A 110,188-nucleotide genomic window follows, 5' to 3' on the forward strand; every position below is an offset into this window, starting at 1 on the left:
CAAAACTTTGCGTCTATGTCCATTGAGAGCGGAGCCAACTTCGGTTACTACGCGATCTACCGAATACCCATGTTCAGTAGCGAAAGCTAGTACTCGTGCCACTTGTCTGTCTAGGTCTTGTTTTTGGTCAGAGGAGGATACTCGCGCATAGCCCAGTGACGATCCGTGTTGTGGATCTTCCGATGCTAAATCTCGGACCAGGATGAGCTGGCCAACCTTGGGTGCTTGGACGGGCATCTTTCCGGTCCGATACCATCTATATGCTGTCAGAGGATGTCTACCCTGGGACAGCGCCCAATCAGCCGAGCAAGAATAGCCAATATTAATCGTCATAGTACATCTCTCTGACAACTGTTGGAACCCTTGTAGCATGGTCGATGAATCCACGGCAATAGGAGCATTGAGATGAACCCGAGCGACAGGTCAGACCGCGACGCTTACCTTGAGGAGATTGAGGAGGGTCTTCGATCGATGATTCGTTGGAGCCGCCGGCACTCATCACAGTTGGCTCACGATCTCTATCAAGGCCTAGACCTCACCGCGCTCACCATACTGGCAGCCCTTGCCGACCACCCCGGATCACGATTGACCAGTCTTGCAGAGTCACTCAAACTAGACCTGCCTAACGCCAGCCGTCAGACCTCGCTCCTTGAGGCTGCCAAGCTCGTTGAGAAAGCCACTGACCCAAATGATCGACGTTCGACTCTACTATCCCTTAGTCCCCAGGGCCAGAAAGTTCTTCACCAGGCACGCCGTGACTCAACCGACTTCATGCACCGTATCTACCAGGATTGGGACACCTCAGAACTTGCCCACTTCGCCACGATGATCACCAGGACCATTGAGACCATCAATTCGATCAACAGTCCGTTAACAGATCACCACTCCTAGAAACCACATCCCACGATCGTCCCGCACTCACCGCCAAGCATGGCGACTAAGGAGCCGTAATCTTGCCGGTGAGTGCGACCAAAAACAGAGGATGGGTGTCGTATGACACCCATCCTCTCCATCATGAGACAAACTGTCTCGGAACTCAGTCTTGCTGTGGAGCGAGGCGATCGGCCGCTTCCCGTACAATCTTCTCGGCATGACGTGCGATGTCGTCCTCGCCAGAGACATCCTCCATTGAACGATTTGCCGGCTCGGGAAGCACAAGCGTGATCAAGAATCCGATCACCGCCATTCCAAAGGAGAAGTCGAGCGCCCCCGCCACCCCCAAGTGGCTCTTGATAATCGGGAAGAGGTAGACGCCCAAGAAAGCGCCGAACTTCGCGATACCTGCGGAGAGGCCATGACCGGTGGAGCGTACGCTCGTCGGATAGACCTCACCTGCCAGCACAAAGGTCGTCTCGTTTGGTCCGAACTCGGCGAAGAAGTAGCTCACACCAAAGAGCAAGAGGAACGGCAGGATCAACGTGGTGATGTTGGGAATGACCCCGATCGCCAGGAAGGCGAGCCCCATGAAGAGGAAGCCAATGAGCTGCAGTCGCTTATGCCCGATCCTGTCCATGAACATGGCCGCCAGATAGTATCCGGGTACCGCTGCGACGCTAAAGACGATCAGCTGAAGCGCGATCGCCTCGGTGAGCACATGCGCTCCGGTGCCACCAAGGACACTCTTGACGATCAGAGGAGCCGAAACCGAGTTCCCATAGTAGGCATAGTCAAAGACGAACCAGGAACCAGCCGTACCCAACAGATAGAGCAGGTAACGCCGATTGGACAGGAACGCCCCAAGGCTCATGCGCGCTGGCTTGTCATTCGCCCGAGATACGACAAGCTCTCCACCTGAGAATGAGGCCAGATCCCTCGCCGCAGTGGTGTTGTCTCCACGCACCCGCGAGCTATAGCGGGGGGATTCGGGCATTTTGCGTCGCAGGTAGACAACGGCGAGTGCGGGGACAGCGCCCAACCCGAGCATCAGTCTCCATGCGATATCGGCGTTCACATTCGCCGAGAGCAGCGCCAGCGCCACCACGTAACCGGCCACGGTTCCAAGGGCCTGCATGGCGAACACCAAGCCGACCAACTTGCCTCGCGACTTCGTATTCGAGTACTCGCTCATCAGTACTGCCGACATTGGATAGTCACCGCCAACACCGATTCCGAGGATAAATCGGAAGATCAGGAGCCAGATAAAACTTGGCGAGAAGGCAGAGAGTATGGCCCCAACGACCATCAGCCCAGCCTCGAGGCCATAGACCTTTTTACGACCTAACCTGTCGGAGAGTCGCCCAAAGATAATCGCACCAAAGAACGCCGACAACAGGGTGATCGAGTTGATCAGGCCCGTCTCAGAGGCGCTCAGCCCCCACTGCTTTGCAATGAGCGTCGTGGCGGTGCCGATGATAAAGAGGTCATAGGCATCCGTGAAGAAGCCCATGCCCGCGACAAAAATCGCTCGTGTGTGAAACCTTGATAGAGGAGCATTGTTCAACGCATCTGAGATGGATTGATTACCGTCGCTCATCGCATACCTTTCTGTCTAAGCCAACCCCCTCGGCATTCGAGCCGGAGTTACTACCAGTGTGCCCGCCCTCAGTTGACGCTGTGCGACGATTACGCAACCGGCAAGGGAACTTCAGGTAAACACTGCGTAAACACGCTTTGGATCGGTCGGGCGGACATCGATCGACGACTCCTCGCAGCCCGTCATGAGGGTTCGATGGCCCGCAACCTGGTGAAGAATTCAAGCGTTATTTCGGCGTTGTTCATCGAGAACAGATGGATGCCCCGAACTCCGTCGGCGATCGCCATTTGGGCGATCGTGATCGCCGTCTCGAGCGCCTGTGACTGGAATACTGCAGAATCGTCAACACCGGAGTCGGGCACCACGGCCGCCCCGTCAGGGGGTGCAATCCCCGCCATCTCCGCCATCCGCTGAAGTTGCTTTGATGAAGATGGGACCATGAGGCCCGGGATGACCGGAGTCGTCACACCCCGCTCAATCATCGCCAAACGCAGGTGAGCGAAGGAGGGATACGCAAAGAAAAACTGCGTCAGCCCTAGGTCAGCGTGAGCCAGCTTCTGCGCTGCAAATTCTCGATCGCTCAGCAGATCGACGGCATCGGGATGGCCATCTGGATGCAGTGCCACCGCGACCGGCAGGTCACTCTCCTGATGGATCAGTTCAACGAGTTCACTCGCGTAGTGGAGCTCTCCAAGAGGGAGATCCACAGCGCCTTCGAGTGGTGGGTCACCGCGTAAGGCAAGGATGCCACATGCACCAAGAGCAACGTAACGATGGATAAGCTCGACGAGCTCATCTCGGGTATTCCCAAGACAGGCCAGGTGGGCGACGACCGCAAACCCCTCTCCAACAAGCTCTTCGATGAGTGCAATTGTGCGCTCTCGTGAGGAGCCCATGGCACCATAGGTGACGGTGACAAAATCCGGTTGCACCGTCTTTAGGACGAGCAGAAGTTCCCGAAGTCGAGCCCGCTGGGTCGCACTCCGCGCTGGCCATACCTCGATCGAGTGAATCAGGCTCCTGCGACTTGCAAAACGCTCAGCCTTGACCAAGTGTTGCCTCTGCCGCACTCACCGCGTTAGCAAGGAGCATCGCCCGTGTCATAGGCCCCACACCTCCAAGACGTGGCGTCATCCAGCCAGCCACCTCTGCGACCTTCGCATCCACATCCGAGAGAAGCTTGCGTCCTTCGAAAGTGGTGCCCGCACCCACCACCACCGTCCCTGGGCGAACCATCTCTGTGGTGATGATACCGGGAGAGCCAGCTGCCGCGATGATAACGTCAGCTCCCTGTGTATAGCTCGCCAGGGAGGCTACCCTTGAGTGGACCACCGTCACCGCCGCATTGAGACCGGGCCGGTTCAGGGTCAAGAGAAGCGCGAGTGGCCGCCCGATGGTGATCCCCCTCCCTACGATCACCACATGCTTCCCGGTCAGGTCAAGACCGTGTAGTCGCAAGAGTTCGACGATACCCGCAGGAGTGCAAGCAATCACCCTGGGTTCCCCGAGGGCCAAGAGGCCAAGATTCACCGGGTGCAAGCCATCGACATCCTTCACTGGAGCAACGGCCGCCAACACCGCCTCTTGGTCGAGATGTGAGGGGAGCGGCAGCTGGATAAGGTACGAATGGACACGGTGATCCCCGTTGAGCTCATCGATTTTGGCAAGTAACTCCTCCATCGTGACACCGGCATCAAGGCGGTGATCGTAGGAGGTGATGCCGAGCTCCTCACAGTCGGCGTGCTTCATAGCGACATACCTCGCACTCGGCGCATCATCGCCGACGAGAACAGTGGCTAAGCCCACCGTTATTCCGTGCGTACCGAGTACCCGAATACGGTCGCGGAGACCCTCTTTCACCTGTTCAGAGGCCCAATTGCCATCCAGTATCCTTGCTGTCATCGATGTTCCTTTGCTCACAATGTTTTCATCTCTCGTATCGACGTGAATGATGCAAACGTACTAGTGTCGAAAATGGCGACGTGGCGCAAAGTAGAAGGCGATCCCTGCTCGCTCGGCGATCGCAGCGATCTCGTCATCCTTGACCGAACCCGACGGGGCGACGATCGTCGTCACCCCAGCGTCGATTAACGTCTCGAGTCCGTCAGGAAAGGGGAAAAAAGCATCTGAGGCGGCTGCCCCACCATGAGCTTTACTACCCGCCTTTGTGACTGCAATCTTGCTGGCATCGACCCGCGACGGCTGACCCTGGCCCACTCCCACTGCTGACTGACCCTTGACAATGGTGACTGTGTTCGAGGCACCGGCTTGCGCAACAGCGATAGCCAACCATGCATCGGCGAGCTCCGAAGGCGACGCCTCCTTGGATGTGACCAGCCTGAGTTCCTCTGTCGACTCCAACTCGTCAGCGGGTTGGACCAAATACCCTCCAGCCACTGACCGGATCCCAAGTGTCGATGGCGCTCCTGGGAAAAGAACGATACGACTTCGACGTCGCTTGGCAAGGATCAGCTCCTCCGCATGATCGAGCACACCAGGTGCGACGAGTACATCAAACTTTGGACGCTCCAACATCGCCTGAGCAAGCTCATCCGTCAATGGACGGTTGATGGCGACTACCCCACCAAAGGCCGACAGTGGGTCACCCTCAAAGGCTTCGATGTAGGCGTCGACAATGGTCCCACGACGGGCTACGCCACAAGGACCCCCGTGCTTGACGATCACACAGGCAGGGTCAGACCCAAGACGCTCGAGCAAACGCTGCGCGGCATCGGCGTCAAAGATGTTGAGGTAGGAGGGTGCTTCGGTCCCCAGCCATTGCGCGTTACCCCAACCCTCTTGCACGCCATCATCCACATAGAACGCCCCGGATTGATGTGGATTTTCGCCATAGCGGAGTTCCATCGCCCGTCGCAGATGCAGCACCTTATGTATCGACAACACCGCGGTGTCATCTTCGAGCCAGTTGGCGACTCGAGCATCATAGGCAGACACATAGGCGAACGCCTTCGCCGCGAGTTGTCGACGATCATCAAGGTTGGTTCCCTCGGCCAAGCGCTCGAGCAGCCAGCCGTAGTCATCGGGATCAACAACGACCGTCACGGATGCGAAATTCTTCGCTCCGGCTCTCACGAGTGCGGGGCCTCCAATATCGATGAGTTCAACACTTGGATCTGCATCGAAGGGATAGAGGTTGACCACCACAAGGTCAATAGGTGACCATCTCTGCGACCGCAACTCGTCGAGGTGCTCCTCCTTAGAACGATCCGCCAGGATCGGCCCATGAATAGCGGGGTGGAGGGTCTTGACACGCCCGTCAAAGAGCGAGGGGAAGCCGGTGAGGTCCTCAACCTTGGTGTGTTCGATACCGAGTTGTCTCAGCGCTTCGGCGGTGCCTCCGCTCGCAATGATCGAGTAGCCAGCCTCCAGAAGCGCTGGAGCCAGCACCTCAATGCCTGTCTTGTCATAGAGTGAGATTAGGGCCTGCATCGCTGCACCTCCTGTTCGAGTTCGTTACGAAAACCATGCTGGAGCCACCACGCGGTCCTTGGAACCGCCCAGCGCTGCGCCGCCACCACCACTGAGGGGTACAACCATCGTTCCACCGACTTAATGCGGTCATGGAGCGAGGAAAGGTCATCCTCTGGCTGGATGCGCACGGGCTCTTGGGCGAGGATCGGCCCCGCATCTACCTCTGGAACCACCAGATGCACGGTCGTGCCTGTCACCTTGACGCCGGTCGCCAGTGCCTGCTCGACCGCGTGCCAACCTGGGAAACTCGGCAACAATGATGGATGGGTATTCAGGATTGCGCCTTCGAATTGTTGCAGGACCGATCCACTGAGAATCGTTCCAAATCCCGCGAGCACCACCAGATCGATGCCAGACCCAGTCAACGAGGCTTTCAGCGCATCGCTATACCGCTCGCGAGCAAATCCACCCTCGTCGCCAAAAAAGGTCTTCCTGTCGAGCAACAGCGCCTCTATCCCCATCGACTCAGCCACCCCAAGACCACGACACGAGCGGTCGGCGAGCACGAGTGCTGGTGTCACGCCTCGCTGAAGGATCGCCTCCATGATCGAACCCACACCAGAGACAAGAACCGCTACACGCACGCCGACAGGCTACCCGATTTGGGTGCTAGAGCCCTTCAACAATCTCGACCATTCGGTCACCGGCCTCAGTTGGGTTCACCGCAACCACGACTCCCGCCTCTCGAAGCGCATCCATCTTGCCCTGCGCGGTACCTTGGCCACCAGAGACGATGGCTCCCGCATGGCCCATCTTACGACCAGGAGGGGCGGTCACGCCAGCGACGTAGGCGACAACCGGCTTGGTGACGTGCTCCTTGATGAACGCCGCCGCCTTCTCCTCCTCCTCGCCGCCGATCTCGCCGATCATCAGCACTGCCTTGGTCTCAGGATCGGCCTCAAAGGCGGCAAGGCAATCGATGAAGTTGGTGCCCGGCACCGGGTCGCCACCGATCCCTACACAGGTCGTCTGGCCGACCCCTTTTTGACTGAGCTCGTAGAGTGCCTGATAGGTCAGTGTTCCTGAACGGGAAACGATTCCCACCGGTCCCCCGGCAAGGGCAATGTCCCCCGAGGTAATCCCGATATTGCAGCGTCCGGGCGAGATAATACCTGGGCAGTTTGGCCCCAGGAGCCGGGTTCCAGGATAGTTGCGCCGCAACACGCTCGCCACCATCGCTTCGTCCTTTGCCGGAATGAACTCGGTGATGCACACCACGAAGGCGATACCAGCAGCGGCGGCCTCAATGATGGCATCAGCCGCGAAGCGAGGAGGTACTACAATAAAGCTCGCGGTAGCGCCAGTTGCAGCTGCAGCCTCCTTCACTGAATCAAAGATCGGGATCCCATCCACGTCGGTCCCGGCCTTGCCCGGCGTCACTCCAGCGACAACCTTGGTGCCATAATCACGGTTACGCAAACCATGGAAGCGGCCCTGGTTGCCGGTCAAGCCCTGCACGATCACCTTGGTGTTTTCATCGACAAAAATGCTCATCGTTTGCCCTTCTTTGCAAGCTCAACTGCGATAGCGGCCGCTCCAACCATCGTCTCTTCTACGCGAATTTGATCCGACAGAAGTGTGCGGAGAATTTCATGGCCCTCTCGCGCATTCGTCCCATCCAATCTGATCACCATCGGAAACGTCAGGTTGACCCGACCAAGGGCCTCCTGAATGCCCTTGGCTACCTCATCACAACGAGTAATACCCCCGAAAATGTTGACGAACACCGCTTGTACGTTCTCGTCGGTGTTGATCACCTCGAGTGCGTTCGCCATGGCATCAGCACCTGCACCGCCCCCGAGGTCAAGAAAGTTCGCTGCACGCCCACCCGCTTGACTCACGACATCCAAGGTCGCCATCGCGAGTCCAGCACCATTGGCGATAATGCCGACGGTGCCATCGAGACCGATATAGTTCAATCCTTTCGAGCGCGCAAGCGCCTCCCGACCATCGAGCTCCATATCCGCACGATAGGCCTCCCATTCTGGATGGCGATAACTCGCACTATCGTCAAGGGTGACCTTCGCATCCAGCGCGTGAACCTTTCCGTCGGTCTTGATGATCAGCGGATTGACTTCGACGAGATCTGCATCGCCTTCAACAAAGGCCTGGTAGAGCTGGAGCAACACCTTGGCAACCCCTGGACGGGATGGTTCGTCGATGCCAGCATCCACAACAACACGAGCAGCCTCTGCGTCGGTCAAACCCTCGAGCGGATCGATATGCACCCGCGCAATCGCGTCTGGATTGGTCTTGGCTACCTCTTCGATCTCTACACCGCCCTCTGAGGAGAGCAGGCAAAGATACTGCTTGACCCCGCGATCAAGCGTAAAGCTAACGTAATACTCCTTTGCGATATCGGAGGCATGCTCAACCCACACCTTGTGCACGGTATGGCCCTTGATATCCATGCCGAGAATCGCCGTCGCCACGTCACGTGCCTCAGCCTCATCGCGAACCAGCTTCACGCCACCAGCCTTACCACGACCGCCCACTTGGACCTGTGCCTTGACCACCGCTGGAAAACCAACCTTGCGAGCGGCATCGACCGCCGCCTCGGGATCCCTCACAAGGACTCCTGTGGACGTTGGCACGCCATAACGTGCAAAGAAATCTTTACCCTGATATTCGAATAGATCCACTACTCCCTACTTCCACTTATCATCTCATCCCAACTTTCTCATCTTTATGCCAGCCATCACACCTAGTTCCATCAGGGGCGTGCGTCCACATCGGCCCTTTGCGCGCCGTTTAGACAGATAGCTCCCTTGCGTCAAGCGTCGACTCGAGCCAATCGCAGATAGCCGTCAAGGAGGACCCAGGGGTAAAAACTTGTGCCACCCCCATCTCGTGCAATATAGGGATGTCGCTATCGGGGATGATGCCTCCGACAACGAGCAACACTCCATCTCGGCCGCGCTCTCGTAGGCCGTCGATCAACTTCGGAACAAGGGTGAGATGGGCGCCCGACAGCAGCGAGACACCGACCGCATCGGCATCCTCTTGGACCACGGTCTCTACGATCTGTTCGACCGTCTGATGCAACCCGGTATAGATCACCTCAAAGCCAGCGTCTCGTAACGCGCGCGCGACAACTTTGGCACCGCGATCATGTCCGTCTAGACCTGGCTTCGCAACAACAACTCGATAGGGTCTCTCCACTAGGCGAATCTTACCGTAGTTCTTGCTCGTCCGCTAACCAGGCAGCTCAAAGTATATGAACTGTCACTCTACCGACGTCCACAACACCGCCATCATGAGGCCGCCACCATCTGCCCAAGCAAGCCACAGCCACCAGGGAACGGAACACATCGATCCACGCCCGCCCACCGTGGCCGGCATCTCACCAGAACGTTACCAAGGACGGACCTGGGTTAGGCGAGGAGACGTGACCCCCGCTCACTCACAAAACCACACCGATCGAGATAACCAAGCCGCTCCTCTAGGGCTTGCAACCAAGCGGACTTGTCCCGCTCGAACTTTGTTCGATCGCCCTCCTCAAAGTCATGCTCCATCTCGCTGAAGGCCAAATCCTCAGCGTCAAGCAGGCGACGATAGCGGACCAATAGGTTATCATCGATGCAGTGTTCGATCACGACTCCCCCTTCGAGATTCGGATGAGTCTACGATAGCACAGCTCGTTGCGCTGAAGGAGTAAAAACGGCACAACCCTTCACCCCAACGGCATTGGCCGACTGATCCACCGCACGCATGGAACGCAACACCGAGGTGCGGTGACTCTTGTGGCCGCGCAGGTACTTCGACCAGGCAATAGCAAGATCGGACCAACGAGCAGCAACGGTATTGGCGAGAGGGACGTTCCTGGTCTCCGAGGCAAGCACACTAAAGGCGGAGGCGCCTTGACTGAGCTTGGTATTCAACAGAGCTCCGGCGTTCTTCTCAAGACCGACGACACTGACGCCATCAAAGACACTCTCACACACGTGATCTGCAGCATGTCGATAGCTGGCAAGACTCTGGATCTTGGGACTGGATGAGCCCCCCATGCTAAAGACGATGAGTTGGGCGATAATACCACCGAACAGGAGTACAACGATCAGCAGGCTCACCACTCTGACGAGGCGCCGATGCCGGTGAACTGGCTGAAGAAAGGCGACCTCAGGAGTCGGCAACTCTCTGACGAAGTTCGTAAAACTCGGTCGCTGACGGACCGACGTCGTCCAAGCTTGACCGTCAAAGTAACGGAGTCGACCTTCTCCTTGTGGATACCATCCAGGTCGCATGGGTGGACGGATCTCTCGGCGGCTACCTAGCATGACTTACCCCCTCGCGGCAACCGCCTCGCGCAGGAGCCTCGACTGCTCTTGGAGCAGAGAAGCACCCTTGAGAATACGGATCTCGCCCTCGCGCAGCAACGCATCAACCGTTAGCGTACTCCCTCGTGGCGCAAGAATCTCTACGGTCGACTCAGGAGCGGTCTGTCCAGGATCCAAAGGGGAGAGCTCGACGACTGACGCATCCTTACGTAAGCCCAGAACTCTGTCGACATCGGCCATCGACGAACGGAGCACCAGGAACAACACTACGTCAGCGTCACCACTTGCACGCTGATCCTGAGGCACCCGCGGACGGTCAGGATCGGTCATAAAGAATTGCTCTCTTCACCTCTTCAATCGCCTCCGTGACCTTGATCCCCCGCGGACACGCCTCCGTGCAGTTAAAGGAGGTCCGGCAGCGCCATACTCCACTCTTTTGGTTGAGAATATCAAGACGCTCGTTCTTGGCCTGATCACGGGAGTCGAAGATAAATCGATGCGCATTCACAATGGCCGCAGGACCGATATAGGTTCCATTCGCCCAGTAGACGGGGCACGAGGTGGAACAGGCCCCACAGAGGATGCACTTGGTGGTATCGTCAAAGCGCGCACGGTCCTCGGGGGATTGATAGCGTTCCTTGTAGCCAGGATCGTCATTGGCGATGAGATAAGGAAGGACGCTACGATACTGGGCGAAGAACGGCTCCATATCGACGACGAGGTCCTTGATCACCGGCAGGCCGCGAACCGGCTCGATGACCAGATCTGTGCCGATCGTCGAGATCAGGTTCACACACCCCAAACGATTCTCGCCGTTAATCATCATCGCGTCAGATCCACAGACCCCGTGAGCGCAACTGCGCCGAAAGCTCAGAGTGCCATCGATCGTGTTCTTCACCGCGATCAACGCATTGAGCACTGTATCTGAGTTCTTGAGCTTGAGGTCGTATTCACGCCAATGCGGACGCACGTCGGTTTCTGGGTTAAAACGTTTGATGGTCAGGTGGACATCCACCTCTTTGATCAGAGAGATCTCTTCTGCAGGTTGTACGGTCGTCGTCATTTAGTACTTTCTCTCCATCGGCTCATAGCGGCCCTGAACCACCGGCTTGTAGTCCAGGCTAATCGTGCCCGACTCATCCCGATAGGCGAGGGTATGCTTCATCCAGTTTGTATCGTCCCGAGTCGGGAAGTCGTCGCGCCAATGCGCACCTCGGCTCTCCTTGCGTGCATCTGCTCCCAAGACAAGAACCTCGGCGATATCAAGGAGACTGCCGAGTTCTAATGCCTCGGTGAGATCGTAGTTGAAGACCGAACCCTTATCATCGATGGTGACCTTCTCATAGCGGTCCCTGAGCTCGTGAATCACCCGCAGCACCTCCTGCAATGATTCGCCCGTCCGCACAACCGAGGCGTCGCGCATCATGGCCACTTGGAGCTCTCCTCGGATCGCGCCGACCTTCTCGCTACCGGTCGAGTTCATCATCATATCGATACGCTCTCGCGTCGGGTCGACGACCGATCGTGGAAGATCAGGGTGATCGACTCCCTGGACATACTCGACCATCGCTCGTCCGCCACGACGTCCAAAGACATTGATGTCAAGAAGAGAGTTCGTGCCCAGCCGGTTTGCTCCATGGACCGAAACACAGGCACACTCGCCCGCCGCATAGAGTCCGGGGAGTACCGTATTGTCTCCATCGATCACCACCTCACCATGGATGTTGGTGGGGATACCACCCATCGCATAATGGGCCGTCGGCTGGATAGGAATCGGGTCAGTCTTTGGCTCAAGCCCAAGATAGGTCCTCACGAAACCACTGATATCAGGGAGCTTCGCATCGATCTGTTCTGGTGGCAGATGGGTGAGATCGAGGTAGACGTAGTCCTTATCAGGGCCGGCCCCGCGTCCCTCCTTAATCTCGGTATGAATGGCTCTTGCCACCATATCACGGGGAGCTAGGTCTTTGACCGTAGGAGCAACACGCTCCATAAAACGCTCCCCGAGGCCATTGCGTAGGATCCCTCCTTCGCCTCGCGCGCCCTCCGTCAGGAGAATCCCGATGCCATAGATGCCGGTGGGGTGGAACTGATAGAACTCCATATCCTCTAACGGGATACCGCGATGGAACAGAACTCCTGGGCCGTCGCCGGTAAGGGTATGGGCATTCGAGGTGATCTGGAAGATACGCCCGTAGCCACCGGTCGCGAAGAGGACACCCTTGGAGATAAAGACGTGCAGATCGCCGGTTGCAAGCTCGTAGGCCACCACTCCAGCGGCACGACGCGAGGCGCCCTCGCCGTCAAAGAGCACATCAAAGACTTGGAACTCATTGAAGAAGTTCACGTCAGCGGCGACACACTGCTGATAGAGTGTCTGCAAAATCATATGACCAGTTCGGTCAGCCGCATAACAGGCCCTCCGAACCGGCGCTTCGCCGTGATTGCGCGTGTGCCCACCAAAACGGCGTTGGTCAATCCGACCCTCCGGAGTCCGGGAGAAGGGCAGGCCGAAGTGTTCCAGGTCGATCACGGCATCGATCGCCTCGCGACACATGATGTCGATGGCATCCTGATCGCCAAGGTAATCACCCCCCTTCACGGTATCGAAGGCGTGCCACTCCCAATAATCTTCCTCGACATTCGAGAGGGCCGCACACATGCCACCCTGCGCTGCTCCCGTATGGGAACGCGTGGGGTAGAGTTTGGTGATCACCGCGGTGCGCACCTTGCCAGCCGTTTCCAGGGCGGCCCGAAGGCCAGCGCCACCGGCACCTACGATAACTGCGTCATAACTGTGGTAGTGAACGTTCACACCTAACAGTTTTGCATGAAATCTGCGAGTTCATGAAATTTCGCGCGATTTCCCTCTAGCATTTTCCTATGGACTTCCCAACAAACCTCGGTGACCTGGTGGACAGTGGCTATAAGCCAAGAACCGTGCGAGAGGAGATCCGAGCGAACGTCTTTGCGAGGCTCCGGGCAAAGGCGCCAGTGATCGATGGATTATTTGGTTACCAGGACACCGTCCTGCCAGAGCTTGAGCGCGCACTTGTCATCGGACACGACATCATCTTCCTCGGTGAGCGGGGTCAAGGCAAGACCCGGATGATTCGAACGCTCTACGAACTGCTCGACGAATGGGTACCGGCGGTAGCGGGCTCTGCACTCAACGAGGATCCTCTCCGCCCGATCCTGCCAAGCACGAGAGATCGCCTCAAAGAAGAGGGGTCCAAAGCTCCGGTGACATGGATCAACAGAGCCGCACGCTTTAGCGAAAAGCTGGCCACCCCTGATACCACGATCGCCGACCTCATCGGCGAGGTTGACCCCATCAAAGTCGCAGAAGGGCGGTACCTCGGTGACACCGACACGATTCACTACGGGCTTGTCCCGCGCACCAATCGGGGCATCTTTGCCATCAACGAGCTTCCCGATCTTCCAGAACGCATTCAAGTCGGCCTGCTGAACGCTCTTGAGGAACGCGACATTCAGATCCGCGGCTACAAGATCGCCCTCCCCCTTGACATCCTCTTCGTCGCGTCGGCCAACCCGGAGGATTACACGAGCCGTGGGCGATTGATTACCCCCCTGAAGGACCGCTTCGGCACCCAGATCACAACGCACTACCCAGAGGTGGTCGAGGACGAGATCGCCATTATGACCAGTGAAGCCAGACTGCCATCCGATCTTGAGATCGTCTCGCCGCTACCGATCCTGCTGATCATCGCCACCATGGCACAGCTTGCCAGACACCATTCGAGCATCTCGCAGCATTCAGGGGTCTCAGTTCGTGCATCGATCGCGGCCTATGAGGCGGTCACCGCAGCCGCACTCGTACGATCGATTCGCAATCAAGAGTCGCCAGCGGCGCTCCGAGTGACCGACCTTGAGGCCGCCCTTCCAGCTTTTGTCGGGAAGATCGAGGTGGAGTCGCTCGACCCTCGGGAAGGCATCAAAATCGGCGCTGCCCTCCTGCGCCAAGCGATAGGCGCCGTGTTCACCCAATGCTACGGGAGCCAGGATGCGACTGCATTGGTCGAAGAGGTGAATCGATCACCACTCCAGATCGAAGCTGATCAGTCAGCCACTGCGTACCAGGCCCTACTGGCCAGCTATCCAGAACTCCTCGCCTTCGTCGGGTCCTCACCGACGAGCGAAGAACTCCCTTGCTATGTCGACCTTGTCCTTGAAGGTCTCGTCGCGATGAGACGGCTCTCGCGCCACACCTCCATTGACCGCACTACCTTCGGGTCGAGCCGTGCCTAAGCGTTATCGCTATCATGACTATGATCCCGCGCTCGACACGACGACCCAAGCCGATGAGATTCTGGATGCACTCGCCGACTCACTCACCTACCACGGCAATGTCTCTGAGGCGCTCCGGGAGTTGCTCGCACAGGGTTTTGGAGCGACACCGGGACTCGCAGAATTGCTGGAACGACTGCGAAGGCGTCGAGATGAGCTGCTTGCCCATTACGATCCCAACGGTCTCGTTGCGCAACTCAACACCGAACTCGATGCCATCATCAGCCAAGAACATACCACGCGTTCCGAGGCGTATGCTGCCACCGGTGACGAACAGCATCTCCTCTCGGGGCTTGAGCTCGATGCGCTCCCAGCGGGGCTCGGCGATCGCATCCGAGAACTGACCAACTACGAATTCCTTGATGAAAGGGCCAAGGAGCGTTTTGGTGACCTCGTCGAATCGCTCAGGTCCTCCATCCTGCGCGAACAGGTACAGCAACTGCGAGATGCGCTCACCACTGCCGATCCCGAGATGACGGCACAGATGATGAACGAGTTGGCGGAGCTGATAGAGCGCTTTCGCAACGGCGACGACGTCGAGGCCGACTTCACCAATTTTAAACAACAATACCCAGGTATAGCCGGTGATGACGAGGGGTTTGAAGACTTCTTGGCACGACTGGTGGAATCAGCAAGGTTGACGCAGTCTCTCCTGGGCTCGATGGATGCGGCGACCCGTGCAGAGCTCATGGACCTCATGTCCGCCCTCTCGGAGTCACCTCAGCTCGGCCAAGCGATGTCACGTCTTGGCTCCGCCCTTGGCTCCTGGACGAATGCCGACGCAGCGGGTTATGGCTTTCACGGGGAAGTTCCTCTTGGCCTTGGGGAGCTTGAGGAGGTCATGAGCACGCTTGGTCAACTCGACGAGCTCGAAGGTGCCCTGAAACAGGCCTCAAGCCCCGAGCGACTCTCTGAACTCGATAGCGCCCAACTTGAGGAGTTACTCGGTTCCGATGCTGCCGACGCCGTCAGTCGCCTCAAACAACTCGCTGACCAACTCAGTGACGCCGGGTTGATCAACCGCGATGGTGGAAAACTCGAGCTCACCGGCAACGCCATCAACAAGCTCGGCGACATCATCCTCCATCGGCTCTTTCCCGCGGGACAGGCGCGCCTCCTTGGCAATCATGAGTCACGACGGATCGGCCATCAGGGCACGGATCTGAGCGGCGAGACAAAGCCCTACGAATTTGGAGACCCGTTCCGACTCGCGCTACGCGATACCTTGACGAATGCCCTTTCACGGCAGGGTGGCGGAACCCCTCTGCAACTCGCTCCCGAGGACTTCACCGTCGAACTGACGGAGGAGCGGACACGTGCCGCCACCATGCTAGCGCTCGATCTGTCGCTCTCCATGCCATTGAACGACACCTTTCTCCCCGCCAAACAGGTCGCGCTCGCACTCTCTAACCTGATCCACTCCCGCTATCCACGGGACTACCTCGGTTATGTCGTCTTTTCCGAGGTGGCACGCGAGGTCGATCTTGCTCACCTGCCTAGCGCACAGTGGGACTACGTCTACGGCACCAACATCGAGCACGCACTACTCCTGTGCCGTGCACGATTACGACATCAACCAGGGTACCGACAGATCTTGTTGGTGACCGATGGAGAGCCAACCGCGCACATCGATCCTGATAGCCATGAGGTGTTCTTCGCATACCCACCTTCACCCGAGACGATCCAACGGACACTCGCTGAGGTCCTGCGGTGCACTCGAGAGGGGATCACAATCAATCTTTTCATTCTCAACCCAGATACCGGATTACGCAGCTTCGTCAACGATGTCCTAGCCATCAATCATGGACAGGCGTTTTACTCCTCAGGGACCACGCTCGGCTCGACGCTCGTGCAGGAGTACGTCGATGACAGAGTGAAACGAGCCAGTCGTCGCCCTTCTGCGTGACAGCACGATACCCCGTCCTCGCACCGGAGGACTTCTGAATGGCTCGAATGGTCGGGGGTACACAAAGCCTGCTAGCCTCAGAGACAAATGCAGATGATCCTCACCGAGCCTCCTTCGGGGAAGCAGTATCACCTGGCCTCCGAGGGGTACCACGCCGTCATTGTCGAAGTCGGTGGCGGTATCCGGTTCTTTGAACACCATGATCGGCCAGTCCTAGAATCCTATGATGAGAGTGCCATCTGTGACGGTGCTCATGGGGCACATCTCTTGCCATGGCCAAACCGCGTACTCGGTGGAAGGTATCGATTCAACGACCAGGAGTACCTGTTACCCTTAACTGAGGTCGAAGCCGGCAACGCGATACATGGTCTCCTACGTTGGCACGCCTTCGACGCCACACGACTCACACGGAGTTCTGCAACGTTGCAGACAACCCTGCACCCTGCGCCGTGGTATCCATTCCGTCTCTTCGTCCAATTGCATTACCAACTGTCGACCGAAGGACTCACGATCACCACCGAGGTGTCCAATCGTAGCTCCGAAGCCGCCCCATTTGCTCTCGGCCATCATCCCTACCTCTCTCCGGGCAGAGACCAGATCATCGATCGAGCGATCTTCTCAGCCACAGCCTCAAGCATCGAGAGTCTTGCCAACGATGAAGATGGCTCCACTGCAAATCTTGCGCTACCACGGCCCATTGGGGGGCGTGTTCTCGACACGACCTTCGCTGTTCACGCAACCGATCGTTCTGCAAGTTGGGCGCGTCTCCAGGGGACTGACGGTCGCACTGTCGAGCTTTGGGCAGACCAAAGCTATCGCTACCTCCAAGTCTTTACTGGCGATACACTACCGAGTTGGCGCCGTCGTCGAGCACTAGCGGTCGAACCGATGACCGCGCCACCCAACGCACTACAGAGCGGCCAGGATCTGCTAATCCTTGAACCGAAAGAGACACGTACAACACAATGGGGAGTTCAACTGCAATGACCACGACACCTACAACCACAGGCGGACACGACGACGATCAATCGGTGGAGGTCTTCGTCATCTTCGGCATCAGCGGTGACCTCGCCAAGAAGATGACGTTCCCATCGCTCTATCGCCTCGAAGAGAGCGACAAGCTCACCTGTCCCATCATCGGTGTCGCCATGGACGACTGGACCACCGACGGACTCATCAAACACATGCGAAGCTCGATTGCCAGCACCATCAAGGATCCTGACACCAAGGTGATCGACCGACTCGCGAACCGACTGCAGTATCTGCGAGGAGACTTCACCTCGGATAGCACCTACCATGCACTCGCTCAGCTGATGGGCTCTGCCCAGCGCAAGCTTTATTACCTTGAAATTCCTCCCGTTCTCTTTGCGCCAGTCGTCGAGGCGGTGGCAAAGAATGGGCTGGCCAAAGATGCCTTTTTCCTGATCGAAAAGCCATTTGGCCATGATCTCGCCTCGGCGAAGGAGCTCAATGACCGCCTGCATGCTGTCATCGATGAGCAACAAATCTTGCGGATTGACCATTTCCTTGGCAAACAACCGGTGCTCGACCTGTTCTATTTGCGATTCGCCAACTCGCTACTTGAGCCTCTCTGGAACCGCGATCACGTCTCTGCCATTCAAGTCAACATGACCGAGGACTTTGGAGTAGAGGATCGGGGTGCCTTCTACGACCCGGTTGGTGCCCTTCGCGATGTGGTCCAAAACCATCTACTGCAGGTCCTCGCGCTCGTGCTGATGGAGGCCCCGAGCCAGGTGGGTGATCGTGCCCTCTGGGACAAGAAAGCCGACGTCTTTCGCGCGATGGCGACGGTTGACCCTTCGCAGGTGATTCGTGGTCAGTATCAGGGATATCAGGACGTGCCGGGGGTCCAACCGGGATCAAAGACGGAGACCTTCGTCGCACTTCGCCTGAGTGTGAACAACTGGCGATGGGAGGGCGTGCCGATCTTTCTCCGCGCCGGCAAAGCGCTCAAAGCCACCGCAACCGAGGTCCGGCTCATCTTCCGCCATCCGCCAAAACTCAATTCGCTTGAATTGCCGACCCATGTCGCACCAAACCAGGTCATTCTCAGGATCGATCCTGAACCAGGGTTGCGGATGACCCTCTTCTCGAAAGCAGCCGATAGCACCGGTTCTGAGGAGGTCCATCTTGATCTGCCCTTCGCCAAAGAATTGGGACGTGCTCCCGAGCCTTACCAGTTGCTGATCAGCCATGCACTCGAGGGCAATCATTCACTCTTTACTCGCGAGGATGTCGTCGAAGAGACCTGGAGAATCCTCGATCCACTGGTCCATAGCACCACGAAACCGAAGACCTATGCGCGCGGCACATGGGGACCAGACTCCGCAGTTGATGTCGTTCGAGGTCATCTCGCATGGCAGGTTCCTTGGACCGATTGACCGCAAAGGCTGCAACGCGGATGCTCCTCGACCCAGGAAGTTAGGAGGTGCCGATGGCACACGACGAGAACGACCCAGTTGACCCTGTCGGCGACCCTGCGTGCTGGCTCTCTCGCGTCTGCCCCGCCTGCGGAGCAATCGCCTCTGAAAGTCAAATCGATCACTGTCGAATGCCGAATCCCGCACCAGCAGATTGTATGAGGCTCGTACCCGATGACAGAATCCGTCGATGAGCTGACGATCTCTGCCAATATCGTCGTCCAGCGGATCTAAGCTGCGCCGTCGCTACGCCCAGGTTACCGAGTCCTTGTGGATCGTCTTTGGCCTCGCGGTATCTCCAAGGAGGCACGCTCTTGGGACCGATGGGAGAAGGAACTGGCACCGAGCACGCCGCTTCGACGGTGGTATCGCCATGTGCCCGAGAGGTTCGAAGCTTTTAGCGAACAGTACCAACAAGAACTGCTGCTACCGGAGCGACAGACTACCCTCAACAACCTGGCTGCCCATGCGCAAAGCGATGGTATCCTCATCCTCTTGACGGCAACACGCGATCTTGCGCACTCCGCCGCACTCGTTCTCGCCTGCACGCTTGCACAGAGCGGCTGCTCGGAGTAGGACGACAAGGATCATGGCGCGATGCGAGGGCAGCGCAATGCAAGGCCAGCCCGATGCAAAGCCAGCCCGGTGCAAAGCCAGCCCGGTGCAAAGGCTCAACCCACCTCCGGATCCATCAGCACTTCGATAGCGGGTGCTGATCCCTCTTCTTGCAACGCAATACTTCGCACAACTCCGGCCGCTGCAAGATCTCCGAGCGCGGCACCAAGGGAGCGAAGCCGATCCCCGGTATCACGAATCACCACCCGCTCCACCGGCGTCTTGGGCGAAACCTTGTGTTCACTCTTGATCTTTCGCACCTCCGTCAAGACCTCCTGGGTGGCGCGAAAGACATCCACTGCAGCCTCTCCCTGTACCGCCGCGGAGCCTTCCATAAGCCTGCGCAGCCCCTCGCCCCGCTGAGGCCAGGCATTACGATGGATGGACTCATCGTGTGACCACGACCACGCCTCCTCAGTCACGAAGGGCTGGTACGGGGCCAAGGCTCGCAACAAGAGCTCGTTCGCGATTCGAAGCGTCGCCAACGCCGATGCCCTACCTGCCTCCGACAGGGTCACGAGAGGCAGTACAACCTCTGTCGGATCACCGTAGGCACGGACCTTGACGAGCTCAAGATAGTCATCGCAGAACTCCCAGAAACAACGCTCAATCGTCTCAAGCGCCCCGGTGTAATCGTTCTGTTCGAGGCGAACGGTAGCGTCATTGAGTGCCTCGTCCAACACCGCCAGAAAGCTGAGATCGAGCGGGTGCGGAGCGACCATCTCTGGTGGACTCTCGACCCGCGCGAGGGTACCGAGCACAAACTTGGTCGCGTTGGCGATCTTGATCGCCAGACGACGACCGATTTTCATCTGTCCTTCATCGGCCGCGGTATCGACCCCAGGCCTGCCCCCTGCCGCCCAGTAGCGCAACGCATCTGACCCAAAACGTTCAACAAGGGGGAGGGGTGTGACCACATTACCCTTGGACTTGGACATCTTCTTACGATCGGGGTCGAGCACAAACCCCGATATCAGCGCGCGCTTAAAGGGTAATGCGCCAAAGCCAAGTTCACTACGCACGATCGTATAGAACAGCCAGGTACGAATAATCTCCTGCCCTTGGGGCCGTAGATCCATCGGGAAGACCTTCGCGAATCGTTCAGGCTGTTCAAGCCAGCCCCCCGCCAGCTGGGGGCTCAAACTCGAGGTCGCCCAGGTATCCATCACGTCAGGATCGGCAGCAAATCCGCCTGGCTGGTTCCGCTGGCTCTCCTGGAACCCAAGAGGAGTCTGGCTATGCGGATCGATGGGGAGATCCTCCATCGCTGGGAGGATCGGCCGATCGTAGTCAATCTCGCCAGCTGCATCGATCGGATACCAGATAGGGATTGGGATCCCAAAGAATCGCTGCCTCGAGAGATTCCAATCCGCATTAAGACCTCGCACCCAATTCTCGTAGCGAACTCGCATGTGCGGTGGGAGCCAGTCCAGCTCCTCTCCCCGAGCGATAAAGGCATCACGATGTGACAGGAGCCGCAAGAACCACTGACGCGAGGCGACAACCTCCAGTGGCCGATCACCCTTCTCGTAGAATTTGACGGCATGCTGGACATTGGTCGGCGTTCCTAGAAGCTCTCCCGATTCCAAGAGCAGCTCAGTGACGCGCTCGCGTGCAGCAACACTGCGTCGTCGAGCCAGCTCGCCGTAGAGGGCATTGGCACGCTCAGGGTCCTCCGAAGGGAATTGATCAGAACCAAAGACGATACCGTCGAGAAGACGTCCGTCGCGCCCCATAATCACTCGCAGCGGAAGTTGTCCCTCACGCCACCAGGTGACGTCCGTGAGGTCACCAAAGGTGCACACCATCGCCGCGCCAGTTCCCTTCTCGGGATCGGCGAGTGGATGCGCAATCACCGTAACCGGGACTCCAAAGAGTGGCGTCAACACCCTCTGTCCCACGAGCGACTGGTACCGCGTATCATCAGGATGCACCACCAAGCCAACGCAGGCCGGAAGGAGCTCCGGCCTGGAGGTTTCGATCTCGACTTGCCCACCCCCTACCACTTGGAATCGCACGCGATGATACTTGCCGGCGACGGGACGATCCTCGAGTTCTGCCTGCGATACTGCTGTTTGGAAGTCGACATCCCAAAGGGTCGGCGAGGAGTTTTGATAGATCTCGCCCTTTGCGAGCAGCGACAGAAATGCTGCCTGCGAGACTTTGCGAGATCGTGAGCCGACGGTGGTATAGGTGAGTGACCAATCGACAGAGAGTCCGACTCGGCGCCATAACATCTCGTAGACCTGCTCATCGAGTTGGGTGAGTTGTTCACACAGTTCGATAAAGTTAGCCCGGGAGACAGGCCGAAGCACCTTCGCAGTCGAATCGGGTACAAGATCCGGCTCGTACTGTAGTGAGGGATCACACCGGACGGAGAAGTAGTTTTGCACCCGCCGCTCCGTTGGCACGCCGTTATCATCCCACCCCACAGGGTAGAAGACCTCATGCCCCTGCATGCGTTGATAACGAGCGATGATGTCCGCATGGGTGTAGGAAAACACATGGCCAATATGCAACGAACCACTCACCGTTGGAGGAGGAGTGTCGATTGAGTAGATGGCCTGGGCGGGAACGCTGTCATCAAAGCGGTAGACCTCGCGCTCCTCCCAGATAGTAGACCATTTTTGTTCTAGCCCATCAAGGGTGACCTTGTCGGGGACGCTGATCACAGCAACCAACTCCTCTCGCGGCTTGTGCGCCGTGACTTCACTCCCGCCGCGAGTAGCGGCTCGTATACTGAAAGAGCGATGACCACACTCTTTGACACCATGACCGGATCAGTTACCCAGCTTATCAACCCGGGTCAGGAGACCTTCTCCCTCTACGTCTGCGGCCCTACGGTACAGGACCGCCCCCATCTTGGACATGGTCGTATCGTGGCCACCTATGATCTGCTCCGTCGCCACCTTCAACACAAAGGGTTGCATGTGAACCTCGTCATGAATGTGACCGATATCGACGACAAGATCATCACACGAGCCGCAGAGGAGTCGACAAGCGCCGAGGAGATTGCCAGCCGCTATGAGGCGATCTGGTGGGAGACCATGGACCAACTCGGGGTTGATCGGCCCGACGCCACCCCACACGCCACCGAATGGGTTCAAGCCATGATCGTCAAAATTGCGATGATGATCGATGCCAAAGCTGCCTATGTGGTCGAAGACGGGGTCTATCTCCGCATCGCGAGCGTCCCCCACTACGGACTCCTCACCAAGCAGGACTTTGACCACCTCCAACCCGGCAACCGCGTTGAGATCAACCAATCGAAAGAGTCGCCGCTCGACTTCGCGCTCTGGAAGCGAGTAGAGGCACACGAGGTCGGTTTCGCATCACCCTGGGGTTATGGCCGCCCAGGATGGCACACCGAATGTGTGACCATGTCGATTGAGCTGCTCGGCACGACCTTTGATCTTCATGGTGGCGGCATGGACCTCATTTTCCCCCATCATGAGAATGAACTGGCTCAAGCGCAGGTACTCGGTGCACCCTTTGCTCGCCACTGGGCCCACGTCGGCTTCGTGGAGATGAACGGCGAGAAGATGTCGAAGTCGATCGGCAACACGCTTGATCTCACCGAGGCGGTGAGGGGATTTGGAGGGCGAGCCGTCCGCCTCGCGTACCTGCGCGCATACTATCGCTCACCGCTTGAGATGTCTGAAGCCACGCTCAACGATGCGTTAGCATCGCTCAATCGCATTGACAACTTCCTCGAGCGTGGCCCATTCGGTCAGGTCGAAGCCGACACCCTCGCCACCTTTGTCGATGCTCTCGACAATGATCTTGACACGCCTACTGCGTTTTCACTCCTCTTCGACCAGGTAAGAGAGGGCAATACCCGCTACGACCAACGCCAATCTGGCCCAGCGGCTGATACAGCAGCTACGGTGTACGCCATGCTTGACTGGCTCGGGCTTGCGCCAACGACCGAGGACCTCTTCATCCCTCCAGAGATTAGCGAAGCTGTCGAAGCTCGGCAACAAGCCAAACAACGTCGTGACTACGCGCAAGCCGATGCGCTCCGTGCGGTCATCGAAGCCGCCGGCTTCGCCATCTTTGATACGAAAGATGGAACGGAGCTACGCAAGGATCGCCGCCTCGCAACCGACGAGTCTCTCGATGCAACGTCATCGCTTGATAGCTAGATAGATCAAGGTGGCATGGAGCATATGTTACCGAACGGTAATATACTGAAAAGATAGGAGGAATTATGGATCCATACTCGCTTTCACTGACAGAGGACCAGATCGAGCTACAACAATGGGCGCACGATTTTGCCGAGAAGACGATCCGGCCAGCGGCTCACGAGTGGGACGAACGTGAAGAGACACCGTGGCCGATTATCAAAGAGGCAGCCAAAATCGGCTTATACTCCTATGACTTCCTCGTAAATGCTTACGCCGACAAAACCGGCCTCACACTACCACTCGTCATGGAGGAGCTCGCGTGGGGCGACGCTGGCATCACGCTCGCCATCTTCGGCTCCACGCTTGCGGTGGCTGGCATTCTCGCAAACGGAACCGCCGAGCAAGCCAACGAATGGATTCCCCAATGTTTTGGCAGCGCCGATGATCCCAAACTCGCCGCTTTTGGCGTCACCGAACCGGATGCGGGGAGTGACGTCTCATCGCTACGGACGCGAGCGGTCTATAACGAAGCCGACGACACATGGACCCTCAATGGAACCAAAACCTGGATCACCAATGGCGGGATCGCCGATATCCACGTCATCGTAGCGAGTGTCGATCCTGAACTCGGATCGCGGGGCCAAGCAAGCTTCATCATCCCCCCTGGCACGAGTGGGCTTCGCATGGGGCAAAAGTTCAAGAAAATGGGCATCAGGGCATCGCATACTGCGGAGGTTGTCCTTGAAGACGTTACCATCCCCAGTCACCTGCTGCTCGGCGGCAAGGATCGACTTGATGAACGTCTGGCCCGCGTTAGAGAAGGGAAGCGTGCCTCGTCGCAGGCAGCGATGGCGACCTTTGAGGCCTCCCGTCCCCTTGTTGGGGCCCAAGCGCTTGGCATCGCTCGAGCGGCCTATGAGTATGCGCTCGACTATGCCCGTGAGCGTCGCCAATTCGGACGAGCAATCATCGAAAACCAAGCGATCGCTTTCAAGCTCGCCGACATGGCCACGCAGATCGACGCGGCCCGACTACTTGTCCATCGTGCCGCATGGATGGCCGCTCAGGGCCACTCTTTCTCTCACGGGGAGGGGTCGATGTCAAAGCTCTTTGCTGGCGAAGTTGCCGTCAAAGCGACCGAAGAGGCGATCCAAATCCTTGGCGGGTATGGGTACGTTCGGGAGTACCCAGTGGAGCGCTGGCACCGAGACTCCAAGATCTATACAATCTTTGAGGGGACCTCTGAGATTCAAAGGCTGATCGTTGCGCGGGCTATCTCAGGAGTCAAACTTCGCTGAGTGACTGGTCCTCAGATAAGATGTCGGTGCCTTGCCACCCATCGGTAACACCGATCCGCAGCCGCATACCTACGGGGACCGCGGAGCCAGGCGCCGATCAGTCTGCCCCCCGCACCCGAGAGCTGGAGCCACTCGATAACGGCATCGATGCCGACGAACTCGTGACCGTCAATTGTGAGGACGACGCCACTACCATGAATAACTGACGCCTGATCAGAACGCACTTCGATTGCTGGCGCAAGGCGACAGGCGATAGCTCCGCTGGCCCGACAGAGTCGACAGGTGCCATCGATCGAGAGGGTCGGTTGCTGAGATTTCTGGGGTAGCGTCCTTTCGTGGCGACTCTCACCAGGACGATCAGACTTACGAGCAAAAGCACCCACCCATCTGGCGGGTTGTCCTGTGAGCCATCCGAAGGGCTTGGGTTGCATGTGCTCAGGCTAGCGGTATTTCGTAGCGATCATGGTGAACTCTCCGTTGACCTCGCCCGTAGCGACCGCGGGCAGCCTGCACAATCCTCTCTCCGTGTGCGATCCCCATGCCCGGGTACGACATGCAACCTCATTCGTCGTCCCAACTCCCTACCCGCGCCTCACTACACTCAAAGGTTGTGAGCCACGCTCGATGGAATCTACTTCGCACCACCGCAATCCTGTGGGGCAGCCTGCTCCTCGCCGCTAGCTTGATCTGGCTTGACTTTGGTACGGTATCTGAGGTCGCCATCGGCCCAGGGGGTCTCGTCAATCTATCCCAAGCTGTTGGTTTGGATCATCACCATCCCCGTCATCTAGCCCTGTTCGATGCACAGCTTTCCGTCACTACGCTCACCCCACTCCAGCTTGTCATCGATCACCTCAATCCCAATCTGGAGTTCATCACTCCCCTGCGCAATCAAAAGACACCCTTAGACGACGCCGCCTCTAGCAACCTCCAGGCGGTGCTATCCGCTGGAGTCGCGGCCTACCGGTATCTCGGGCTACCGATTACCGACACTCACGGGCTCATCGTCCGCGACATCCTCCCACATTCTCCAGCTCAGGGCGTCATTCGCCTTGGTGACCTCATCACCGCCGTCAACGGACTGAGGGTCTCGAATCTATTGAACTTTGAGACAGCATTGACCTCGAAACCGCATAGTCCGACTGTTACACTTGTGCTCGAACGCCAACAAGTGGGCGCCCCAGCACCCAGGCGCAGCCAAGTGCGGGTGCCCTTTAACGAAGGGAAGTTGGGGATTGTCATTGCCGCTGGCAGCCTCTACGAGCTCCCAAACGCACTCCGGTTAGAAATCCCTCGGGCGCTCGACGGTAGTGAAGGACTCGCAGAAGCTCTCGCGATCATCGATAGCGTCCGCCATCTCCACCTCAACTACCCTCTTGCCGTGGGTCTCATTGGCGTCGTCAAACCTGACGGAGCAATACAGCCAGTGTTTGGGATCGCACAAAGAGTCGCGGCCATGCGGGCTGGGCATCTACGCTATGTACTTGTGCCATCAGTACAGCGCCAGAGTGCCCAGCGGGCTTCACACGGAACGATCGACGTGATCGGTGTAACCTTTCTCTCTCAGGCGGTACGAGAGGTTGAGCGGCTCGGAAGGGCAATCACTCCAAAGGAAGTAGTCCGATAGGAGGCGAGAATGTGGCGGCCAGAGACTAACGATACACACGAGAGCTTCAACATCGTCAGAAAAGGTTACGACCGCGAAGCGGTTGATCGTCTGCTCGCTGCGCTGCGTCAAGAGCTATCGCAAGCCTCAGAGAGAATCGCCAAGTTAGAGGTCGAACTCTCCCAAGCGCGACAGGCTCATGAAACGCTGCGCGAGGATACGCGTCTCGCGCTCTCCGACCCAGAGCGGGCCAGCAAGTTGCTCGGCCAGGAGGCCTCTGAGGTGCTCAAAAGTGCTAACGATGCCGCACTCGGACTCCGACGTAAGGCGGAGTCCACGGCGAAGGATCTCGTGGAACGGGCACGGCGTGAGGCAGAAGAGATTACCAGACAGGCCAAGTTAGCTGCCGAAAGCGAGATCGAGGAGGGGCGTCAAGTTGCTCGTGCCCATCTCGAGGAGGTACGACAGCAAGGACGTGAGATCCTTGCTATGGCTGACTCCACGGCGGCGAGCACGGTAGAGGCGGCAAAGCGCGAGGGGCGTTCCTTGGTATTTCGTGCTCGCGAACATGCGGCCAACTTAACCCAGCAGGCCGAAAACCGTGCTGCTCAGGTTCGGGAGGAGATCTCTGGTCTCGACCTTGAGCGCCAACACCTGATCGGGATCCTCCGAGGCGCACAGGATCTGGTTCGTTCATCACTCGCTTCGCTCGACACGCGACCGCTCTTCCCTGAACACGCTGCCACCGAGGTCCCCACGGGAGAGAACGAGCACGACACCACGCCAACGAGTGAAGAACCAGGGATCGTTGACGTCAAGCTTCGTGATCTGCCAACCGCAGAATCCGTTGACGGGGATGCGCTCAACCACGTCACCAAACCAACAGAAAACGCGGATACCACCCCCGTTGAGGCGGGTGTCGATACCACGCAAGCTGCGTTGACACTCGCTGATGTTACCAAGCTCATCGAGCTCGCTGCCGAGCAGACGGCGGCATTTGAACTCGACGACGAGGAGGATTACCTGATCGACCGCGTGGTCGATGACCGTGTGATCGAGGAACCTAGCACTCTGCACTCTGACGATCAGGGTACAGAGACAACGGAATCCCCTTCGAGTGACCTCCGTGAGTCAAAGGACATTCGAGAGTCAAAGAGCAGTGAGGTCGCAGCACAAGAACCCCAAGTCTCTGTACAAGAACCCTCGACGTCCGAGGACGATCATCCAACTCCGCTTCATGAGATCGGTGAGGCCGATGCCAGCTCCACTGATGCCGCCTTCACCCCGTCGGGTGTGTCCGACACAGGAGCGGGACAAGAACCTCCAGAGCTCCATGATGCAACGGAGTTCGAGGATGAAATCATCGTCGTGGAGCGGTATCGTCAACCACGCCCTGAGGCCACGACACCAGACAACTCCAAGTCTCGTCTGCAACGTCTCGAGGCACTCTTTAGCGAACTCCGCGAAGAGGACGCTGACCACAGTATGGCCACTTCGCGAACCGTGAGCCAACCGAGTCCCGTTCCAGCGGCGACGTCTGACGACTCTGACGCCGCAGTGCCGGACGACTCCGTGGTCGACCCCTTACCCGAGAGTGCCCAGAATCTCCATGACTCCGAGACCGACCATCTAGCTCAGAAAATTCGAGGTGCGCTCAAGGATCTTTTCGACCCCCGTACGGTTGACCTTTCGCGACGGATAAAGCGAATCACCCAGGATGATCTCAACAAAATTCTGGCGACGCTTCGTTCCAGCGGGCGCGATAGCGCTATCTCTCTCATCGACCAGATCATCAACGACAGCCAAACGCGAGCCGGAGATGTGCGCCTACTCGTGGCTCGTATCCTGCATGCCGGATCTGACTTCGGCGCCCTCCTCGGAGACCAGCGCTTCGATCCCTCAGGTCAGCGCTTTGACGAGCTATCGCAAGAGATGGCGATCGATCTTACCGACGCCCTCGGACAGGCGACCCTGGTGCGCGCGCTTGAAATACTCGAGCGCAGCTCCGAGCTGGACGAGATGGAGCTCGTCGCTCGCACGAACGGGGTCTACCGTGAAGCTCGACGCAAGCTTGACGAACTCATCAGCGACAATGCCTATCAGATTTTCTGTCGTGGTGTTCGCCTCGTTCCGGGGGCAACCGGCTATCTATGGGTCACATCGTCGGCCACGCAACCCTGCGCGGACTGCGAAGACAATATGCTCGCTGGAATCAATCCCTTAGCTGAAGCGTTCCCTACTGGACATGAGAATCCGCCAGCACACCCCGGCTGCACCTGCGTTATTGTTCCTGTCTTCGCCTAGGGTATAGTGGATGCGCGTTCCACAAGATATCACCCGTAACCGACGGGGGCCGTCGCGGGCACAGCTCATTCTGATCGGGGTTGTCGTACTCCTGATTGTCGTTCTGTTTTCGCTCAAGGGCATTGCTGTCTTCTATACCGACTTCCTCTGGTTTTCGAACTACCATCTCGACGAAATCTGGAAGGGTGTTCTTCTTGCCAAGGTAGAGCTCTGGATCGTCTTTGCAGCGATCTTCGCCGTCGCTTGTTACGTCTCCTTGACCATTGCAAACCATCATCTCCCAGCGATCACCCCCCAAGACGATGATCTCATTCAGCGTTACCGCGCCACGAATGAACAACACCCCAAAATCGCCAAGATCGCCATCACGGTTGTCGCCACGCTCATCGTCGCCTCACAGGCACCAAGCGAGTGGAAAAACTGGCTACTCTTTCGCAACTACGTACCTTTCCCAACGAAGGACCCGCAGTTCCATCTGAACGCCGGCTTCTTCGTCTTCCGCCTACCCTTCATCCAGTTCCTCATCTCATGGAGCTTCCTCGCTGTTGCTGTCACCTTCGTCCTCACGATTGCCGTGGCCTATCTCAATGGTTCCCTGCGACTCCAGGGACGGGGCACTCGTGCTACCGCCCACCTCAAGGCTCATATGTCGGTCCTACTCGCGGTTATGGCGCTCATCAAGGCCGTTGGCTACTACTTTCAGCGCTACCAACTTGACATGTCAACACGAGGATACGTCGAGGGGGCAAGCTACACCGATGTCCATGCACAGCTCCCTGCCATCAACCTGCTAATCTTCATCTCCGTTGTCGCCTGCGGCTTATTTGTCTTCAATATCTACCGACAGGGTTGGGTACTTCCCGTCCTGGCACTCGGGCTATGGGCCTTCATCTCGATTGTGCTCGGCGCCATCTATCCCGCCTTGATTGAGAAGTTCGAGGTGGCACCGGCGCAGGAGCAAAAAGAGGCGCCCTACATTGAGCGTAATATCATCGCGACGCGCTATGCAATGGGTCTGAACTCGATCTCGGCCGCTCCCTACGAAGCTGCAACCAATACGTCCTCTTCCGTAGCTCTCACCAATGACAACGCGCTTCAGTCAATCATCCTCTGGGGCTCTACCCAACCATTACAGACCTTCGACAAGCTGCAAGATATCCGGTCCTACTATCAATTCAACTCCTTGTCGATTGAGACCTATAAGGTGCACGGGGTCACCACTCCCGTGCTCGTCGGTGTGCGTCAAATCAACTCCAACAACTTGCCCGCTCAATCCTGGGTTAACGAACACCTTCAATTCACCCACGGATACGGTGCCGCTCTCGCTGAAGCCAACACCGTCTCTAACGGAGGTAACCCGATCTTCGACATCGGCAACCTACCCCCTGTCTCCAAGGGTGGGGTGCCGGTGCTCCAACAGCCCCAGGTCTACTACGGCGAAGATATGAGCGGCTATGTCATCGCCAACACCAAGCAGCCAGAGATCGACTACCAGCTCCGATCGGGTGCCTCAGTGGAGACGCATTATCATTCAACGGGCGGTGTGCAACTCACGTCGATCATCAAACGAGCCGCCTTCGCGCTGCGCTTTGGCGACATCAACATCTTGGACTCCTCTCTTGTTACCCCCCAATCGCGCATTATGTTCGAACGGGGCATCGTTACGCGTGCACAGATGGCCATGCCGTTCCTCAAGTACGGATCCCACCCGTACCCAGTGATCGCTAACGGACGGGTCTATTGGGTACTCAATGGCTACACTACGAGTCCGAACTACCCGTACGCTCAGGCCGCCAACACCAGCGCCGTCCCCTCGGGCAGTCAACTCGCCAACGGCAACTACAACTACATCCGGAACTCCGTCAAAGTGGTCATCGATGCCTACTCCGGCTCAATGCACTTCTACGTATCCGATCCATCCGACCCAATGATCCAGGCCTACGAGAAGGCTTTCCCTCACGTCTTCCAGCCACTGTCCTCAATGAATCCGGCGATAGAAGAGCATCTCCGCTACCCAAGCGATCTGTTATCAGTGCAGGCGCAAATGTACGGGCTCTATCACGTCACCAGTGCCTCGAACTTCTACTCAGCGGGTAATGCATGGGAGGTCTCAGCGAGCCCAGCGATCGGCCAAATCCCTTCAGGAACCAGTGGTGGCTTTGCCTCGCTCTCAAGCACAAGCAACTCCCCGATGTTGCCGGTCTACGAGATGATGCAGCTTCCAGGGTCCAAGTCGACCAATCTCAGCCTTGTGGAAGCCTACGTCCCTTACTCCCCATCAGGCTCGACCCAGAACCTCACCGGCTTCTTGGTCGGCCAATCGTCTCCCTCTAATCCCTATCAACTCACCACGCTGATCACGCCGAACGGCGAGCAGATTGATGGTCCCAACCAGATCACCTCTCGCATGACATCACAGACAGCGGTATCACAGGAACTCACCCTTCTCGATCAACACGGATCCAACGTTGACTTCGGATCGACCTCTGCCATACCGCTTGGACAAAATCTCCTTTGGGTCACGCCTCTCTACGTCTCAAGTACCTCCAACCCAATTCCTGAAATCAAAGAGATCGTCGCCGCCTACGGAACCAACATCGCCATCAGCCCAACGGTCGCTGGCGACCTTCAGCAGATCTTTGGGGTAATTCCAAATGGGGCCGAAGGAAGTCAAAAGGCCGCAACCTCCGTTCCGAGCACGGTTGTCTCATCACAGGCCTCGAGTATCATCGCGAAAGCCCAGGCTCTTTATACCAAGGCACAGGCTGCACTCAAGTCCGGGAACCTCTCGCAGTACCAGCAGGACATCAACCAAATTGGCGCGCTGCTCAACGAGATTTCTACCAAGGTTAAGGCTTCCACGGCTAAGAAGTAGTCAACGGTCCAGCTATACTGAATAGGACAACGCGGGGTGGAGCAGCTAGGTAGCTCGTCGGGCTCATAACCCGAAGGTCGTAGGTTCAAATCCTACCCCCGCCACCAAGGAAAGTGCAGGCCAGGGCCAGTCTCTAGGGACTGGCCCTTCTGCTGCCCGCAGATCCATCTCATGGACCATCCTATGAATGCTGCCTCTTCGGATTTCGACGGGTGGGACGTTCGACAGCTACTCCCAGATGGGTTTGCCGGCATCGAGAAGCACCAGACCCTGAAGTTGCGGATCGATGTGGAGTCGAACGCTGGCCACGTTCCCGTGAACCATTGGTTTGGTATCTGTTAGCTACCATGCTATATTGGTAAGGTGGCTAACGAAGTAACGGACCCTCAGCACGAGTCGGCCGGGGCGTGGGCGAAGAAGTATTATCTTGCATCGCGGCTGGTGATGGAATCTGTGCTGCGCCCCCACGATCTCGGCCCCACACAGTGGTACGTGCTCTACCACCTTGCAACGGTGGGCGAGATCCCACAGCGTGACCTCGCAGCCCTGCTCCAGGTTGAACGAGCAACCCTCACCGGCGTGGTCGCCGCCTTGGTCCGCAAAGGATTGCTCGTACAGGAGCCGAGCCGCACCGATCAGCGACAGAAGATGTTGAGGCTTACTCCGGCCGGTGCCGCGTTGTGGCCAAAGCTGCCCGACCCGATAGCCCTGATTCTGGGGACCGCGTTTGATGGCATCGCAGCGTCTGAGGTGGAAACCACTGTCCACGTTCTTCGTACCGCCACTGGCAAGCTCCATGACCTTCTATCGAAAGGAACACCATGACCATTCTTATCACCGGTGCAACCGGATTGGTCGGCTCTCGCCTCATTCCACGCCTGGTCGACGCGGGGTACAACTGTCGTGCACTCGTGCGACCCGGTGGGCCCCTCCCCGACGGTGTCACGTCGGTCGCCGGAGACCTCCTGGATCCGACTACCCTCCCGGAAGCCGTGGAGGGAATCTCCGCCGTGATCCACCTAGCAGCCGTTCTGCGGACCCCAGATCCGGAGCAGATACGGCGAGTCAACGTCGACGGCACCCACAACCTCATCACAGCGGTCCGGACCCATGCCCCCGAGGCACGAATAATCATGGCTAGCACCAATCTCGTCTACGACGAACATCTGCCTTGGCCAGCGCGCGAAGACGATCCTGTTGACCCGCCCCGCCCCTACCCGGCCAGCAAGGTCATCGCCGAGCAGGAACTTCGGCGCAGCGGCCTGACGTGGAGCATCCTGCGGTTCGCTTTCGTCTACGGCGACGGCGACGGCCATCTGCAATCGGCGCCCGGACTCTTGGGGTCATGGGGATGGCATCCCGCCGCCACGTTGAGTTTGATCCACCATCGTGACATCGCTACCGCCATGCAACTCGCCCTCACCGGAGTTCTCGATCGGCGGATCGTCAACCTCGCGGACGATGCTCCCACCTCGGTATACGAGATCGCCCGCATCGTCGGCACCGACTACCCCACATCGGCTCAGCCCCTTGAAAACCCCTGGAACGGACACGTCGATGGAACCCTCGCCAGAAGTCTCGGCTTCGCTCCTATGGTGCGTAGCGTTTACCAAGCTGCCGACGAGGAGTCTCTCTAGAGCGGCTCATGGCCCAAAGGTCGCAGGTTCAAATCCTACCCCCGCCACCAAGGAAAGTGCAGGCCAGGGCCAGTCTCTAGGGACTGGCCTTTCTGCTGGCCCCCAAAGATTCCCAAAGGCAACCCCAAAATATCGCTACGCTTGCTTTCGTGTGTGGATCGAAACGTGAGATCAAGCGAGGCGTCTTGGAGCTGCGGGTCTTCCTCGAGAAGGACCCAGTCACCGGGAAGTACAAGGTGCACTCGAAGACATTCCACGGCTCGGCACAAGCAGCAGACGAACCACTCCGAGACCTCATCGACCAGCAAGCCCCCCTCCGGCTCAGATGGGATCGGAGCGACCTTCGGTCAGCTCCCCGAGTGAGGCCATTATTCCGCCTGACTGTCACCGTCGAAGAGGCGGCGGTCGTCCTTGGTATCTCTCGTGCCACCGCCTACGACGCCGTGAACCGTGGCGAGATTCCCTGCATCCGGATTGGGCGACGCATCCTCGTGCCTGTGGTTGCCCTCAACCGACTCCTGGAGAGCGCCGGACCGGACGAATCGGGCGACACTTAACCTCCCACACCGCCGATCCTTATTGGAGGTTGTACACTAACATCTAACAAGGAGATTCCATGTCTACGGTTCTGAAGCGGCGCTGGAGGAGCGATGTCGGCGGCACCGGGCTACCTCGCAAGGACAGTCGGTCATGCGAATACGAGGCGTATGTCCCAGATCATCTCATGGGAAGGCGGTTTTTCCTAGAGGGTGAAGTCGCTGCCGATGTTGCAGATGCCGAGGCGGCGATCGTTCGTCTGAACATCGAAGCGAACGCTCGTGTTGACACTGAGGCGCTCGCTCGAATCCTCCTTCGTGCCGAAGCCGTGGCCTCATCACGGATTGAAGGACTGGAGGTCGGAGCACGACGTCTGCTCCATGCCGAGGTCGTTCGAGGAATGCACCAGGCGGCAGCCGACGTCACGGCAGCCGAGGTCCTCAATAACATCGACGCCATGGTATTTGCGGTCGAGAGCATCGATGCCGGGGATCCCATCACCGTGGACATCCTCCTCGACATGCACCGTCGTCTCCTTGCTGGCACACGACTTGAACAGTACGGAGGTATCGCCAGAGACCAACAAAACTGGATTGGTGGAAGCGCCAACAACCCCTGCGCTGCCGTCTTCGTCCCCCCCTCCCCCTGAATTCGTCAACGAACTTCTTAAAGACCTGTGCGCCTTCTGCTACACGGACGATCTCCCACCTGTTGCGCAAGCTGCCATCGCGCATGCCCAGTTTGAGACGATCCACCCGTTCGTGGACGGAAACGGAAGAACAGGTCGAGCCCTGATCCATCTCATCCTTCGACGTCGGGGACTCGCTCTCCGAACGCTTCCTCCCGTGTCCCTGGTGCTCGCTACGTGGGCGAGGGATTACATCGACGGGTTGACCCTGTTCCGCTACGTCGGATCACCAACGTCCCCTGCCGCCATCGACGGGCTCAACACGTGGATTGGGCGCTTCGCAAGTGCTTGCACGAGGTCCGTCGCTGACGCCAGCACGTACGAACGACGAGCGGCTGAGCTAGAAGTGGAGTGGCGTGAACGACTGGGATCTGTCCGTGCCAACTCCGGAACGGACGTTCTCCTCCGGGTACTTCCCGGTGCGCCAATCCTGACTGCGGACAGTGCCGCAACGCTCCTCGGACGTACCTACAAACCAGCAGCGGCAGCGATCCAACGTCTCGTCGATGCCGGGATTCTCCGACAGGTGAACATCGGGCGGCGCAACAAGGCATTCGAGGCGCCAGAGGTCATCGCCGCCTTCACTGCACTGGAGCGCCAGCTCGCTAGTCCCGAGGGCGACACTCGCACGAGTGAGCCCGTGCGTACTGTGCCTCGACACAGGGGGATCGCAGTAACATGAGGGTCGAAGCCGTAGCGTTGACTGTCAGCTGGACAACTGGTGTGCTGCTTCGCGGAGGCTCAGAGCCAAGGCAACTCAACAGTCATTGGTGAGTCGTCTGTTCGTGCAACTGATGCCGTGCAGGCTCAAGTTGAAAGGTGCAATGTTCGACATCAAAATGCCCAGAGAGACACTCCCCAAGTTCATCTAGTATCGTCGCCGCTCCACCACGATCGAAGACGATATCTTCGATCACGACATGCGCAGAAAGCACCGGATTGCCGCTCGTAATCGTCCAGACATGAAGATCGTGGACCGCCAACACTCCTGGTGTTGACTGGATATGTTCTCGTATCTCAGCCATGTTGATATCTCTTGGCGTCGCCTCCAAGAGCACATCCACCGTTTCACGCAACAACTTCATCGTTCTCGGCACAATGAGGATTCCGATCAGGAGCGAGGCAAGCGCGTCGGCTCGTTCAAACCCGGCCGCCGCGATCAAGGCCGCCGCGATCAACACCGCAATCGCTCCAAGCAGGTCAGAGAGGGTCTCGAGAAAGGCCCCCCGTATATTCAAGCTTTCTCCTTGGCCGGGACGCAGGATCGCCAAACTTATCCCATTGCCAACCAGTGCTACCACACCAAAGATGGTCATGATGCCCGCAGATGCCACTTCCGGGTGGATCAGACGCAAGATTGCCTCAACGATAATGAAAATCCCGACTCCAAAGAGTAAGACGGCATTGATCACTGCCGCGAATATTTCCGCTCGTTGGTAGCCAAAAGTTCGCGCATCATTCGAAGGTCGACGACCAAACCAGATACCGAGGAGTGAGAGACCAATGCCAGCGACATCCGTCGCCACATGGCCAGCATCAGCGAGGAGAGCGAGTGAATGGCCCAACAACCCACCGATGACCTCTGCGGCCAGTACCGTCAGGCTGATCCCAAGTACGAACTTGAGTCGACCCCGATGACGGCTACCAGCCGTTGCGGTGAAGGCGTGATGGTCGTGTGCTTGTGCCACTGTTTACAATCCTCGACAGCGGCGACGGGCCGAACAGGAATCGGCAGACAGACGCATACCAGCCCCCCAGGATCGGCATCCGAGCATCCGACTTGTTCCCAAGACCACATGCGCTTGGCACGCGCTGGAACTCGTTCCGGAGACGTCGACCACCTCAACCAGTCTACCGAGATCGCAACATGAAAAGAGCGCGAGCCCAATCGATGGTTGCTCCAGCTGCAGGCTCCAACAGGCATCGCTGCCCCACTCCGAAGAACCTCTTTGCAGGAGCAGATGTCTTGCTCCGGTTACTCAGCCGTGCCGACCGCCCATCACCACGCAAACACAATCCCACACCACAGGAGCAGATGGGTATGGCACCCCTCGCGGATGCGTAGCGGAACATGAGACTCCACCTCTAGCGGTAATCATCTGCATTATTTCGCAATTTCGCAATTTATGATAGTGCTTAGCATTCCTGGCGGTAAGATCTCCACCATGGAACGAACATCTCTCGCCCCTTCGACAGCGGGCGCGACGCCTCTCTACGAGCTCAAAGCGGAGTTTTTCAAGGCGATGGGCCATCCCATCCGCATCAGAGTCTTGGAGCTGCTCTCGGGGGGACCGCTCAGCGTCAGTGATCTCAATGCCCAGATTGGGGCGAACGCACCCCACCTCTCACAACAGCTCAACGTGCTCAAACGTGCAGGGCTTATCAGCTCTGAGCGGAGCGAAAAATACGTCGTCTATTCACTCGCGTTCCCAGAGCTCATCGAATTGCTCGCCGTTGCCAGGCGTATTCTGATCGACGTTCTTGCCCAGCGCAGCGATCTCCTGATCGACCTCCAAGCCTCGTACCCACTACCAAATCGCCCAAACGTCCTACAACCCCCCAGCGCATAGCTCGCCAATGCTCAAACAACTCCTTCGCACCATCATCCATGCGGGAAGGGTCAGCGAGACTGAGCCCCCCTCAGAGCAGACCTCGGAACAGCCAGCTTTCCCTTCTGGCTCCGTGCATCTACGTCATCTCGATGTGGGGTCCTGCAACGGCTGTGAACTCGAAATCAACGCCTGCTTCTCGTCGATCTATGACATCGAACAGTACGGTATCTCCATGGCGGCCTCGCCACGTCACTGCGATGGCGTTCTCATCACAGGAGTCGTCACCAAGAACCTGGTGGGTCCGCTCCATCAAACCATCGCGGCCGTCCCTGCCCCTAAGCGCCTCATCGCCATCGGGGACTGCGCCATCAACGGAGGTCCCTTCCTTGCTAGCTATGCCGTCGAGGGAAGCCCGGCCGATCTCGTCCCTATCGATCTAAAGGTTCCCGGCTGTCCACCTGATCCAGCTGCGATCGTCGCAGCATTGCGAGAACTGAGTGGCAGATGACCGACCAAAGACTTCGATCATATCGCTGGTGGCTGGTCGGCTGCTCGGCGATCACCCTCGCGGTGGCACTCGCTGGGGGACTCCTCTCCGTCGCAAGCCTCATGGGACACATTTTTGTTCTCAACACGACCGAGTTGCTGCCAATCGCTGGCCTTCATCTCAGGTTAGGTGTGCTGTCGGCTCTCTTTGATCTGCTCACATCGTTCGTCGCGATCACCGTCGCCGCTTATATGGGCACCTACTTCTCACGGCATCAGGTGCCACGACTGACCCTGGTACTGATGCCGACCTTCCTCGCCGCGATGTTGTTGGTCCCCATGGCAGCGACCTACTTCGATTTCTGGTTCTTTTGGGAGACGATGGCACTCACCTCAGCCGCACTCGTCCTGGCACACTACAGCGACTCCAGCACTCGAGTGGCTGGGCTCTACTATATCGCCTACACCCAAGTTGGCTTCGCCCTGATCCTGGCCGCGACGGCGACGCTGAGTGTCAACTCCACCTCCGCCTTTTTGGATGGCCCCACCGCACAGCTTTTGCCGCTCTCGAACCTTGTCTTCATCCTCAGTTTGTTGGGTTTCGCCTCCAAGGCGGGACTCCTCCCGCTGAACTCCTGGCTCCCTCTCGCCCATCCTGCAGCGCCGACTCCGGTCTCGACCTTGATGAGTGCGAGCATGGTCAATCTCGGCATCTACGGCATCGTCCGCATCGACCTTATCACTCCTGGTCAGAGCTGGTGGGGGATACTGATGATGATCATCGGGCTCGCATCCGCAACCTATGGAGCACTCCATGCCCTTGTCTCCTCCGACATCAAGCGGCTCCTCGCCTTCTCGACGAGTGAGAACCTCGGTATCATTATCACCGCACTGGGGGCCTACGAACTCCTCCGAGCGACGCACTTCGTCGTCCTGGCAGAACTCGCCATAGCGGCCGCGATTCTTCATCTGATCGGACACGCTCTCTTCAAGTCACTCGCCTTTATCTCCTCCGGGCGACTCATCGACGATGCCGGCACACGCGATATCGACCATATGGGTGCGATGATTCATCGCTCACCACTCGCCAGTGCTGGTTTTGGCGTTGCCAGTCTCGGTGCCACCGGTCTTCCCCTTGGAGCTGGTTTCATCGGTGAGTGGCTCCTCCTGCAAGCACTCATCCACACGCCGTCAACCGCACCAATCCTTCTACGTGTGGTCATGCCGATCGCACTCGCCCTCCTCGCTCTGACCGTTGGCTTGAAGGTGGCGGCAATGACCAAGTCATTTGGCATCGGCGTTCTCTCCAGGCAACGGACACCCCACGTCAACACGGTACAGCGAAGGCGAGTGGCGGTTGTGCTCGACACCATCGTCATCTCCTTGCTCATAAGCGCGAACCTCGTCTTTGGGACCCTTCCCAACCTCGTGGACCCGCTCTATCAACGCGTCGCCACGCTACTGCTGCCCCAGGGAGTGCCGACCCACATCGGACTCTTTGTGACCCTCGCACCGCTCAGGGGAGGCATCTCCCCCCTTGCGATCCTCGTCGAAGTTGCCTGCTTCACCATCGCCGTGGGCATCCTCGTCGAAGGTCGGATACGGTCCAATGGGAGGGTGATCGCCGCTGATCTTTGGAACGGGGGTGGAGGAGAGCCTCGTATCCGAATGCAGTACAACTCCACCTCGTTCGCCCAACCGCTTGAGTCGATCTTCGCGAGTGCCCTTCGACTCCAGGAGCGCACCGCCGCCGATCACGCAGACCCCGATCGTCTCATCGTTGCTACCGTCAGCTACGAACGCTCACGGGCGGATATCGTCGCCTCAACCCTTCATCGATTCGTGACCCAAAGCATGGGTCAAGCCGCACACCTCATACGTCGCGCGCACCCCGGCAACATGCGCCTCTACGTACTCTATGGCGCCATCGGATTCCTGATCATCTTGCTGGTTGCCAGATGACTGTCCTACTCCAAATCATCCTTTTTCTCCTGCTGGGTCCCGTCACTATCGGTTTGATCCGCAAGATCCATGCCCTGCTTGAGGGGCGCCGAGGTGCCCCTCTCCTCCAACCGTTCCGACACTTTCACCAGCTTTGGGACAAAGAGACGATCGAGCCCGTTGGGGCAAGCGCTATCTTCCGTTTTGCTCCCTATCTCCTCCTTGGGACTAGCCTCACCATCGCGGCGGTAGGACCCTTCATCGCTACCTCTGACGGCCTTGGCTCATCGTCCGATCTCTTCGTCGTCGTCGGGCTCCTCTTCCTCGGCAATATCGCCACAGCACTCGCCGGCCTCGACCTGGGTACCTCTTTTGGAGGCATGGGTGCCTCTCGCGAACTCACCGTATCATCCCTGGTCGAACCAACGTTGCTCGTTGCCATTTTCGCGCTCTCCATCCCGGCTCACAGCAGCTCACTCGATATCATCTGCCGAAGTGCACTCTCCAATCCAGGCCACCTGCTTGCACCCGCGGATCTACTAGCCCTTGGCGCCTTCATCGTGGTGGTGATCGCAGAGACCAAACGACTCCCTATTGATAACCCAACGACGCACCTTGAACTCACCATGATCCACGAAGCGATGCTGCTCGAGTACTCCGGTCCTCGCCTCGCAGCCGTGGAATGGGCCTCTGCTATTCGCCTTTCACTCCTGCTCGGGTTAGTCGCTAATCTCTTCTTCCCGATCGGAATTGTTGATCGGGTCTCAGACCTCAGCGCACTACTGCTATCGATGACGGTGCTCATCGCCAAGGTATTGGTCCTCGCAGCGCTGATCGCCCTGGCCGAGACGGCCCTGGCCAAGATCCGACTCGGCAGGGTTCCCGAGTTACTCTCAGGGTCATTCATCCTTGCCTTCTTGTCGATCATGCTCTCGTTCTTTGTAGGCGGACGATGAGCATTCTGATCGAACTCTGCCCAGCACTGCTCTTGCTGACTGGCATCCTGATCGCCGCCTTTCGAGATCTTCGCGCCCAGGTCTCGATCCTCCGCGTACAAGGGGTCGTACTCGGCCTGCTGCCAGGGTTACTTGCCATCGAAGCGCACTCCGTCGCACTCGCCATCGCTGGAGTTCTCGAACTTGGAATCCGGGGCATATTGCTACCAGGGCTGCTGATGCGCACCGTCAAGCGCCTCCCACCAGAAGCTGACCTCGCCAACGTCCGCAACACCACCAGCTCCTTTCTCCTCTCAGGCATCCTCAGCGTGATCGCCTATCTCGTGTTCCTCCCCCTCACACGTGCAACCCATACCAGCCTTGCCCAATCCAGCTTCATCGGCCTCGCGCTGATCTTCTTCGGCATGCAAGTCCTACTCATGCGGCGCAGGGCGGTCGGTCAAATTATTGGCTTCTTGATGATCGACAACGGGATCGATGCCTTCGGGTTCCTTGCCACCCTCGGGGTTCCCTTCGTGCTCGAGCTCGGCGGCAGTCTCGACCTGGTGTTTGTGATTCTGATCCTCGCGGCACTCACCAATCGCATGGTGATCAAATTCGAGGGCACCGATGTCGATGACCTTTCGGCATTGAGGGAACAATGACCGCAACCATCGCACTCTCTGTCGCTGTGGGGCTCCCTCTTGTCGTACTAGGGCTCTCCAACCTAGGCCATGTTCACCGGATACCGTGGATCGCCACCCTCGTCGCGGACCTTGGCATCATCGCCATTGGTGCCTTTGTCCTCCTCTTGCACCCTGACCGCGCGGTAGCGGCGAACAACTTTCGCCTCGGCCCACTGGCTGGCATGATGTTACTCGTGATTGGATCGGTGGCGATGCTTGCCGCTGCCGCCAGTCGTGCCTATCTCAATCATCAACTCGGCGATGATCCGATGGCCGAACAGAAACGACGACTGTACTGGAACCTCTTCAACCTCTTCACGCTGACCATGGTTCTGGCTGTCGTCTCCAACAACCTCGGTATTACCTGGATCGCCGTTGAGGCCACGACCGTCTCCACCACCTTTCTCGTGGGTTTTAAGCGGACTCCCAAATCCCTCGAAGCCGCATGGAAATACGCCATCATCTGCTCCTTCGGCCTCTCTGTTGCCCTCCTTGGCGTCGTGGTGATCTATTTTGGTGCCACAAAGGCTGGTCTACCCGGATCACAGGCGTTGCTCATCAGTACCCTGTTGCACCACGCGAAGCAGCTCAATCCTGAGATTATGCGCATCGGAATTGGGCTAGGCATCATCGGGTTTGGGGCCAAGGCAGGTTTGGTCCCCTTCCATACCTGGCTACCCGACGCCCATTCCCAGGCTCCCGCCCCAATATCGGCGATGATGTCTGGCGTGCTCCTCTCGGTTGCAAGTTCGGTAGTACTTCGCATCGCTGAGCTCTCGACAGCGATCGTCGGACCCTCGTACAGTCGACTCCTCCTCCTCACGATTGGCATCCTCACCATGGGGGTCGCCGCGCTGTTGATCATCGGCCAAACAGAGCTCAAACGCATGCTGGCACAGTCATCGATGGAGCAGATGGGCCTTGTCGCCATCGCTATCGCTATCAACACCGAACTCGCTATCGCAGCGTTACTGCTCCACATACTGGTTCACGGCATCGCGAAGAGCTCCGCTTTTATCACCGCGGGTCAGATGGAGGAGGCGACGGGCAAGCATCGAATTGCCGATATTGGTGGAATGCTACGGACCCATCCCTCCGTTGCCCGAGGCTTTATCCTCGCCGTGATCGCGCTCGTTGCGGTACCACCCTTTGGCCTGTTCTGGAGTGAAGCAGGCATCATCATCGCAACCATTCAGGCAGGCTACCTACTTCCTGCCATCGTTATCGTGCTCCTACTGCTTCTCGCCTCCGTCGGTCTCGCACGAGCAGGTCTCTCCTTGACCCTCGCTGAGCCTCTCCACCCCATCAGTACCGCAAGGTCGGTTGGGTCATCACTGCCTATTCTCCTCGCCACCTCCGCCGCGGTGCTCGTGGGCCTGCTTGGCACGCCGACCACGCAGGTCATCACCCATGTCGCCTCCATCGTTGTCCAGCGGGTCTGAATCATGTCTACCACAATCCCCACCAAGAGCCTCACGCCCAACGACGTCGCTCCAGCGCTCAGTGCCGCCCTCGAGGCTGGGGGACGAGTCGCCTTAGTGAGCGCCGAGGATCGATCCGATGACGGGGTTATCGAGATCGCCTATGTGTTGGCCAACACACCAACCGCACCCCTGGTTGAGTGGGCACTGCCGCTGGAGAGATCCGACCCACAACTCCTCTCAATGGCCTCACTCGACTTCTCGACTGGCCGATTCGAACGAGAGATCGCTGACCAATTTGGCGTCACGCTGGTGGGGCACCCGCAACCGGCACGGCTGGTCAAACATGCCCATTGGCCCAGTGAGTACCATCCGCTCCTCCATGGGGCAGCCCCTAGTCCGGGGAGACTCACCGATGAGCGTGGCTATCAGTTTCTGGAGGTCGACAGCGATGCCGTCTACGAAATCGGCGTCGGCCCCATTCATGCAGGGATCATTGAACCGGGTCACTTTCGATTTTCGGCGGTCGGTGAATCGATCATCACCATGAAGGCACGCCTCTGGTTCGTCCATCGCGGCATCGAGAAGTTGTTCGAGGGGTGCTCGTACCCCGAGGCCATCGTTCTCGCCGAGAAGATCTCTGGAGACACCTCGGTTGGCCACGCCCTCGCCATGGCCCAGGCGATCGAAGACGCGCTCGGGATCGAGATCGATACCACAAGTGCACTCCTACGCCAGCTCCTCCTCGGCTTGGAGCAGACCTACAACCTCATCAATGACATTGGGGCCATCGCAAACGACGTTGCCTTCTCCATCATTCATGCCTTCACCGGCGTCCAGCGCGAGCACGTCATGCGCGAGAACAGACGCCTTACCGGTCATCGACTGCTGCGCGGAGCGGTGAGGCTAGGGGGCGCCGACCTGCGCGAGCGACCTGATCCCCAGTTCTTTGTGGAGCGATTGACGGCGATGAACGAGATCATCGACATCTTCACCTCCAACATCATGGCCATGGACAGATTGAAGGGTACTGGCATCCTAGACACCGTTGATGCCAAAGCAATCGGGTGTGTTGGCTATGTCGCACTCGCCTCCGGTCTGCCCATTGCGGAGGTAGGAGCCCCGCTCCGTGACGCCTCGTTGGGTCATGGGGCCTCACTGGACAAAACCCCACCATTGGACCATGACAAACCGGCGCTGATCCACTCCCAGGCGCAAAACCACGCCGGGATCACGCCCTTACAAACCGGTGACGTCGCGGCCCGCCTTGATGTTCGCCTCCAACAGCTGCGTGCGACCTTGGTCCATCTCGCAGAGGTATCAGCACAACTGAGTGGGCATCCAATGTCCACAGTGACCGGCACCCAAGACTACTCGTTATCGAGAACAAGCGGAATCGCCTGCGTCGAGAGCTGGAGAGGCCGACTCACCCATCGTATCGTCGCTGAAAATGGATGCATCCTACGGGCAAAGATCGTCGACCCCTCCTTCTTCAACTGGCCAGCTGTCTCGATCTCTCTCCGTGGAGCGATGGTAGCCGATTTTCCGTTGATCAACAAGAGTTTCAATCTCTCCTACGCTGGCAACGACCTCTAAACGTTCGATGGACGACGACATAATCGATCGGCCCTAACCCGTGAGCGATCCCGACGCAACAGCGCCTTCCAAGAGCAGCCACTCACGCGACCCGTATCCATCACCAATGTACCGTTTGACGCGCTCTGCCGTCAACGATACATCCAAGGGTTCACCGGATATCGACAACGGGGAGAACTTCATGGATCCGATCAGCGCAACGCTTTGGGACCCTTACCACCTTGTGCCGCGCGCTGGGTCCAGCTACCAGAACGACGGAAGACTTTGGGACACCGCCAACGTGGGCGATGAGCGCCGTAGTCGCTTCATTCGCCTTCCCCTCGATCGGTCGCGCCCGAACCTCGACGCCGAGGGATCCATCACTCAACCGACTGAGGCGCTCGATCCTTCGCCCGGGACGAACCACAACATGAAGATCAACCATCTCCTCAGTACGATCCTCCATAGTGGCGAGACTAGCGTCGATCTCACTCAAGACCGTCAGCGAACCTGACAGCGACGGATTCGCAGACCGACTCTTGATCGAACAGCCATAGTCGGAGACGGCAACTCTTGTAGCGATTGACTATCGATCTACCCAGCCGCGCAGGACCTTGGCTCCCTCCCTAGAACCCGATGACTGTTGCGCCCTCGAGCGCATACCTGACAAAGGCGTCGCGGGCGTACTGCAGCACAAAGCCACGCTTGCGCAACGCCTCTTCGGTACCTGCAGCCTCAGCGGCGTTGCGACAGGTCCCGACCGGGACCCCAGCTGCGATCAAGGCATCAAGTTGATCGTTGTACTCGGTGACCACAGCGTCGCCGTCACTGCCATTGAGCGCCGCCTGTGCCGGGCCAAAACAATAGATCTCCAGTTCAACGTGCTGATCTGCGGCCACCTGGCGCACCCTTTCGGCGACATGCGATCCTGCTGACAACGAATCTGGGTCCCCATGGAATAGATGAACAACGACTTTAGCCATGAGCTATTTCCCTTCTTTCATGCGATCTTGACTCGCCTACCGTAGCGCCATCGTGGTCCCAACAAGCAGATGGAACTCCTCAATGGTCTGTGGTGCCTCGCATACCATCGGGACCACCGCCACGCGACCACCTGCGCGCCGGGCGACTTCCTGGAGTATCTCTGTCTCACGCATCGCCCTGGCCCGAAGGATCGGGTCGGTGACCTTGGCCGCCAAAAGACTCTGATTCACGATCCAGGCCTTGGGGTGAATACCGGCACGCTCAAGGTCCTCCTGGAGTGAGGCCGCTTCATGCACGGGCGTAGCCTCAGGTAGGGTCACTACCAAAACCGACGTGTACGTAGGATCGGTCAGTCGCGCAAGCAACTGCATCACCTCAGGTGACGCCTCACCACCCTGGCGGGCTACCTCACGGTGATAGGTCTGCGCTGAGTCCAACAGGAGTACCGTATGGCCGGTTGGCGCGGTATCGGCGACCACAAAGTGATCGCTGGCATGGGCAACAATACGAGCAAAGGCACCAAAGACGGCGATCTCCTCGGTGCACGGTGAGCGCAGATCCTCCTTGAGGACTGCGAGTGCGTCACCTTCGAGGTCAGCGCCGGCCTTGGCAAGCACCTCTGCGGTATAGGAGCGTGTCACTACTTCAGGATCGATACGACCGACATGCAGTCGTTCGGCGACACTTTGGCCCGCATCAGCAAGTACCGCTCCCAGATGGTCAGCTGGATCGGTAGTTGTTAGTTCAACCTCATGACCCCGACGAGCGAGTTCGAGGGCGACCGCAACCGCGAGGGTTGTCTTGCCAACCCCACCCTTGCCCATCGTCAGTACAAGCCCATTGCCCCGATGCGCCAACTCGTCAATCAACTCGTCAAAGCCGAGCTCCTCCGGTATCGTCGCCTCGCTCGGGTGGGGAGCTCCCGGCCCGACGCCACTGACAAAGGCCCGCAGGCCACTGATTCCATTCAAGCTGAAATCGACGAGAGCAACCTCATCACGCTCAATCGCAGCCAAGGCCGGGGGGAGATCTCGCACGAGCACGCGCGAACGGGCGGCCATGGCGTCAGCGAGGGGATCGCCCTCACCAGTTGCGACAAACATCCCGTTGAGTACGAGACGTTGGTGCGCAATACCTAAAGCGCCAAGCTCCTGTGCCGCTCTCGCTGCCTCATCGATCGCGATGGGGTCAGGTCTCGCCACCAAGACCAGCACGGTCTGTGCGCTATCGGCTAGGGTGGCTACCGCCTGACGATAGCGATCCTGCTGATTGCCCAGGCCGGCCAACGGCCCAATGCAGGAGGTCCCGAGGGTATTGGTATCGATAAAGTCGCTCCAAGCTCCCGGCAAGGCCAGGAGCCGTAACGTATGGCCGGTTGGTGCGGTATCGAAGAGGACATGGTCGTACTGCTCGGTTGCACGAGGCTCGGCCAGCAACGAGGTGAACTCATCGAAGGCAGCGATCTCAACCGTACACGCCCCTGATAGTTGTTCCTCAATGCTCCTAACGGCGGAGTCAGGAAGAAGCCCCCGGTACGGACCGACGACGCGCTCTCGGTAGGCCGCTGCGCTCGCAACGGGATCGATATTCATCGCGTCCAAGCCAGGGAGTACGCCACGAGGGGTCGATCCAAGTGTCGTCTCGAGCACCTCATCAAGGTTCGAAGCCGGATCTGTCGAGACCAACAGTACCCGTCGCCCCTGATCGGCCAAGGCCACCGCGGTCGCCGCCGCTGTTGAAGTCTTGCCGACACCGCCCTTCCCGGTGAAGAAGAGAAAGCGTGGGGGCGCGCTCAATAAGCCAGAGAGGATCGCTGGTCGGTTAGCCACAACAACCGGATCCGTTCGGTTCCGTTCCTTGGGCACTCTTTGCGCCCATCTGCACGAGCGTCGAATCGGCCCCACCACAACAGCCAGCATCCGTTGCATCACTTACCTCAGCCTGCACCGTAGCCGTCGGACCCTGCCCGGAGAGGGCACGGAGCGACCAAGTGATCAACTCATCGCGCGTCGGATAGCGTCCATAGGAGAGCAGCTCCCCGGCGACAACGACTGCCGGTAATGCCCCCTCACCCTCCTTGGCGAGCAACGCTTGGATCACGGAGTTCTCCACAAAACTGCCGGGCTCCTGTGAGAGGTTGTATCGAACGACCGTCACCCCTTGACCACCAAGCCAGGTGAGGTCAGCTGCAAAAGTCGATAGTGCCGGGTCAACACTTGGCCCACAGACACCTGTCGAACAGCACATTGCGGGATCAAAAACCTCAACGATTGCCACTACTGCTACCTCCTCCATCACCAGCCCACGATCTCGATGACGTGAAGTACATCGCTTATCGTCGAACAACGATCAGTTTAGCACAATCGCCGCAGCAGCAAGCCATCGAGGGAAGACCGACCCAACGACGTCATTCATCAACGTAATGCACAGGCAAGAAGCCGGCCTCGGCAGCATCGGTCCTAACCGACTCCATCGAAGGAGTGACGACTTGCACAAGGAAGGTTCGCTGGCACCAGGACGTCAGGGTTTTGACACGGTGGGTCAACTCACGCTTGCGTACCCTCGAACAACGCTTGGCCGCTTACCATCGACCCCAGCGTCATCCGTTGCGTTGACGTTCTCCACCCGACGCACGTTCGTGAAAACCACACTCTGGACCAGGAAATGACGACCACAACGCGCAGCCACCCAACAGAGTCAAACTGGCGGGGTCGCACTGGCGGGGTGCGTGGATCACTCAAGGGAGCAGTTCGGTAACCTCTGATCGTTCGCCCAACAGCTCGTCCCTCGTCGTGGCGATCGCGTCCTGAGCAGCCTCGTTGTGATCGAGTCCTGTGACGACTTCCCAGGAGTTTCCATCCGAACGGATCGGGAATCCGAACTGGAGACCCTCGGGAATCCCGTACTCTCCGTGCGACATCACTCCGACCGAAAACCAATCGTTCGCCGGCGTCGGGGTGGCGATCGAGCGAACCGTATCGATCACCGCGTTTGCCGCGGATGCCGCAGACGAGGCTCCTCGGGCTTCAATGATCGCCGCTCCGCGCTTTTGCACGGTCGTGACGAACTCACCGCTGAGCCAGGTGTGATCGCTGATCACCTTTGGAACCTCGATGCCATCGATCTCGGCATGGTAATAGTCCGGGAACTGTGTCGCAGAGTGGTTACCCCAGACTGCCATCTTGGTCACCGACGTCACCGGCTTATCAGCCTTTCTGGCCAGCTGCGTCATTGCACGATTCTGGTCGAGTCGCATCATGGAAAACCAGCGATCCGCCGGAACATCTTTGCCGTTCTCTCTCGCGATGAGACAGTTTGTGTTGCAAGGATTACCCACCACGACAACACGGACGTCATTCGCCGCCGAAGCGGCGATCGCCTGTCCCTGTGGCTTGAAGATTCCACCGTTGATGCCGAGCAGATCTCGCCGTTCCATACCTTGTTTGCGTGGGACCGATCCAATCAGCAAGGCCCAACTCACGCCGTCAAAGCCGACCTTCAGGTCGCTCGTGCTCACAACATTGACAAGATTTGGAAACGCGCAGTCATCGAGCTCCATCACCACGCCCTCGAGCGCGCGCATCGCTGGGTCGATCTCAATCAGCCGCAGCTCCACTGGCACATCAGCACCAAAGACATCGCCAGCCGCAATCCGAAACAACAGCGAGTAACTAATTTGTCCTGCCGCGCCCGTAACCGCAACCTTGACTGGACCTTTCATCTCTTCTCTTCCTTTCTCATCAACATTCTCATCTGTGATCGATAGTGACCGGTCACCGCCAGCCGACGAACCGATGTTCTTCGGACCAAATTCGATGTCCCCTAGATGCGTTCCGCAATCGCATGGCCGAACTCCGAACACGAGACCTCAGTGGCACCCTCCATGAGACGGGCAAAGTCGTAGGTGACAATCTTGGCTGCAATGGTCTCCTCAAGAGCACGGGTGATTGCATCAGCCACCTCCTGGAGACCGAGATACTCGAACATCATCACACCCGAGAGGATCACGGATCCCGGATTCACCTTGTCCTGTCCCGCATACTTGGGTGCGGTCCCATGGGTCGCCTCAAAAACGCCGTGTCCGGTAACGTAGTTGATGTTGCCTCCAGGGGCAATACCAATTCCGCCGACCTGTGCCGCTAGCGCATCGGAGAGGTAATCTCCATTGAGATTCATCGTTGCGATCACGTCGAACTCATCCGCCCGCGTAAGGACCTGTTGGAGCGCATTGTCAGCGATGGCATCTTTGACCAACAGACGGTCCCCAGGATCTCCGTGACACTCCTCCCAACTCACCGCTCGGTCAGCAAACTCCTCTTTGACGAGTTCGTAACCCCAGGAACGAAAAGCTCCCTCGGTAAACTTTTGAATATTGCCTTTATGCACCAAGGTGACGCTACGACGATGGTGCTCGAGTGCATAGTTCAGTGCTGCCCTGATCAGTCGCTGCGATCCAGTCTTCGAGATCGGCTTAATCCCTATGCCGGAGTCACTTCGAATCTCCCAGCCAAAGGTGTCATGAAGGAATTCACGGAGTTTGGCTGCCTCAGGGGTGCCCTCTGCCACCTCAAGACCGGCATAGACATCCTCTGTGTTCTCCCGGAAGATCACCATATCCACCAACTCCGGGCGACGCACCGGTGAAGGCACGCCCCGAAACCAACGGACTGGGCGAAGACATACGTAAAGATCCATGATCTGGCGAATGGCGACATTGAGAGAGCGAATCCCACCACCGACCGGCGTCGTCAATGGACCCTTGATACCAACACGATAGTCACGGAACGCCTCAATAGTCGCCTCGGGCAACCACTCGCCCGTCTCACGATAGGCCTTCTCTCCCGCAAGCACCTCCTTCCAGGAGACGCGCTGACCGTGTTTTGCGAGCGCGGTATCAAAGACGTGCTGGGCTGCCGGCCAGATATCAATACCAGTGCCGTCACCCTCAATGTAGGGCAATACGACGTCGTTAGGAACTACCAATTTGCCCTGCGCATCGAGGGTCAATTTCTCAGCCATAAGCCGATTCTACTCTTGCAGAGCCCCCGGCTTCCAATCAAGGATCGGCGCGCCGACCGTCATGCGGCGGGGACTGACACCAGGAGACCACCAGACGATCAGATCCATCGTGCGGTGCCGCGCTCGGCGCGCTCAGTTGTCGACCGAGCGCCGTAACCGCCATAGATTAGGGTCGTCGAACTCATCTGGGCTTGGGAACAGCGATGCGTCGTGGAGCGCGGCCACGAGGGCAGCGATATCGTCCTCGGTGCCATCGATCTCACCCGCAAAGCGCTCAGCACGCGCCCGCACCTCCGCCAGTGTGATCCCAAAGACCGACGCCATCACCGACCGGGCCGGGTCCTCGTCGAGGTACTGATTCATCCCTTCAATCCAGGTCGTGCTCCCAAAAACCGAAGGGCCGATCTGGGCCATCACCAGCTCGACAAAGGCCTGCACCACCGCCATCGTCGTCTGCAACTCTGCCACGTTGGCTACTTGAGCAGGGCTCGTGGACTGCTCAAGCATCGCCGTGGGGTCAAAATTGGTGAGAAAGTTCGGGTCTGACATCGCACCCTCGGTAAAGCTCTCCATCATGCGGGTGGTGTCAGCCTTGAGGTCGAGTAGATAGAGTCGGAGCTCGGTGTCGAACCGATCGAGGATCACCGGTTGCGCCAGGACCCTAGAGACGATGAGTTCGCGCATGCTCCAGTAGAGCGCCACCTCGTCGAGCGGTACGTGAATCGCCGTAGCCACTCGCTGCAGGTTGCCTACGATCACACCGAGATCCCCTGGCGGGGTGAGCGGCAAAAGGAGATCCTGCGTACCAAGCGCTGAGAGTGCATAATGGCCGACCAGTGATCCAACCTGTGCATTGGAAAACATTGGGCCCAACGAGGCCGACAGCGACGCCGCGAGAGACGCAAAATCCGTCTCAGCACCCAAGGACAGATCCATCGAGCCCGAGGGGACACTGCCCGCCAGCGCCGAAGCGAGCAGGTCGAGGTACGGTTTCAGTCCCTCAAGACACCGCTCCGCGATGTCGACGGGGCGCTCGACGAGGAGACGCCGAGGGGACCAGGGGATGCTCGAGAGGAATCCCACCGCCTCAAGGTGTCGCGTGGCAAGATCAAAGAGGGACTCCACCCTTGTGCGCTCGCTCATGGCCGGGAGTGCGTTGGCAGACTCAGCGCCGAGCGCGAGGCCCATAAACTGCCGTCGTAGACCCTGGGGGTCAACATTTGCCGATCCGATCGCCTTCATGATGTCATCCATCATGAATTGAAACGGGTTGATTGGCTCATCAGAATCGGCCACCACTACCTCCACAAAATCGACGACAACGCCTCTAAGTGTAGCCGAGAAGGACCATCCGAGAACTTTGTCGCCCAGCGGGAGGACTCAGACCCGCATACCACCGCGCAGCCAGGCGTTACTCTTGCGCCCCTGCGACTGAGATCCAGCTAAGAACTCGGTGTGAATCCCGGCGATTAGCACCGACTCATCGGCTAGGAAGCCTATCCTTTTAGGGGTAGGGCAACTGAGTCGATCAGGCAGCACGAGGAGGAGTACATCAAATGGAGGCACCACGGCCATCGTTACCGTGGCGAGTTCAAACGCCTCGGCGTTGGCTCGAGCTCACCGATGAACCGCTTGACGTGGGCTTGGTCTATGACTTCCTCAATCGAACGGATGCCGGTGGTATCGTGCTCTTCTCTGGAACCGTTCGAACCTACTCCTCCGAGATGGACCAAGTCTCTGCGATCCATTACGAAGCCTATCTTGACCTCGTCGCCGATCGCCTCGGCGAGATCGCAACATCGATCGAGGAGACCTTCGAAGAGGTTCGATCTCTCGTGATCATGCACCGCCTCGGCGAGGTGCCGACAGGTGCGTCGAGCGTCCTCGTAGGCTGTAGCGCTGGACACCGCGATGCTGCCTTCGGGGCAAGTCGCTATGGCATCGACACCATCAAGGTCGCCGTCCCGATCTGGAAACAAGAGAAGAACCAGCAGGGGGCACAGTGGTCGTCATCAGCGACACCTCTACAAGATATTCCAACCCCAATGAAAGGTTCCCATGGCTGAACTCTTATACGTTTTGATCCCAATCGCCTTTGTCGTTATCATCGGACTGCTCAGCTCGTTGCATCGGGTCAAGCCGGTCTCGATCGACGACGGCGTGCGCTCTTTCGACAGTATGCGTCGTGCTCTCAACAAGCAACACCGTAATGAACCTGCCTCTCCAGGCGCTGGCTCATCACGGTCCTAGATGGCGCTCATCACCCTCGACATCGGCGCTGCCTTCACGCGTATTCAGATCGGCAACGAGCCGATCTTAACCGTCGCTTCTGAGGCTGCCTACGACCTCGATCGCAAAACGGTGAAGGTTATCGGTGCGAACGCAAGCCAAGAGGTGTTGCGGAGCGGCTCCAAGACCAGGCTGGTCAGGATTATGGAACGGGGAGCGCCGGCCGATCCGGGAGTGTTGAGTGGCTTCCTCCAACAGGCGCTTCGATCGATCGGTGTACGCTCCTTCGGGCGCAGTGAGGTGCTCGTTGCGGCCACGACTCACGCCTCTCCACTCGACATCGCCTCACTCAAACGCTGCATCGAGAAGTTGAATGCCAAGACCGTCACCCCGTTGGAGACGCCGATCGCAGCTACCGCCGGTATTGATCAGGATGTGCTCGGCGAAGTCGGTACCATGACGGTGGTCCTCGGCGAATCGTTAGTCGAAGCGGGCATCGTGTCCTTTGGCAAACTCGCCGCGCGAGCTACGAGCCCAACCGGCGTGAGCTCATTGCGCAGCGCCATTCGCGAATCCGTCAAGACCACCTGCGACCTCGTCATCTCGGAGGAGGTCGCCAACGACATCTTGATTGAGCTGATCGATTTCCAGCGCAGCCATCGCGGAGTCCAGGCCAAGATCTGGGGTAGGAGCTTGGCCAACGGGGAGAGCGAGAGTGGCGTGATCACTGAGGATGTGATCTTCGCCGCTATTCTCCCAGGCCTTGAGCTCATCACTCAAACGATCACCTCATGTATCTCGCAGGCCCCAAACCAATTGGTGACCGACGTCGCTGATCGTGGACTGTGGCTCCTCGGTGGTGGTGCGCATCTCCCGGGCCTGGCACCCGAACTCGAACGACGCCTTGGCGTAGAGGTGCATACCATCGCAGAACCCGAACTCGCCGTCGTCCGCGGGCTCTCGGTGATTCATGCCGTGAACCCGACCAAGATCTACTGGTAAGGATCTCGCTCAAGATCGACAAAGAGCTGGCGGATCTGCGCATCACGATCATCTCGGAGCGCCTCAACCGCACGGTCGATCTCGGGTGACTCAAAGGCCACAGAGATCACCAATGCCCTCCGGCGTAGGTAGACGCTCTTGGCGCTTAGAGCAGCGAGTACCACTGGTATCGCGCGTTGGTCTCCAATGGCGCCGAGACTCGCCAGCGCAGCCTCTCGCACCAACAGTTCCTCGTGATCAGTAGCGAGTTCGATCAACCGTGGAACCAGCTCGGGGTCCTCCAATTCACCCGCGACAAAAGCTCCAAATTCGGCGACGAGCCACGAACCATCTTCCATCCATCGCTTCGCATGCACGCTCGAGCGCCGATCGTTTGGAACAGCCGTCACTGCAGCAATGCCGACCCGAGCATCTGGATGAGCAAGTGCTATCTCCAAGATCTCTTCATCTGGACCAAATCTTCGTTGATAGGCTCGATGCCCCTGCGCCAAGTGTTCGGCGGGCAACACTTCGAGCAGTGCTCGCAACTCCGCACGACTCCCATGGAGGAGGACCTCAAGCTCATCCGCCACGACGAGCTCCAGCGATGGTAAAGAGGGCGACCGCGGTTGCGGCACTGGCATTGAGCGACGCTACCGATGGTGCCATCGGGATCTTGACCAAGAGATCACAGCGCTGTCGCGTCAGCCGCGCAAGTCCGTCGCCTTCGGCACCGACGACGAGCGCAAGCGGTTCCGTGAGGAGGTTGGACTCGGCAAGGACGGTATCGGCCTCGGCGGCGAGACCGACGGTCCACACCCCATGTTTCTGGAGGAATGCTAAGGCGTTGGGGATACCGGCAACTACCGCAAAGTCGAGGTACTCCACCGCACCAGAGGCAACCTTGGTCACCGCTGGTGTGACGAGCGCCCCACGGCGCTCGGGCAGAATAACCCCACTCACGCCAGCTCCGGCCGCACTGCGCAACATGGCACCGAGATTCTGGGGATCTTGTATGCGATCAAGCACCAGCAACAGGGCATCCGCTCCCACAAGCTCGTCAAGGGCCCGTGATCGCAGAGGCTCCGCAATCGCGAGGACTCCCTGTGGTTGGAAGGAGGAGGCCCGCTCCCTAAAGGTACTCTCGCTGACCTCGCGCACCCGTACGCCGACCGAGGCCGCCACCTGGACAATCTCCTCGTCGACGGCCCTACGCTGGCACCAGACCTCCTGCACCAACCGGCGCCGAGCGCGCAGAAGCTCAAGGACAGCCCGGCGACCCTCCACCTGGGTCCCCCCGACGTTACGTTCACTCATCGACATTCACCCATAGAACGACACTCACTCATAGAACGGTGGCCACGACAAAGGTCGCGACACCGAGGCCAGCGCCGAGAGCCCCAAGACCCTCAGCACGCTTTGCCTTGACCAACACCGGGGCAGCCAGGACCGTGCCGAGCGCGCGCCCCAGGGCACCAAGCGATGGACCGAGACGTGGATGTTCTGCGATGATCGTGGCATCGATTGAGTGAATTTGATACCCTTTTGCGGCGATGGCGTCGAGACATTCACCAAGGAGAACCATCGAGTTCGCACCACGCAACGCAGGATCAGTATCGGGGAAGAGATCTCCGATACCACCGATGCCAGCGGCACCGAGGATCGCATCGGCAACAGCGTGGGCGAGACAGTCTCCATCTGAGTGACCGACGAGCCCCGGTGGTCCAAAGTGCTCGCCCGCAAGGACCAGATCACCACCTCCGTCAGGATCGAAGGGGTGAATGTCAAAACCGAGCCCAACCCGTGGAATGCGCCATCGATCCAGATCGCTGCGCAGTGTGATCTTGGCGGCGAGTTCCTCACCCGCAACGATCGTCACTGGGTAACCCAACTGCTCGGCGATGGCCGCCTCGTCAGTCGCGTCCTGCTCCGCCTCAACGACCTCGGCTAACACCTTTCGAGCAAAACCCTGTGGCGTCTGCACTCGAACGATACTGCTACGGTCGAGGGTCTGGCGAACCATCCCTCCTTCAACGACCTTGAGCGTGTCGACGGAGCTGATCGCAGGCACCACCGCTGCACAACCCCGAGCGAGCGCCGCCACCACTCGTTCAAACAACGCTGGCGATGCAAAGGGACGGGCTGCATCGTGCACGAGGACATACTCGACATCATCACCAAGTACTCGAAAGGCATTGGCGACGGAGCCTGTGCGTGTCGCGCCGCCAAAGGTATAGATCAGTTCCGGGGTAGATTCCGGGAGTTCGTAGCCTAGCGGCAAGGCAACCACGATCTGGTTCGAGACCGACCGTGCTTGGGCGATCGCTGAATCGAGCAGACTCACCCCGCCGATGCGTTCAAATTGTTTGTGGCCTCCGAATCGCTCCCCGGATCCGGCAGCGACAATCAGGGTGCCAACCGTCAAGAACCGCTCCGCTACGCGAGTGCCTTGTCGAGTCGCCCCTCAGCATCTTCAGGAGTAACCGACAGGGCGAAGGTAAGTTCCGAGACCAGGATCTGACGCGCCTTGGCTAACATCCGTCGTTCACCCGCCGAAAGACCCTTATCATTATCGCGGATGGTTAAATTACGAACAACCTCTGCCACCTGATAGATGTCGCCCGACTTCAACTTCTCAACATGATTCTTGTAACGCCGTGACCAATTTGTTGGCATTCGCGCGTCCTTCTTGCCAAGGACAGCGAAGACCTCCTCCACCTCTTCATCGTTGATCACGTCGCGCAAACCAACCTCTTCGGCCAGTTCAACTGGGACACGAACCGTCAGATCCCCATACGCAATCTTGAGGACGAAGTACTCACGTTCTTCACCAAAATCCTCACGCCGCTCCCGATCTTCGATGATGGCAGCACCATGGTGGGGATAGACGACCTTGTCGCCGACTTCAAATGACAATGAAACCGCCTTCCAGGAAGGACACACAGTAAGGATTAACTGAACTTTTCTATTAGTATACCAGGTCGGGTGCAGGGGGGTGGATATGCTCAAGTGGGCTGGTGTCGACGATACCGCTATGGCGGTCTCACTTTTGCGGGAACATCCTGTCTTTTCGCACTTCCCCGGAGCGCTCTGTGCTCCGCAATTTCTCGAAGCGCATCTGTTACGTCGTCACCGAGGTGAGACACTCTACGAAATTGGTACCCCCGGAGACGAGTGCTATCTCATCTGTTCAGGGCGCGTTGGCCTGCTCGCTGCCGGTCCCTGGGGTCGACCAAGCCTGTTTGCAATCAAAGCCAGGGGTGCGGTCGTCGGCGACCTCAGTCTCTTTGACGATGCGCCACGTACCTCAACCGCACAGGTGCTCGAGACGTCGGCCATCCTCACAATCCCCTACCCATTGCTACGCGAGAGCATCGCAAGCGATCCCTCGTTAGCACAGAGAGTCCTCAGTGCCTACGCAGCACGGATTCGCGATAACGATGACCGTCTTGTCGAGGCGCTCAACCTGGATCTCATCAACCGTCTGGCGCGACGCATCCTTGAGTTTGCCCAAGGTGAGACTGAGTTTGTACTTAACCTTACGCAAGAAGAGATCGCCAGCCTGGTGGGAGCTTCGCGAGAGCGCACCAATAAGGCCTTGGGCGTCCTCCAACGGTGCGGAGCGCTGGAGATTCGTGGTCACCACCTCTACCGAGTCCTTGACCTAGAGAAGCTAACCCTCCTAGCGCTCCAGTGGGGTGACGATCGGTGTCACACCGAGCGCCTCCCTGATCACACGGGCCCAATCGGGCCCAATCTCGTCGAGCGCTCCTAGCTCCTGCTCGGAGGCCGAACGGATGGCATCAAGGGTTGGGTAACGGTCTAAGAGCACCCGAACCGCTGCGGTAGGGATGCGCGAGATGTTGCTCAGGATACGAGAACCCCGTGACGGTAGCGTGAAGAGCGATAGGTCGCCCTGATGATCGACGTTGATCTGCCGGAGCGGCTCACAGATCGCTTGGCGCGCGACCCAACCCGCAAAAGTGCGCAGATCGGTCACATCATCCGTCGAAAGTGACGCCAGCGAGTCACGGACAGCCTCGATTTCAATCGGATCGCTATAGCCAAGGAAATCAAAGATCAACGAATCGAAGCGCTCCTCGAAGTCGAGAGAGATCTCAGCCGACTGCAGCGCGAGTAGTCGTCCGTCGGTGCCCAATTCGAGTAGATATCCCTCAATCTCGGCACCAATCCGACGGACCATCTCGCCACGCTGCAGTGCAAAGAGCACATCGCGAAAAGTGACTTGACCATTGAGTTCCAGCGGCACCAGACTGGTGAGCACCGACTCAAACCGTTCCCGGTAACGCTCGAGCGTCGACAGAGCCTGACTCGCCCGCGACAGCACCGCCGGGATCGGTTGGAGTGTCTGCTTATGATTGCGATAGTAGACCGAGATCACCGACAACTCCTCGGAGACCGCCACGACCACTGCGTCAACGCTCGATGCCACACGCTCTGCTGTCCGGTGTCTCGTCCCAGTCTCGGTGGTGACCAGACGCGGATCGGGCACGAGGTGGACATTGGCTCTCACGATTCTGGTTCCATTCGCAGAGAGAATGATTGCTCCGTCCATCTTTGCCAGCTCAAAAAGCTTTTGTGGCGAAAACGCCGCCTCGATCAGAAAGCCACCAGTGCAGATCTCTAGCACCTCCGCCGCATCACCGAGCACCACTAGGGCACCGGTGCGGGCCAGAAGAATACGATCGAGCCCAGCGCGTAAAAGCGTTCCGGGAGCCACCCGGGCCAGTGCTGTTTGCTGAAACTCAGTCGTCGATGCACTCATTTGGCTACAAGCCTACCACCTGCAGACGTTCTGGCTTATAGAGACCGAGTTCCTCAAGAACCTCGCGCAAATAGGGCCGCGTTCGGGGCGTAATGATCTCGCCAGGAGCTACCGGCAGCGATTGGGTCAGCCCACGAATCGCATCGTCAGGGATCAGCTCGCCGAGCAACCCGATCTCAGCGCAGGCCAGCAGTGGCCGCTTGAGCGCGTGCCCACGCCGCGAACTCACCAACGCGATAGCGAGTGCCAGGTCGATCCGAGGATCGACGACGACACCACCACTGGGTATGGCAACAAGCACCTCGCGTTCCGAAAGATCGAGATCGCAGTGCTTGTCAATCACCGACATCAGGTAGCGCACCCGATCAACTTCAATCCCACGCGAGAGGAGTCTGCCTTTGGACTTCGCTCCTACCAGCGCATTAACCTCAACGACTTGAGCCAGTCGTCCCACGCGCACCCCAGCCCAGGCCCGTCCCACCTCTGGGGTGCCCTCAAGGCGATTGCTCTCCTCGATCATATGGATACCGTTGGCCTCGAGCGAGAGACGGCGAACCCCATCACTTGGGCCAAACCGATTCTTCCTCACCATTACGCGGCGTACTCCAGGAGCACCAGTGGGTTCAAGCATCAACGAGGCATCGACCATGTGTTCCACGTACCGAGGACCCAGAAGATCTCCATCCTTGGTGACCTGGCCAATGACGACGACCACGAGTTCACGTTGCTTGGCTACTTTCACGACCGCGTCTACAAACTCCTTCATCAAGGTCACCCCGATGGCCAGGGCCTGTAGCGAGTCGATGACGATAAACCTCGCCTCGGTGGCCTCCATGGCCGCCAACGCCTGATCGCTGTCGCGAGTGGCGAGCACAAGTAGTTGGTCGTAGGAGCCAGCCAAACGTTCCGCTCGCTCAGCGAGCTGCAGACTCGTCTCCTCTGCCGAGATGTAAAGACTAGGGGTCGACTCCATGATTTTGGCCGACATACCAAGAATGAGCGAGGACTTCCCCACGCCCGGCTCACCCGAGACGAGGACTACGGATCCGAGGACAAATCCATCTCCGAGTAGCTCATCAAAGCCCGATACACCGGAGGTCAAACGCCGCTGACGCCCACGCACTACCCTCGAGAGTGGCACAGGTGCCTCATACGCCTTTGTCGCCGACGCGGCGACAGTCTCCTCGGCGATAAGACCCCACTGGCCGCAGCCAGAGCACTGACCCATCCAGGCAAGATGGACTTCACCACAACCGGAGCACCGAAATCTCTGCTTCATCTACTCCGGTCTAGTTCGAGACTCAGACAGCCATGCCCTACCAACGATGCGCGCACATCCCCTCAGGCAAGCGACGATAAGACTATTCAGCGCTTGAGGACTCAGCGAGCTCCATCGGCGTGGTATCAACCCCTTCGATCACACGGAAGACGACGTCTTCCCCATCCAGATCAACCACTACCATCTCGCCTGGATGGAACTCCTTATTGAGCAATCGTTCAGAGAGCGGGTCCTCAATCAGGCGTTGCAGCGTGCGTCGTAACGGACGTGCACCGAGTTCGCGGTCGTAGCCGACCTTGGCTAGATGTGCACGCACCGACTCGGTCAGCTCAATGCCGATCGCCTTGGTCTCAAGTTGCGTCTGTATCCGCTTGAATAGGAGATCAACGATCTGCTCTACCTCTGGCTGCGTCAACTCGTGGAACACGATGACCTCATCAATACGGTTCAGAAACTCGGGCTTAAAGTGCGACTTCAGAGCCTCATTGAGCTTGATTCGCATCTTCTCATGATTCACAGCGTCGGTGTTCTTCGAGAATCCCACCTGACTCTTGTGCAGATCGGCACTACCCAGGTTTGAGGTCATGATCAAGATGGTGTTCTTAAAGTCCACAGCTCTACCTTGGGCGTCGGTTAGACGACCATCCTCCAAGATTTGCAGCAATGTGTTAAAGATGTCGGGATGCGCCTTCTCGATCTCATCAAAGAGCACCACCGAGAATGGCTTCCTTCGCACCGCTTCGGTCAACTGCCCACCCTCGTCATAGCCGACGTACCCAGGAGGGGAGCCAACCAGGCGTGCCACGGTGTGCTTCTCCATATACTCGCTCATGTCGAGCTGGATCAATGCATCCGGATCGCCAAAGAGGAACTCCGCCAATGTCTTGGCAAGCTCAGTTTTACCGACACCGGTTGGGCCAAGAAAGATAAAGGAGCCAGAGGGACGCCTTGGATCCTTCAACCCAGCGTGCGTGCGTCGGATCGAACGAGACAGCGCAGAGATCGCCTCCTGCTGCCCAACGATACGGCGGTGGAGCTCATCTTCCATCCGGAGCAGTTTGGCGGTCTCCTCCTCGGTCAAACGATTGACAGGGATACCCGTCCACATCGCAAGAACCTCAGCAATGACCTCCTCATCGACAACTCCGTAACGCTCCTTGCCCTCCTCTTTCCAGGATGCCTCAAGCTCACTCTTGCGCTGGGCCAATTCGCCCTCTTTCGTCGAGAGCCGCTTCGCCTCATCGAAGTTTTGGCGAGCTAACGCTGAATCCTTGTCTTTGCGCGTGCGCACCAGATCATCATCGATCTTACGCAACTCAGGCGGAGAGGTTACCCGCTTGATACGCAGTCGACTACCCGCTTCGTCGATCAAATCAATCGCCTTATCGGGAAGAAAACGATCCGAGATATATCGATCGGCCATATTGGCGGCCGCTACGAGCGCCTCATCGGTGATGGTTACGTTGTGATGAGATTCGTAGCGCTCACGAAGGCCCTTCAAGATCTCGAAGGTATCCTCGATCGAGGGTTCTCCCACCGTAATCGGCTGAAATCGACGTTCAAGCGCAGCATCCTTTTCGAAATGCTTGCGATACTCATCGATCGTGGTCGCCCCAATCGTCTGTAGCTCACCTCGGGCCAGCATTGGCTTGAGAATCGAAGCAGCGTCAATCGCTCCCTCTGCGGCACCAGCACCGACAAGGGTATGGATCTCATCGATGAAGAGAACAATGTTCTCCTTGGTACGCACCTCTTTGAGAACCTTCTTCAACCGCTCCTCAAAATCACCGCGATACCGGCTTCCCGCCACCAAGGCTCCGAGATCAAGGGTGTAGATCTGCTTGCCTCGCAGAGTTTCAGGAACGTCGCCTTGCACGATCTTCTCAGCAAGACCCTCCACAATGGCGGACTTACCAACGCCAGGCTCACCGATCAGCACGGGATTATTTTTCTGTCGGCGCGAGAGAACCTGCATCATCCGTTCGATCTCACGATCACGTCCAACGACTGGATCGAGTTTGTGCTCTCGAGCCATCTGTGTGAGGTTGCGACCAAACTGGTCAAGGACGGCAGACCCTCCGGACTGCTCCTGACCGGTCGATGGACCCACCCCTGCGCCAGCCGGCTGCTTACCTTCGTAGGTGGTAAGGATCTGCATGACCTGAGAACGCACTCTCGTCAGATCGATACCAAGGTTCATCAGCACCTTCGACCCGGTTCCTTCACCCTCACGGACGAGGCCAAGCAACATGTGCTCGGTACCGATGTAGTTGTGGCCGAGCTGCAGTGCCTCTCGCAATGAATACTCAAGCACCTTCTTGGCGCTTACGGTAAAGGCTGGAGAGTTCGGTGTAGGGCCCGACGAAGGCTCAGCAAGCTTGACAACCTCCTCCCGGAGGCTCTCCAACGTGACACCAAGTGACTCGAGCGCCTTTGCGGCGATCCCATCGCCTTCGTGCACAAGACCAAGCAATATGTGTTCCGTGCCAATGTAATTGTGGTGGAGAAGCTTAGCTTCCTCCTGAGCGAGCACCAATACCCGGCGAGCACGATCCGTAAAACGTTCGAACAAGTTAACTGCCTCCTCATCGAGATTCCTAGCCGGAGTCACCCGGCGACACAATCCCGATCTATGTTTTCATCAGTCTAGTCAACACCAACGACAAGCTTTCCATGCCCGCCTACATCTTGGATAGCGTGAGAACACCGTTTTCTCACTCTATCCCTTGGGTCCCCCGTCATCCCTGGGGTCCCCTATCCAACCTATCGCCACGCATCCTTGATCATACGACGGCCAACCGATCCCCCTCACACAACCCCCAGGTTTCTTGCCCAACCTCACCTGCCAAACCTTCTAGGGCGCGAATCCACTCGCAGTAAGGTTGTCCTGATGCCCACAACGACGTCTCTCATCCTTGGCTGCTATCGTCCCGACTTGACCAAAACCCAACCAACAATTTGCTGGCTCCCCAAACACCTGGTCCACCAGCAGGTCAGCTGGACATCGATGACGAGATATTGGCGACCAGTATTGTGCTTATCATTCGAGAGCCTCTAGGGTAGAGGATGGTGGAATACGAAATCAGTCTAACAGAGCCATGGATGAGCCATTCCCTAGCACTTCTTGAGGAGCAGCTGCGCGAGGCCGCGGTTACCGGCGACCCAATGATCAGTGAAGCAGCAACCCATCTCATCGCGGCAGGAGGTAAACGTATCCGGCCGATGATCTCGTTCGCGGTCGCTCATGCCCTCGGCTGGTCGCCAGAGAAAATCGCCTCCTATGCGGGATCTGCGATGGTGCAGGGTGCCGTGGCCGTTGAACTCGTCCATCTGGCCTCGCTGTATCACGATGACGTCATGGACGAAGCAAGCGAACGTCGCGGCGTCCAGAGTGTCAACTTGAAGTTTGGGAATCTGATCGCCATCGTTACCGGCGACTTTCTGCTGGCCAAGGCCGCTGGTATCTCCGCGCGCCTAAGCCAGGAGACCGCGACCCTGCTCGCTGACACCCTCGCACGTATGTGTGAAGGGCAGATCCTTGAAGTCGCCGCCGCCCATCGTCTCGATCGCAGTCGTGCCGAATATCTCGCTGCGATCGCGGGAAAGACGGCCTCCCTGATGGCGGCGTCGGCGCGCATTCCCGCCTTGATCGCTGGCCTACCAGCCGATGAGATCGCGATGCTTACCGAGATCGGCGAGTCCATTGGGATGGTCTTCCAAATCAGGGATGACATCATGGACATCTTCGCACCCAAGGAGATCTTGAAGAAGGAGCCTGGACAGGACCTTCTTGAGGGGGTCTACACTCTCCCGGTCATCCTCTTCCTCGCCGATCCGGCGGACGGCCAAGCGTTAGCCCGGCTGCTTCCCAACGCCAATACCGGCAGAAACCTCCGGCAAATCGCCGAGTTACTCCGTAGTTCGGGAGCACTCGACGAATCGCTTGCGACCATGGATCACTACCGGGACCGTGTGGGCGAACTCACCGCCCACTTGAGTCAGTACGACTTCAGCTGGGTCACGAATCTCTTCACACAACTCATCGACTCCACCCGCGTCGCGGTTGATCAGGGGACAGGGTTCCTCCGACTAGCTACCTAGCAGTACTTCACCTTTGGCGAGATCATGCACCACATCGCTCCCAGCCGCAGAGTCGCCTCTCTTGTGCCAGTAAGCGTAACCCAGCAATATTTCCACTCGACTTCACGACGATTCCGGACGAAGCGCCGGGAACGCAATCACCTCTTTGATATGTGGAGCGTCTGTTAACAAAACCACGAGACGATCGATCCCGATGCCGAGGCCACCGGTTGGGGGCATGCCATGTTCAAGGGCCCGAAGAAAGTCCTCGTCCAACACCATGGCCTCGTCATCTCCTTGCAATCGAGCCTGTGCTTGCTGGAGAAATCGTCGACGCTGCTCATCTGGATCATTCAGCTCCGAGTAGGCCGTGCCAACCTCTCGTCCCATGATCACGAGATCAAACTGCTCGACACGGCCAGCCTTGGCAGGATCACGGTGATCCCTTGCTAGCGGCGAGACCTCTTTGGGAAAGTCAAGCACAAAGGTCGGCTCCACCAGCGTAGGCTCCACCAGCTCCTCATACAGCGAGAACAGAATACGCCCAGGGCCGTCGCCTTCGTCTACCTTGACCGCATGGTCAGCGGCGAGCCGTGCGAGCTCTTCTCGCCCTTGTTCGAGCCGGATCGTCTGGCCGATGGATTCGCTGACGAGTTCCTCCATCGTCGCACGGCGGAATGGAGGAGTAAGGTCGATCACCTGACTCTGACAGGTGATACGTAAGGAACCCTGCGCCGACATCGCTGCATGCGAGATAAGTGCCTCGGTAAGGTCAATCATCCCATAGACATCCGTATAGGCCTGATACACCTCCAGCATGGTGAACTCAGGGTTATGCCTCGGAGAAAGCCCTTCGTTACGGAAGTCACGACCAAGCTCAAAGACCCGCTCGAAACCTCCCACCACAAGCCGCTTGAGGTAGAGCTCTGGGGCAATCCGGAGGAAGAAGTCGGCGTCAAGTGCATTGTGATGGGTTACAAATGGTTTCGCAATCGCACCAGAGGCAACCGGCTGAAGAATGGGTGTCTCCACCTCGATAAAACCGCGATCAGTCAGGTCACTGCGCACCTGTGCGATGATGCGAGACCGGGTAAGCAATCGTTCACGCACCTCTGGATTGGCCCACAGGTCAACATAACGTTGGCGATACCGGGTGTCGGGATCAGTAATACCGCGCCATTTATCTCCAAAGTTACGACGGGCACGCGCAAGAAGTTGCCAGGCCGCCACCTCCACAGATAGCTCACCACTGCGCGATGTCATCACCTCTCCAGTGACGCTGACCCAATCGCCTAGCACGCGCTGATGGACAAAACGTTCGAAGTCCTCCGTGGTCTCACGACGCAGTAATAGCTGGATCTTCCCACTCGAGTCAACAAGATCGCCAAAGGCCAGCTTGCCTTGACGCCGGAAGCGCATCAGACGTCCTGCAATCGTTACCACCCGACCAGTCTTGCTGTCTGCACCTAGGTGCTCGAAGGACGCGCGGACCGGGCCAATCGGCTCCACCGCCGCCACCTCATAGGGGATAACTTCATCGGTCAGTGATTCTCTCTCATCGTTCACTGACTCTGTCTCATCGTTCACTGAGTAACCCCCGTCGCTCCGTATTCGTCGTCGGTGGACGATTCCGCTCCCAGATGAGTCTAAGGCCGTGCAAGGTGAGCCATGGCTCGACCTGGGTGATGACGGGGATAAAGGGTGCCAACAACTCAGCGAGACCACCCGTCCCAATCACCGTCGCTGGACCGATCAGCTCCTCGGTATCGGCAACAATCTGGGTCACCTGTCCCTTGATTCCATAGAGCACACCCGCCTGAATCGACTCAACCGTCGTCTTGCCGATGACCGACCTCGGCGCTACAAGCTCGACTTTACGCAGCGCTGCGGCCCGAGAGATGAGTGCATCGAGTGCGACCATCACGCCCGGACAGATCGCACCCCCGAGATAGTCACCCTCAGCGGCAACCACATCGAAGGTGGTAGCGGTTCCCAGATCAACGATGATCGCTGGACCCCCATAGAGGTCATGGGCGCCGACTGCATCAGCAAGTCGATCTGGTCCAACCTCAGCAGGGTTGTCATACCGGATCGTAAGACCGATATCAAGCCCACGACCGAGTACCAGCGGCTCGATCGCCAACCACCTACGGGACACATCGATCATCGCCTGGGTTGCACTTGGTGCGGAGGAGGAGATAATCACTCCAGCCATCCCACCAGCAGCCATCCCCGCAGACAGGGCCAACCCTCGAGCATCGATGAACTGGCGCAGCAGCAGGTAGATCTCATCGACGGTGCGATCGATCCTCGTCGCAAGGCGTAGATGGGCCAACAGCCCATCCTCGGCTCTACGACCAACCCCCGAAGGACCAAGCTCGTAAAAACCAAAGACAGTTTCCGTATTGCCGATATCGACGGTGAGCAGCAGCTCAGTCACTGCGATGCCTCCTGTTCATTCCTCAAGCTCAGGGGTTGGCCTCGATCACTGTCGCCTCTGTGCGTCGAATCTCGCTCATTGGTGCCCCAACGGCCCGCCACGCGATCGAATCGGGCAATCCTGACCACTTCTTCGGGGATGGAGCTGTCGAAGCCGAAGGCTCTTGCCATCTTGGGATCGATTTCAGCCAACGGTACCAGCACAAAAGCCCGCTCCGCCATTCGAGGATGCGGAACACAAAGATCGGCGCTCGTAATCGTCAGGCCAGGGATAGTGAGGATATCAATGTCAAGCGTGCGCGGGCCAAACCGTACTAACCGTTCCCGTCCAAACGCTGCCTCAATACGATGAATGTGGGCGAGCAGCGCAAAAGGTGACTGGTCCCAGGTCATCGTCATCACGGCGTTAAGATAGTCAGGCTGGTTGGCCGGTCCACCAACTGGTGCGGTGCGGTACAGCGATGATACCGACAATGACTCCCCCAGCTCCACGAGCGCACTCTCCATCTGGCGCTGAGGATCGACAAGGTTCGCGCCTAATCCAAGGTAGACCTTCACCGCTGAGTCGCCACCGCGCCGCCAGAGATTGGCGTGACCAACGTCACGATTACCCCATCTGAGACGAGCGAGATAGGAGGTCGACACTTGGTGACCGAGATCTCAATCGACTCGATTCGTGAGCACTCCGCAACATCGAGGATGCCAATGGTGATGCGCTCGGCCACCGTCTCGAGGAGCTTAGGGGCGGGCTCAAGCGCCGCTGGAATCACCTGATCCAGTAACGAGTAATCGAAGGTACCCCGAATGTTGTCATGGAGACCACGATCCACCTTGAGGAGCAGACGGACTCCGATCCTGATTGGCTGAGGAGCGGCTCGTTCAGCCTCCGACAGGCCTACATGGGCCATGAGTTCAATGTGGGGAATGTCGATGATGTCACTCATTGTCTTGCCTCGCGAGCTCCATTGCGTCGATCAGCCTGAGATACTCCATCACCGGAGTGACCTCATGCACGCGAACCACCGAGGCCCCATGCGTCAGCGCCCATATATTCGCTGCCAGACTCTCCTCTTCGCGTTGTGCGGGGTCTTCGATCCGGTTGAGCCTCGAAAGACCGGCTAAAAAGGACTTACGCGAGATCCCGACGAGGACAGGCGCACCAAGATCACAAAAACGCATAAGATGGCGCAACAGCTCCAGGTTATGGTGGATCGATTTGCCGAAACCGATGCCCGGATCGAGATAGAGTTCCTGGACACCAAAGGTCTGTGCATCTTGACGACACGCCGCAAGGAAACGATACACCTCATCGACGACATCGGTGTAATGGGGTGCTTGTTGCATCGTCGTTGGATCACCCTGTGCATGCATCGCGACCCAACCCGCCCCAAACTCTGCCGCCACCCGGCCAAGTGAAGCACTGACGTCATTGACGATGGTGGCTCCATGCGCGAGTGCCGACCGAGCAACTGCTTCCTTACGAGTGTCGATCGAGACCACACCGACCTCGGCAAGCGCCTCGACTACCGGCAAGACTCGGCGTTCTTCCTCATCATCGGGGACCGTTCGCGCTCCTGGACGGGTTGACTCACCACCAACATCGACGATCGCGGCTCCCTGGGCAAAGAGTTCCCTGCCGTGGTCAATGGCGTCCTGAGTATCAACATACCTACCTCCATCGGAAAACGAGTCAGGAGTGACGTTGACGATCCCCATGACCGCCGGTCGTGGTCGATGCGACGGCGCTAGGGTCCCACTCATCGCGCACCAGCCGACACCGTGAACTCAGTGCTGACTCGAACCCCTGGCTTGTTCACTCCACGCATCGACATGCATAGGTGCTCAGCGACCACACTCACCTTGACCGCACGAGATCCGGTCACTTTCGCGATATCCTGGGCGATGTCCCGAGTCATGCGTTCTTGGAGTTGGAGGCGATGCGCATGTCGTTCGACGACGTGGACCAGCGCCGAGATCCCGACGACCGCGTCTACAGGCAGATATTCAATGGTTACGTTTCCAAAGAACGGCAAAAGATGATGTTCGCACAACGAGTAGAAGCTGACCGCCTCCAAATGGACCGACCCACCATCGTTGAGTTCAAAACGCACCGCCGAGGGCTCTAGCTCCCCCAACCCGTCAGTTGCCGACTCAAGAAAGGTGATCCAACGCTCCGGCGTATGGTCGTATACCTCTCGATCGAACTGTACTCCGCTGCGGCCACCAAGGTAAGCAAGAATCTCCCCAACGGCAGCAACCGCCTCATCGCGTGTGGTCACTAGAGCTTCTCACGATACTTCGCGATGTACGAGAGGTTCCGATACTTTTCCGCCACATCAAGACCATACCCGACGACGAACTCCCGTGGAATCGAGAAACCAACGTAGTCAGGTGCGACTAATTCGCGCTGCTCACCCTCTTTGAGCAGCAAGGTACACACCCTCAGCGACTGAGGATTTCTGGAACGCAAGTTGTGCAACAGATACCGCAGTGTGAGTCCACTCTCAATAATATCTTCGACCAACAAGACATCGCGATCCACAAGATCGATGTCGAGATCCTTGATAATTCTTACGACACCGGAGGTCTTCGTTGCATCACCATAGGACGAGACCGCCATGAAATCGACACTCACCGGGAGATCAATCGCTCTTGCAAGGTCAGTCATAAAGACGAAGGCACCCTTGAGAACGCCGATCAGGAGCGGAGAGCGACCCCGATAGTCCTGGGTGATCGTCGCACCAAGCTCCTCAACTCGCTGTGCGATTCTTTCAGCACTGACCACCACCTCACCGAGATGTTTGTCCTCATCACGCCAACCCATACCTTCAACCTCTCTCCGCGAGCCCAGCAACCCAATCCATCTTAGGACCGTGACATCATCGTTACCCTCAAGGACAGCTCCTTGTCAAGGTGACGCTCCAGCCCATCAGATGCGATGGGAGGAGCCGTCTTCACCACAGCGATCACCGGTGTCTTCTCGGCCGACCGCGAGCAGCACACAGCGTCAGCGGCCTCCTCGATGCTAGGGCCGCCGACTCATCACCGTAGGACCATGCAACAGCTCCTGAGTTGTGGAACGACTGGGCAATCAGCCCTGCGTAGCGCCCCAATAGCTACTCATAGTGGAAACTGTAGGAGACAACTCCCGTCATTGTCGTAAAACATGAGTTCATCACCTATTCTTCGAACAGTGATCGCACCAACGATCTGATGGGCCCTCCGCTGGCCGACCGCGACCTCACGGATCGCTTCAAGGTGCGCACCATCGAGCCTGAGCCCCAAGCCTTTCGAAAGCAACCCATTGAGTTGGTGGCGCGCGAGTATCGGAGGGAGCTCCTCCAAGCGCCAGGGCACCTCATCTAAGAGCACCTCCACGGCCGCTGCGTACTCCTGAGAACGCAGGGCTGTGCGCGCGAGAATAGGAATCACATCACGCTGGACGATAGCCGCTGCCAACGGTAGAAGCTCGCTCCGTACACGATTGCGAACAAAACGCGGATCGACGTTGCTGGGATCATCAAAGGACCATATGCCAGCCGCATCACAGAGAAGATGGAGCTCGGTGCGGCGTAGACGAAGGATGGGGTGTCTACGTCCCGGCTGCATGCCGCCAACTCCTACCAGACCCGCACCTCGCAACAGATTGGCGAGCACCGTTTCCGCTTGATCGTCCATGGTGTGGGCAGTCGCGGCATCTCCGAGTTTCATGAGTCGCGCTTGCCGTGCTCGATCCTCGAGGTTACCACCCGTCTCCAGGACAACGCGGTACTCCAGGACGCCAATGCCGTACGGTCCCAAGGCGTCCGCAATCATGGCTCCCTCGACGTTTGAGCCAGTACGAAGACCATGGTCAACGTGGATCCCGATGACCTGTTGATGGTTTGCCCACGCAAGGAGGGCAAGACCCATCGAGTCACGCCCGCCAGAGATCCCAACCCGTACCGGTTCCTGCCCCCACAGATCGAGATCCGAACGCGCGATCAGTTCCCGAAGCGAGACACCACGACGACTAAGTTCTCCTGCTATGGCCTCTCGACGCGCACTCGGCATGGGAGTCAATTTATCCTGGATCGCCGACGGGAGGTGGCGCCTAGGCTCTTCGGACCGATGGCGTCCTTTGTGACATGCGACGAAGCCAACAAGCTGGATCCGTCAGCTCGTCAGCTGTTGGCAGGCCATCTGGCGTATTAAAGACGCGCTGAGGTGCGCGTTCATCGGCCTCGGCGATCGCCTGAAAAAACTGCAGCCCCACGGAGTACTGGCGGCGCTTCGATGCAATCCCAGAGAACTGGGCGACGATTTTGCCTAGACCGGCGGCCTGCCTTCGTTCGTCGATCACGTCCTCAAACGCATCCCGATGAGGGATCACCTCCGTTGATACCTGGCGCATCACCCACTCGGCATGTCCTTCGGCGACCGTCATCATGGTGGTCGCCTCCTTCGCCACTGCCCGAAGTCGTTCTGGCAGAAAGAGGGTGGCCACGTCAATCGGCTCACCCGAGCCAAGACCGCGTAATCTCGCCAAAACCTCACCGACCAGATCGATCGGAGAGATCGTCGAGGCCCTAAAGAGCTGCCCCATCAATTCGAGAAGACGTTCGCGGAACCAAGGAACTCCATGGAACTGCGCCCGATGGGTGAGTTCATGCACGAGGACCCACAACGCAACCTCATCGGCGTCTAACTGCGCGTGCGCCGCAAAACGGTTGATGTTCTCATCGACCATCCACACGGCAGGTGAGCCGACAGCGAAGGCCGGATCGTACTGTCCGAGCACCTTAGAAGCGAAGCCCCCCAACAGGGCACCGAGTGCCACCGCGTTCAGTTCAGCCATGCCGATAGAGCTCAAACGCGATGGTGGGGTCAACCGCTCGATCAGTCCGGCGTAGGAGTTGATATTACGCTCTGCCCAACCCTCACGATCGACCCCCTCGATAGTGAGGGTGCCAAGATCAAGCTCGAGACCCGTCAGCTCATGGACGACACGACTCGCCGTGGCTGCGAGCCTCTGATAATCACGATCAGTGTGCCCGGCTGACTGGTGAATGAGGAGTTTTGCTGTCGTACTAGCAATACGACGGGCGACGACTTCAGCCACACCACACCTCCTAGCGTTAGCCTAGGCGATCTTTTTGCGCCCACGTGTTCGTGGGACAACAAGAGGTTCGTGGAGATAACAGTATTTACCCTTGTTGTAGATTGAGAGCGCGGTCCCGCACCCAGGTTCTTTGCACACTCGGCCCTTATCAAAGGTCCGAGCGGGCCGACCTGTTCCAGACGTGTCTGGAACGTTCACTATTTGATCCCCTCCGTAAGGCATACAACCTATAACGGATCAAAGATTGGAACTATTCCGAACTTCCATTCGGAGCGAGGCGGTCCTCCTCCTCGATCAACAACGCGAGCTTGTGCATAAGACTCGGGGGCACCTGCTCCTTGGAGTGCGAGACGATCACTGCTCGCAGCTCAGCTTCGAACTCGAAGGCCTCCAGACATGATCCACAGTGATCGAGGTGTTCACGCACCCGTTCACGCCGATCGTCAGTGAGCTCGCTATCGAGAAACTCATAGAGCTGCGCAATCACCTTCCGGCACTCTTCCGGCTCGTCATCACTATCGACTGTTCTCAAAGCATCCATATCCTCGATGATCCTTATGACCGGCTACCCTCTTCGAGATTACCACTTACCGCGGCTTTCCGAAGTTCCAACTCCAATAACGCTCGTTGCATCGCTCTTCTTCCCCGATGTAGCCGACTCATCACCGTTCCCAGCGGTACCTCCATGATCTCAGCGATCTCCTTATAGGAGAATCCTTCAATATCGGAGAGCACAACGGCCAGTCGAAACTGATCAGGCAACGAGTCGATCGCCGCCTTCACATCGGTATCGGTGATCCGATCAAGCACCTCTTCCTCAGCGCTGCGACCAGCCTGCACCGCCTCGAGACCGCCAAGACGACGGTAGAGATAGAGGTCTTCGACGTCCTCGAGGTTGCTCTCATCCGGGCGACGTTTCTTGGCACGATAGATATTGATGTATGTGTTGGTAAGGATACGATAGAGCCAGGCCTTCAGGTTCGTACCCTCTTGGAAGGAACCATAACCCCGATAGGCCTTCAGGAAGGTCTCCTGCACCAAGTCTTCGGCGTCGGCCGCGTTATGGGTCATGCGGAAGGCGGCCGAGTAGAGATTTTCAGCGTACTGCATCGCATCGGAGGAGAAGTTCTTTTTATCCGCCACTCATTATCCAATCATTCGAAGAAATCTGTTGCGTCGAACCGCAACGCCGGCACCGGTGACCCATCCTCGTTGGTCAGATCATTCAATGACCGGCCCCTGACGCAGAGCCCGAGAGGGGATTCGAACCCCTGACCTGCTCATTACGAGTGAGCTGCTCTACCGACTGAGCTACCCGGGCCTAACGTTTGTCTGGGAGTAGCTTAGCTAACCGGAGCGCAGAATCAGCTCAGCCAAGACGACCTGAATGGGAAGATGCAGTTTCAGCGACGTTGAGGCGCGGGCCGCACGACGAAGCCAATCGCCGCTGTCGGCGTGGGAGGCGACAAGAATTTCAAGGCCACATTGAATGATCTCCTCTGACGCCGAAACACTACCGAGATCCTCTGGCGTTAACCGATGGACCAGCTCCATGCACCACCGAGCATCGTCTCGGATCAGACCAGGGAGTTCCTCATACGTGGACAGATATCGCTCTGCATCAGTCAGCCGCGCAAAGAGTTCCACCCTGTCGAGACGGCGCCGTGTCCATCTGATCAGCAACTCACTGGGCTCAAGCTTGTACTCTCGAAAACGGTCCCAGACCTCACTATCGCTTGGCGCTTCGAGTTCGACCGTGAGACAGCGCGACGCCACCGGGGCGAGCTCCGCACCGATCAATGCCGCTGATAGCAGCCATTTCGTGGCGGTAGGAGGCTCCTCAAGCGCCTTCAAGATCACCGGGAACGTCAAACGCAGCGTATCGATATCAGGGATGACAACCACGCGGTATCGTGCTTGTGCAGGAGCGAGGCTCGCGAATCGAACGATCCGCCGCAACTCCTCAACAGGAACCGACTTATGTTGCTCACCTTGTGCCCAGAGGACGTCGGGATGTTCTCCGTCAGCTACCGCACGGCACGACGGGCACTGGCCACACCCTCCGCAGGTGCCGACTAGCGCCTGAGCAATGGCGCCCAACAGCTCGTCAGCGCCACAACCTCGGGGTCCTTTCAGGAGATAACTTGAGGAGTCAGCCGCCAGGGCCTGCGTGATGCGGTCGACCGTCGTGGGTCGATACGCACGGAAGGCAGCAAGTGTCCTCACCCAATACCCTCCTGTGCAAGCACCCCGACAAGACGCTCGGTAACCGACTCGGGCGAACCATCACCACTGAGGAGCACCCACCCAAAGCGACGGGCAAGAATCTGATAGCGCACGCGGCGCTCGTGCCAGCCGTCAAGTCCAGAGAACTCAAAGCGATCAAGGGTGTCGAGTGCCCCCAGTGGTGCGGCACAGTCGAGAATGATGGTGATCTCTGGCCGTCGAAAGACCGGCAGACTCGTAAGCTGGAGGACTACCTCCTCACCCAGCTGAGCGCCTTGGTAGACAAGCGTAGAGGGGGTATAACGGTCAAGGATGACGAGTTCACCACGGCGTAGGGCGGGCTCAATCACTTCGTTGAGATGGCGCGCTCGCCCCGCAAGAAAGAGAAAGAGCTCGGTCCACCCGTCAACTGACTCCCCAAGGAGCATGGTTCGGATCGTCTCTCCCAACGCATCCCCTCCAGGTTCGCGCGAGACACAAACCGACCGCTTGCGCTGTCGGAACCATTGAGCCAGCCGCTCTACCTGGGTTGACTTACCGACGTGGTCGGGTCCCTCCAACACCACCAGGGCACCGCCTTGACGATCATCCACGATCGTTATTGAGCTTAGCCTTGCGTTCATTGAGCAGGTCGAGCGCCTGTTCGAGCGTTACCTCAGTCGGCTCCATTCCTCGCGGAAGCGAGGCGTTGACCTTCCCATCGGTGACATAGGGACCAAAGCGACCGGAGCGTAGCACCACCTTTGCCTCTCCTTCGGGGTCGACACCAAGCTCAACTGAACTGGCACGACGAGCGCCACGTCGCTTTGGTTCCTTGAACTTGGCCAGTGCTTCGTCAAGATCAATAGTGAAGATCTCCTCCGGTTTATCGAGTGAGCGCGTCTCGCGTCCACGCGTCAGGTACGGACCGAACCTGCCATTCTGGGCAAAGATCTCCTGGCCCACCTCTGGATCGATGCCAACCATGCGAGGAAGCGATAGCAGCGAACGTGCCTCATCAAGGGTGACCGACTCCACGGTCATCGACGGGAACAAGGACGCACGTTTGAGCTCCTTGCTATCGCCTTCACCAAGCTGGACATAGCCTCCATAGCGCCCAAGCCGGGCAAAGACTGGAGTCCCATCGACCTCGCCGAGCGGGCGCTCCTTGACCTGGGAGGAGGACAGGAGCGCCAGAGCACTCTCCATCGTCAGCTCATCGGGCGTCACCGTATCCGGCAGACTCGCCGTCTGATCATCGAGCTGCACGTAGGGGCCATAGCGCCCAACTCGTACAACGACCTCGCGTCCATCGTCAGTGAGGCCAATCGGGATTGTATTGACCATACGCGCATCGATCTCGCCGAGGCGGACCAGCACTTCCTCCTTCAACCCATCGTTGTCATCGCCAAAGTAGAAGTGACGAAGATAAGGAATAGCTTCGCGTTCGCCAGAGGCGATGGCGTCCAGCTCGTCCTCGAGCTGAGCAGTGAAGTCGTAGTTCACGAGGTCGGCGAAGTAGCGCTCCATGAGTTGGACAACTGCAAAGGCGACGAAACTAGGGACGAGTGCCTGACCCTTCTTCCATGCGTAGCCACGATCAAGCAGCGTTGAGATGATGCTGGCATAGGTTGATGGGCGACCGATGCCACGCTCTTCCAACGCCTTGACAAGGGTGGCCTCAGTGTAACGGGCGGGCGGGTTGGTGACATGATCGACGACCTCAATACCGTGCTCAATGAGCCGTTGCCCGTTGATGACCTCCGGCAACTCTTGGGCATCCTCATTCTCTTCGATGTGCTCTTGATAGATGCGGAAGAAGCCAGGTGCATTGATGACTCTGCCAGACGTAGCAAAGGTGATAGGAGCCCCCAACGCAAGGGGCTGAACAGCGAGGTTGACGTTGGCTGTCACTGGGGCGTCGATCGTCACCGAGACGACCACCCCGATCGCATCGTTCATCTGCGAAGCGAGCGTTCTTCTCCAGATGAGTTCATAGAGTCGCAACTCATCACCGCTGAGCTGCCCATCGAGATCCTCAGGCGCGCGCCACTCATCCCCTGCCGGTCGAATCGCCTCATGGGCTTCCTGGGCATTTTTGATCTTCGATCGGTACACCCGCGGGTTAGCCGGGAGTTCACCCGCGCCGAATCGAGCACCGATGACCCGACGCGCCTCAGTGAGTGCGTCTGCTGACAAGATGACTGAATCGGTTCGCATATAGGTGATAAAACCGCGCTCATAGAGACGCTGGGCGACACTCATCGTCCTCGACGAGGAGAACCGCAGGCGTCGACCTGCTTCTTGCTGCAAGGTCGAGGTCATAAAAGGAGCGCTGGGCGATCGACGATACGGCTTCTCCTCCACCCGTGTCACCTTGAATGCAGCCCCATCGAGGCCGGCCGCCAAGAGGGTGGCATCACCATGGCTGAGTGCAGCGACTCCTTGGTCCAGCGCCGCGGGGCTGAGGCCACCGGTGGGAAGAAAATCCCGACCCTGGGCTACCCGCTGACCATCGACATGGGTCAAGCGGGCACGAAACTCGCGTGCCTCGTCAGCACCGGCCAGTGTCGCCTCAAGATCGGCATAGCTTGAGGAGCGGAACTGCATCCGCTCGCGTTCTCGCTCAACCAACAGACGAGCCGCAGGCGACTGTACGCGTCCCGCTGAAAGCTTTGGCATCACCTTTTTCCAGAGCACCGGAGAGACCTCGTACCCGTAGAGTCGGTCGAGGATACGCCGCGCCTCTTGTGCATTGACAAGATGCTGATCGAGTGCACGTGGCGACGCGAGAGCCTCGGCAATCGCGTGGTCGGTGATCTCATGAAAAACCATCCGGTGGATCGGGACCGATGGTTTGAGCACTTCAAGAAGATGCCAAGCGATCGACTCCCCCTCACGGTCCTCGTCAGTGGCGAGATAGAGCTCATTCGCATCCTTCAAGAGCGCTTTGAGCTTCTTCACCTGTTCCTTTTTTTCGGCAGGGATGATGTAGAGGGGAGTGAAGTTCTCCTCCACATTGACGCCGAGTCGCGACCAAGGTTGCGCCTTCGCAGCGGCTGGGATGTCCTTGGCGGAGCGGGGAAGGTCGCGGATGTGTCCTACTGAGGACTCCACGACATAGCCATCGCCAAGGAACCGGGCAATGGTGCGCGCCTTGGTCGGAGATTCAACAATGACTAAGGGTTTTGGCATACATCACGCTCTCTCTACTGCAGCTGTTCACGCTATTTCGTAGTCAACGGTAAGAATTCGTACAAGGGATTGATCATAGCGAGGTGGCCATCCACCTCTACCACAGTTCCCTCGGCGCTCACATTCATACCCGAGTTCAGGCCCGGAATCGCACTTCGACCAGGAAATACCAACATCAATCCACCACTCGCGTCCTCAAGTCGGGCCGCCGTCGATGGAGTGCCATGGTAGGAACTCATGCGGATGGAGGATACACGACCGATCACCCGGGTTCGCTCTCGTAGTTTGAGTCCAGCAATTTGGGTCACCCCGTCAGCAACCTCGTCCTGGGTAACCGAAGGATCCAAGGAGGGTTCATCGGTACGAAGTGCCGTCCTGCCCGGCGTACCTGTTGGTGTCGGTGCTGGCTGGCGAGCTGGCTTTACGCGATGGGGTATCAGGATCGGTGTCGCATGAGGAAGCTGCGCAATCACCTCAGCGAGCGATGCGGAGGTTTGATCATGGAGCAGCGAACCAGAGAACCGTGGGTAGATTCGATGTGGGATGAGCACCGATACCTGCGAATCTCCATCGCTCAACGCATCGAGTACCACCTGGCCCGCAGCTCTACGCAACCTGCGGTCCTGACAGTCGAGCAACTCAAGCGGGGTGCGTCCAAGCCCTCCCGACTCCCAGCTTGCGGCCAGCGCCTGGGCATGTTTTTCGTCGGTCACAAAGTGAAGCGCCGTCACTGAGTCCGCTGCGAGGATCCTTGCATAGTTGAGCGCTGTCACCGTCGCCACATCGACCTGGTCAACTAGGATCAGCACCTTGTGCTTGCGCGGCAACACCTCATGTTCGATCGACGCGAGCCCAGCGCTCAGTGCTGCTTGCTCGGAGTCATGAGAGTGCTTGAATCGCGTGAAGATCAGGACCAGCACCGGAACAATAATGACGATGGTCCAGGCACCAGAGGTGAACTTAGTCACGATGAAGGTGATGTCCACTGCCCCTGACAGGACAGCCGCTGCTCCGTTGATCGCCGCGCGACGCCTCCAACTCTTCTCGCGCGTCATAAAGTGGTGCTTGACCATACCAGCCCCGGCGATCGTGAAGCCAGTAAAGACACCGATCGCGTAGAGCGAGATCAAGGTATAGACGTTGGAGTTGGTGGCAACCAGCAGGATGACGGAGACAACCGCGAGAGCGACGATCGCTGTCGAGTACACCAATCGATGCCCTCGAACGGTAAAGCTCTTGGGCAGGAATCCATCGGAGGCAGCGAACGAGGCCAGAAAAGGCAGGCCCGCGAAACTCGTATTGGCGGCCAACGTCAAGATGCCCATCGTGAAGATATCGAGGGCAACGTACAGAATACGACCGATCAACGAGGTGCCAAAGACCGCCTTGGCGATCTGGGAGAGTACGGTCGGGTCACCAGAGAGGTACGGAGTTGCATGGGTGACCGCCGCGAGTCCTGAGACACCGAGAAGAAGAGTACCAAGGATCACGCTCATCACCACCAGCGTGATGCGGGCGTTGCGAGGTTGCGGGTCTCGGAAGACGGAGACCCCGTTGGAGATCGCCTCGGTTCCCGTGAGTGCTGTGCCGCCGCTAGCAAAAGCCTTCAAGAAGATGAAGACAGACGCCCCAAGCAAGAGACCAGCACCGGCGGTACCGGCTGGATAGACCCCAGCTCCAAAGTGGGTATAGACCGGAAGATGGCCGAAAATCCCACGAAAGATGCCGACACCAATCATTAAGAACATCGAACCAATAAAGAGATAGGTTGGCACCGCAAACGTCTTACCGGCCTCCCGAATACCGCGCAGGTTGCCATAGGCGATCCCAATCACAAAGATCACGGTGATCACGGTCACATACGGCGTAAGTGCCGGCACTGCAGAGGCGAGCGCATCCGCACCGGCTGAGATCGACACCGCCACGGTCAAGGTGTAGTCCACAAAGAGCGAGGCGGCCGCCACCCTTGCGAGGCCGGTGCCAAAGGTGTCGCGCGCGACCACGTACGCCCCCCCAGCCTTGGGGTAGGCCTTGATCACCTCAAGATAGGAGGCGGTCACAAAGATGAGAACCACCAGAACCAAAAAAGAAACCGGTACCACCAGTGCGAAGGCGGCGAGTCCCACCGCTGGAACTAGCACACCAAGCATCGCTTCGGTAGCATACGCCGACGATGACATCACGTCGGAGGAGAGGATCGCAAGAGCGGTTGGCTTGCCGATCCGCTGTTCATCGAGGTCCTCGGTCACCAAAGGTGGACCAAGTAGCCGATTCTTAATCCGGTAGCTTAGCTTCTCAGGTACATTGAACGACTCAAGCCGAGGCAGCACACGCGGAGGACGAACCTCGAAACCTCGTTGGAATCGACCATGCGCCGAACCGGAATCTTCATCGGGCATCGTAACTCTCCTCAACGCTCGCTTATGGACGACGATAGTACAGCCTATGCTGAACTTAACCGGTGGGACAAGGCTAAGTTAATCTGGTCTTTTTCGGCGTAATGGAGGTAAGGTGACATCCGACCGTATTCTGGTCGTTGGCTGTGGGCGAGTGGGTGCAGAACTCGCTACCCAACTGGCGACACAAGGGCATCAAGTGACGATCCTCGATCGCACGGCGCGCTCCTTCCGAAGGCTGGCCGACCATCCAAATATCACCAAACTCGAGGGTATGGGCTTTGATCCCGAGATTCTCAAGGAGGCCCATATCGAGGATGCCTATGGACTTGCCGCAGTGACATCTGGCGACAACACCAACATCTTGAGTGCCCGCATCGCACGCGAAGTCTTCGGTGTCCCCAACGTGGTCGCCAGGATTTACGACCCTCGCCGAGCCGTTGTCTACCAACGCCTCGGTATCGCCACCGTTGCCACCGTGACTTGGACAACCGGACAGGCGATCCGGCGCCTCTTTCCTGAGAACACCCCGGTTGACTGGACCGACCAAAGTGGTACCGTCTCTCTCATGGAGGTTTCCTTGCCGTCCTCACTTGCTGGGGTTCCACTCGCCACCCTCAATGTCGGCAATTCGGTCAAGTTTGCCGCCCTACTGCGGGGTTCTGCAACGAAGTTCGTCGAACGCGAGCTCATCGCCCAGGAGGGCGACCGGGCTCTTGTGCTGGTCACCGCTGAGGGTACTGCCCAGCTCAAAGAGATCCTCACAGGAGGGAAAGAATGAACGTCACCATCGTCGGTGCGGGTAAAGTGGGGACATTCTTGGCCAAGGATCTCCACGAGGCGGGACATAACGTGCTGGTCATCGAGCGTGATGAGACACTGGTCGCCCATCTCTCCCATGAGATTGCCTGCCGTTGGCTCGTTGGTGACGGATGTGAGTTGTCGACCCTGGCCACCTGTGGACTCTCAGAGTGTGACGTCCTCGTCGCCTCAACCGGCGATGACGAAGATAATCTCGTCACCTCGCTCCTCGCCAAGCAAGAGTACGCAATTCCACGGGTCATCGCCCGGGTGAACCACCCAAAGAACCACTGGCTCTTCACACCTGCTTGGGGGGTTGATGTCGCCGTCTCGACTCCCCACCTCATCTCGTCGCTCGTCGAGGAGGCGGTCTCAGTAGGATCTATCGTCCGCCTCTTGCAGTTCTCGCGCTCGGGTGCTCGACTGGTAGAGGTCACGCTCGCCCCAGGGTCACCAGCAATCGACCGTACCATTGAGGAGCTCGCCCTCCCCCGCTCGGCCTCCGTCGTAGCCGTCGTACGGGACGGCGACTTAGCGGTTCCGCGAGGTGACACGCTCCTACGTGAAGCGGATGAAGTGATCTGTTTGACGACCGACGAGACCGACGATGCCATCCGTATCGCCCTCATCGCTCAACCGCTCGTCACCAAGTCAGAATAAGAGGCACCAACGATGGAGGGCGTGTTCTTTGACCTGGATAAAACGGTTATTGCACGTGCATCAATGCTGGCGCTCGGTACGAGATTCTTCCAGGAAGGTCTCATCACCCGTAGAACGGTCGCACGGAGCCTCTATGCCCAGACGGTCTATAAGTACTTAGGTGCCAACGAACGCAGGCTCAAACGGCTCGAAAACGCAGTGCTCTCGCTGACTCAGGGTTGGGAGCAATCGATGGTGCTTCGGGTCGTCACCGAGGCCCTAGGCGAGATCATCACACCCTTGATCTACCGGGAGGCGATGGACCTCATCGACCTACACCACCTCGCAGGGCGTAAGGTCTTTCTCGTCTCTGCCTCCCCGGAGGAGGTAGTCGGACCGATGGCCTCCTTCCTAGGCGTCGACGGCTTCATCGGATCACGTTCACGGGTCGACGAGGCCGGCAAGTACACCGGTGAGCTGGTGTTCTACGCCTATGGCCCCTACAAAGTTGAGGCGATCGCGACTCTGGCGGCAGACCAAGACATTGACCTCGCACGTTCGTGGGCGTACTCCGACTCCTACACAGACCTTCCCATGCTCGAGATGGTTGGACACCCGGTCGCGGTGAACCCAGATCGTGTGCTCACCAAAGTAGCCAAGGAGCGTGATTGGGAGATCTTGGAGTTCAAGGAGACAACCAAGGTCTCACGACCCTACCTCGTTCGAACCCTCCGAAACGCCGCTCTCGTAGCGGTCGTCTTACTTGGTGGTTCAGCCCCATTTCTTGGCCGCTCACTTGTGCGACGCCGCCGCACGCACCAATTGTCGTAAGAATCAAGCATCCTCAGAAGATCTCCACGAGATCTCAACCGCTCTGGGCGTGTGCGCAACCATCGAACTCGTGACGCACGTCCAACCCCAGAGGGGCAAGAGGAGGTGAGTTCACCCGCAGCACGCGGTTAGGACGCCTCGGGAGAACCTTCGATGACAGCGGAGCGACCGCCATCGTCGTGGCTTGCTCAAGAACGGCTTATCCGGCTCGGTGATGCGCTTCTCTGCTGACAATCCATCGCCGCTAGGTTCACCAAGCATGTGGAGGCACCGTCGACCCAGTTGCCGACCGACGGGCCACAGGAGCGAAGGACTGATCGCCGACCACAAAGGGACCGCTAGCCAGCTCCGCCATCACACGACCCTATCGACCCGCCGACACGGCTCCGACACGGCTCGTCGTGTGCCTCTTAGGCGAGCGTCTCTCGCACCTTCTTGGCAGCAACAGCCACAAGGGCACCGACGATAGCGAGAAAAATGAGTTTCTTCATCCCTTCACTATAAAGCTTGCGCCTAGCAAATACGTTCAGCTCACCCCGTTAGGAGGTCGCGCGCTCCAATATCTGCGGAGGGGTGACGCAACTTTGACATGGCCCGAGACTCAATCTGGCGAATCCGCTCGCGTGTAAGGTGAAAATATTCTCCCACCTCCTCAAGCGTCCGGGGTTCTCCCCGATCGAGCCCATAGCGCAACTTCAAAATATCGCGCTCTCGCTGATCGAGCGGAGAGAGCAGGCGGGCAATCTCCGACGGAAGCATCGCCTCTGCCACCGCCTCAAAGGGTGACGAGGCAGAACGATCCTCCACTACATCGCCGAGTTCGGCATCGCCGTCGTCACGAAGAGGCTCCGACAACGAGACCGGATCGCCACGAAACTTCAGGGACTCGATGAGCTTATCATAAGGGAGATCGACCTCTTTGGCGAGTTCATTGACGGTGGGGCTTCGACCAAGTTTGAGCTCGAGTCGCATTTGGGCACGTTGGACGCGAGCGAGCGAATCACCAGCGTGGACTGGCAACCGTATGGTTCGCCCCGTATTGGCGATCCCACGATTGATTGCCTGACGGATCCACCACGTGGCATAGGTGGAAAACTTGAAACCCTTGCGCCAGTCAAACTTCTCGACCGCATGAATCAGACCCATATTGCCCTCTTGGATCAGATCCAGGAGCGGCAATCCCGAGGCCTGATAACGCTTAGCGATCGACACAACCAGCCGCAGGTTGCCCTGAATGAACGCCTGCTTAGCGGACTCACCTCTGCGTACGATGATCAGTAACTCTCGACGGCGCTCAGCCGTTAGCCCCTCGCCGTTGAGCTCCTCACGAGCCTCGTTCGCGTCCTCCATCTCGCGGCCAAGACGACTTTCATCATCCTTTGAGAGAAGTGAATGGGTACCGATATCCCCAAGGTACAACCGAATGAGATCCTCTTCGTCGCGCTCCTGTCGTTCCCTGCTCACAGCCGGTACGTCTCCCTCTGCCCGCTCGATACCAGGGCTTTACGCGTGCTTCGAACGACCAAACCCGGATTCGATTCCACATTAAAAACTCTACCGAATAGCGCCATAATCCAAGCCATTACGGCAAAACTGCCTATAAATTTGCTGCTGCTCTCCACCAATCGAGATCTCCGTGTAATTGCCGAGCAACAAAGGCAAGATTGCGATTGCCCCAGCCTCTGTCGCCAGCCAGAAGAGCGAAGACCTCATGGAGTGCCGCAATCTCCGTGTCCGGCGACGAAGAGAGGTGAGATTCGAGCGGCTCAACCGCTGACGTGAGGTCGCGGAGAAGCTCAGGGGTTGGATGAGGAGCAACGGCGATAAGGTCTCCAACAGCAATACCGAGCCAACGAGAGAACTCGATATGAACGAGACGGCGCTCCGGGGCAGTCGCAACGATCAGCTGTGCCAGTATCATGCAACGCCGTGCAACCCTGTCGATCACCACCCGGACCTCGTCAAGCGCGAGTGGCTGTGCAAAACCGCCAACCCAATCGGGTACTCGTTGGCGTTCCATGGCTCACACGTATCCGGAGCTAATCGGCATGCGTCGATCCTTCCCGAATGCCTTCGAGGAGAGGCGGACTCCGACCGGACTCTGTCTTCGCTTGTATTCATTCCGACGAATCAGCGCATCGACCCGCGCTACCATCTCGGGGTCAAAGCCTCGTCCAACCAGTTGTGCTACCGATTGGTCCCGATCGACGAGCGAGACCAGCACCTCATCGAGGACGGGATAGTCGGGAAGTGTATCGGTGTCGAGTTGATCTGGACGCAGCTCCGCACTTGGGGGCTTGGCGAGGATCTCGGTGGGGATAACGATCTGCTGCTGGTTCAGATGCGCTGCGATGGCGTACACCTGGGTTTTATAGAGGTCCTTGATCACCGCGAACCCACCAGCCGTGTCGCCATAGAGGGTCGAATACCCCACCGCCAGCTCAGACTTGTTACCAGTCGTGAGAACCAATCGGCCACTCCCGTTGGAGAGCGCCATCATCAGCATTCCGCGAATACGGCTCTGTAGGTTTTCATCGACAAGACCCTCGACAGGTAGCTCGCGCGCCAGGATCTCGGACAGGCTGCGATGGGCTGCCTCAATCGGCAGGGTGACGAGTTCGCAGCCGAGGTTCTTGGCAAGCGCAGTCGCATCGGTCAGGGAGCCTGGTGAGGAGTAGCGAGATGGCAAGGCAACCAACTGCACGGCCGAGGGGTCGAGCGCCGCTACCGCAAGGGCGGCAACAAGCGCCGAGTCGATACCACCCGAAACCGCAACAAGGACGCCAGGGGCATGATTCTTCCTCACATAGTCACGCGTCCCAAGCACGATGGCCTGCGTCACCTCCTCCGGATCGAAACCCTCGATAGGCGCCTCCATGGGTTTGGACAGGCCAATCGAGCTCACTGGTCTGGCATGGGTGGGTCGAGTCTTGATTATCCGCCGTCTAGCTGGCTCGACATCGGACCTCAAACCACCTCGGGGATCGAGAAGGCGCTTGCGGTAGCGGGCCTCCTCCCCCAAGAAATCAACGACCAACAGATCCTCGGTGAAACGAGCCGCTCTCGTCTGGACACTGCCGAGCGCATCGACAAAGAAGGAGCCGCCATCAAAGACCAGCTCGTCTTGACCACCGACCAGGTTGCAGTAGAGAATCGCCACCGACGCATCGGAAGCTCGGACCTCCATGAGCCGCTCTCGAGCTGCCTGTCGACCCATCTCGTATGGGGAGGCGTTCGCCACGAGCACCAACTCAGCACCCATCGCCGACGCCTGCGCGATCGCGCCTTGTGGAGACCATGCATCCTCGCAGATGGCAAGGCCTAGCGGGACACCGTTGACCTCGAGGAGCTGTGGCTGGGGGTCGCCGGGTCGGAAATACCGGCATTCATCAAAGACGGTATAGTTGGGCAGGATCTGCTTATCATAGGTCATCTGCACCCGGTGATCAAAAAGTACCGCGACGGAGTTATGCAGGTCATCGCCGCGTCGAACAAAACCGATCACCACCACGATATCGTCACCAACGTACTGGGCTACCTTGGCAAGTGCGGCATCGTTGGCATCGACAAACTGCGGTTGGAGGAGAAGATCCTCCGGCGGGTAACCAGTGAGCGTCAGTTCTGGGAAGAGCAGAACATCGACCCCAAGCGATCGCGCCTCCTCGATGGCGGAATAACAGCGATCGACGTTCTGTTCGATAGCTCCGACGGCAACATTAACCTGTGCGCAGGCAAGTTTGAGAGGACTCACATAGTCATGGTAGCCACTGACCTCGGCACCCAGAACCCTGCAATCGAAGTCAAGGATCTTGTGAAGACCTATCCTGGGGCGATCGCTGCAGTTCGTGGCGTGAGTTTCTCCATCCCTCGTGGCAGCATCTATGGGCTTCTCGGTCCCAACGGCGCAGGAAAGACAACCACCTTTGGCATGATCACCACCCGGGTGATTCCGACCTCTGGGACGGTGATGATCAACGGCATCGACGTGGTCGCCAGACCCGCCCAGGCCAAGGGCTTCCTCGGCGTCGTTCCCCAGTCCAACACCCTTGATCGATCTCTGAGCGTCCGAGAAAACCTCACCTTCCACGGCAGATACTTCGGCATGACCGCCAAAGATGCCCGCGCAAAGGCTGATCAGCTACTGGTCCAGTTCCGCCTCCAAGAACGTGCGGCTGCACCAGTCGGGGCGCTCTCGGGAGGAATGGCGCAACGACTTATGGTTGCACGTGCCGTCATGCACAGCCCAACCATTTTGGTACTCGATGAGCCCACCACCGGCCTCGACCCGCAGAGCAGGCTGGCGCTCTGGGAGATCCTGCGCGAGCTCAACACCGCCGGGCAGACCATCCTCCTCTCTACCCACTACATGGATGAGGCCGACGAGCTGTGCGAGAAGATCGCCATTATGGACCATGGGCAGGTGCTTGCCCTTGACACTCCCGCTGCGCTCAAGCGGTCCTATGCAAAGCAAGCGCAGATCTCACTCGATCTCCAGGGGGCCGATCCGGAGGTGGCGACGATGTTGGCACGAGCGCTGCCAAACACCACCGTCAGTTTTGCTGGTACGCAGCTCACCATCTCCACCGATGACCCTACCGATCTCCTGCCAATGCTGGTCAAGGAGCTCGTAGCCATGGAGATCACTTACCGCAATCTTTCAGTACGACAGGGATCGCTCGAGAGCGTCTTTCTCGCGCTCACAGGAAGGGACCTACGAGAATGAGTTTGACTACCGCCACGCGTTCGCACTATGCCCAGACCATCTGGTCACTCGTCGTCCGAGACATCCGGGTGCTGGTCTCCCGCTGGGTCATGTTCTTGGTGCGGGTGATCTCACAGCCCATCCTGATCGTCTTCGTACTGGCCTACGTGTTCCCTAAGATCGGACAGGGGATCGGGGGGAACGCCGCCGCTGAGGCAAAGTTCTCCACACTCCTGGTCGCTGGCGTCGTCGGGATCTCCATCATCACCCAAGGCATTCAAGCCGTTGCCCTCCCACTCGTCCAGGAGTTTTCGTTCACGCGTGAGATCGAGGACCGGGTGCTAGCGCCCGTTCCTATCTGGGGCGTTGCGAGCGCAAAGATCATCTCCGGCGCCCTCCAAGCGCTCATCGCAGCGCTGGTCGTCTTTATCGTCTCGATCTTCATACCGGCCACCACGGTGCATCTTTCCGTCAATTGGCCACTTGTGCTCACCATCATCCCCATCGCCGCAGTGCTCTCGGGGGCGCTTGGGCTCGCCATCGGTACGATCGTTCCTCCTACACAGGTCGCTTTTATCTTCGCAATCATTCTGTTGCCAATGACTTTTCTCGGCGCCGTCTACTACCCCTGGACCAGCCTCGGCACTATTCCCTGGCTCAAATGGGCGGTCCTGATCAATCCGTTGATCTATATCAACGAAGGGCTGCGCGCAGCGCTCACTACCGGCATCCCCCATATGAATCTGTATGGGGTCTATGGGGGGCTGATCGGCTTCTTTCTCCTCCTTCTCTTCATCGGCATCAGAGGTTTCAAGAACCGGGTGATCAGTTAAGACACCTTGTTGAGATATACTTGAACACAGCAACTATTCAGCCCGCTATCAGTGTCTTGATGCATAATCTCGGTAGCCTATCTCGCAACTACCTTGAGGAGGAAGTGACCAATGATAGAAGCACATGGCCTTACCAAGACCTATGAGGGGACTCTGGCGGTCGATCACCTCGACTTCCAAGTGGTCGAGGGACGGGTCACCGGTTTCCTCGGGCCGAACGGAGCGGGCAAATCGACGACGATGCGGATGATCATGGGTCTTGACCACCCAAGCGAAGGCTCTGTACTCATCAACGGTCAACACTTCTCCGAACTGAAAAACCCGCTTCGGACCATCGGAGCCCTGCTCGAAGCCAAAGCCTATCATCCGGGTCGCACCGCTCGCAATCATCTCTTGGCGCTCGCCGCCACGAACCATATCTCCAAACAGCGTGTTGACGAGGTGCTTGACCTCGTAGGGCTTACCTCAGTCGCAGATCGGCGAGCGGGCACCTTCTCGCTCGGCATGGGTCAACGACTCGGCATCGCCGCAGCCCTGCTCGGCGATGCCCCGCTCCTCCTCTTCGACGAGCCAGTCAACGGACTCGATCCTGAGGGAATTCTTTGGATTCGCCACCTCTTGCGCGGTTTGGCAGCAGAGGGCCGTGGCATCTTCGTCTCCAGCCACCTCATGAGCGAGATGGCGCTCACGGCTGATCATGTCGTGGTCATTGGTCGGGGCAAGCTTGTCGCCGACACCGACATGACTAACTTCATCGACGCCAACTCAGGCAAGACGACGCTGGTACGAACGCCACGTCGAGACGAACTCCAAGCCCTGCTCGCCCAACGGGGCGCGACCATGACCAACGTCGACCCAGACGGCCTACAAGTAACTGGCCTTGAGACCGCAGCTATCGGTGAGATCGCCTTCTCGGCAGGCATCGTACTCCATGAACTCGCCAGCGTCTCCGCTAGCCTTGAGGACGCCTTCATGAGCCTGATGCAAGATGACGTTGAGTTCCAGTCCCATACCGCAGTCCAGCTAGAAGGGGAGCGCGCATGAGTGTGACCACCACAACCCAACGTCGCCAGAGCTTTGGTGACCTACTCGCCTCGGAATGGGTGAAGATCCGCTCAGTGCGCTCTACCATTCTCACCCTCCTTATCACCGCGATCCTGACCATTGGCATCTCATCGCTTGGGGCGTGGGCGATCGCGGCGAACTGGAATCACGTTAGCCCAGCACAGCATCTGGGCTTCGACCCGACCTCACGAAGCCTCTCGGGCGTGCTCCTCGGTCAGCTTGCCCTTGGCGTGCTCGGAATTTTGGTCTTTACGGCTGAGGTCGCGACCGGCACCATCAGTGCGACCTTGACGGCGGCGGCCTCTCGGTCCAAGGTCCTTCTCGCAAAAATTACGATGTTCGCCATCGTGGCGATCATCGTTGGCGAGATCGTGAGTTTTGCCAGCTTCTTCGCCGGCCAAGCTCTGCTCTCGGGCACGACACCGACCGCATCGCTCGGCGGCGCCAATGTTTTGCGTGCGGTCGCGGGTACCGGCCTGTACATGGCGCTTCTCGCGCTCTTTGCATTAGGTCTTGGCGTCATCGTTCGCCATACCGCTGGCGCGATCACCACCTTTGTCGCGTTAGTCTTGGTGCTGCCACTGTTGGTGACAGCGCTGCCAACCTCACTCGCAAACGCTATCAACAAATTTCTGCCCTTCACGATCGGACAGACGATGATGAGCGTGCACTCCCAACCAGATACCTTCAGTGCATGGCTCGGTCTCGGCCTCCTCGCCATCTATACCATTCTTGTCCTGCTGATCGCCAACTGGAGACTGACCAGTCGAGACGCCTAACGCCCTGTCCCACTTCTCCTGGGAGTCGATGGTCAGGTAGACATCAAGCGTTGCCACCTCTCTTTTGTCTTCGTCAACGCCCTGATCATTTACGCTGATCGTTTGCTGTAGCCATCTCCACGACCACAGACGATTAGAGCGGCAGAAGTCCTCCGCTGGGAGCTGACCCTGGCAAAACTGACGCAGCAAGCGGCGGGCGAATCCTCAACGGCGTTCCCCAACCTGGGAACGTCACCGTCCACTGGGTGTGATACGTCAGTCGATCGTGAGTGAGCACGGCCGCCACCTCGAGGCCGCGGACGTAGCCAGCACCTACATAGACCGTGTAACGAAGCCGTTGGATGCCCACAAGCGCCTGTTTCAGTGTTGCTGGGCCGTGTCGTAAGGTGGTGGCAATCTGCGCTTTTGAAAGCTGTCCACTATAACCAAGACAGGTAGCCCCACTGATGACTTGGGACGCACTCGCATGCACGTGTCCAGTCAGGTTCATGACACCGACAACTGCGAGAATCTGGCCGATCTCCTGTTGGCCGAAGCCCACACTGTACCAGTGCCCACTGATCAGGCTCCATGAGTGACCCGCGACGACCCGCGAGGCGCCATAGGCCGACTCAACCCCACCGTTTGCCGCGATGATCGCCACCTCACCATCTCGATCACTCGGATCCCAGGCACCATACACTGTCGGCCGATGCGCCACACCAGGTGCCTGCTCATGCACGGCGATCTCAAAACGCATCGGCGTTGAGGAGAACGCTGTCACCGCCGCCGCAAGGGGAGCCGGGAGCCGAGGAGTGCGCGGATGATGAGCGTGATCGACCTTGGCCGCTACCGATGCTTTGGACGTTAACGAGGTCGTCTCATGGCTGCTGGTTCCGCACGACGCTAGAAGGAGCGCACCAAGACCGACGACACCGGTTTGCAGCCCCCACCGCGTGTGATACCAAGCCGCCATCGTGTCAAAATCACCTCGTTCCACGCGTATCGCATACGGCCGCCGGATAGCTACGACCGTAGCTAGTAGTGTAACCGGAGGAGGTGATCATGATGGTGGTGCTCGCAGCAGGAGGTGCAATCTATCGTCCCACTGAGGCAGGTGGTTACGAAGTTCTGTTGGTTCACCGACCTCGTTATGATGACTGGTCATGGCCCAAGGGCAAGTGTGAACCAGGAGAAAGCCTTCCCGAATGCGCCATTCGAGAGGTCGAGGAGGAGACGGGGATCTGCACCACCGTTGGCCCCATTCTCTGCGTCATCTCCTACCCGGACCAGCTCCAGAGGACCAAACGGGTCACCTACTATGCACTCGACATCGTAACGATCGGCGAGCACGAGCCCGACCACGAGATCGACCAACTCGCATGGATCAATATCGAGGAGGTCGATCAGCGACTGAGCGCCGCCAGCGACACACGAGTCACCGAAGCGCTTCGTACCCTCCTTGGTGCTCCCACAGAGGGATCACATCCCCAGCCTCCTCGCTAGCAATGGTTAACCGATACTGTTCTTTGGTGGTAGATCACTCCAGTGGCAACGGAGTACTCCGCTCCCGACAGCGAGAAGGTCAAGCTCTGGATCTTTACGTCCCACCAACCTCAATCAAGATATCACCGCCCCCAAGGCGGCCCTGACGCGATTGGCCATACCAGTTCCGCTCGCCAACGGTGCAGGCACCAAGTGGAGTGTGAACACGACGTTAACTGTCAAGTGCACACTGGTCTGACAACGCATGGATCGCCATAGAGTAACGGTGTGGATCCAAGTAAAATGCATGAGGACAAACGTCGGTTTGTGCTGCACGTCGTCGAGGAACGTCGAATCAAATTTATTCAGCTCTGGTTCACTGACGTCCTCGGCATTCCAAAGTCCTTCCAGATCACGCCAGCCGAGCTAGCCAACGCCCTCGACGAGGGGATGATCATCGACGGTTCTGCAATCGACGGCTTCTCACGCATTCAAGAAAGTGACGTCATCGCCAGGCCCGACCCTGATAGTTTCACAATCCTCCCTAACCAGCCCCAGGTGGCGAGGATGTTCTGCGATATCATCAACTTGGATGGCACACCATTCGAGGGGTGTCCACGCAATGTACTCAAACGTACACTTGATCGGACCCATGCACTGGGCCTCACCTTCTTCGTCTCACCGGAGATCGAGTACTTCTACCTCGACCCCACCACCACCAAGCCGCTCGATGAGGGCTCCTACTTCGACCTCTCCTTGAGCGACAAAGGATCAGAGATTCGTAAGGAAACTGTCTTCGCACTCGAGGAGGCTGGAATCGCCGTCAAGTACTCCCACCACGAGGATGGCCCCTCCCAGCATGAGATCGATCTACGCGCGACCGACGCGTTGGCCATGGCCGACAACGTCATCACCACGCGACTCATCATCTCGCGTATCGCAGCGAACGCCGGCGTGCTCGCCACCTTTATGCCAAAGCCACTCGCCGGCGTACAGGGTTCGGGCATGCATCTGCACATGGCGCTCTTTGATGCCGACGATAACCTCTTCGCCGACCCAACAACCGCAGACGGTCTCAGTGCACAGGCTCGTCATTTTATCGCTGGGTTACTCGCCCACGCGGCCGAGATGACCGCTGTCACGAATCAGTGGGTGAACTCCTACAAACGCCTCGTTCCCGGGTATGAGGCACCAGCTGACATTGCGTGGGCACACCACAATCGTTCTGCGCTCGTGCGCGTCCCGATTGCCCCCTCGACACGCGAAGAGAACTACCAAGTCGAATACCGTGCGCCCGATCCGGCCTGCAATCCGTACCTCGCCTTCGCGGTGATCCTAGCCGCCGGCCTCGATGGCCTCACCAACAAACTTGAGCTTCCCCGTGAGACGACAGAGAACCTGTTTACCCTGCCTGAGACGAAACGCGATGCCCTCGACATAACCCCCCTGCCTAGCACGCTAGAGGAGGCGCTGCTTCGCATGGAGGAGTCCACTCTCGTCCGTGAGACCCTCGGAGACCACGTCACCGAGTGGTTTATCCGCAACAAGCACTCGGAGTGGGAACGTTACAACACTCGCATCTCTCAGTACGAACTGGCTCGCTACCTAAGGGTGCTCTAGTTGGCCACCGTCGCTGTCTTCTCCCCCAAAAACGTGGAGAGAGTGATCGACTTCTACGACGATACCAGCTATGAATTCGTGGTTATCGGGCCAGAGGAGACCGCCCTTCCCGATCAGGTCGCGGGGGTGATCATCGATGCGACCACCGATTTCGACCAGGCTGTCATGCTCTGCCGAGGGATCAGACGGCATCGAGAGAGTGACGTAACCCTCCTGCTCCTGATCGAGCGACATCAGGTGAAAGAACTCGCCCTGCGGGAGGGGATGATCGACGACTTTGCGGTCTCACCCTTTGACCGCAACGAACTCGCCGTACGTCTCCAACACCTTCTGGTCCGCCACGGCCAGCCAGAGGAGCACTCCAAGATCGCCATCGGTCCGCTCGTGCTCGACACCGACACCTATCAGGCGTCGCTTGCGGGGGCCCCCATGGACCTGACCTACATGGAATACGAACTCTTAAAGTTCCTGGCAAGCCATCCCGGTAAGGTCTTTTCGCGAGAGACCCTACTGTCGAGAGTTTGGGGCTACGAATACTACGGCGGGGCACGGACCGTCGACGTCCATATCCGACGGTTACGAGCGAAGCTGGGAGAAGGCTACGAAGCGCTCATCCAAACCGTTCGCTCCGTCGGCTACAAGTTTGGACTCCCGACAGAACCTACAGACGACTCCGCGTAGGCTCTTGACTCCATATAGGCACCGCACTCCCCACCAGCGAGAGGCGTGACAGCGTGGTTACGAGAAGGAGGAGCCGCAACCGCAGGTTCGGGTCGCGTTGGGGTTAGTGATGTGGAACCCTGCTTCACTCAAGGAATCGCTGTAATCGAGCGAAGCACCCTTGATCAACTCAGCCGACGCCGCATCAACGACGACTCGAACATCCCCGAAGGTCGCGGCAATGTCATCTTCAGCGAGTTCGCTATCGAAGAACATATCATAGCTATACCCTGAACATCCTCCCGGAGCGACGGCTACCCGGAGGAACAGACCTTCCGCGCCCTCTTCTTCGGCGAGCAGCGCAGCAACTTTTGCCACGGCACGATCCGTCAGGGTAATCACTGAGGGCCGTTTGCCGATTTTTACCGATGTCATTGCCATGATCACTCCTTCAAGACACTGTTATGACTCCAGTATAGCGCAGATCAGCATCGTCCTAGAAGGACCTCTTAGCGAACATCGTACCCACCACTGATTGTGCGCCATGAGGAACCTCCTGTGCCAACACCCTGACGAGAGCCTCATGCGTCAGCAAACCGTTATTAGGCTAGGTACCATGACTACGAACACGACGGCATCCGCCCAAGAGGCTCGGATTCACGACGTCGTCGATGCAGTGATGGACCCAGAACTCGGCTTGACCCTTGGGGAACTTGGCATGGTCAAAGCGGTAACGGTGACTGAGCACCAGATCTCGATCCTGGTCGCCTTAACAACACCAGGCTGCCCTCTCAAGAACCAAATTCAGAGAAGTCTCTCCGATGCCATCGATGACCAAGATCGTGAAGGGCGCCAGCTCAAAGTCACTTTTACGGAGTTAACCCGCGAGGAGAAGGAGCAAGCCATGCAGCTCGCTCGTAAAGGAGCACAAGCCACCGATCTCCCACCAGCACTACAGGGGACCCAACTGCTCGCTTTCTCCTCGGGGAAGGGAGGCGTTGGCAAATCGTCACTCGCTATCGCGGTGGCACAGAACATCGCCGAGCGAGGCTATCATGTCGGCGTTCTTGACGCCGACATTTGGGGGTTCTCGCAACCCCAACTGCTCTCAGCCCAGGCAGAGCGACTGAGCGCTGAAGGGGATGCCGTCGATTTCCACATCAATCCGTACCTTGCACCGACGGGGGCCGGAACACTCGCCGTGGTATCGATGGGCATGATGGTAGAACAAGCGGGATCGGCCATCATGTGGCGAGGTCTCATGCTATCGCGAGCGCTCCAACACTTCATCGAGGATGTAAATTGGGCCAACCCCGACTATCTCATCATCGACCTACCTCCGGGGACCGGGGATGTTCCGATGACCCTTGCCCGTCTCCTGCCAACGACGAAGGTCGCCCTCGTGACGACCCCTTCAGCACTCGCCAGCCATGTCGCCGAGCGTGCGGCCTCCTTTGCCATCAAAGCGAACCTGGCGCTACTCGGTGTCATCGAGAACATGAGTTGGATCGACTGTCCCCATGGCGAACGCTTGACGCCATTCGGGCAAGGCGGCGGAGCGGCGATCGCCGCGCAGTATCAACTTCCACTGCTGGCCCACATTCCCCTTGGGGAGTCTCTCCACGACATGCCAGCGATCATCGATCTCACCTCAGCGATCCTCGAGCAGATGGGTCGGCAAGAGGATGCGTTGGGAGCCTGCACCGCTCACCTTTGGGATGCATTGACAGTGGACGATCCGAGCCCTCTGCGATGACCTACCGCTGAGCCGACCGCAACGATCACCGTCCCCAACGACAACTCCCGATCGACGCTGGAATCTTGTCAGTGGTTCAACTGATGGGCGGCATCAAGCGAGCGCCGCAAACATCTTGTCGCCCTGGGCGTCGGAGGTTAAGGGAACCGTCGCCGGGGCCGCACCAAAAGCGAAACAACCCGCCGGATCGACCGCCAAACACACCTCAGCCCCGCGCTCAAAACGTTCTCGCGCGAAGACGCCAACGAGTTGATGCCCACCTCCGACTTCGACGACATGATCGTAGCCTCTACCACGAAAAGCGACATCGCAGATCCGGCCACGAAACTGATTAGTAGAGCTATCTGCAGTCTCGATATCCCTTAGCGTCGCCGCCGCTGTTCTGATGAAGACGCCCACGGGGTCCTTGTCCGATCCCGGTGAGAGCCCACCTACCTGCGCTGTCACGAGGGCATCTTCGACACGAACGACCATCGTCCCGTTCGAACCCCAAGACTCCACGACGCCCGGCAATTCTCCAGCAAGGCCGGTAAAGCGTGCGACAAAAGGCGTCTGCGGAGACGAATAGAGTGCCTCAGGAGTTGAGTATTGAACGAGCCTACCGGCTTGTAGTACTCCGATTTTATCTGCCAGCGCAAACGCCTCTGATTGGTCATGCGTGATGTAGACCGCAGTGGAGCCGCATTCTCTCGTCAAACTCGCGATCTCCACCCGCAACCGTTCTCGCAGATCGGCATCCAGATTCGAGAGTGGCTCATCAAAGAGAAGGAGCCCCGGTTTGGCAACCAACGCTCGCGCAAGCGCCACACGCTGCTGCTCACCCCCAGAGAGATCATTAGGATACTGATCGGCATGGGTGGCCAGGCCGACACGATCGAGCATCTCCAGCGAGGCCCGCCTTCGTTCATCTGCGCTCATTTTGAGCCTCCGTAGCGCAAAGGCAACATTTTCAATGGCCTTCATGTGTGGCCACAGTGCATAATCTTGAAAGACCATGGCGAGGTCGCGCCCCTCAGGCGGGTGGTGCTTCCCCGGCCCAGCAACCGTCTTGCCATCAAAGGCGATCTGTCCACTATCGACGGTCTCGATACCAGCGATCAGCCGGATCAACGTCGATTTACCACTACCCGATGGCCCCAAGAGGACGACAAACTCGCCCGAGCGTGCCTGGAACCTCACCTCATCAAGGGCGAGCTTCGTCGGCGTATAGCGCTTCGATACTCCGTCAATCCGAAGACTTGGAGCCGCTGATCCTGTTATGCCCATAGTGCACTCCTTAGAGAACATTCGCTCCTAACCGTCGCCAGCCCTTTGGGGCCAGAAAGCGGAAGAGCAGCGAGATGATGATAATCATGCCGAGATCGATGAGCAGTGCAACGATCGACAACGCCGTACCCTGCGAGAGGTTCGACTTCCCGAGCACCGAAATGATCGCAACAGCGACTGGCTGGGTACCAGGCGGCGCCAACAGTTCAGAGGCCGGCAACTCAAGAAACGTGGCCGCAAAAGTGAGCAACCACGCCCACAGCAAACTCGGCCCAAGAAGCGGTATCGCACATCGCCACCACGATTTGGTCAAACCAGCCCCATGCACTCGCCCGGCGTCAAGCAGTGACCCCTTCACTTGGGCCAATGGTCCCGCAAGCACACGGGTAGTCGACGGCAACGCTCCTGCGAGGTACGCCATGATGAGTATCAGAACCGTACCGTAGATATCGATACCAAGACTTGATAGTATTGGCAAGTTATAGGCGAAAATATAGCCTGCAGCCAGCACCAACCCAGGCAAAGCGATCGCAGCAAGTACCGTGACATCGAGCAACTTGTCGATCAGTTTTGTACCTCTCCTCGAGAGTCGCCGTGCGATAACGGTGCCAAGGATGAGAGCAAGAAACCCATTGAGCACGGCCAGTTTGAAGGAGAATCCAAGAGAGCTCCCGAGGCCCGAGATCCCAAAGAGACCGCGATAGGCACTCAGGGTCAGATTGTGCAGGGAGAGTGTCGCGAAGGGCTTGAGCATCGAGGAGACAAGGGCACCGAGAATCGGCACACCGAGCGCAACGAAAAAGACCACCAACAACACTCCAAGCGCGATGAGTTGTCCGCGGAGAGTAAGACGCGTTTGCTTCGCCGATCTCGTTCGTCCACCGAGGACCGCGTAGGACCGACTCTTGAGAAACCGTTTTTGCAGCGTCAATGCAACAGCCACCGCCACAACCAGCATCAAACCGATGACCGCAGCTACACCAAAGTTGGCCGGGTAGGAAGAGAGCGCAACATAGAGGTTATACGTCGCTATCGGGAAGTGTGCATTGGGAGCGATCACGGCAGCGGTGCCAAAGTCAGCGATCGATTCGGCAAAGACGACGATGAGCCCGGCAAAGATCGAAGGCAGGATCATCGGCACCATCACCCGCAAGGTAGTCAGCCTCCCTCCGCCGTGCACTCGGGCCGCATCCTCAAAACTCGATCCCAGTGCCGCGATTGACCCGGCGACGGCGAAGTAGGCAAATGGCAACCCTTTGATAGCCAATACCAAGGTATAGCCGACAGGGCCGAAGAAGATCTTGGTGTAGATCGGGCTATACAGACCGACCGCCGCCAACACCCCTCCTGGTCCAAGCACCACCTGCCAACCCACAGCGATGATATAACTCGGGACCAAGAGGACCGCCCAGATCGAGATGGACCATACTCTCCGGCCGCCCACATTGGTACGCTGGAGCAACCAAGCCAACAGGATCGCAAACGCGACCGCCAAGAGTGCCGCGAGGATCCCGACCACCAGCGAGTCCGCCATCCCTTGCAGCGTGACACCGGTAAGGGCCTCGCGGAAGGCGTTGATCGTAAACCATGCACTTCCTTGGTCAAAAAGACGGGGTGAGACGGCCAGGATCAAGAAACAGGCGGTCGGGACGAGCAGTACAACAACGAGCACCACCCAAAAGATTGGCCACCCCAAGAACTCAGCAAGGCGGCCCAGCCACCTTGAAAGGACCGAGCCCGAGCGCTCGTAGCGCTCGGGCTGCTCGATCGGTCGCTCAATAAGTGCTACCACTGCTACCTACTGAACGATGTTGTTGGTGAACCAAGCGTTAATCGTGGCCTCGCGAGAACCCCACACGATTGGATTTGGATAGTCCGTAGGAATATTCTTCAAGTTCGGCACCTCTGAATGTGCTTTCGTCCCCTCGATGATGGGGTAAAAGAGCGAATCGCCGTGAGGATCACCGCTGAGCATCAGCGCTTGACCCTTAGGGCTGTAGACAAAGTCGGCAAATTTTTTCGCCTCAACAATCTCCGCCTTTGGAGCCTTACCGTCGATACCGATCACGCCGGGAAGAAGCGCTGACTTATCGGGATAAGCGACCTTCAGATCAGGGGTAGTGAATGCAAACCCAATACCAGCGGAGTTCTGCACCAACGCCACTTTGATTGCTCCGGTCAGTAGCGCATGGAGCGTCACCTTATTGGTTGAGTAGATGTGCAGTCCGTTGGCCGCGAGCTTCTTGAAATAGGCCTCACCTTGCGTGACGCCACCCTGTTGTTGCATGATGGAGGCGACTGCCGTGTAGGTCGGACCCGAAATCGCTGGGTTGTTCATCCCGATAGCACCCTTCCAGGTGGGCGTCAACAGACTGCTCCACGAGGTTGGTGGGTTCTTGGTAACCTTGGAGTTATAGACATAGGCAGCGGCGATCGTAATCCCGGTCGGGATATAACTCCCATCAGCAGGAACCAACGTTTTGCCTAGCGACGTCAGCGTCCCCGTCGTCGGTTCGAAACCACGCAACAGATAGTGCTGTTGGTCGAGAGCCGCATAGGCGTCCGAGCCATCAGACCAGAAGACACCCCACTGAGGGTTCTCGGCCTCTGCCGATATTTTCGCCAAAAGCGTACCGGTTGAGTGGTTCACCATCTCCGTCGGAATCCCCGTCGCTTGCTGAAACCCTTTGGCCACCGCTGGTGCGTAGCCTTCAGCCCCGTAGACCACCAACGGCACCACGGGGGTCTTGGAGGCGGTCTTGGTCGTCGATGAGGTAGACGCCGTCGAACTTGATCCACACGCTGCGAGCACACTCGCCGCTCCTGCTAGCGCCAAACCAACCTTGAGAACTCGGGAGAACCGATTACGTTGCATCATGGTCTCAAAGCTACTGAACGACCGTGAACCGGTTCCCAAGGCTCGGTAAACAGCAAGCAAACGACCGATGAATAGTTTGCACCCGGCGGTAAGCCAATCTGGATCCCGCGGTCATCGGCTCCCAAGGCACCCCTACGAGATCGCCACCCCATCTTCATCGGTGCAACGCTCATCACCAAAGGCGGGCATCCGACTCACCTTCACGCCTCTCGCCGACGAGAAGGAGAGAAAAGCGCCCACGGGCTGATGCTCGAGTTCGTAGACATGGACCTGCGGGCTGCGGAGCCGGACAATAGCGTCATGATCGTTATCGAGGTCACGCACGATACTGGCACTCCGTATCGGTGGGTCAATCTCGAATCCGTTGCGCGCCGCTACCACCACAAAGATCGTGGAACTGCAGGCCTGAAAATGTTGATCGGGGGCAAAGATCGCAAAGACAGCGGCCCGATCGGCGAATCTACCGACAATACCCTCCGATACGACCACCTCATCATCGGCTGGGATCGCGACCGTCTGTAGCTGCGCCGCAACTCGTGGAGGAACGGTCAACCATTGTGGAGGAATTCCGCGATCGACGTCGATACCGAGAGCTGCACTCATCACGGCCACAACCCCCATCGCCCCGCCAAGGGGCCATCGAGCCCATCGCGGTGACAACCGTAAGCGGGCCAATAACCACGTACCCATCAGCACCGTACCCATCTCGAGCAGCACGACCTCTGGGAAGTTCTGAAAACCTCCGGATTGCAAGGAGAGAAAGGCAGCCGAATGTTGCAGGCCGTTAGCCCCAATCGCCAACAGAGTGACCATAGCGGCCGGTACAAAGAGCACACCGAGCACCCCTGAATACCCGAGCATCTCACCTATGGCACTGTGTCGCGAAGCCAGAACATGAAGCGGGAGACCAGGATGCGCCAGCACCCCTCCGATAATTGCCATCAACGAAGGGTTCTGGCGGTGGACCTGACTGAGATAGCCATAACTGAGCGCAAAGGTCGTCGATTGATGCGCTCCGAGGATGAGATCGACGGCGAGCCACCCCAACCCCACCGCAACGACCAGAAGGCCCTGGGCGCGCCGTTGTGCAAGGAGCAGAAGGCCTAGCCCCAATCCAATGACCAGCAATATCTCACTCGTACCCGCCAACAACGTCAGCCCGATCATGATCCACGCCAACAATGGCCGTTGTCTGAGAAAGCCAATCAATGCGAGAAGGAGGGTGAGGGCGGCGATCGACTGGAAGTGAAAATCAAAGGACGCTGTCTCATAGAGCCAAGGGTCAGTGAGGGTCATCAACCCAAATCCTGCCAGCATGACCAGCCGCCATGCAAGGGGGAAGTGCTGCTGGAGTATCACTCGAATAGCGACGAGGAGTAGTACCAGCGTGGTTGCCGCCAACGACAGCGATTGGATGACCAACAGCGTGATGCCAGAACGAGCCACGAGTCGTAGCGCTCCAAGCGGCCAAGCCAACAAGGAGAACTGATCACGCCAGAACTGATCCTGGTAGATAGTGTCGAAGGGGTTGAGGTGGCCGTGAGCGATTAGGTACGTTGCCTGATTGACGATCCCATAGTCCTCTGACAGGTCAAAGTGATGAAACTTGTTGAGCGAATAGATCAGCAGTACCGCGAACTGGACAAGGGCACCGAGCCCAGCCAAGGCCCAAAGCACCCGAGTAGTGGTCGTGACCGAACCCTTGCGCAGGGGGCGCATCAAGTCGATCAGTCGTGGCTGATCGGAGTCTGTAGACTCCTCTGTTTCTGAAGACATCGTCGCCTACGGGCCAGTGGCTGGGCGCGTGGGCAGTGCCTCTCCTGAGGCGAGAACGGTCGCAGAGGCCTGACGATACTCTGGGGCATCGGGAAGCGCGACCGCGACAGAGCCATCAGGTCGCCGGTAAAACCGTGGCTGAATTGGTGGGACACTCGTCAGTGCACGCGCGGCGTCGAGCAACGTCTCGACATCACCAAATGACGCAAGAAACTCAAGGTTCTTGACCGTTGGCAGCACCAGCTCAAACTGACCTTGATAGTAGGCATCAAGGGCGCGCTCTGGGGTGATCCACACCTCGCCCACGATCTCGGAGCGGTCCGGCGTCGCCAGCTGTTGGGGTGGAACGCGCGCGAGGAAGAAGCGGGTATCAAAACGCCTTGGCGCGCCTTCTGGGGTGATCCAATGAGCGACATAGATGAGCGCTCCGACATCAAGCACAAGATCGAGGTGCTGAACGATCTGGGCGAAGGAGCGTTCTCCCTCCACGAGTGCACGTCGTGCAACCCGCAACTGGAGCTCAAGGTCGCTGGCAGGGCGACGGAGATCATCCACCACGAGGAGAATGCCCGCCTCCTCATAGGCTTCTCGCAGGGCGGCCACATAGAAACGAAGGGCATCCGTGACACCAAGACGTGCATCTGCCTCGCTGGGGTCTAACCCGGAGCATCGAGCAGTAAGCGTCGGATCACCATCATTCACATCCACCGATCCGCCCGGGAAGACATGAGCACCTCCGGCGAACGCGAGATCTTTGTTCCTCCGCAGGAGAAGGACCTCAAAACCTGCGGGAGCATCGCGCACCAACATCACCGTGGAGGCCAAGCGCAACTGAGCAGTACTCATATGGTCGGGAAGGCGGGATTTGAACCCGCGACCTCAGCGTCCCGAACGCTGCGCGCTGCCAAGCTGCGCTACTTCCCGTCAGCTACCAGTGTAGAGGCTTCTTCCACCTCGCGACTACTGTCGAGTGGTTGATATGAGTTGTCGAGGAAAAGGTTCCCATCGAGGACCGCCTCCACGGCGTCAACCACCATCAGCGGATTCAAGGGCTTCACCAGATAACCATCCGCTCCGGAACGCTTAGCGGTAAAAACATCAGCTCGTCGATCGAGGAGCAAGATGATTCGCGTCGGCTCCAAACGGCCCGCATCTGCCTCTAGACGCAGATCAATGCAGACCGCGATGCCACCCATCGAACCGATCTGTGAATCCAGGACCACGACATCGGGTTGGATCTCCGCGGCGGCGTCTCGGACTGCTCTGCCCGCTGACACAGCGTAGAGCGTGTGTTCATCGGCATCAAGGGTGGAGGCGAGCTCCTCTTCGAGCTCGGGTGAATCAGTGACAAGAAGGATGGTTGCCATAGTTCACCAGCCTACTCGGGGACCGCGAAGGGTACCAAAGCACACCGTTGCATTGCATCGGCCACCTCTTCTAGCGCCGTGAGGTTCGAGACATCACTCGCGAGATCCTCAAGGAAATAAAATCCACCGAGCGCGAGATCAAGCCCCCATGACTCGATCGCCAAGACTTCATGTGCACGCATACGCGCCAGCCGTTCTAGGTCAGCACGGGCTTGTGCCGGTGCATGCGGATCGGACGGATCCGACGCATAGGTTGGCGTCATGCGGTTGATCAGTACGCTGTTGACCTCGTGTCCTATCCCCTGTAAAAGCTCCACCATTCGACTCCCCGCCGCCAAGGAGTCAGGCGCCGGTGAGGAGACCAACAGATAACTCGTCGCCTCCGATGCGAGCAGCTCACTCGTCCTCAGTGCTCGTTCACGGAATCCCTCTTCGATCCCGGAAAAGGCCTGGAAGAAGCTCATGGTATCGTTGACGACATCGGCACCTACCACGCTTGCGATCTGTTTGACGAGGCCGCGAGTCGCCATCGCAATCGGTCGCAAGTAAAGAGGCGGAGGCTTGAGCATGAATTTGAAGACACGGTTGTCCAAAAACCCCGCGAGTCGACTCGGGGCGTGCAGGAAATCGATCGCCGCTTGGGCGGGTGGCGTATCGACAATGATCGTGTCGAAACGCTGACTCTCCCTGAGTTCCCAAAGCCGCTCAAAGGCCATGTACTCCTGCGTGCCCGACAACCGCGTTACAAGATTACGGTAGACAGGATTCTCGACAATCTCCTTCTCCTGAGCCTCCGAAGAGGAGTAACGAGCGATCATCGCGTCAAAGGTCTGCTTTGGGTCGAGCATCGCCACCCAGTAGTTGGGGATATCCTCGCTGGCAAGCACCGGCTCATTGCCAACCCGGTCAAGGCCAAGCGCAGAGGCGAGGCGCCGTGCCGGGTCGATCGTTAACACACAGACGTTGCGACCCGTCCTTGCCAGCAAAAGCCCAACCGCCGCCGCACTGGTGGTCTTGCCGACTCCACCTGGACCAATACAGACCAGCGTCTCTTTGGAGCCGATGGCATCGAGAAGATCCGTCACTGCATCTCCCATCGATCCGCCTGATCAAAAAGATACTTAGCTGCTTTCGTTGGTTGCGTGGCGTTCTCCACGAAAGGAAACTCAAAAACAGGGACGGGAAGCAGGCCACGAACCACTTGGACCTGTGCCTGCGCAAAGTCCGAACGTGAGGTCAAATACTGATTCGCGCGGTCTTCGGCCGAACCTGGCATCAGATCATCGAGTCGATGCACCATCGCGGGCATCCTGTTGACGACACAAGAGAGTACGTGGGTAGCTAGCAACGTTGTCAAGTTGGTGTAGACCTCGCTCGTCTCCTGCACTGGGGTCTCCTCCGGCAACGTCACCAGCACAACCCCGGTCAACTCCTGATCCCGCAACAGAGCGATGACGTCGGCACTCTGCGAAGCGATCGGCCCATCGGTCGCTATCGCACCGAGTCCATCAGGCGATGATAACAATGAAAGCAGATGACCAGACGCGGGCGCGTCCACGAGAACAAGATCATAGATGCCAGAGTTCACCAACTGCTTGATCTTCGCCAACACCAACAAGTCCCGGATGCCGGGGATCGCCGTCGAAACGGCATCGATGACACCGGACTTCAACAGACGCTGGGCCAATGGACCAAAGCCATGGGTCTCAAGGTACTCCAACATGACGGCATCCGGCAGGAGAATGACCTGTTCAATGCCGTCTGATTCACCACCAAATTCGTCAAAGAGCACCAGCAAGGGTTTCAGCCCCGCCGTCTGGGCGATACGAGCGATGAGACGAGCCACACTTGACTTACCCACCCCACCCTTGCCCGTCACGAGTACCAGCCGGGGATCGCCAATGAGCTCCGAGAGTATGATGCGCGCCTTCGCTGTCTGCACCCCTCTCACCTTAGGCGCGATCACCTCGATTAATGAACACTCCTCCAGCTTGACTTTTCGCGCAAAAAGCTTCTATGCTGATCAGAACGGCCGAGAAGCGGCGATTCGCTAACCATGGGGGGAAACATGACAGGCGAAAACTGGAGAGATCAGGCTTCATGTCGAGGTTGGGGATTAAACCTTTTTTTCCCGCCTGATGAGCCAAGGGGTGAGTCACCCGGAGAACGTCGACTGCGAGAAAACCAAGCAAAACGCGTCTGCCATGGTTGCCCAGTGCAGCAGGACTGTCTTGAGTGGGCATTGGCAAAGGGTGAATCTCGAGGCATCTGGGGTGGGCGTAACGAGTTGGAGCGCAAGGCGATGATCCGCGCACGACGACATATCCGGGTGGTCGTCTAGCCATCGGCTGCGCGAGCCAGCCACAACCAGGTGCTGGTCGACACTGTCGCGGGTAACGATTTGATACCCCACTAGAGTCTGGCTATGCCAGAGAGTTTGCCGCCCCCCGTCCCTCCGGAGAAGTCTCGGCAAGGCGGCGTCGCCAGCAAAGCATACAGGCTCGTCATTGGGAGACCTCTTCGCTCCAATGAGATGCAAACCGAAGAGATCTCGACGTTTTCGGGCCTTCCTGCCCTGTCGCTTGACGCCCTCACTTCGGTCGCCTATGGTCCCGAAGCGATCATGGTGGTACTCGCTACCGCTGGCCTCAGCGCGCTCCACCTCGTTTTGCCTATCACCATAGCCATCGTCGCGCTACTGGTCATCCTCATCATCTCCTACCGTCAGGTCATCGATGGTTACCCCGAGGGTGGGGGCTGTTATGCAGTGTCGAAGGCGAACCTCGGGCGCGGCGTTGCCCTACTCGCTGGCGCAGCCTTGATTGTCGACTATACATTAACCGTTGCTGTGTCGATATCAGCTGGTGTCGAGGCACTCGTGTCGGCATTTCCGACGGTCGCCTCCTTGACGGTTCCGCTCTGCATCGCCATACTCGCCATCGTGACGCTCCTCAACCTCCGCGGGCTCGGTGATGCTGCTCGTGCCTTCTTTGGGCCAACAGCGATCTTCATCCTTGGAATTTTTCTCGTTATCTTCTTTGGTCTTGTCGACCCGCTGGACCCCCATGCTCGCCTCCAAGGGGTGTCACTCGTCACGCTCCACCCCATCGAGACAATCTCCATCCTTCTCATCCTCAAGGCCTTTTCATCGGGGTGCAGCGCCCTCACCGGAGTTGAAGCGATCGCCAACGGTGTCCCGACCTTTCGCAAACCCAGGGTTCGACACGCCAAGCGAACCGAACTCCTGCTTGGTGTGATCCTTGGCGTCATGCTGATAGGTCTGGCTATCCTTGCCGGACATTTCCACATTGGCCCACGGACCGACAACACGGTGCTCAATCAGATCATGGTCATCGCCATCGGTCATGGCGTCCTTTATTACATCATCGCTCTCGCAATCGTCCTCGAACTCGCCCTCGCAGCCAATACTTCCTTCGGCGGGCTTCCACTCCTCGGGGCACTACTCGCCCAGGACGACTATCTGCCCCACCTCATGAACCTACGCAGCGATCGTATGGTGCTTGCACGAGGGATCATCATTCTCAGCGTGCTCTCTGGACTGCTATTGATCGGTGTTGGGGGCAACACGAACACCCTGATTCCTATGTTTGCTATCGGCGTCTTTACTGGTTTTACGCTCGCTCAAGCCGGAATGGTGGTGCATTGGAGTCGTGCAAAGCCGCCACGGTGGCGCTTCAAGGCAAGCCTCAACGGTCTTGGGGCAGTCTTGACAGCCCTGGCTACCATCATTTTCATCGCCACCAAGTTCCTGGAGGGTGCATGGATTGTCATCATCGTCATTCCGCTCCTCATTCTCCTCTTTCGACGTATCAACGCCTATTACCAGCGCGTCCAACGCACCCTCGCCGTGGACACGAAACCAAGCGTGGATCGGGATGAATCCCTATTGGTCATCGTCCCAGTGACGAATATTTCACGACTGACAGCGACCGCTCTCGGTATGGCTGAGGAGCTCGGGCACGAACAGTTGGCGATCCGCATCCTCCTGCCCGACGATCACCAGCTGGCAACAGAACTCCAAAACAAGTGGGCTGACTGGGATCCTGGGGTGCCGCTGGAGTTGATCAAAACCGACTATCAGTCAATCACCCAACCTGTGAAAGCCTTTGTCATGAAGAAGTTGCTCGATCATGACCGCGTCATCCTATTGATACCTGTCGTTGAACCTTATAAGTTGCGCCATCGGCTCCTGCACAACCAGCTCAATCTCGTGCTCAGTTCAGCCTTTACCTCTGAACCGAGAGTCGTGGTTGCACGAGTTGTGCTCGTCATCGACGACCTCTCTGCCGCACCCAGTCAGAGACCAACCCCAGACGGCTGACGCCCATCCGAGCCGTTTCTCCATGCGTGCAGTAGATGAGATGCTCTTCCGAGCCGTCGGGGGATGACAACCGCCTTATACCCCCCTAGTGACCCTTCTCAGATGATTCCATCGCCGTTGGGGGTTGCCCGTCCACTGCTCAGCCGATCACGATAGGTCATCCAGGCATGGAGCAGGATCAAGAAGATCAGAATCGTGATGAGGTGGACACTCGTGCACCAGAGGCAGATCGCTCCGATCTCCACAATCTCGGCGTAGACCAGATAGAGGATGAACCCCACTCCCCCTAGTGCGACGATCAGGCGAATCAACTCAAAGGTCGTAGTCACCTTTGCTCTTGGCCACCAAGCAAGGACAGAGACGATGACGTAGTAACCAAGACCGAGCACGGCAACGGGGATGCCAACGATCATCGACTGTGGCGAGGTGGTGACCTCCTGGCAGTTGATGGTGGCGTTATCCGGGCACAGGAGCGATACCTTAGTGTCGTAGTGGGCGATAGTCAAATAGATCGCGACACCGACTGCCCCGAGGGCGAGAATACGCACCAGCCAGATCACCCACTGGGGGTAATCGGTTAGAGCTTCTTTTGGAGACTCTGAATGAGTGAGGTTTTGCATACCGATCCTGGTTGGTTATGGGTCATCACGCAGACCGCCGCGGTGATCTCGTTCACCGTCCCTCCAATGGACTTCGCCACCGGGGAACTCGGATCCGAGAGCGTCGCCGCGATGGTCTGCCAATTCAAGCCAGCGAGTACCTGGGGAGAGTAGCTCGCCCCATCGATCACAAACTTGTTGGCAAAATCGACAAACGGAATAGATCCATCATCCTGGGTTGTAGGGACATAGGGTGGCACATCGTAGATCTGGAGGAGGTCGTTCTCCTTCGCGGTGAGTGTCTGCAGTGGCGCATGGGTCCGTGTCTCTATCTCCCGAGTGACCAGCGACAGATACGGAGAGCTATAGCTCGCATGCACAAACGTAAAGGTATTCGTGTCAGGATAGACATCGGTACCGCTCGACTCCATCAGTTCTAGACCCTTAAAGGTCCCAAACTTCGAGAGTGCCCCAACGATGGCCCAGCGCTCAGCCGCGCAGTACGGGCAAAAGTCCGCCCCTACATAGAGCAGTTCAGGCTTGCCATTTAGCGTAAGCGGCCTACCCCCTTTGATCACCTGTGGAGGGGAGACCAACGCCGGGTTGACACCTACCTTAGTGAGCACACTCTCGGGGATGTCGGTGACGCGTGCTAACACATCCTGGGGCACTGCAGAGCCCAGCACCGCAGATGTCGGTGACGAGCTGGACTGATTGGATTTACGAGTGAAGAGAAAAGCCACAACGATGGCGGCGATGACGACCACCACGAGCCCGACCGCTAGCGGTCCCCGGCTTCGCTTGGTAGTGGTAGTTGGCATAGACTGCTCCTGTTGGTCAACAATACGACTGACTTGTCAGCCTACTTGCCCTACCGATACGCCACTCCGTCCGTCATATTCGACGCGTTCAGCGAGCTTGTCAACCTCTCATGATCATCAGTCGCAAAGGCGTATCACAAAGAGGTGGGACCACGACGGAACTAGCGAGCGCCACAGCATGATGGACCAAGGCGTTGAGGACGTTGATCAAAGACACTCGTCACGAGCTCATAGGGATGAGCCACCTCCCAAGCTACGAGGTCCGCACGGCTACCGTGTTCGAGGGAGCCGCGGTCGCTGAGCCCCAGCGCTTGGGCACCATGGCGAGTCACGCCAGCGAAGGCCTCGACCGGCCGCAGCCCATAGAGCGTCACGGCAAGGTAGGCGGCCAGCAAGAGACTGCTCGTCGGCGAAGTGCCAGGGTTGAGATCGGTCGCTACCGCCATCACAACGCCTTGAGCTCGCAACTCCGTCACAGGAGGGTTTGTGGGGAACCGCTTATGGAGCGAGGCGAATGGCAGCAACACCGCCACCGTGCCAGCCGACCGAGCAGCGACAATCGCAGCTTGCGAGAGGTGCTCGAGATGATCGATGGAACGCGCACCAAAGCGTGTGGCGAGCTCTCCTCCCCCGACCGCACCAAACTGGTCAACGTGGGCCCGCAGGGGCAACCCAAGCTCCTTGGCACGCATGAGGTACGGAACGATGACAGCCGGCGAGAAGCCCTCAGGATCAATAAAGCAGTCGACCATGTCGATCAACCCCTCGCCAGCCAGAATCGGCATCACCTCCTCGACAAGGAACGCGATGTAGTCGCTAGGGGCATCTGCGAAGGCGGCTGGCACCGTGTGTGCACCCAGGAAGGAGGTCACGACTTCGATGTCACGGTAGCCCGAGAGTTCTCTGGCAATCGCAAGGAGTCGACGCTCACCCTCCAGAGAAAGCCCATAACCCGACTTAATCTCGACGCTGGTGACGCCATGATCGGCCATCTGATCGAGGCGCCTTCGCGCCAATGTGACCAACGACTCTCGAGGGGCACTATTGGTGGCCGCCACCGTGGCCAGGATCCCACCCGACTGGAATCGGTGCTGATCCAAAGCAAGGGGATCACGTTCAGCTAAAAAATCCCCAAGCCGATCACCGGCGTAGATCAGATGCGTGTGACAATCGACGAGGCCCGGGGTGACGAGTCGTGATCCAAGATCGAGAAGCTCAAGTCGCCGGGGAAGATCTCCTCGCTCGCCGCGTGGGCCCGCAAAGGCGATCCTGCCATTTTGGATATGGATGAGCCCGTCTTGGACAAATCGAAGGGAGCCACTGGCATCCACATCGGCAAGTGAGCAGTTCCCAAAGAGTAGCTCCTCCATCTAGGCACCAACAGAGGGGAGTTTGAGTCCCCGTGCTCGGGCCTCCTCGATCGCCTCGTCGTAACCCGCATCAGCGTGTCGCATCACACCCGTACCTGGATCGTTAAAGAGAACCCGAGCCAGGCGACGATCCGCTTCGGCAGAGCCGTCGCAGACGATGACTTGACCGGCGTGCTGGGAGTACCCCATCCCAACCCCTCCACCGTGGTGCAGCGATACCCAGGTCGCACCGCCCGCAACGTTGAGCATCGCATTTAGGAGTGGCCAATCAGAGACCGCATCGGAGCCGTCACGCATCGCCTCGGTCTCACGATGAGGACTCGCTACCGAGCCGGTGTCGAGGTGATCTCGTCCAATCACAATCGGCGCTCGCAGCTCGCCACTGGCCACCATCGCATTAAAGGCTCGTCCTACCCGTGCTCGGTCTCGCAGGCCTAGCCAACAGATCCTTGCCGGCAATCCTTGAAACTTGATCTGTTCTCTGGCCATATCGAGCCAGTGGTGGAGATGCGGGTCGTCATCGACCAGCTCCTTGACCTTGGCGTCGGTCGCATAGATATCCTCGGGATCACCCGAGAGCGCCACCCATCGAAATGGACCATACCCTCGGCAAAACAGTGGTCGGATATAGGCGGGGACAAAACCAGGGATCTCGAAGGCACGTTCCACGCCAGCCTCATAGGCACCTTGGCGGATGTTGTTGCCGTAGTCAAAGGCGATCGCGCCCCGATCGACCATGCCAAGGATGGCCCGGATGTGCCGTCCCATCGAGTGCTTGGCATCGGTCACGAGTCGAGTGGGATCACTCGCACGGCGCCACTCATCGAGGCTATAACCCACTGGGAGATAACCTCGAAGGGGGTCATGAGCGCTCGTCTGGTCGGTCACCAGGTCAGGTACGATATTGCGCTCGACCATCTCCTCGATCACTTCGGCCGCATTGCCCAAAAGACCGACCGAGGTAGGATGGCCCGACCGTTTCGCCTGCTCGAGGAGGCCCATCGCCTCCTCGAGCGAGAGCGCACGATGTTGGAGGTAACCCGTCTGTATGCGCAGTTCGATACGACTCGGATCACACTCAATCGCCAGCATCGAGAAGCCGGCCATCGTCGCCGCCAACGGCTGGGCACCTCCCATACCACCAAGACCGGCCGTAAGAATCCAACGACCAAAGGGGTCGCCACCAAAGTGGGTCTGTGCTGCTGCGACAAAGGTCTCGTATGTTCCCTGAACAATACCTTGCGATCCGATATAGATCCAGCTTCCCGCCGTCATCTGACCGAACATCATCAAACCCTTGGCATCAAGTTCATCGAAGTGCTCCCAGTTCGCCCAGTGCGGGACCAGATTCGAGTTCGCAATCAAAACCCTTGGCGCATCCGGATGGGTGGGGAACACTCCCACCGGCTTGCCACTCTGCACAAGAAGCGTCTCGTCATCGCCCAACGTACGCAAGGTGGCGAGGATCCGATCGAAGGATTCCCAGTCCCTCGCCGCTCGTCCAATACCGCCATAGACAACAAGATCCTCCGGATGTTCCGCTACCTCAATATCAAGGTTGTTTTGGATCATTCGGTACGGTGCCTCAGTGAGCCAACTCCGACAGGTCAGCTCTGTTCCTCTCGGTGCCTTGATCGATCGGTCTGGATCGTGTCGATTTCCCATCAGTACTTCCCTTCTATCCTGGCGAGCGTAGCCCGAAGCTGCATGCCAAGCTCACGCCGCTCCTCGTCGATGTCGGTAGT

The 110,188-nt window shown here is 58.2% G+C and carries 103 protein-coding genes, 3 tRNA genes and 2 pseudogenes; 43 read left to right on the top strand and 65 right to left on the bottom strand.

Annotation, left to right across the window (positions count from 1 at the left end; translation table 11 throughout):
• The coding region (locus M7439_RS07115) for a recombinase family protein (RefSeq protein WP_374045748.1) at positions 1-333 on the bottom strand (333 nt) is incomplete at its 3' end.
• A gap of 72 nt (positions 334-405) precedes the next feature.
• On the opposite strand from M7439_RS07115, the gene M7439_RS07120 reads away from it, so the two are divergent.
• Positions 406-891 carry a MarR family winged helix-turn-helix transcriptional regulator gene (locus tag M7439_RS07120; RefSeq protein WP_298347111.1) on the top strand — a complete coding sequence of 162 codons (486 nt, stop codon included), beginning with the start codon at positions 406-408 and terminating at the stop codon, positions 889-891.
• 145 nt (positions 892-1,036) lie between these two features.
• Here M7439_RS07120 and M7439_RS07125 read toward each other — a convergent pair whose 3' ends face one another.
• The 13 genes from M7439_RS07125 to sdhA form a co-directional block, all read right to left on the bottom strand.
• Positions 1,037-2,473 carry an MFS transporter gene (locus M7439_RS07125; protein ID WP_298347112.1) on the bottom strand — a complete coding sequence of 479 codons (1,437 nt, stop codon included), beginning with the start codon at positions 2,471-2,473 and terminating at the stop codon, positions 1,037-1,039.
• A 182-nt stretch (positions 2,474-2,655) separates the two neighbouring features.
• Positions 2,656-3,543 carry a methylenetetrahydrofolate reductase gene (locus M7439_RS07130; RefSeq protein ID WP_298347114.1) on the bottom strand — a complete coding sequence of 296 codons (888 nt, stop codon included), beginning with the start codon at positions 3,541-3,543 and terminating at the stop codon, positions 2,656-2,658.
• Positions 3,512-4,375, bottom strand: coding sequence for a bifunctional 5,10-methylenetetrahydrofolate dehydrogenase/5,10-methenyltetrahydrofolate cyclohydrolase (locus M7439_RS07135; protein WP_298347115.1), 864 nt, complete (start codon positions 4,373-4,375; stop codon positions 3,512-3,514). Before M7439_RS07135 ends, M7439_RS07130 begins: the two co-directional genes overlap by 32 nt.
• Positions 4,376-4,435: 60 nt before the next feature.
• Positions 4,436-5,923: a bifunctional phosphoribosylaminoimidazolecarboxamide formyltransferase/IMP cyclohydrolase gene (gene purH, locus M7439_RS07140; protein WP_298347116.1), complete on the bottom strand. Its 1,488-nt coding sequence runs from the start codon at positions 5,921-5,923 to the stop codon at positions 4,436-4,438.
• Positions 5,911-6,549: a phosphoribosylglycinamide formyltransferase gene (gene purN / locus M7439_RS07145; RefSeq protein ID WP_298347118.1), complete on the bottom strand. Its 639-nt coding sequence runs from the start codon at positions 6,547-6,549 to the stop codon at positions 5,911-5,913. The genes purH and purN overlap by 13 nt, the downstream gene beginning before the upstream one ends.
• A 25-nt stretch (positions 6,550-6,574) precedes the next feature.
• Positions 6,575-7,459, bottom strand: coding sequence for a succinate--CoA ligase subunit alpha (gene sucD / locus M7439_RS07150; RefSeq protein WP_298347120.1), 885 nt, complete (start codon positions 7,457-7,459; stop codon positions 6,575-6,577).
• Positions 7,456-8,607, bottom strand: a complete 1,152-nt coding sequence (gene sucC / locus M7439_RS07155) for an ADP-forming succinate--CoA ligase subunit beta (protein WP_298347121.1) — start codon at positions 8,605-8,607, stop codon at positions 7,456-7,458. The genes sucD and sucC overlap by 4 nt, the downstream gene beginning before the upstream one ends.
• Before the next feature lie 109 nt (positions 8,608-8,716).
• Entirely contained in the window at positions 8,717-9,136 is a 420-nt protein-coding gene (locus M7439_RS07160; RefSeq protein ID WP_374045749.1) for a cobalamin B12-binding domain-containing protein, read from the bottom strand.
• Positions 9,137-9,339: 203 nt separating this feature from the next.
• Positions 9,340-9,561 (bottom strand): hypothetical protein, encoded by a 222-nt coding sequence (locus M7439_RS07165; RefSeq protein WP_298347125.1) that lies wholly within the window; start codon positions 9,559-9,561, stop codon positions 9,340-9,342.
• 27 nt (positions 9,562-9,588) lie between these two features.
• A complete protein-coding gene (locus tag M7439_RS07170; RefSeq protein WP_298347127.1) occupies positions 9,589-10,242 on the bottom strand; it encodes a DUF2510 domain-containing protein in 654 nt (217 codons plus the stop codon).
• 3 nt (positions 10,243-10,245) lie between these two features.
• Positions 10,246-10,572 carry a hypothetical protein gene (locus tag M7439_RS07175; protein WP_298347128.1) on the bottom strand — a complete coding sequence of 109 codons (327 nt, stop codon included), beginning with the start codon at positions 10,570-10,572 and terminating at the stop codon, positions 10,246-10,248.
• Positions 10,559-11,305, bottom strand: coding sequence for a succinate dehydrogenase iron-sulfur subunit (locus tag M7439_RS07180; RefSeq protein WP_298347130.1), 747 nt, complete (start codon positions 11,303-11,305; stop codon positions 10,559-10,561). Before M7439_RS07180 ends, M7439_RS07175 begins: the two co-directional genes overlap by 14 nt.
• Complete coding sequence (gene sdhA / locus M7439_RS07185) at positions 11,306-13,057, bottom strand: succinate dehydrogenase flavoprotein subunit (RefSeq protein WP_298347131.1); 1,752 nt, start codon at positions 13,055-13,057, stop codon at positions 11,306-11,308.
• Positions 13,058-13,125: 68 nt separating this feature from the next.
• Here sdhA and M7439_RS07190 point away from each other — a divergent pair, with 68 nt between their 5' ends.
• The 5 genes and pseudogenes from M7439_RS07190 to M7439_RS07210 form a co-directional block, all read left to right on the top strand.
• On the top strand, positions 13,126-14,511 hold the full coding sequence (locus tag M7439_RS07190) for a sigma 54-interacting transcriptional regulator (protein ID WP_298347133.1): 1,386 nt from the start codon (positions 13,126-13,128) through the stop codon (positions 14,509-14,511).
• Positions 14,504-16,456, top strand: coding sequence for a hypothetical protein (locus tag M7439_RS07195; RefSeq protein ID WP_298347134.1), 1,953 nt, complete (start codon positions 14,504-14,506; stop codon positions 16,454-16,456). Before M7439_RS07190 ends, M7439_RS07195 begins: the two co-directional genes overlap by 8 nt.
• An 87-nt stretch (positions 16,457-16,543) precedes the next feature.
• Positions 16,544-17,443: an aldose 1-epimerase family protein gene (locus M7439_RS07200; protein ID WP_298347135.1), complete on the top strand. Its 900-nt coding sequence runs from the start codon at positions 16,544-16,546 to the stop codon at positions 17,441-17,443.
• The gene (locus M7439_RS07205) at positions 17,440-18,858 is read left to right on the top strand and encodes a glucose-6-phosphate dehydrogenase (protein WP_298347137.1); all 1,419 of its coding nucleotides are present in this window, start codon (positions 17,440-17,442) and stop codon (positions 18,856-18,858) included. Before M7439_RS07200 ends, M7439_RS07205 begins: the two co-directional genes overlap by 4 nt.
• Positions 18,859-19,155: 297 nt before the next feature.
• Positions 19,156-19,473, top strand: a pseudogene (locus M7439_RS07210) (DUF488 domain-containing protein); the annotation flags it as partial.
• 95 nt (positions 19,474-19,568) lie between these two features.
• Here M7439_RS07210 and valS read toward each other — a convergent pair.
• On the bottom strand, positions 19,569-22,184 hold the full coding sequence (gene valS, locus M7439_RS07215; protein WP_298347139.1) for a valine--tRNA ligase: 2,616 nt from the start codon (positions 22,182-22,184) through the stop codon (positions 19,569-19,571).
• 78 nt (positions 22,185-22,262) lie between these two features.
• Here valS and cysS point away from each other — a divergent pair, with 78 nt between their 5' ends.
• Entirely contained in the window at positions 22,263-23,657 is a 1,395-nt protein-coding gene (cysS, locus tag M7439_RS07220) for a cysteine--tRNA ligase (RefSeq protein ID WP_298347141.1), read from the top strand.
• 65 nt (positions 23,658-23,722) lie between these two features.
• Positions 23,723-24,937 (top strand): acyl-CoA dehydrogenase family protein, encoded by a 1,215-nt coding sequence (locus tag M7439_RS07225; protein ID WP_298347142.1) that lies wholly within the window; start codon positions 23,723-23,725, stop codon positions 24,935-24,937.
• An 11-nt stretch (positions 24,938-24,948) separates the two neighbouring features.
• On the opposite strand, the gene M7439_RS07230 is transcribed toward M7439_RS07225, so the two are convergent.
• The gene (locus M7439_RS07230; RefSeq protein ID WP_298347144.1) at positions 24,949-25,368 is read right to left on the bottom strand and encodes a hypothetical protein; all 420 of its coding nucleotides are present in this window, start codon (positions 25,366-25,368) and stop codon (positions 24,949-24,951) included.
• Positions 25,369-25,547: 179 nt separating this feature from the next.
• Here M7439_RS07230 and M7439_RS07235 point away from each other — a divergent pair, with 179 nt between their 5' ends.
• The 10 genes and pseudogenes from M7439_RS07235 to M7439_RS07275 all read left to right on the top strand — a co-directional run bounded on the left by M7439_RS07235 (position 25,548) and on the right by M7439_RS07275 (position 35,266).
• The gene (locus M7439_RS07235) at positions 25,548-26,564 is read left to right on the top strand and encodes a PDZ domain-containing protein (protein ID WP_298347146.1); all 1,017 of its coding nucleotides are present in this window, start codon (positions 25,548-25,550) and stop codon (positions 26,562-26,564) included.
• 9 nt (positions 26,565-26,573) lie between these two features.
• Complete coding sequence (locus M7439_RS07240; RefSeq protein WP_298347148.1) at positions 26,574-28,847, top strand: hypothetical protein; 2,274 nt, start codon at positions 26,574-26,576, stop codon at positions 28,845-28,847.
• Positions 28,848-28,857: 10 nt separating this feature from the next.
• Entirely contained in the window at positions 28,858-31,722 is a 2,865-nt protein-coding gene (locus M7439_RS07245; protein ID WP_298347150.1) for a UPF0182 family protein, read from the top strand.
• A 30-nt stretch (positions 31,723-31,752) separates the two neighbouring features.
• Positions 31,753-31,829, top strand: a tRNA-Met gene (locus tag M7439_RS07250).
• Between the two features lie 256 nt (positions 31,830-32,085).
• Complete coding sequence (locus M7439_RS07255) at positions 32,086-32,547, top strand: MarR family winged helix-turn-helix transcriptional regulator (protein ID WP_298347152.1); 462 nt, start codon at positions 32,086-32,088, stop codon at positions 32,545-32,547.
• Positions 32,544-33,359, top strand: a complete 816-nt coding sequence (locus tag M7439_RS07260; RefSeq protein WP_298347153.1) for an NAD(P)-dependent oxidoreductase — start codon at positions 32,544-32,546, stop codon at positions 33,357-33,359. Before M7439_RS07255 ends, M7439_RS07260 begins: the two co-directional genes overlap by 4 nt.
• Before the next feature lie 149 nt (positions 33,360-33,508).
• Positions 33,509-33,916 carry a helix-turn-helix domain-containing protein gene (locus tag M7439_RS07265; protein WP_298347155.1) on the top strand — a complete coding sequence of 136 codons (408 nt, stop codon included), beginning with the start codon at positions 33,509-33,511 and terminating at the stop codon, positions 33,914-33,916.
• Positions 33,917-33,975: 59 nt separating this feature from the next.
• Entirely contained in the window at positions 33,976-34,545 is a 570-nt protein-coding gene (locus M7439_RS07270) for a Fic/DOC family N-terminal domain-containing protein (protein ID WP_298347156.1), read from the top strand.
• A pseudogene (locus M7439_RS13055) lies at positions 34,493-34,645 on the top strand (Fic family protein); the annotation flags it as partial. The gene M7439_RS07270 and the pseudogene M7439_RS13055, both read left to right, overlap by 53 nt.
• Before the next feature lie 12 nt (positions 34,646-34,657).
• Positions 34,658-35,266, top strand: coding sequence for a Fic family protein (locus M7439_RS07275; RefSeq protein WP_298347157.1), 609 nt, complete (start codon positions 34,658-34,660; stop codon positions 35,264-35,266).
• Positions 35,267-35,348: 82 nt separating this feature from the next.
• Here M7439_RS07275 and M7439_RS07280 read toward each other — a convergent pair whose 3' ends face one another.
• A complete protein-coding gene (locus tag M7439_RS07280; RefSeq protein WP_298347159.1) occupies positions 35,349-36,272 on the bottom strand; it encodes a cation diffusion facilitator family transporter in 924 nt (307 codons plus the stop codon).
• Between the two features lie 477 nt (positions 36,273-36,749).
• On the opposite strand from M7439_RS07280, the gene M7439_RS07285 reads away from it, so the two are divergent.
• Genes M7439_RS07285 through M7439_RS07315 form a run of 7 tightly spaced genes read left to right on the top strand, consistent with a single transcriptional unit; the run spans position 36,750 to position 44,201 of the window.
• Positions 36,750-37,154, top strand: coding sequence for a helix-turn-helix transcriptional regulator (locus M7439_RS07285; RefSeq protein ID WP_298347161.1), 405 nt, complete (start codon positions 36,750-36,752; stop codon positions 37,152-37,154).
• A 7-nt stretch (positions 37,155-37,161) separates the two neighbouring features.
• The gene (locus tag M7439_RS07290; RefSeq protein ID WP_298347163.1) at positions 37,162-37,644 is read left to right on the top strand and encodes an NADH-quinone oxidoreductase subunit B family protein; all 483 of its coding nucleotides are present in this window, start codon (positions 37,162-37,164) and stop codon (positions 37,642-37,644) included.
• Positions 37,641-39,584, top strand: coding sequence for a proton-conducting transporter membrane subunit (locus M7439_RS07295; protein WP_298347165.1), 1,944 nt, complete (start codon positions 37,641-37,643; stop codon positions 39,582-39,584). Before M7439_RS07290 ends, M7439_RS07295 begins: the two co-directional genes overlap by 4 nt.
• Positions 39,581-40,519 carry a respiratory chain complex I subunit 1 family protein gene (locus tag M7439_RS07300; RefSeq protein ID WP_298347167.1) on the top strand — a complete coding sequence of 313 codons (939 nt, stop codon included), beginning with the start codon at positions 39,581-39,583 and terminating at the stop codon, positions 40,517-40,519. Before M7439_RS07295 ends, M7439_RS07300 begins: the two co-directional genes overlap by 4 nt.
• Positions 40,516-41,163, top strand: coding sequence for a hypothetical protein (locus tag M7439_RS07305; protein ID WP_298347169.1), 648 nt, complete (start codon positions 40,516-40,518; stop codon positions 41,161-41,163). Before M7439_RS07300 ends, M7439_RS07305 begins: the two co-directional genes overlap by 4 nt.
• Positions 41,160-42,626, top strand: a complete 1,467-nt coding sequence (locus M7439_RS07310; protein WP_298347171.1) for a proton-conducting transporter membrane subunit — start codon at positions 41,160-41,162, stop codon at positions 42,624-42,626. Before M7439_RS07305 ends, M7439_RS07310 begins: the two co-directional genes overlap by 4 nt.
• A gap of 3 nt (positions 42,627-42,629) precedes the next feature.
• On the top strand, positions 42,630-44,201 hold the full coding sequence (locus M7439_RS07315) for an NADH-quinone oxidoreductase subunit C (RefSeq protein WP_298347174.1): 1,572 nt from the start codon (positions 42,630-42,632) through the stop codon (positions 44,199-44,201).
• A 151-nt stretch (positions 44,202-44,352) separates the two neighbouring features.
• On the opposite strand, the gene M7439_RS07320 is transcribed toward M7439_RS07315, so the two are convergent.
• From M7439_RS07320 to M7439_RS07350, 7 genes are all read right to left on the bottom strand, one after another.
• The gene (locus M7439_RS07320) at positions 44,353-44,646 is read right to left on the bottom strand and encodes a DUF167 domain-containing protein (protein ID WP_298347176.1); all 294 of its coding nucleotides are present in this window, start codon (positions 44,644-44,646) and stop codon (positions 44,353-44,355) included.
• Between the two features lie 160 nt (positions 44,647-44,806).
• On the bottom strand, positions 44,807-45,163 hold the full coding sequence (locus M7439_RS07325; RefSeq protein ID WP_298347178.1) for a DsrE family protein: 357 nt from the start codon (positions 45,161-45,163) through the stop codon (positions 44,807-44,809).
• A gap of 36 nt (positions 45,164-45,199) precedes the next feature.
• Positions 45,200-46,993 (bottom strand): arsenical pump-driving ATPase, encoded by a 1,794-nt coding sequence (gene arsA, locus M7439_RS07330; protein ID WP_298347180.1) that lies wholly within the window; start codon positions 46,991-46,993, stop codon positions 45,200-45,202.
• The gene (arsD, locus tag M7439_RS07335; RefSeq protein ID WP_298347181.1) at positions 46,986-47,441 is read right to left on the bottom strand and encodes an arsenite efflux transporter metallochaperone ArsD; all 456 of its coding nucleotides are present in this window, start codon (positions 47,439-47,441) and stop codon (positions 46,986-46,988) included. Before arsD ends, arsA begins: the two co-directional genes overlap by 8 nt.
• Before the next feature lie 460 nt (positions 47,442-47,901).
• On the bottom strand, positions 47,902-48,885 hold the full coding sequence (locus M7439_RS07340; protein ID WP_298347182.1) for a malate dehydrogenase: 984 nt from the start codon (positions 48,883-48,885) through the stop codon (positions 47,902-47,904).
• Between the two features lie 101 nt (positions 48,886-48,986).
• Entirely contained in the window at positions 48,987-50,183 is a 1,197-nt protein-coding gene (gene icd / locus M7439_RS07345) for an NADP-dependent isocitrate dehydrogenase (RefSeq protein WP_298347184.1), read from the bottom strand.
• Positions 50,184-50,315: 132 nt separating this feature from the next.
• Positions 50,316-51,479, bottom strand: a complete 1,164-nt coding sequence (locus M7439_RS07350; RefSeq protein WP_298347186.1) for a zinc-dependent metalloprotease — start codon at positions 51,477-51,479, stop codon at positions 50,316-50,318.
• Positions 51,480-51,739: 260 nt separating this feature from the next.
• Between M7439_RS07350 and M7439_RS07355 the strand changes: the two genes are divergently transcribed.
• The 3 genes from M7439_RS07355 to M7439_RS07365 are packed head-to-tail and all read left to right on the top strand — an operon-like array spanning position 51,740 to position 53,414.
• Positions 51,740-52,249, top strand: a complete 510-nt coding sequence (locus M7439_RS07355) for a molybdenum cofactor biosynthesis protein MoaE (protein WP_298347187.1) — start codon at positions 51,740-51,742, stop codon at positions 52,247-52,249.
• Complete coding sequence (locus tag M7439_RS07360; RefSeq protein ID WP_298347188.1) at positions 52,242-52,433, top strand: hypothetical protein; 192 nt, start codon at positions 52,242-52,244, stop codon at positions 52,431-52,433. Before M7439_RS07355 ends, M7439_RS07360 begins: the two co-directional genes overlap by 8 nt.
• The gene (locus tag M7439_RS07365) at positions 52,434-53,414 is read left to right on the top strand and encodes a rod shape-determining protein (protein ID WP_298347190.1); all 981 of its coding nucleotides are present in this window, start codon (positions 52,434-52,436) and stop codon (positions 53,412-53,414) included. It begins immediately after the preceding gene.
• On the opposite strand, the gene M7439_RS07370 is transcribed toward M7439_RS07365, so the two are convergent.
• Genes M7439_RS07370 through M7439_RS07385 form a run of 4 tightly spaced genes read right to left on the bottom strand, consistent with a single transcriptional unit; the run spans position 53,405 to position 56,309 of the window.
• Positions 53,405-53,986 carry a HEAT repeat domain-containing protein gene (locus tag M7439_RS07370; RefSeq protein WP_298347192.1) on the bottom strand — a complete coding sequence of 194 codons (582 nt, stop codon included), beginning with the start codon at positions 53,984-53,986 and terminating at the stop codon, positions 53,405-53,407. The genes M7439_RS07365 and M7439_RS07370 overlap by 10 nt on opposite strands.
• Positions 53,976-54,710: a 23S rRNA (guanosine(2251)-2'-O)-methyltransferase RlmB gene (gene rlmB / locus M7439_RS07375; RefSeq protein WP_298347194.1), complete on the bottom strand. Its 735-nt coding sequence runs from the start codon at positions 54,708-54,710 to the stop codon at positions 53,976-53,978. The genes M7439_RS07370 and rlmB overlap by 11 nt, the downstream gene beginning before the upstream one ends.
• A 28-nt stretch (positions 54,711-54,738) precedes the next feature.
• Positions 54,739-55,818: a 2-C-methyl-D-erythritol 2,4-cyclodiphosphate synthase gene (gene ispF, locus M7439_RS07380; RefSeq protein ID WP_298347196.1), complete on the bottom strand. Its 1,080-nt coding sequence runs from the start codon at positions 55,816-55,818 to the stop codon at positions 54,739-54,741.
• Between the two features lie 11 nt (positions 55,819-55,829).
• A complete protein-coding gene (locus M7439_RS07385) occupies positions 55,830-56,309 on the bottom strand; it encodes a CarD family transcriptional regulator (RefSeq protein WP_298208510.1) in 480 nt (159 codons plus the stop codon).
• Positions 56,310-56,394: 85 nt separating this feature from the next.
• On the opposite strand from M7439_RS07385, the gene M7439_RS07390 reads away from it, so the two are divergent.
• A complete protein-coding gene (locus M7439_RS07390; protein ID WP_298347198.1) occupies positions 56,395-57,168 on the top strand; it encodes a Crp/Fnr family transcriptional regulator in 774 nt (257 codons plus the stop codon).
• Here the strand turns inward: M7439_RS07390 and disA are convergent.
• The 3 genes from disA to M7439_RS07405 form a co-directional block, all read right to left on the bottom strand.
• Positions 57,076-58,179, bottom strand: coding sequence for a DNA integrity scanning diadenylate cyclase DisA (gene disA, locus M7439_RS07395; protein WP_298347200.1), 1,104 nt, complete (start codon positions 58,177-58,179; stop codon positions 57,076-57,078). The genes M7439_RS07390 and disA overlap by 93 nt on opposite strands.
• Before the next feature lie 4 nt (positions 58,180-58,183).
• A complete protein-coding gene (locus M7439_RS07400) occupies positions 58,184-59,458 on the bottom strand; it encodes an ATPase domain-containing protein (RefSeq protein WP_298347202.1) in 1,275 nt (424 codons plus the stop codon).
• Between the two features lie 82 nt (positions 59,459-59,540).
• Positions 59,541-62,030, bottom strand: coding sequence for an ATP-dependent Clp protease ATP-binding subunit (locus M7439_RS07405; RefSeq protein WP_298347203.1), 2,490 nt, complete (start codon positions 62,028-62,030; stop codon positions 59,541-59,543).
• Between the two features lie 530 nt (positions 62,031-62,560).
• Here M7439_RS07405 and M7439_RS07410 point away from each other — a divergent pair.
• Positions 62,561-63,559, top strand: a complete 999-nt coding sequence (locus M7439_RS07410) for a polyprenyl synthetase family protein (protein WP_298347205.1) — start codon at positions 62,561-62,563, stop codon at positions 63,557-63,559.
• A gap of 102 nt (positions 63,560-63,661) precedes the next feature.
• On the opposite strand, the gene lysS is transcribed toward M7439_RS07410, so the two are convergent.
• The 16 genes from lysS to M7439_RS07490 form a co-directional block, all read right to left on the bottom strand.
• Positions 63,662-65,125 carry a lysine--tRNA ligase gene (gene lysS, locus M7439_RS07415; RefSeq protein ID WP_298347208.1) on the bottom strand — a complete coding sequence of 488 codons (1,464 nt, stop codon included), beginning with the start codon at positions 65,123-65,125 and terminating at the stop codon, positions 63,662-63,664.
• Entirely contained in the window at positions 65,115-65,978 is an 864-nt protein-coding gene (locus M7439_RS07420; RefSeq protein ID WP_298347210.1) for a type III pantothenate kinase, read from the bottom strand. Before M7439_RS07420 ends, lysS begins: the two co-directional genes overlap by 11 nt.
• Positions 65,975-66,535, bottom strand: coding sequence for a 2-amino-4-hydroxy-6-hydroxymethyldihydropteridine diphosphokinase (gene folK, locus M7439_RS07425; RefSeq protein WP_298347211.1), 561 nt, complete (start codon positions 66,533-66,535; stop codon positions 65,975-65,977). Before folK ends, M7439_RS07420 begins: the two co-directional genes overlap by 4 nt.
• Positions 66,532-66,921 (bottom strand): dihydroneopterin aldolase, encoded by a 390-nt coding sequence (locus M7439_RS07430; protein WP_298347213.1) that lies wholly within the window; start codon positions 66,919-66,921, stop codon positions 66,532-66,534. The genes folK and M7439_RS07430 overlap by 4 nt, the downstream gene beginning before the upstream one ends.
• On the bottom strand, positions 66,914-67,738 hold the full coding sequence (folP, locus tag M7439_RS07435) for a dihydropteroate synthase (protein WP_298347214.1): 825 nt from the start codon (positions 67,736-67,738) through the stop codon (positions 66,914-66,916). The genes M7439_RS07430 and folP overlap by 8 nt, the downstream gene beginning before the upstream one ends.
• Positions 67,735-68,256, bottom strand: coding sequence for a GTP cyclohydrolase I (locus tag M7439_RS07440; protein ID WP_298347216.1), 522 nt, complete (start codon positions 68,254-68,256; stop codon positions 67,735-67,737). Before M7439_RS07440 ends, folP begins: the two co-directional genes overlap by 4 nt.
• Positions 68,256-68,801: a hypoxanthine phosphoribosyltransferase gene (gene hpt, locus M7439_RS07445; protein ID WP_298347218.1), complete on the bottom strand. Its 546-nt coding sequence runs from the start codon at positions 68,799-68,801 to the stop codon at positions 68,256-68,258. Before hpt ends, M7439_RS07440 begins: the two co-directional genes overlap by 1 nt.
• A 296-nt stretch (positions 68,802-69,097) precedes the next feature.
• Complete coding sequence (tilS, locus tag M7439_RS07450; protein ID WP_298347220.1) at positions 69,098-70,030, bottom strand: tRNA lysidine(34) synthetase TilS; 933 nt, start codon at positions 70,028-70,030, stop codon at positions 69,098-69,100.
• 40 nt (positions 70,031-70,070) lie between these two features.
• Positions 70,071-71,078 carry a zinc-dependent metalloprotease gene (locus M7439_RS07455; protein ID WP_298347222.1) on the bottom strand — a complete coding sequence of 336 codons (1,008 nt, stop codon included), beginning with the start codon at positions 71,076-71,078 and terminating at the stop codon, positions 70,071-70,073.
• 250 nt (positions 71,079-71,328) lie between these two features.
• Entirely contained in the window at positions 71,329-71,610 is a 282-nt protein-coding gene (gene rsrA / locus M7439_RS07460; RefSeq protein ID WP_298347223.1) for a mycothiol system anti-sigma-R factor, read from the bottom strand.
• A 23-nt stretch (positions 71,611-71,633) separates the two neighbouring features.
• Complete coding sequence (locus tag M7439_RS07465; RefSeq protein ID WP_298336289.1) at positions 71,634-72,221, bottom strand: sigma-70 family RNA polymerase sigma factor; 588 nt, start codon at positions 72,219-72,221, stop codon at positions 71,634-71,636.
• 105 nt (positions 72,222-72,326) lie between these two features.
• Positions 72,327-72,399: transfer RNA gene (locus M7439_RS07470), tRNA-Thr, on the bottom strand.
• Between the two features lie 26 nt (positions 72,400-72,425).
• Positions 72,426-73,304 (bottom strand): hypothetical protein, encoded by an 879-nt coding sequence (locus M7439_RS07475; RefSeq protein ID WP_298347225.1) that lies wholly within the window; start codon positions 73,302-73,304, stop codon positions 72,426-72,428.
• Positions 73,301-73,897 (bottom strand): dTMP kinase, encoded by a 597-nt coding sequence (gene tmk, locus M7439_RS07480; protein ID WP_298347226.1) that lies wholly within the window; start codon positions 73,895-73,897, stop codon positions 73,301-73,303. The genes M7439_RS07475 and tmk overlap by 4 nt, the downstream gene beginning before the upstream one ends.
• Positions 73,890-76,478 (bottom strand): type I DNA topoisomerase, encoded by a 2,589-nt coding sequence (gene topA, locus M7439_RS07485; protein ID WP_298347229.1) that lies wholly within the window; start codon positions 76,476-76,478, stop codon positions 73,890-73,892. Before topA ends, tmk begins: the two co-directional genes overlap by 8 nt.
• A gap of 32 nt (positions 76,479-76,510) precedes the next feature.
• Positions 76,511-78,877: an amino acid permease gene (locus M7439_RS07490; RefSeq protein WP_298347230.1), complete on the bottom strand. Its 2,367-nt coding sequence runs from the start codon at positions 78,875-78,877 to the stop codon at positions 76,511-76,513.
• 112 nt (positions 78,878-78,989) lie between these two features.
• Between M7439_RS07490 and M7439_RS07495 the strand changes: the two genes are divergently transcribed.
• The 3 genes from M7439_RS07495 to M7439_RS07505 are packed head-to-tail and all read left to right on the top strand — an operon-like array spanning position 78,990 to position 81,145.
• Positions 78,990-79,655 (top strand): TrkA family potassium uptake protein, encoded by a 666-nt coding sequence (locus M7439_RS07495; RefSeq protein WP_298347231.1) that lies wholly within the window; start codon positions 78,990-78,992, stop codon positions 79,653-79,655.
• A complete protein-coding gene (locus M7439_RS07500; protein WP_298347233.1) occupies positions 79,652-80,335 on the top strand; it encodes a TrkA family potassium uptake protein in 684 nt (227 codons plus the stop codon). The genes M7439_RS07495 and M7439_RS07500 overlap by 4 nt, the downstream gene beginning before the upstream one ends.
• A 12-nt stretch (positions 80,336-80,347) precedes the next feature.
• Positions 80,348-81,145: an HAD family phosphatase gene (locus tag M7439_RS07505; RefSeq protein WP_298347235.1), complete on the top strand. Its 798-nt coding sequence runs from the start codon at positions 80,348-80,350 to the stop codon at positions 81,143-81,145.
• A 531-nt stretch (positions 81,146-81,676) separates the two neighbouring features.
• On the opposite strand, the gene M7439_RS07510 is transcribed toward M7439_RS07505, so the two are convergent.
• From M7439_RS07510 to M7439_RS07520, 3 genes are all read right to left on the bottom strand, one after another.
• A complete protein-coding gene (locus tag M7439_RS07510; RefSeq protein ID WP_298347237.1) occupies positions 81,677-82,609 on the bottom strand; it encodes an RNA polymerase sigma factor RpoD/SigA in 933 nt (310 codons plus the stop codon).
• 133 nt (positions 82,610-82,742) lie between these two features.
• Positions 82,743-83,165, bottom strand: coding sequence for a hypothetical protein (locus M7439_RS07515; protein WP_298347240.1), 423 nt, complete (start codon positions 83,163-83,165; stop codon positions 82,743-82,745).
• A gap of 3 nt (positions 83,166-83,168) precedes the next feature.
• Complete coding sequence (locus M7439_RS07520) at positions 83,169-84,896, bottom strand: NAD+ synthase (RefSeq protein WP_298347242.1); 1,728 nt, start codon at positions 84,894-84,896, stop codon at positions 83,169-83,171.
• Between the two features lie 6 nt (positions 84,897-84,902).
• Between M7439_RS07520 and M7439_RS07525 the strand changes: the two genes are divergently transcribed.
• The 4 genes from M7439_RS07525 (at position 84,903) to M7439_RS07540 (ending at position 88,524) form a co-directional block, all read left to right on the top strand.
• Entirely contained in the window at positions 84,903-85,868 is a 966-nt protein-coding gene (locus tag M7439_RS07525; protein ID WP_298347244.1) for an ABC transporter ATP-binding protein, read from the top strand.
• Entirely contained in the window at positions 85,865-86,680 is an 816-nt protein-coding gene (locus tag M7439_RS07530) for an ABC transporter permease (protein WP_298347246.1), read from the top strand. Before M7439_RS07525 ends, M7439_RS07530 begins: the two co-directional genes overlap by 4 nt.
• 111 nt (positions 86,681-86,791) lie before the next feature.
• A complete protein-coding gene (locus M7439_RS07535; RefSeq protein WP_298347247.1) occupies positions 86,792-87,724 on the top strand; it encodes an ATP-binding cassette domain-containing protein in 933 nt (310 codons plus the stop codon).
• Positions 87,721-88,524 (top strand): ABC transporter permease, encoded by an 804-nt coding sequence (locus tag M7439_RS07540; protein ID WP_298347249.1) that lies wholly within the window; start codon positions 87,721-87,723, stop codon positions 88,522-88,524. The genes M7439_RS07535 and M7439_RS07540 overlap by 4 nt, the downstream gene beginning before the upstream one ends.
• Before the next feature lie 133 nt (positions 88,525-88,657).
• Here M7439_RS07540 and M7439_RS07545 read toward each other — a convergent pair whose 3' ends face one another.
• Complete coding sequence (locus M7439_RS07545) at positions 88,658-89,503, bottom strand: hypothetical protein (RefSeq protein WP_298347253.1); 846 nt, start codon at positions 89,501-89,503, stop codon at positions 88,658-88,660.
• 65 nt (positions 89,504-89,568) lie between these two features.
• On the opposite strand from M7439_RS07545, the gene M7439_RS07550 reads away from it, so the two are divergent.
• From M7439_RS07550 to M7439_RS07560, 3 genes are all read left to right on the top strand, one after another.
• A complete protein-coding gene (locus tag M7439_RS07550; protein WP_298347255.1) occupies positions 89,569-90,009 on the top strand; it encodes an NUDIX hydrolase in 441 nt (146 codons plus the stop codon).
• A 267-nt stretch (positions 90,010-90,276) separates the two neighbouring features.
• A complete protein-coding gene (locus tag M7439_RS07555) occupies positions 90,277-91,608 on the top strand; it encodes a glutamine synthetase family protein (protein WP_298347257.1) in 1,332 nt (443 codons plus the stop codon).
• Positions 91,609-92,289: a response regulator transcription factor gene (locus M7439_RS07560; RefSeq protein WP_298347259.1), complete on the top strand. Its 681-nt coding sequence runs from the start codon at positions 91,609-91,611 to the stop codon at positions 92,287-92,289. It begins immediately after the preceding gene.
• A 57-nt stretch (positions 92,290-92,346) separates the two neighbouring features.
• Here M7439_RS07560 and M7439_RS07565 read toward each other — a convergent pair whose 3' ends face one another.
• Positions 92,347-92,709 carry an iron-sulfur cluster assembly accessory protein gene (locus M7439_RS07565; protein ID WP_298336248.1) on the bottom strand — a complete coding sequence of 121 codons (363 nt, stop codon included), beginning with the start codon at positions 92,707-92,709 and terminating at the stop codon, positions 92,347-92,349.
• A gap of 175 nt (positions 92,710-92,884) precedes the next feature.
• On the opposite strand from M7439_RS07565, the gene M7439_RS07570 reads away from it, so the two are divergent.
• Entirely contained in the window at positions 92,885-94,024 is a 1,140-nt protein-coding gene (locus M7439_RS07570; RefSeq protein WP_308464439.1) for a P-loop NTPase, read from the top strand.
• Between the two features lie 93 nt (positions 94,025-94,117).
• Here M7439_RS07570 and M7439_RS07575 read toward each other — a convergent pair whose 3' ends face one another.
• The 9 genes from M7439_RS07575 to M7439_RS07615 form a co-directional block, all read right to left on the bottom strand.
• On the bottom strand, positions 94,118-95,290 hold the full coding sequence (locus tag M7439_RS07575) for an ABC transporter ATP-binding protein (protein WP_298347263.1): 1,173 nt from the start codon (positions 95,288-95,290) through the stop codon (positions 94,118-94,120).
• A 10-nt stretch (positions 95,291-95,300) separates the two neighbouring features.
• Positions 95,301-97,082: an iron ABC transporter permease gene (locus M7439_RS07580; RefSeq protein ID WP_298347265.1), complete on the bottom strand. Its 1,782-nt coding sequence runs from the start codon at positions 97,080-97,082 to the stop codon at positions 95,301-95,303.
• Between the two features lie 6 nt (positions 97,083-97,088).
• The gene (locus M7439_RS07585; RefSeq protein ID WP_298347267.1) at positions 97,089-98,168 is read right to left on the bottom strand and encodes an ABC transporter substrate-binding protein; all 1,080 of its coding nucleotides are present in this window, start codon (positions 98,166-98,168) and stop codon (positions 97,089-97,091) included.
• A gap of 132 nt (positions 98,169-98,300) precedes the next feature.
• Complete coding sequence (locus M7439_RS07590; protein ID WP_298347269.1) at positions 98,301-99,944, bottom strand: DUF2079 domain-containing protein; 1,644 nt, start codon at positions 99,942-99,944, stop codon at positions 98,301-98,303.
• Between the two features lie 6 nt (positions 99,945-99,950).
• On the bottom strand, positions 99,951-100,790 hold the full coding sequence (locus tag M7439_RS07595; protein WP_298347271.1) for a hypothetical protein: 840 nt from the start codon (positions 100,788-100,790) through the stop codon (positions 99,951-99,953).
• Between the two features lies 1 nt (position 100,791).
• Positions 100,792-100,868: transfer RNA gene (locus M7439_RS07600), tRNA-Pro, on the bottom strand.
• Positions 100,859-101,311: a response regulator transcription factor gene (locus M7439_RS07605; protein WP_298347272.1), complete on the bottom strand. Its 453-nt coding sequence runs from the start codon at positions 101,309-101,311 to the stop codon at positions 100,859-100,861. Before M7439_RS07605 ends, M7439_RS07600 begins: the two co-directional genes overlap by 10 nt.
• 11 nt (positions 101,312-101,322) lie before the next feature.
• Entirely contained in the window at positions 101,323-102,396 is a 1,074-nt protein-coding gene (locus M7439_RS07610) for an ArsA-related P-loop ATPase (RefSeq protein WP_298349600.1), read from the bottom strand.
• Positions 102,393-103,253 carry an ArsA-related P-loop ATPase gene (locus M7439_RS07615; protein WP_298347276.1) on the bottom strand — a complete coding sequence of 287 codons (861 nt, stop codon included), beginning with the start codon at positions 103,251-103,253 and terminating at the stop codon, positions 102,393-102,395. The genes M7439_RS07610 and M7439_RS07615 overlap by 4 nt, the downstream gene beginning before the upstream one ends.
• 126 nt (positions 103,254-103,379) lie before the next feature.
• Between M7439_RS07615 and M7439_RS07620 the strand changes: the two genes are divergently transcribed.
• The gene (locus M7439_RS07620) at positions 103,380-103,652 is read left to right on the top strand and encodes a WhiB family transcriptional regulator (protein ID WP_298347278.1); all 273 of its coding nucleotides are present in this window, start codon (positions 103,380-103,382) and stop codon (positions 103,650-103,652) included.
• A 192-nt stretch (positions 103,653-103,844) separates the two neighbouring features.
• Positions 103,845-105,653 (top strand): APC family permease, encoded by a 1,809-nt coding sequence (locus M7439_RS07625; protein WP_298347279.1) that lies wholly within the window; start codon positions 103,845-103,847, stop codon positions 105,651-105,653.
• Between the two features lie 98 nt (positions 105,654-105,751).
• Here the strand turns inward: M7439_RS07625 and M7439_RS07630 are convergent, their stop codons facing one another.
• From M7439_RS07630 to hutU, 4 genes are all read right to left on the bottom strand, one after another.
• The gene (locus tag M7439_RS07630) at positions 105,752-106,273 is read right to left on the bottom strand and encodes a vitamin K epoxide reductase family protein (protein ID WP_298347281.1); all 522 of its coding nucleotides are present in this window, start codon (positions 106,271-106,273) and stop codon (positions 105,752-105,754) included.
• A complete protein-coding gene (locus M7439_RS07635) occupies positions 106,231-107,073 on the bottom strand; it encodes a DUF929 family protein (RefSeq protein WP_308464440.1) in 843 nt (280 codons plus the stop codon). Before M7439_RS07635 ends, M7439_RS07630 begins: the two co-directional genes overlap by 43 nt.
• Positions 107,074-107,234: 161 nt before the next feature.
• On the bottom strand, positions 107,235-108,443 hold the full coding sequence (gene hutI / locus M7439_RS07640; RefSeq protein ID WP_308464441.1) for an imidazolonepropionase: 1,209 nt from the start codon (positions 108,441-108,443) through the stop codon (positions 107,235-107,237).
• Positions 108,444-110,108 carry a urocanate hydratase gene (gene hutU, locus M7439_RS07645; protein WP_308464442.1) on the bottom strand — a complete coding sequence of 555 codons (1,665 nt, stop codon included), beginning with the start codon at positions 110,106-110,108 and terminating at the stop codon, positions 108,444-108,446. It abuts the gene before it with no gap.
• Between the last annotated feature and the right edge of the window lie 80 nt (positions 110,109-110,188).

Origin of the sequence: Ferrimicrobium sp. (assembly GCF_027319265.1) — a bacterium.
Classification (GTDB): Bacteria; Actinomycetota; Acidimicrobiia; order Acidimicrobiales; family Acidimicrobiaceae; genus Ferrimicrobium.

Excerpts from the sequence above, each read along its gene's own strand:
- M7439_RS07120 (WP_298347111.1), top strand. The coding sequence starts at position 406 with ATGAACCCGAGCGACAGGTCAGACCGCGACGCTTACCTTGAGGAGATT.
- M7439_RS07125 (WP_298347112.1), bottom strand. The coding sequence starts at position 2,473 with ATGAGCGACGGTAATCAATCCATCTCAGATGCGTTGAACAATGCTCCT.
- M7439_RS07135 (WP_298347115.1), bottom strand. The coding sequence starts at position 4,375 with ATGACAGCAAGGATACTGGATGGCAATTGGGCCTCTGAACAGGTGAAA.
- purH (WP_298347116.1), bottom strand. The coding sequence starts at position 5,923 with ATGCAGGCCCTAATCTCACTCTATGACAAGACAGGCATTGAGGTGCTG.
- sucD (WP_298347120.1), bottom strand. The coding sequence starts at position 7,459 with ATGAGCATTTTTGTCGATGAAAACACCAAGGTGATCGTGCAGGGCTTG.
- M7439_RS07170 (WP_298347127.1), bottom strand. The coding sequence starts at position 10,242 with ATGCTAGGTAGCCGCCGAGAGATCCGTCCACCCATGCGACCTGGATGG.
- M7439_RS07175 (WP_298347128.1), bottom strand. The coding sequence starts at position 10,572 with ATGACCGATCCTGACCGTCCGCGGGTGCCTCAGGATCAGCGTGCAAGT.
- M7439_RS07180 (WP_298347130.1), bottom strand. The coding sequence starts at position 11,305 with ATGACGACGACCGTACAACCTGCAGAAGAGATCTCTCTGATCAAAGAG.
- M7439_RS07190 (WP_298347133.1), top strand. The coding sequence starts at position 13,126 with ATGGACTTCCCAACAAACCTCGGTGACCTGGTGGACAGTGGCTATAAG.
- M7439_RS07200 (WP_298347135.1), top strand. The coding sequence starts at position 16,544 with ATGCAGATGATCCTCACCGAGCCTCCTTCGGGGAAGCAGTATCACCTG.
- M7439_RS07205 (WP_298347137.1), top strand. The coding sequence starts at position 17,440 with ATGACCACGACACCTACAACCACAGGCGGACACGACGACGATCAATCG.
- cysS (WP_298347141.1), top strand. The coding sequence starts at position 22,263 with ATGACCACACTCTTTGACACCATGACCGGATCAGTTACCCAGCTTATC.
- M7439_RS07225 (WP_298347142.1), top strand. The coding sequence starts at position 23,723 with ATGGATCCATACTCGCTTTCACTGACAGAGGACCAGATCGAGCTACAA.
- M7439_RS07230 (WP_298347144.1), bottom strand. The coding sequence starts at position 25,368 with ATGCAACCCAAGCCCTTCGGATGGCTCACAGGACAACCCGCCAGATGG.
- M7439_RS07240 (WP_298347148.1), top strand. The coding sequence starts at position 26,574 with ATGTGGCGGCCAGAGACTAACGATACACACGAGAGCTTCAACATCGTC.
- M7439_RS07245 (WP_298347150.1), top strand. The coding sequence starts at position 28,858 with ATGCGCGTTCCACAAGATATCACCCGTAACCGACGGGGGCCGTCGCGG.
- M7439_RS07260 (WP_298347153.1), top strand. The coding sequence starts at position 32,544 with ATGACCATTCTTATCACCGGTGCAACCGGATTGGTCGGCTCTCGCCTC.
- M7439_RS07270 (WP_298347156.1), top strand. The coding sequence starts at position 33,976 with ATGTCTACGGTTCTGAAGCGGCGCTGGAGGAGCGATGTCGGCGGCACC.
- M7439_RS07285 (WP_298347161.1), top strand. The coding sequence starts at position 36,750 with ATGGAACGAACATCTCTCGCCCCTTCGACAGCGGGCGCGACGCCTCTC.
- M7439_RS07290 (WP_298347163.1), top strand. The coding sequence starts at position 37,162 with ATGCTCAAACAACTCCTTCGCACCATCATCCATGCGGGAAGGGTCAGC.
- M7439_RS07295 (WP_298347165.1), top strand. The coding sequence starts at position 37,641 with ATGACCGACCAAAGACTTCGATCATATCGCTGGTGGCTGGTCGGCTGC.
- M7439_RS07300 (WP_298347167.1), top strand. The coding sequence starts at position 39,581 with ATGACTGTCCTACTCCAAATCATCCTTTTTCTCCTGCTGGGTCCCGTC.
- M7439_RS07305 (WP_298347169.1), top strand. The coding sequence starts at position 40,516 with ATGAGCATTCTGATCGAACTCTGCCCAGCACTGCTCTTGCTGACTGGC.
- M7439_RS07310 (WP_298347171.1), top strand. The coding sequence starts at position 41,160 with ATGACCGCAACCATCGCACTCTCTGTCGCTGTGGGGCTCCCTCTTGTC.
- M7439_RS07315 (WP_298347174.1), top strand. The coding sequence starts at position 42,630 with ATGTCTACCACAATCCCCACCAAGAGCCTCACGCCCAACGACGTCGCT.
- M7439_RS07320 (WP_298347176.1), bottom strand. The coding sequence starts at position 44,646 with ATGGAGGATCGTACTGAGGAGATGGTTGATCTTCATGTTGTGGTTCGT.
- M7439_RS07325 (WP_298347178.1), bottom strand. The coding sequence starts at position 45,163 with ATGGCTAAAGTCGTTGTTCATCTATTCCATGGGGACCCAGATTCGTTG.
- M7439_RS07340 (WP_298347182.1), bottom strand. The coding sequence starts at position 48,885 with ATGAAAGGTCCAGTCAAGGTTGCGGTTACGGGCGCGGCAGGACAAATT.
- icd (WP_298347184.1), bottom strand. The coding sequence starts at position 50,183 with ATGGCTGAGAAATTGACCCTCGATGCGCAGGGCAAATTGGTAGTTCCT.
- M7439_RS07355 (WP_298347187.1), top strand. The coding sequence starts at position 51,740 with ATGGAGGCACCACGGCCATCGTTACCGTGGCGAGTTCAAACGCCTCGG.
- M7439_RS07360 (WP_298347188.1), top strand. The coding sequence starts at position 52,242 with ATGGCTGAACTCTTATACGTTTTGATCCCAATCGCCTTTGTCGTTATC.
- M7439_RS07365 (WP_298347190.1), top strand. The coding sequence starts at position 52,434 with ATGGCGCTCATCACCCTCGACATCGGCGCTGCCTTCACGCGTATTCAG.
- rlmB (WP_298347194.1), bottom strand. The coding sequence starts at position 54,710 with ATGAGTGAACGTAACGTCGGGGGGACCCAGGTGGAGGGTCGCCGGGCT.
- M7439_RS07390 (WP_298347198.1), top strand. The coding sequence starts at position 56,395 with ATGCTCAAGTGGGCTGGTGTCGACGATACCGCTATGGCGGTCTCACTT.
- disA (WP_298347200.1), bottom strand. The coding sequence starts at position 58,179 with ATGAGTGCATCGACGACTGAGTTTCAGCAAACAGCACTGGCCCGGGTG.
- M7439_RS07400 (WP_298347202.1), bottom strand. The coding sequence starts at position 59,458 with ATGAAGCAGAGATTTCGGTGCTCCGGTTGTGGTGAAGTCCATCTTGCC.
- M7439_RS07410 (WP_298347205.1), top strand. The coding sequence starts at position 62,561 with ATGAGCCATTCCCTAGCACTTCTTGAGGAGCAGCTGCGCGAGGCCGCG.
- M7439_RS07430 (WP_298347213.1), bottom strand. The coding sequence starts at position 66,921 with ATGAGTGACATCATCGACATTCCCCACATTGAACTCATGGCCCATGTA.
- folP (WP_298347214.1), bottom strand. The coding sequence starts at position 67,738 with ATGAGTGGGACCCTAGCGCCGTCGCATCGACCACGACCGGCGGTCATG.
- hpt (WP_298347218.1), bottom strand. The coding sequence starts at position 68,801 with ATGGGTTGGCGTGATGAGGACAAACATCTCGGTGAGGTGGTGGTCAGT.
- tilS (WP_298347220.1), bottom strand. The coding sequence starts at position 70,030 with ATGCCGAGTGCGCGTCGAGAGGCCATAGCAGGAGAACTTAGTCGTCGT.
- topA (WP_298347229.1), bottom strand. The coding sequence starts at position 76,478 with ATGCCAAAACCCTTAGTCATTGTTGAATCTCCGACCAAGGCGCGCACC.
- M7439_RS07490 (WP_298347230.1), bottom strand. The coding sequence starts at position 78,877 with ATGCCCGATGAAGATTCCGGTTCGGCGCATGGTCGATTCCAACGAGGT.
- M7439_RS07500 (WP_298347233.1), top strand. The coding sequence starts at position 79,652 with ATGAACGTCACCATCGTCGGTGCGGGTAAAGTGGGGACATTCTTGGCC.
- M7439_RS07505 (WP_298347235.1), top strand. The coding sequence starts at position 80,348 with ATGGAGGGCGTGTTCTTTGACCTGGATAAAACGGTTATTGCACGTGCA.
- M7439_RS07515 (WP_298347240.1), bottom strand. The coding sequence starts at position 83,165 with ATGGAACGCCAACGAGTACCCGATTGGGTTGGCGGTTTTGCACAGCCA.
- M7439_RS07525 (WP_298347244.1), top strand. The coding sequence starts at position 84,903 with ATGGTAGCCACTGACCTCGGCACCCAGAACCCTGCAATCGAAGTCAAG.
- M7439_RS07530 (WP_298347246.1), top strand. The coding sequence starts at position 85,865 with ATGAGTTTGACTACCGCCACGCGTTCGCACTATGCCCAGACCATCTGG.
- M7439_RS07535 (WP_298347247.1), top strand. The coding sequence starts at position 86,792 with ATGATAGAAGCACATGGCCTTACCAAGACCTATGAGGGGACTCTGGCG.
- M7439_RS07540 (WP_298347249.1), top strand. The coding sequence starts at position 87,721 with ATGAGTGTGACCACCACAACCCAACGTCGCCAGAGCTTTGGTGACCTA.
- M7439_RS07550 (WP_298347255.1), top strand. The coding sequence starts at position 89,569 with ATGATGGTGGTGCTCGCAGCAGGAGGTGCAATCTATCGTCCCACTGAG.
- M7439_RS07565 (WP_298336248.1), bottom strand. The coding sequence starts at position 92,709 with ATGGCAATGACATCGGTAAAAATCGGCAAACGGCCCTCAGTGATTACC.
- M7439_RS07570 (WP_308464439.1), top strand. The coding sequence starts at position 92,885 with ATGACTACGAACACGACGGCATCCGCCCAAGAGGCTCGGATTCACGAC.
- M7439_RS07575 (WP_298347263.1), bottom strand. The coding sequence starts at position 95,290 with ATGGGCATAACAGGATCAGCGGCTCCAAGTCTTCGGATTGACGGAGTA.
- M7439_RS07585 (WP_298347267.1), bottom strand. The coding sequence starts at position 98,168 with ATGATGCAACGTAATCGGTTCTCCCGAGTTCTCAAGGTTGGTTTGGCG.
- M7439_RS07590 (WP_298347269.1), bottom strand. The coding sequence starts at position 99,944 with ATGTCTTCAGAAACAGAGGAGTCTACAGACTCCGATCAGCCACGACTG.
- M7439_RS07595 (WP_298347271.1), bottom strand. The coding sequence starts at position 100,790 with ATGAGTACTGCTCAGTTGCGCTTGGCCTCCACGGTGATGTTGGTGCGC.
- M7439_RS07605 (WP_298347272.1), bottom strand. The coding sequence starts at position 101,311 with ATGGCAACCATCCTTCTTGTCACTGATTCACCCGAGCTCGAAGAGGAG.
- M7439_RS07620 (WP_298347278.1), top strand. The coding sequence starts at position 103,380 with ATGACAGGCGAAAACTGGAGAGATCAGGCTTCATGTCGAGGTTGGGGA.
- M7439_RS07625 (WP_298347279.1), top strand. The coding sequence starts at position 103,845 with ATGCAAACCGAAGAGATCTCGACGTTTTCGGGCCTTCCTGCCCTGTCG.
- M7439_RS07630 (WP_298347281.1), bottom strand. The coding sequence starts at position 106,273 with ATGCAAAACCTCACTCATTCAGAGTCTCCAAAAGAAGCTCTAACCGAT.
- M7439_RS07635 (WP_308464440.1), bottom strand. The coding sequence starts at position 107,073 with ATGCCAACTACCACTACCAAGCGAAGCCGGGGACCGCTAGCGGTCGGG.
- hutI (WP_308464441.1), bottom strand. The coding sequence starts at position 108,443 with ATGGAGGAGCTACTCTTTGGGAACTGCTCACTTGCCGATGTGGATGCC.
- hutU (WP_308464442.1), bottom strand. The coding sequence starts at position 110,108 with ATGGGAAATCGACACGATCCAGACCGATCGATCAAGGCACCGAGAGGA.